The 108,220-nt window shown below is 45.0% G+C and carries 81 protein-coding genes, 1 rRNA gene, 1 pseudogene and 2 riboswitches; of the genes and pseudogenes, 20 read left to right on the top strand and 63 right to left on the bottom strand.

All coding sequences use genetic code 11. From position 1 onward, the window contains the following. Window positions 1–295 (bottom strand): 16S ribosomal RNA (locus AC0YOD_RS26225); the annotation flags it as partial. 565 nt (window positions 296–860) lie between these two features. Here AC0YOD_RS26225 and AC0YOD_RS26220 point away from each other — a divergent pair. Next, window positions 861–1,757 (top strand): cation diffusion facilitator family transporter, encoded by an 897-nt coding sequence (locus AC0YOD_RS26220; protein ID WP_475802296.1) that lies wholly within the window; start codon window positions 861–863, stop codon window positions 1,755–1,757. Window positions 1,758–1,797: 40 nt separating this feature from the next. Here AC0YOD_RS26220 and AC0YOD_RS26215 read toward each other — a convergent pair whose 3' ends face one another. Further along, window positions 1,798–3,726 carry a dihydroorotate dehydrogenase gene (locus AC0YOD_RS26215; protein ID WP_475802295.1) on the bottom strand — a complete coding sequence of 643 codons (1,929 nt, stop codon included), beginning with the start codon at window positions 3,724–3,726 and terminating at the stop codon, window positions 1,798–1,800. Between the two features lie 207 nt (window positions 3,727–3,933). Beyond that, window positions 3,934–5,814, bottom strand: coding sequence for a molecular chaperone HtpG (gene htpG / locus AC0YOD_RS26210; RefSeq protein WP_475802294.1), 1,881 nt, complete (start codon window positions 5,812–5,814; stop codon window positions 3,934–3,936). Window positions 5,815–6,092: 278 nt separating this feature from the next. Between htpG and AC0YOD_RS26205 the strand changes: the two genes are divergently transcribed. Together AC0YOD_RS26205 and yqeK are read left to right on the top strand one after the other, a co-directional pair. After that, on the top strand, window positions 6,093–6,482 hold the full coding sequence (locus AC0YOD_RS26205; RefSeq protein ID WP_475802293.1) for a hypothetical protein: 390 nt from the start codon (window positions 6,093–6,095) through the stop codon (window positions 6,480–6,482). Between the two features lie 207 nt (window positions 6,483–6,689). Then, a complete protein-coding gene (gene yqeK, locus AC0YOD_RS26200) occupies window positions 6,690–7,307 on the top strand; it encodes a bis(5'-nucleosyl)-tetraphosphatase (symmetrical) YqeK (protein ID WP_475802292.1) in 618 nt (205 codons plus the stop codon). Between the two features lie 66 nt (window positions 7,308–7,373). Here yqeK and AC0YOD_RS26195 read toward each other — a convergent pair whose 3' ends face one another. Together AC0YOD_RS26195 and AC0YOD_RS26190 are read right to left on the bottom strand one after the other, a co-directional pair. After that, window positions 7,374–8,390, bottom strand: a complete 1,017-nt coding sequence (locus AC0YOD_RS26195; RefSeq protein ID WP_475802291.1) for a DUF2804 domain-containing protein — start codon at window positions 8,388–8,390, stop codon at window positions 7,374–7,376. 244 nt (window positions 8,391–8,634) lie between these two features. Beyond that, window positions 8,635–12,393, bottom strand: a complete 3,759-nt coding sequence (locus tag AC0YOD_RS26190; RefSeq protein ID WP_475802290.1) for an alpha-L-arabinofuranosidase C-terminal domain-containing protein — start codon at window positions 12,391–12,393, stop codon at window positions 8,635–8,637. Between the two features lie 261 nt (window positions 12,394–12,654). Here AC0YOD_RS26190 and AC0YOD_RS26185 point away from each other — a divergent pair, with 261 nt between their 5' ends. Next, window positions 12,655–13,404: a class I SAM-dependent methyltransferase gene (locus AC0YOD_RS26185; RefSeq protein ID WP_475802289.1), complete on the top strand. Its 750-nt coding sequence runs from the start codon at window positions 12,655–12,657 to the stop codon at window positions 13,402–13,404. 110 nt (window positions 13,405–13,514) lie between these two features. Here AC0YOD_RS26185 and AC0YOD_RS26180 read toward each other — a convergent pair whose 3' ends face one another. Continuing rightward, complete coding sequence (locus AC0YOD_RS26180) at window positions 13,515–18,599, bottom strand: S-layer homology domain-containing protein (RefSeq protein ID WP_475802288.1); 5,085 nt, start codon at window positions 18,597–18,599, stop codon at window positions 13,515–13,517. Between the two features lie 348 nt (window positions 18,600–18,947). Here AC0YOD_RS26180 and AC0YOD_RS26175 point away from each other — a divergent pair, with 348 nt between their 5' ends. After that, window positions 18,948–19,568, top strand: coding sequence for a sensor domain-containing protein (locus AC0YOD_RS26175; RefSeq protein WP_475802287.1), 621 nt, complete (start codon window positions 18,948–18,950; stop codon window positions 19,566–19,568). Between the two features lie 35 nt (window positions 19,569–19,603). On the opposite strand, the gene AC0YOD_RS26170 is transcribed toward AC0YOD_RS26175, so the two are convergent. The 17 genes from AC0YOD_RS26170 to AC0YOD_RS26090 form a co-directional block, all read right to left on the bottom strand. Then, window positions 19,604–20,059 carry a DUF1801 domain-containing protein gene (locus AC0YOD_RS26170; protein WP_475802286.1) on the bottom strand — a complete coding sequence of 152 codons (456 nt, stop codon included), beginning with the start codon at window positions 20,057–20,059 and terminating at the stop codon, window positions 19,604–19,606. A 185-nt stretch (window positions 20,060–20,244) separates the two neighbouring features. Next, on the bottom strand, window positions 20,245–21,258 hold the full coding sequence (locus tag AC0YOD_RS26165) for a LacI family DNA-binding transcriptional regulator (RefSeq protein WP_475802285.1): 1,014 nt from the start codon (window positions 21,256–21,258) through the stop codon (window positions 20,245–20,247). 82 nt (window positions 21,259–21,340) lie between these two features. Beyond that, window positions 21,341–22,150 (bottom strand): 5-deoxy-glucuronate isomerase, encoded by an 810-nt coding sequence (gene iolB, locus AC0YOD_RS26160; protein WP_475802284.1) that lies wholly within the window; start codon window positions 22,148–22,150, stop codon window positions 21,341–21,343. 25 nt (window positions 22,151–22,175) lie between these two features. Continuing rightward, a complete protein-coding gene (gene iolG, locus AC0YOD_RS26155) occupies window positions 22,176–23,216 on the bottom strand; it encodes an inositol 2-dehydrogenase (RefSeq protein WP_475802283.1) in 1,041 nt (346 codons plus the stop codon). Window positions 23,217–23,241: 25 nt separating this feature from the next. Next, a complete protein-coding gene (locus AC0YOD_RS26150; RefSeq protein ID WP_475802282.1) occupies window positions 23,242–24,699 on the bottom strand; it encodes a CoA-acylating methylmalonate-semialdehyde dehydrogenase in 1,458 nt (485 codons plus the stop codon). A gap of 16 nt (window positions 24,700–24,715) precedes the next feature. Further along, the gene (iolC, locus tag AC0YOD_RS26145; RefSeq protein WP_475802281.1) at window positions 24,716–25,711 is read right to left on the bottom strand and encodes a 5-dehydro-2-deoxygluconokinase; all 996 of its coding nucleotides are present in this window, start codon (window positions 25,709–25,711) and stop codon (window positions 24,716–24,718) included. Next, window positions 25,708–26,634, bottom strand: coding sequence for a myo-inosose-2 dehydratase (gene iolE / locus AC0YOD_RS26140; RefSeq protein WP_475802280.1), 927 nt, complete (start codon window positions 26,632–26,634; stop codon window positions 25,708–25,710). The genes iolC and iolE overlap by 4 nt, the downstream gene beginning before the upstream one ends. 28 nt (window positions 26,635–26,662) lie before the next feature. Further along, window positions 26,663–28,531: a 3D-(3,5/4)-trihydroxycyclohexane-1,2-dione acylhydrolase (decyclizing) gene (iolD, locus tag AC0YOD_RS26135; RefSeq protein WP_475802279.1), complete on the bottom strand. Its 1,869-nt coding sequence runs from the start codon at window positions 28,529–28,531 to the stop codon at window positions 26,663–26,665. Between the two features lie 255 nt (window positions 28,532–28,786). Next, window positions 28,787–30,529, bottom strand: coding sequence for a hypothetical protein (locus AC0YOD_RS26130; protein WP_475802278.1), 1,743 nt, complete (start codon window positions 30,527–30,529; stop codon window positions 28,787–28,789). A gap of 43 nt (window positions 30,530–30,572) precedes the next feature. Next, window positions 30,573–31,256 (bottom strand): MgtC/SapB family protein, encoded by a 684-nt coding sequence (locus AC0YOD_RS26125; RefSeq protein WP_475802300.1) that lies wholly within the window; start codon window positions 31,254–31,256, stop codon window positions 30,573–30,575. After that, a complete protein-coding gene (locus AC0YOD_RS26120; RefSeq protein ID WP_475802277.1) occupies window positions 31,243–33,561 on the bottom strand; it encodes a glycoside hydrolase family 88/105 protein in 2,319 nt (772 codons plus the stop codon). The genes AC0YOD_RS26125 and AC0YOD_RS26120 overlap by 14 nt, the downstream gene beginning before the upstream one ends. 108 nt (window positions 33,562–33,669) lie before the next feature. Further along, complete coding sequence (locus AC0YOD_RS26115; protein WP_475802276.1) at window positions 33,670–34,608, bottom strand: sugar phosphate isomerase/epimerase family protein; 939 nt, start codon at window positions 34,606–34,608, stop codon at window positions 33,670–33,672. Further along, window positions 34,608–36,293, bottom strand: a complete 1,686-nt coding sequence (locus AC0YOD_RS26110; RefSeq protein WP_475802275.1) for a type 2 periplasmic-binding domain-containing protein — start codon at window positions 36,291–36,293, stop codon at window positions 34,608–34,610. Before AC0YOD_RS26110 ends, AC0YOD_RS26115 begins: the two co-directional genes overlap by 1 nt. Before the next feature lie 29 nt (window positions 36,294–36,322). Further along, window positions 36,323–37,195 carry a carbohydrate ABC transporter permease gene (locus tag AC0YOD_RS26105; protein ID WP_475802274.1) on the bottom strand — a complete coding sequence of 291 codons (873 nt, stop codon included), beginning with the start codon at window positions 37,193–37,195 and terminating at the stop codon, window positions 36,323–36,325. Between the two features lie 92 nt (window positions 37,196–37,287). Continuing rightward, window positions 37,288–38,205 (bottom strand): ABC transporter permease, encoded by a 918-nt coding sequence (locus tag AC0YOD_RS26100; RefSeq protein ID WP_475802273.1) that lies wholly within the window; start codon window positions 38,203–38,205, stop codon window positions 37,288–37,290. Window positions 38,206–38,330: 125 nt separating this feature from the next. Continuing rightward, the gene (locus AC0YOD_RS26095) at window positions 38,331–39,071 is read right to left on the bottom strand and encodes a response regulator transcription factor (protein WP_475802272.1); all 741 of its coding nucleotides are present in this window, start codon (window positions 39,069–39,071) and stop codon (window positions 38,331–38,333) included. A gap of 17 nt (window positions 39,072–39,088) precedes the next feature. Continuing rightward, complete coding sequence (locus AC0YOD_RS26090) at window positions 39,089–40,876, bottom strand: sensor histidine kinase (RefSeq protein ID WP_475802271.1); 1,788 nt, start codon at window positions 40,874–40,876, stop codon at window positions 39,089–39,091. A gap of 250 nt (window positions 40,877–41,126) precedes the next feature. Between AC0YOD_RS26090 and AC0YOD_RS26085 the strand changes: the two genes are divergently transcribed. The 4 genes from AC0YOD_RS26085 to AC0YOD_RS26070 all read left to right on the top strand — a co-directional run bounded on the left by AC0YOD_RS26085 (window position 41,127) and on the right by AC0YOD_RS26070 (window position 47,083). Then, window positions 41,127–42,209 (top strand): Gfo/Idh/MocA family protein, encoded by a 1,083-nt coding sequence (locus AC0YOD_RS26085; protein ID WP_475802270.1) that lies wholly within the window; start codon window positions 41,127–41,129, stop codon window positions 42,207–42,209. A 37-nt stretch (window positions 42,210–42,246) separates the two neighbouring features. Then, complete coding sequence (locus tag AC0YOD_RS26080) at window positions 42,247–43,263, top strand: Gfo/Idh/MocA family protein (protein WP_475802269.1); 1,017 nt, start codon at window positions 42,247–42,249, stop codon at window positions 43,261–43,263. A 31-nt stretch (window positions 43,264–43,294) separates the two neighbouring features. Then, window positions 43,295–44,308, top strand: a complete 1,014-nt coding sequence (locus tag AC0YOD_RS26075) for a helix-turn-helix domain-containing protein (RefSeq protein WP_475802268.1) — start codon at window positions 43,295–43,297, stop codon at window positions 44,306–44,308. Window positions 44,309–44,545: 237 nt separating this feature from the next. Further along, window positions 44,546–47,083: an S-layer homology domain-containing protein gene (locus AC0YOD_RS26070; RefSeq protein ID WP_475802267.1), complete on the top strand. Its 2,538-nt coding sequence runs from the start codon at window positions 44,546–44,548 to the stop codon at window positions 47,081–47,083. Window positions 47,084–47,194: 111 nt separating this feature from the next. Here AC0YOD_RS26070 and AC0YOD_RS26065 read toward each other — a convergent pair whose 3' ends face one another. The 5 genes from AC0YOD_RS26065 to AC0YOD_RS26045 all read right to left on the bottom strand — a co-directional run bounded on the left by AC0YOD_RS26065 (window position 47,195) and on the right by AC0YOD_RS26045 (window position 51,613). Then, a complete protein-coding gene (locus AC0YOD_RS26065; protein ID WP_475802266.1) occupies window positions 47,195–47,848 on the bottom strand; it encodes a M48 family metallopeptidase in 654 nt (217 codons plus the stop codon). 128 nt (window positions 47,849–47,976) lie between these two features. After that, complete coding sequence (gene rlmD, locus AC0YOD_RS26060) at window positions 47,977–49,479, bottom strand: 23S rRNA (uracil(1939)-C(5))-methyltransferase RlmD (protein WP_475802265.1); 1,503 nt, start codon at window positions 49,477–49,479, stop codon at window positions 47,977–47,979. A 76-nt stretch (window positions 49,480–49,555) separates the two neighbouring features. After that, window positions 49,556–50,464, bottom strand: a complete 909-nt coding sequence (locus tag AC0YOD_RS26055) for a diacylglycerol kinase (protein WP_475802299.1) — start codon at window positions 50,462–50,464, stop codon at window positions 49,556–49,558. 51 nt (window positions 50,465–50,515) lie between these two features. Beyond that, window positions 50,516–51,313, bottom strand: coding sequence for a sirohydrochlorin chelatase (locus tag AC0YOD_RS26050; protein ID WP_475802264.1), 798 nt, complete (start codon window positions 51,311–51,313; stop codon window positions 50,516–50,518). Window positions 51,314–51,322: 9 nt separating this feature from the next. Continuing rightward, window positions 51,323–51,613: a YerC/YecD family TrpR-related protein gene (locus tag AC0YOD_RS26045; RefSeq protein ID WP_054026535.1), complete on the bottom strand. Its 291-nt coding sequence runs from the start codon at window positions 51,611–51,613 to the stop codon at window positions 51,323–51,325. Window positions 51,614–51,949: 336 nt separating this feature from the next. Between AC0YOD_RS26045 and AC0YOD_RS26040 the strand changes: the two genes are divergently transcribed. Then, window positions 51,950–52,489, top strand: a complete 540-nt coding sequence (locus AC0YOD_RS26040) for a hypothetical protein (RefSeq protein ID WP_475802263.1) — start codon at window positions 51,950–51,952, stop codon at window positions 52,487–52,489. Window positions 52,490–52,710: 221 nt separating this feature from the next. Beyond that, complete coding sequence (locus AC0YOD_RS26035; protein WP_475802262.1) at window positions 52,711–53,376, top strand: helix-turn-helix domain-containing protein; 666 nt, start codon at window positions 52,711–52,713, stop codon at window positions 53,374–53,376. A gap of 1,024 nt (window positions 53,377–54,400) precedes the next feature. Here the strand turns inward: AC0YOD_RS26035 and AC0YOD_RS26030 are convergent. The 3 genes from AC0YOD_RS26030 to AC0YOD_RS26020 form a co-directional block, all read right to left on the bottom strand. Beyond that, entirely contained in the window at window positions 54,401–55,393 is a 993-nt protein-coding gene (locus AC0YOD_RS26030; RefSeq protein ID WP_475802261.1) for an inorganic phosphate transporter, read from the bottom strand. A gap of 24 nt (window positions 55,394–55,417) precedes the next feature. Continuing rightward, window positions 55,418–56,029, bottom strand: a complete 612-nt coding sequence (locus AC0YOD_RS26025; RefSeq protein ID WP_475802260.1) for a DUF47 domain-containing protein — start codon at window positions 56,027–56,029, stop codon at window positions 55,418–55,420. Window positions 56,030–56,282: 253 nt separating this feature from the next. Further along, window positions 56,283–57,350 (bottom strand): DUF3048 domain-containing protein, encoded by a 1,068-nt coding sequence (locus AC0YOD_RS26020; protein WP_475802259.1) that lies wholly within the window; start codon window positions 57,348–57,350, stop codon window positions 56,283–56,285. 166 nt (window positions 57,351–57,516) lie between these two features. On the opposite strand from AC0YOD_RS26020, the gene AC0YOD_RS26015 reads away from it, so the two are divergent. From AC0YOD_RS26015 to AC0YOD_RS26005, 3 genes are read left to right on the top strand one after another with little or no spacing between them, the layout of a single operon-like run. Continuing rightward, window positions 57,517–58,626, top strand: coding sequence for a GerAB/ArcD/ProY family transporter (locus AC0YOD_RS26015; RefSeq protein WP_475802258.1), 1,110 nt, complete (start codon window positions 57,517–57,519; stop codon window positions 58,624–58,626). After that, window positions 58,610–60,109: a spore germination protein gene (locus AC0YOD_RS26010; protein WP_475802257.1), complete on the top strand. Its 1,500-nt coding sequence runs from the start codon at window positions 58,610–58,612 to the stop codon at window positions 60,107–60,109. Before AC0YOD_RS26015 ends, AC0YOD_RS26010 begins: the two co-directional genes overlap by 17 nt. A 14-nt stretch (window positions 60,110–60,123) precedes the next feature. Continuing rightward, window positions 60,124–61,263, top strand: coding sequence for a Ger(x)C family spore germination protein (locus AC0YOD_RS26005; RefSeq protein WP_475802256.1), 1,140 nt, complete (start codon window positions 60,124–60,126; stop codon window positions 61,261–61,263). Between the two features lie 71 nt (window positions 61,264–61,334). On the opposite strand, the gene AC0YOD_RS26000 is transcribed toward AC0YOD_RS26005, so the two are convergent. The 18 genes from AC0YOD_RS26000 to purE form a co-directional block, all read right to left on the bottom strand. After that, a complete protein-coding gene (locus AC0YOD_RS26000) occupies window positions 61,335–62,156 on the bottom strand; it encodes an alpha/beta hydrolase (protein WP_475802255.1) in 822 nt (273 codons plus the stop codon). A 348-nt stretch (window positions 62,157–62,504) separates the two neighbouring features. Continuing rightward, window positions 62,505–63,899 (bottom strand): sensor histidine kinase, encoded by a 1,395-nt coding sequence (locus AC0YOD_RS25995; RefSeq protein ID WP_475802254.1) that lies wholly within the window; start codon window positions 63,897–63,899, stop codon window positions 62,505–62,507. Further along, entirely contained in the window at window positions 63,896–64,714 is an 819-nt protein-coding gene (locus AC0YOD_RS25990; protein WP_475802253.1) for a response regulator transcription factor, read from the bottom strand. The genes AC0YOD_RS25995 and AC0YOD_RS25990 overlap by 4 nt, the downstream gene beginning before the upstream one ends. A gap of 21 nt (window positions 64,715–64,735) precedes the next feature. Then, on the bottom strand, window positions 64,736–66,184 hold the full coding sequence (locus AC0YOD_RS25985; RefSeq protein ID WP_475802252.1) for an FG-GAP repeat domain-containing protein: 1,449 nt from the start codon (window positions 66,182–66,184) through the stop codon (window positions 64,736–64,738). Between the two features lie 21 nt (window positions 66,185–66,205). Beyond that, window positions 66,206–67,174 (bottom strand): polysaccharide deacetylase family protein, encoded by a 969-nt coding sequence (locus AC0YOD_RS25980; RefSeq protein WP_475802251.1) that lies wholly within the window; start codon window positions 67,172–67,174, stop codon window positions 66,206–66,208. 192 nt (window positions 67,175–67,366) lie between these two features. Further along, entirely contained in the window at window positions 67,367–68,632 is a 1,266-nt protein-coding gene (gene purD, locus AC0YOD_RS25975; RefSeq protein WP_475802250.1) for a phosphoribosylamine--glycine ligase, read from the bottom strand. 12 nt (window positions 68,633–68,644) lie between these two features. After that, window positions 68,645–70,192 (bottom strand): bifunctional phosphoribosylaminoimidazolecarboxamide formyltransferase/IMP cyclohydrolase, encoded by a 1,548-nt coding sequence (gene purH, locus AC0YOD_RS25970; RefSeq protein WP_475802249.1) that lies wholly within the window; start codon window positions 70,190–70,192, stop codon window positions 68,645–68,647. A gap of 36 nt (window positions 70,193–70,228) precedes the next feature. Further along, window positions 70,229–70,534 (bottom strand): hypothetical protein, encoded by a 306-nt coding sequence (locus AC0YOD_RS25965; RefSeq protein ID WP_475802248.1) that lies wholly within the window; start codon window positions 70,532–70,534, stop codon window positions 70,229–70,231. A gap of 26 nt (window positions 70,535–70,560) precedes the next feature. Then, window positions 70,561–71,175, bottom strand: a complete 615-nt coding sequence (purN, locus tag AC0YOD_RS25960) for a phosphoribosylglycinamide formyltransferase (RefSeq protein ID WP_475802247.1) — start codon at window positions 71,173–71,175, stop codon at window positions 70,561–70,563. Beyond that, entirely contained in the window at window positions 71,175–72,218 is a 1,044-nt protein-coding gene (gene purM, locus AC0YOD_RS25955) for a phosphoribosylformylglycinamidine cyclo-ligase (protein ID WP_475802246.1), read from the bottom strand. Before purM ends, purN begins: the two co-directional genes overlap by 1 nt. A 53-nt stretch (window positions 72,219–72,271) precedes the next feature. Beyond that, the gene (gene purF, locus AC0YOD_RS25950) at window positions 72,272–73,756 is read right to left on the bottom strand and encodes an amidophosphoribosyltransferase (RefSeq protein ID WP_475802245.1); all 1,485 of its coding nucleotides are present in this window, start codon (window positions 73,754–73,756) and stop codon (window positions 72,272–72,274) included. Continuing rightward, window positions 73,738–75,984 (bottom strand): phosphoribosylformylglycinamidine synthase subunit PurL, encoded by a 2,247-nt coding sequence (purL, locus tag AC0YOD_RS25945; protein ID WP_475802244.1) that lies wholly within the window; start codon window positions 75,982–75,984, stop codon window positions 73,738–73,740. The genes purF and purL overlap by 19 nt, the downstream gene beginning before the upstream one ends. Next, window positions 75,962–76,657, bottom strand: a complete 696-nt coding sequence (purQ, locus tag AC0YOD_RS25940; RefSeq protein WP_475802243.1) for a phosphoribosylformylglycinamidine synthase subunit PurQ — start codon at window positions 76,655–76,657, stop codon at window positions 75,962–75,964. The genes purL and purQ overlap by 23 nt, the downstream gene beginning before the upstream one ends. A gap of 4 nt (window positions 76,658–76,661) precedes the next feature. After that, on the bottom strand, window positions 76,662–76,907 hold the full coding sequence (gene purS / locus AC0YOD_RS25935; RefSeq protein WP_475802298.1) for a phosphoribosylformylglycinamidine synthase subunit PurS: 246 nt from the start codon (window positions 76,905–76,907) through the stop codon (window positions 76,662–76,664). Between the two features lie 342 nt (window positions 76,908–77,249). Next, window positions 77,250–78,146: a phosphoribosylaminoimidazolesuccinocarboxamide synthase gene (locus AC0YOD_RS25930; protein ID WP_475802242.1), complete on the bottom strand. Its 897-nt coding sequence runs from the start codon at window positions 78,144–78,146 to the stop codon at window positions 77,250–77,252. Window positions 78,147–78,158: 12 nt separating this feature from the next. Then, window positions 78,159–79,457, bottom strand: a complete 1,299-nt coding sequence (gene purB / locus AC0YOD_RS25925; RefSeq protein WP_475802241.1) for an adenylosuccinate lyase — start codon at window positions 79,455–79,457, stop codon at window positions 78,159–78,161. 7 nt (window positions 79,458–79,464) lie between these two features. After that, window positions 79,465–80,688 carry a 5-(carboxyamino)imidazole ribonucleotide synthase gene (purK, locus tag AC0YOD_RS25920; RefSeq protein ID WP_475802240.1) on the bottom strand — a complete coding sequence of 408 codons (1,224 nt, stop codon included), beginning with the start codon at window positions 80,686–80,688 and terminating at the stop codon, window positions 79,465–79,467. Further along, window positions 80,685–81,170: a 5-(carboxyamino)imidazole ribonucleotide mutase gene (purE, locus tag AC0YOD_RS25915; protein ID WP_475802297.1), complete on the bottom strand. Its 486-nt coding sequence runs from the start codon at window positions 81,168–81,170 to the stop codon at window positions 80,685–80,687. Before purE ends, purK begins: the two co-directional genes overlap by 4 nt. Window positions 81,171–81,514: 344 nt before the next feature. Next, window positions 81,515–81,615, bottom strand: a riboswitch (purine riboswitch). A 434-nt stretch (window positions 81,616–82,049) separates the two neighbouring features. Between purE and AC0YOD_RS25910 the strand changes: the two genes are divergently transcribed. Next, entirely contained in the window at window positions 82,050–83,327 is a 1,278-nt protein-coding gene (locus AC0YOD_RS25910) for a glycoside hydrolase family 18 protein (protein WP_475802239.1), read from the top strand. 126 nt (window positions 83,328–83,453) lie between these two features. Here AC0YOD_RS25910 and AC0YOD_RS25905 read toward each other — a convergent pair whose 3' ends face one another. The 3 genes from AC0YOD_RS25905 to AC0YOD_RS25895 form a co-directional block, all read right to left on the bottom strand. Next, window positions 83,454–84,047: a nitroreductase family protein gene (locus AC0YOD_RS25905; RefSeq protein ID WP_475802238.1), complete on the bottom strand. Its 594-nt coding sequence runs from the start codon at window positions 84,045–84,047 to the stop codon at window positions 83,454–83,456. 6 nt (window positions 84,048–84,053) lie between these two features. After that, window positions 84,054–85,037, bottom strand: a complete 984-nt coding sequence (gene msrB / locus AC0YOD_RS25900) for a peptide-methionine (R)-S-oxide reductase MsrB (protein WP_475802237.1) — start codon at window positions 85,035–85,037, stop codon at window positions 84,054–84,056. A gap of 119 nt (window positions 85,038–85,156) precedes the next feature. Then, window positions 85,157–87,016, bottom strand: coding sequence for a stalk domain-containing protein (locus AC0YOD_RS25895; protein ID WP_475802236.1), 1,860 nt, complete (start codon window positions 87,014–87,016; stop codon window positions 85,157–85,159). A gap of 152 nt (window positions 87,017–87,168) precedes the next feature. Here AC0YOD_RS25895 and AC0YOD_RS25890 point away from each other — a divergent pair, with 152 nt between their 5' ends. From AC0YOD_RS25890 to AC0YOD_RS25880, 3 genes are all read left to right on the top strand, one after another. Continuing rightward, complete coding sequence (locus AC0YOD_RS25890) at window positions 87,169–87,600, top strand: hypothetical protein (protein WP_475802235.1); 432 nt, start codon at window positions 87,169–87,171, stop codon at window positions 87,598–87,600. After that, the gene (locus tag AC0YOD_RS25885; RefSeq protein ID WP_475802234.1) at window positions 87,597–88,673 is read left to right on the top strand and encodes a phosphodiester glycosidase family protein; all 1,077 of its coding nucleotides are present in this window, start codon (window positions 87,597–87,599) and stop codon (window positions 88,671–88,673) included. Before AC0YOD_RS25890 ends, AC0YOD_RS25885 begins: the two co-directional genes overlap by 4 nt. A gap of 99 nt (window positions 88,674–88,772) precedes the next feature. Further along, window positions 88,773–89,705 carry a proline dehydrogenase family protein gene (locus AC0YOD_RS25880; RefSeq protein WP_475802233.1) on the top strand — a complete coding sequence of 311 codons (933 nt, stop codon included), beginning with the start codon at window positions 88,773–88,775 and terminating at the stop codon, window positions 89,703–89,705. A gap of 67 nt (window positions 89,706–89,772) precedes the next feature. Here the strand turns inward: AC0YOD_RS25880 and AC0YOD_RS25875 are convergent, their stop codons facing one another. The 4 genes from AC0YOD_RS25875 to AC0YOD_RS25860 form a co-directional block, all read right to left on the bottom strand. After that, the gene (locus AC0YOD_RS25875; RefSeq protein ID WP_475802232.1) at window positions 89,773–90,249 is read right to left on the bottom strand and encodes a hypothetical protein; all 477 of its coding nucleotides are present in this window, start codon (window positions 90,247–90,249) and stop codon (window positions 89,773–89,775) included. A 216-nt stretch (window positions 90,250–90,465) separates the two neighbouring features. Further along, the gene (locus AC0YOD_RS25870) at window positions 90,466–92,493 is read right to left on the bottom strand and encodes an iron ABC transporter permease (protein WP_475802231.1); all 2,028 of its coding nucleotides are present in this window, start codon (window positions 92,491–92,493) and stop codon (window positions 90,466–90,468) included. Continuing rightward, entirely contained in the window at window positions 92,490–93,500 is a 1,011-nt protein-coding gene (locus AC0YOD_RS25865; protein ID WP_475802230.1) for an ABC transporter substrate-binding protein, read from the bottom strand. The genes AC0YOD_RS25870 and AC0YOD_RS25865 overlap by 4 nt, the downstream gene beginning before the upstream one ends. 209 nt (window positions 93,501–93,709) lie before the next feature. After that, entirely contained in the window at window positions 93,710–95,095 is a 1,386-nt protein-coding gene (locus tag AC0YOD_RS25860) for an NCS2 family permease (RefSeq protein WP_475802229.1), read from the bottom strand. Between the two features lie 120 nt (window positions 95,096–95,215). Beyond that, a riboswitch (purine riboswitch) is annotated at window positions 95,216–95,316 on the bottom strand. 393 nt (window positions 95,317–95,709) lie between these two features. Here AC0YOD_RS25860 and AC0YOD_RS25855 point away from each other — a divergent pair. Together AC0YOD_RS25855 and AC0YOD_RS25850 are read left to right on the top strand one after the other, a co-directional pair. Beyond that, window positions 95,710–96,234, top strand: a complete 525-nt coding sequence (locus AC0YOD_RS25855) for a PadR family transcriptional regulator (protein WP_475802228.1) — start codon at window positions 95,710–95,712, stop codon at window positions 96,232–96,234. Further along, the gene (locus AC0YOD_RS25850; RefSeq protein WP_475802227.1) at window positions 96,235–96,990 is read left to right on the top strand and encodes a lysostaphin resistance A-like protein; all 756 of its coding nucleotides are present in this window, start codon (window positions 96,235–96,237) and stop codon (window positions 96,988–96,990) included. Window positions 96,991–97,048: 58 nt separating this feature from the next. Here AC0YOD_RS25850 and AC0YOD_RS25845 read toward each other — a convergent pair. The 7 genes and pseudogenes from AC0YOD_RS25845 to AC0YOD_RS25815 all read right to left on the bottom strand — a co-directional run. Further along, window positions 97,049–97,171, bottom strand: a pseudogene (locus AC0YOD_RS25845) (GMP synthase (glutamine-hydrolyzing)); the annotation flags it as partial. Window positions 97,172–97,185: 14 nt separating this feature from the next. Continuing rightward, window positions 97,186–98,445: an ATP-binding protein gene (locus tag AC0YOD_RS25840; protein WP_475802226.1), complete on the bottom strand. Its 1,260-nt coding sequence runs from the start codon at window positions 98,443–98,445 to the stop codon at window positions 97,186–97,188. 425 nt (window positions 98,446–98,870) lie between these two features. Beyond that, complete coding sequence (gene guaA / locus AC0YOD_RS25835) at window positions 98,871–100,409, bottom strand: glutamine-hydrolyzing GMP synthase (RefSeq protein ID WP_475802225.1); 1,539 nt, start codon at window positions 100,407–100,409, stop codon at window positions 98,871–98,873. A gap of 147 nt (window positions 100,410–100,556) precedes the next feature. Continuing rightward, a complete protein-coding gene (locus AC0YOD_RS25830; protein WP_475802224.1) occupies window positions 100,557–103,268 on the bottom strand; it encodes a transglutaminase-like domain-containing protein in 2,712 nt (903 codons plus the stop codon). Further along, window positions 103,249–104,775: a DUF58 domain-containing protein gene (locus tag AC0YOD_RS25825; RefSeq protein ID WP_475802223.1), complete on the bottom strand. Its 1,527-nt coding sequence runs from the start codon at window positions 104,773–104,775 to the stop codon at window positions 103,249–103,251. The genes AC0YOD_RS25830 and AC0YOD_RS25825 overlap by 20 nt, the downstream gene beginning before the upstream one ends. Then, window positions 104,721–105,752: an AAA family ATPase gene (locus AC0YOD_RS25820; RefSeq protein ID WP_475802222.1), complete on the bottom strand. Its 1,032-nt coding sequence runs from the start codon at window positions 105,750–105,752 to the stop codon at window positions 104,721–104,723. Before AC0YOD_RS25820 ends, AC0YOD_RS25825 begins: the two co-directional genes overlap by 55 nt. Before the next feature lie 92 nt (window positions 105,753–105,844). Further along, complete coding sequence (locus AC0YOD_RS25815; RefSeq protein WP_475802221.1) at window positions 105,845–107,116, bottom strand: polysaccharide deacetylase family protein; 1,272 nt, start codon at window positions 107,114–107,116, stop codon at window positions 105,845–105,847. Window positions 107,117–108,220: the final 1,104 nt, after the last annotated feature.

Genomic DNA, 108,220 nt, shown 5'->3' with positions numbered 1-108,220 from the left:
GCATCGTCGCCTTGGTGAGCCGTTACCTCACCAACTAGCTAATGCGCCGCGGGTCCATCTCTAAGTGATAGATTGCTCCATCTTTCCCGATTCGGTCATGCGACCAAATCGTGTATCCGGTATTAGCATTCGTTTCCGAATGTTATCCCAGTCTTAAAGGCAGGTTACCCACGTGTTACTCACCCGTCCGCCGCTAAGTATCAGAGATGCAAGCATCTCTTCAACTCCGCTCGACTTGCATGTATTAGGCACGCCGCCAGCGTTCGTCCTGAGCCAGGATCAAACTCTCCAAATTGGTGTTTGACTTGCTCAAAAACTTTTATCGCTTTTTTCGCTCATCCCGAAGGACTTGCGAGGCAGTTTGTTACTCGTTGTTCAGTTTTCAAAGAGCAATCTTTTCTTTCTTGTTTTGCTTGCCGTCCGCGTGTATCTCTCGGCCGGAATTAGAATATACCATGTATGCCTAGACTATTGCAAGTGTTTTTTTAAATTTTTTTAAAATACTTTTAAAATACTTTGAAATACTCTTTTTTAACGCATCTATTCGACTCTACTATTCACGCTCTATACTTATCTTTCATATCGTACATTCAAGTGTTAAACTGCATCGTCTGTCTTTGCCCTTATGCTAAGGTTCTATTATTTTGCGTCTGTGCAACTAAGTTAGCTCCTTCAAAGTGTATTGCATTCAAGTAAAACTCCTTATGCGGCGCAACACTGTTTCTCTAGACCCACACGTTTTATTATTTGTATAATGTAGCGGGTATCTTATTTAACAGCGTATCAAAGAACAAAAGTCACTTTAAAATGAATAAGTCTTTATGGGAGTGTTTCATGCTTGTGGATAAAAGGGGATTATTATGAGTAGCCAGAGCAGATCATCAAGTATGGTTGCGATCTGGATAAGCTTATTCAGCAACCTGCTCTTAACTGGAATTAAAATCATTGTAGGTTTGATAACCGGAAGTCAAGTATTGCTAGCAGACGGTATACACAATGCAGGCGATGTCATTGCAGTCATTGCAGCATTAAGTGCAACGGTAGTAGCCAAAAAACCGCGTGACCATGATCACCCTTACGGGCATGGACGAGCTGAAGTTATCGGCTCTGCAATGGTTGCGATTATTATGATTATTGCTGCCATCTTTATTGGGTACCATTCCGTGATGTCATTTTTCCATCCTGCCTCGGAAGCTAGTATCATTGCACTTATTGCTGCAGCCATTTCACTTATATGGAAGCAGTGGCTTTATATTTATTGCATGCGGTTAGGCAAAAGCAGTAATAGCAAAAGCTTAATTGCAACGGCTTACGACCATTTAGCTGATGTTTATGCTTCAATCGCCGCTGTTGTAGGTATTGGGGCTGCGCTAATTGGTGAAAAGTATACTATTGAGATTTTAAGCTATGGCGATCCCATTGCCGGAATTATTGTCGCCTTCTTCGTACTTAAGCTCGCGTACCATATGGGAAGAGAATCTATTGATATTCTTATGGATAAAATGGTTTCTCCCGAAAAATTGGACTTGTATACGAAACTTGTATTTTCCATTCCAGAAGTAAAACGTATTGATCGGATTCGTGCAAGGGAGCACGGTCATTATGTCATCATTGATGTTCGAGTAGGCGTACCTGCACAATTGAGCATTCAAGAAGGCCATGATGTTTCTAAAAAAATAAAAGCGATTATTATGGACCAAAATGAGGATGTAGAAGAAGTACTCGTTCATCTCAATCCTTGGTACAAAGAAAAATAAGAGAAAGGGGCTGCCTATAAATGTAGGCAGCCCCTTTCTCTTATTCACCTGCTTTTCTCTTCATTAAGTAAGGATAGAGAAGAATAATTCCGCAAATATAGAGTGCTAATGCAAATATGGCAGGCGATAGATGCCAAAAGTCGGTATATCCAATTCCCAAATGAACACTGAATCCTGCATAGAAGCCTGGTGCTCCTCCAAGCAATAACGTCCACCATATCCAGCGTTCTCCTTCTCCAATTCCCCATAACGCAATAATAAGAATGGCGATTGCATCGCAAAATAACGCACCCCCAAACCCTGCTCGGTCATGAGCAATCAATGGAATCAATTTCGGATTTGCTTCATTTAACTGCATCGAAGTCGTCCCCATATAAGTAAGATCCTGCGGCACGAACACATCGGTGACACCAACAACAGCTATGGTTATACCGCCAATGGCTAAAGCAAAGCCAAGCATGACAAAGCATAATTGACCCCACATGGCGGTTCTCCAAATGGAATCATTATATAAATTAACGGGCTTGCGATTAGGAAGATCGGGTGTTTTGCGCATAGAGAGAATAAACATCGGAAACAGCAATGCAGCAGCAAGCGCATGCAGCGGATCGAAATAGCCATAACCCAAATAGAGAAAAAAGCTTGAAAATCCAGCAATGCCTGAAGCGATTAATGCCGATTTACTCCAGTGCAAGCCGTATTTGAGGCCATGCCTCGCAAGCTGACCATACACGATGCCTATGGAAATCATCGTTCCAGCTAACGTAATACGATCATGAGACATGAAATGCAGCAATCGATGATTTATATGATGAATCTCTTCTCTGGTTAAGCCAATAAAATTCAAATCATAAGGCAAAAGGACCGAGGTCGTTGCGATGATCCATGAAAGAATGCCGCCAATAATCATCCCTAGACCGAGCAGCCACATCCATCCCCAATGCTTCCAAAATGCTGAAGCCTCTGGCTCCGGTGTGTGGCGTACCTCTTCATATATGATAGCTTCATTAATTCGTTTGGGCAGACCCGGACCCGCATACACTAATCCACTGTGCAGCATAATGTAGTTTGCGCCCGCTTCCATGAGTACAAGCGCATCCTTCGGTTCATGAACGCCGCACCCGCTCTTTATTATCAACGAAGGGGAGCAATGCGTACGGATATCCCGTATCTTTTGCAAAGCGAGCCCTCTACTCTCTCTGCCCACCGTAACGCCTTCTCCGTCTTGTATACCCTCTCCGATAACAATACCGCTCCAAATCATGGATTGCGGTTGATTTAACAAGTAAATAAGCTGTTCATTCGGAAAATCGGGCGGCACATACAGGAATAACGGTATAAGTGAGCTTCCTAAGTTGGACACTACTTTTGGCAATCCTTCTAATATAGTAACGGAATGATCCCAGCTTCTTTTACCGTAAAATAGATCCACATAAAAGCCTGCCGCTCCGCACTGACTAAGCCGCTCCATCATGAAACGAATCTCTTGAAGCGCCTTCTCAGGAGAAGAATCAGGCAGTGGAGTGATTCGTGCTAGCTGCGGCAATGCATGCTTTGGCTTTGCTATACGCTCACTAATTCGTTCGACTCCGTCATTCTCATAGTAAGAAGGATAACTTATATTTTGCTGCGCGTAGTTATTATGTATGGGGGCTTGGCTTTCAACTGGACTAACTGTAATTGGACCATGCTCGATAAACCCAAATCCAAATTGAGCTAACGCTTTATGCGCCGTCCCCTGAGCATCCACCCCGCCAGATAATCCGATAGGTGTATCCACTGGAATTTCTGCCATATTACGTTCTAGCAGCGGCGATGGCTCCATATGTCCAAGTGTTCTGATGACAAAAGATCCGGTTGGCAGTCTGCTAACCGCTCCAATGGCATGCAGGGTAATGGATCTGCTTATACGAGCGGGCATTTTAAATAGGATAGGACGAAATAAAGTCTGATAGGACCAGTCCGGCATATTCATTCTCCTAAAAGGTCTGCATAAGCAAACCATTCTCCAAGCTGCGCTTAGGTTTTTGGTTAAGAGTTGCATCGTCCCTATTATATATGGAGGACCAAATTTTTACACTTGCTTTATTATTTCCTACATTAATAGGCAACAAAAAAGGAAGCACCTTTGCCGTACATCGCAATAGGTGCTTCCTTCTATTCATACATTTTATTATTAAACCATGATCTTGCAGATATCATTTGTGAATTCAACTGGGTCTTGAATTGGCAAGCCTTCGATCAACAGAGCTTGCGTATACAATAGGTTTGTATAGAGGCTAAGCTTCTCTTGGTCATTAAGATGTGCCGCTTTTAACGATTGATAGACCTCGTGATTGATATTGATTTCCAATACCTTATCCGCTTTTACGTCTTGACTGTTAGGCATTGCCTTCAGTATTTTTTCCATTTCAATCGTAACTTCACCCTCAGCAGATAGGCATACAGGATGGGATTTTAGACGCTTGGAAGCTTTCACGCTTGATACTTTTCCAGCCAAAATGGTGCTCATTTGCTCGAACAGCTCTTTGCTTTCGCTCTCTTCTGTGTCCGTTGGTTTATCAGCAGCATCTGATTCAATGCCAAGATCACCGCTCGATACAGATTTGAATTCTTTTTCTTTGTATTTCGCAATTACCTTGATAGCAAACTCATCAATATCGTCAGTAAAGTAAAGCATTTCATAGCCTTTATCCGATACCAGCTCGATTTGCGGCAGCTTCTCTATTCTTTCAATCGATTCACCAGACGCATAATAAATGTACTTCTGATCCTCTGGCATTCTCGATACGTATTCATCTAATGAGACAAGCTTTTTCTCTTTTGAGGAATAAAACAGCAGCAGATCTTGCAGATCATCTTTATTAACGCCGTAATCATTATAAACGCCAAACTTCAGTTGTCTGCCAAATGATTTGTAGAATTGCTCATATTTCTCTCTTTCATCCTTCAAAATACTTTGCAATTGGCTTTTGATTTTATTTTTAATATTTTTCGCGATAAGCTTCAGCTGTCTGTCATGCTGCAGCAGCTCACGTGAAATATTAAGAGAGAGATCCTCTGAATCAACCATTCCTTTAACAAAGCTAAAGTAATCAGGAAGCAGGTCTGAGCACTTATCCATAATAAGTACGCCATTGGAATAAAGCTCTAAGCCCTTCTCATATTCCTTTGTATAGTAATCAAATGGTGTGTTCTCTGGAATAAACAAAATTGCATTATAGATAACCGCGCCGTCAGCGTTAATATGAACATGCTTGATCGGCTTATCGAAGCCATAACGTTTTTCAAAATAGAAATTGTCATAGTCCTCAGCAGTCAGCTCGTTTTTATTTTTCCGCCAAATCGGTACCATGCTGTTGATGGTTTGTTCTTCTAAGTAATCTTCGAGCTCGGTTTCACTGCCTTCCATAGGCCGTTGTTCCTTCATATCCATCTTGATTGGATATCTAATGAAATCGGAGTATTTTTTGATAATCGCTCTTAGGCGATATGGCTCAAGATACTCATCGTATTGCTCATCTTCTGTGTTCTCTTTAATTTTCAAAATAATATCCGTACCGACCGTTTCCTTCTCACACGGCTCGATGGTGTATCCATCCGAATTTTCGGATTCCCATTTGTATGCTTCATCACTGCCCAAAGCCTTACTGATAACTGTAACCACATCCGCCACCATGAAAGCAGAATAGAATCCAACACCGAACTGACCAATAATATTATGGCCGTCTTTGATTTCATTTTCGTTTTTGAAGGCGAACGAGCCGCTCTTAGCGATAACCCCAAGGTTATTTTCAAGATCCTCCTTCGTCATACCGATACCGGAATCCGAAAGTGTCAATGTGCGCTTCTCTTTATCCGCTGTTACTTTAATGAAATAGCTCTCTTTGTTGAACACTAATTGCTCATCAGTTAGAGCTTTGTAATATATTTTGTCAATGGCATCGCTCGCGTTTGAAATAAGCTCTCTTAAAAAGATTTCCTTCTGCGTGTAAATGGAATTAATCATCATTTCCAGCAATCGCTTTGATTCCGCCTTAAACTGTTTCTTAGCCATGAATGAATCTCCTTTCAAATCACAAATAAATTTGTTCATACCTAAAGGGTTGTCCCTCTTACAAACAGTTTAGCACTCCTATGACCAGAGTGCTAATTCTTATTTTTTATATATCATACAATCAATTTTGCTGTCAACATTACTTAATAAGAAATCAAGTTATTTACTTTTTCAATATTCCAAACGTGACTATTCTATTAATGACTAATTTAAGCTTGACTAAGATATAGCTCCCTACTGTATAATACGAAGTAGATTAACGTAAAGGAGCAAAAAATATGAAGGTTTATAGTAAATGGTTAATTCGTATTGCTGCCATTTATGCATTGATCGGAGCGATGCTCGGATCCGATATGGCAGGAAGAGAAGATCTGTCACTCATTCCTGTGCATACTCACATTAACTTAGTTGGCTGGCTTACCCTTTTTGCTTATGGAATCTTTTATTATGTAGTAAAAGAAGTCAGCATGAAAAAAGTAGCTAAATTACAAGCTTGGACCGCTATGATTGGCGGTGCATTAATGCCGATCGGCATGCTTTTGTACACTAAAATAGATAACACAGCGACTTTGATTGCCTTTATCGGCTCAGCATCCATCTTGCTTGTAGCAATGATTGCGTTTATCATTCTTTTATTTTTTGACAAAAAGATCTTTGCAAGCAACTAGCAACTAAGCGACTGTCAACTGCGGCAATTCAGCTAAGCCTATCCATTACATGCTTAAAAAAGAAGCCTTCATTAATGAATGGCTTCTTTCTTTTTTTATTGGACATGTAAGCCTTGCTTAATGGTATGGTTTAGAAACCATTTACATTTTCCCACGTCTATAGGTTGTGTGAGTTCACCATTCGGTTGATGAGAGGGGATATTATTTATGCAAGAAGCTTATTCTGGACTAACAATAATGGAACGAACCACAAATTTACGTGAGGACGTTTATCATTTTTTAGCTAAGAACGGCCATGAGGAAACAGCAATACACTGCTTGAAGGTTGGTGAGGAATCCAAGAGAATTGCCCTCTTGTTTGGTGCTAATCCTATTGATGCGGAGTACGCTGGATATCTGCATGATATTAGTGCTGTATTCCCGAACGAAATAAGAATATCTATTGCGCGCCAGCTAGGCATTGAGGTTCTGCCAGAAGAAGAAATCTTTCCGATGATCATTCATCAAAAACTGTCAAAAGAGATGGCTAGAGATTTGTTCAACATAGCTAATCCACATATTCTCGACGCTGTTGGCTGTCATACAACCTTGAGAGGACAGTCCTCACTTCTGGATAAGGTTCTATTTGTTGCTGACAAAATCGAATGGGATCAGCAAGGATTGCCGCCTTACATCAAAGAAATCAATAGGGAACTTAATAAATCCATCGATCATGCTTCTTTTGCATATATTAATTACCTCTGGCAACAACGCCAGAAATTGAAGGTCATACATCCATGGTTAAAAGATGCCTATGATGATCTATCTCCTCTTGTTAGCGATTAATCATTTATGCCAGACAGCTATCAAAATCAACTTAAACTCATCAAAAATACGCGTTGTTTTTATCAATCACCAGTTGTTAACCGCATGCTCAATAAAGGCAACCATGTCTTTCACTTCAATGACCTGACCATCATCAAGAATAGCTTTTCCTGTGAAAGTACCAAACAATTGATGACAGCTGTTATCTACAAACAACATTTTTGTTGCCGTAATTTGATCGTAAATAGGCGTGAACGTCATCTCAAATCGCCCATCGCTGCTTGTCACTTCCTTCTTGCTCATATAACCGCCTGCAGACAAATCAAAGTGAATGTGTTCGAGCTTGTGAGCGGTACCGTCGTAGAAAAGCATATTTTCCGTTGCGGAAGAAGTATTTCCGAAACCATGACCAATATTGAAGCCAAAGCGCTTCTCACCCACATAACAGCTGCCATTCCCCCAATACCAATCATGCCGGAACGGCCATACACCTCTGCCCCAATCCAGCAAGCCAAATGAAGAATCAGCATCAAAGCGATATTCCTTACCATCAATCCTTGCCATACCGCTGGCTGGCATACAGTTTATTTTATGATTATAGTAAAAATAGGCGGGGTCTTCATCGAAAGGTGTAGCCATTACAATAGATGTCTGATCAGGCTGTGCTAAAACAACATCAATATCCATCTGATATGTATTTTTGCCGCCTGCCTTGCAGATAAGTCGACGCTCCCCATCCTTTACTTGAAACTGCATGAAGAGATTATTACGATTATAGGTCAAATCCCCCTGCTCTGCCGAGAGAGGCATCCCAAGCCGATTAAAAGGCAGTGCAAGCATATTCGTAATTTCATAGTGTTGTCCGGTTTTGAACTCAAATAATTTAACCGCGATACTCCCTGCATATGACACATGCCCAATTGTAAACTGCAGACAATAGTCGTCATTGGAAACTTGATAGAAATCCCACTCTTTAATTTTCCATGGCGGGGCTTTAATGCTTTTACGGTTATAGTTCAATACCGCCCGTGTCGAATAACCTCTTTGCAAAAGAGAACCATCTCTACCGAGCAAATCTCCTGGTGAGCTTATCAGATTTTGCATGACTATGCCTCCTTTATTTGAATGCGTTTACATTGTATTTGATACCTATTATACGAAAGTATTTCATCTATTCATACCGATAATAGTTCTGGCATTTGAGCCTCACAAAACTCTCAAAATAATCGTTTTAAGGGAAGAATACCCTAAGAAGCTCACACACATAAAAAAAGCTCCCAACACAGGTTGGGAGCTTCATAGTTATTAAAAACCTGAAAGCAGATAATGTCATGCAGCTAATACTCCATTAAATGAGATCTAGAACGATTATATTCACTGAATGAGGTGCTAAAGTTATAAGTGTATTGTCGTTTTCTACTCGTACTTCCGCTTCGCACGGTACAACCTTCTCATCATTCTTCTTGTTGACGTTCGGGACATGAACAAGTGATGAGTCACCCGTTAAGGATATCCATTTCCCCCTATTCGATACGTTTACTCCTTTAAAATCAAGCTTAGTTGCTTTTTCCACACCGTCAGCATTAACGAGCTTGATGTACAAATGCTCATCATCTTTCGTAACCGAGTTGTAGATATCTCTGTTATAGGCTTCCAGCTTGTAATCCAGAACTTTGCTTGTCGTTATACCATCCGTATAAGAGCAAATCAGCCCTTTGCCATTAGCCCCGCCATAGTTGACCGTAATCGTATATTCGGTTTCATTCGCAAGCTCCTCATAGCAGCTGGCTCTTAAATTGCCAGCAGCCGTACTGGAGGAATAATCGCCTAAGGTATAACCTTCTATCCCTTGCTTATACACCTTCACACCAGTTGCATTGCCGTTATAGCCAATTGCATATTCGATGACTGTCTTCTTTTCGGATGAAATATCCGTCAAGCCAGCACCGATGTAGAAGCCGTCTTCGCCGGATACCTTCTCAGCTGTGACCTCCAATTTATAATTCGTCCATGCTTCATTCCATATATAAAGCCCGTTTAGTCCGGTGCTTTGTGCATGTAGCATCAAGCCTTTGGTCGGATGGAGCGTGAAACCCTCCGAGCCAGGAATCATTCTCCAAGCCGAATCCAATGGCTTCGTAAAATCTTGATCAAGCAGCACGCTGCCATCCACATTCGAGGTGACCTTCGCTCGCTTCACAATAATAGCTGCATTTCCAGCAGCAACCTCAATTCCTCCGCGAGGAATGAGTTCTCCTTGTTCGCCGTTCTGATATGTCGTAAAGGATGTACCTACAACTTTGGTACCGATGTATTTCGCATATAGCTGCTGAACATAATAGTTTGGTGTATACCATACCGTCTCGTCGTCAAACCAAATGCAATCCGGCGTCCATCTATACGTCCCATCCGTTAGAACCTTGTTAAATAATGGTGCAGTTGCAGCTAGTCTGACCACATCAGAGTTATTTTCGAAGCTCGTCATAATAGCAGCCTCTGCAATTGCCCCTGCCAAGGTATTCTTATCCGTAGATGCATATTCGCCTACAAATACTTTTGATGTTTCTGCTTCATTTAGGCTGCCGTCAGCATGATAGGCTCTGTAATAGTAATTGTATCGGTCTGCATTTTCTAGCAAGTACTCATTGGAACGGTAATAATGCTCATCCGCTATCGTATCCATGTAGTTCTTTTGCCTCGAATACCAGGTAACTGTTTCTTCAATGCACGATTTGCCATCGGTAAAGCTGATCTCTGCCGATCCCTTTAAGTTGCCGCTCAAAAACTTCCAGCCCTGCTGATAGGCATCATCATCTGCTTGAGCGCCAACCGTTGAGATAATAATTAATTCATAGCCAGGATAGTGCTGTTCCATGTACTCGTCTATAACTGTTTTGAAATACTCGAAATTAGCAAAAAACTCCGTTCCCCAGTTTTCATTGCCCACGCCCAAGTAACGCAGGTCAAACGGCGCTTCATGCCCCATCTTTTTACGCAAAGCCGCCCATTCATTATTTTCAAAATCTGTATTGATCGCAAAATCAATTAAGTCTGTAAAATTTTTGACATAGTAGTCTCTTAGCTTACCGCCAGCAGGATTCGCATAATCTGAGCGAGCTTGGCAGAGCACCCCGCAGGCCATAACAGGAAGAGGCGTTGCATTCAGATCTTCGGCCAATTGGAAATACTCCATGTAACCAAGACCCATGGTCATCATGTAGCCCCATACGTTAAAGTTCTCTTTGCGCAGCTCAATATCATTGACCGACTCTTTCCAGTCATAAACATTTTCCCAAATATGCGAGCCCTCAGAGATACAACCGCCCGGAAAACGAAGAAACTTAGGATGCAAATCAACCAATGCATTCACTAAATCTTTTCTCAAACGGTAGTTGGAATTCCCTTTAAAGTTGGAATGAGCAGTTAATGATCGCTCTTCCTCGCCGGCACCCCAAACATCCTCAGGCATTAATGAGACCATATCAATGGATATCTCACCGTTAAACGTAAGAGCCAATTGACCGAGTACTGTTTTTGAACCGGTCAATACAAGCTTCGAATCTATCCCGTACTTTTTCCACGTGCCGTCCCCATTCACTTGGACCGCTGCTGTATCACTAATCGCTACGCCATCTTTATTGAGCAATTGCAGAGTGATTATGCCTGCAGCTTCCGCTTTCGCCCAAATTGTGAAGTTATACTTCGCGCCTTCTTGAATAAACATTGCACAATTTTCGTTGGAATCAGCAAAACCTTTATTGTTTATAGTTGCTCCGTCCGCTACCGTCACATAATGGGCATTGACATCTCTATCTTCAATTCCAAAAAAATCATTTAACCCGCCCGTATCTTTGACCACCACTTTGTCTGTATCGCCTGACCATGCATGCAGGGGGGTATAATTTCTTCCCGTTGAGGTGCCATGCTCGCCGCAAACATGAGAATAGCTGTCGAACGTAAACGACTCGAATGAACGATTCTGCACCAGCTCTGCATAGATACCGCCGTCAGCAGCATTGTTAATGTCCTCATAAAATAGACCATATAAAATTTGACTAACATCTACTATTTCATTGCTTCCGTCAATCGTTAACGTATAGGGAGGTAAATCCTTAGGAAGCACAGATACAATAAAGCTTTTTTCGACTGTGCTGCTGCCTTTCTTTAGTTGGGCTGTAAGGGTAACACCTTGAGCCGCTCCAATCGTTTCGTTAACGACACCCGTATTAGAGATAGCATCGGTATGGCTCGATTGCCAAGAAAGCGCCACTTTCCCTCCCATAAGAGAAGTAGGCAGCTCAATATCTTTGGTAATGATAGAGGTTGGAAAGGCTAAATATTTATCTTTGGCAAGGTTAACAATCTCTTCATCTGTCAGAGATTCGCACATAACCTCAATGATTTCGTCTTGTGTTAAGCCTGCTTTATAAATACGGAAATCCGATAATGAGCCGCAAAAATCAGAATCCGCATCATACTGGGACATTCCGATACGATTTACGCTGTAATTCGTTTGATCTGTAAAAGTAGCAAACCATGCACGCAGCTTCGCATAAGTTCCGCTCGAAGTCTGGCTAATCGAACCATCTGCGACAACTTCGCCATTCACATAAATGACAGGTCCCGCACTGCTTAATGTGCCGCCATCCGTTCCTATAACAGACATGGAGATATGTATCCATTCACCAGCAGCAAAGGATTTCCCTGGATCTGCAATTAAATCTTCTCCCGCAAAGCAAGAGCCTCGTAAATGACGTGTTAAAAAAAGATAGGGTCCACTTGGGCCTTTGCCAAAATCAAAAATTCTTTCCCATACATTCGCAGCCTTGCCGCCATACAGCCAGGTCGAAACCGTAATTCCCGTATGATCACTGACCTCTTTAAGCAGATTATTAGGCAATGAAACATAGGATGTTCCTTGCTTTCCACCAGTAAGCGTAACCGCAGCTCTACCTCCTACGATTCCAATGGTAGGCTTCACACTACCTGCCGCGAAGCCATCATTGCCTCTTCCTGAATGGTCTTGACCTACATACTGAGGATTATCAAACTTATAATGTGCTATTAGACTATCATTAATAATAATGTTACCGTTGTCATTTTTCATAGGAGATCACCTGTCATCTTTGTTTTATACTGCATGCAGAACCTAACTTTCATGTTGATTATGACTTCAAATACAAATCAACCTGCTCATCAACTTCTTTTTACATTAACAAAATAACATAATCACTAATCAATTAATATATTAACTAACTATCAATAAAAAAGAAAGCACTTTAATAAAAAATACCTATAATTAAACATTACCAAAAATATCCACACCTCTATGCTAGGATATATATAAATAAATATTGGAGGAAGAACGATGACTTCTTTAGATTACAAATCATTTTATGATAAGGTCGGGAAACTAAATGGATGGGATTTCAGCAAATTGAAAACCGTATCAGAAGGAATTGCATGGGACTTTTTCGATGAAGTAGCCAAGCTTTGCAAGAAAACAGATCTATTGCTTGATATCGGCACTGGCGGTGGAGAAGCATTATTGTCCATTGCTGATTCTGCTATGCTTTCAGTAGGAATTGACCTCTCCAGTGGCATGATCGAAACGGCCGCCCATAACCTTCAACAATCCAATAAATCCAACATACGCTTCGTACAAATGGATGCTGAGCAGTTGAATTTCCCTGACAGCTTTTTCAATATCGTTTCTTGCAGACATTCCGGATTCAGTGCAAAAGAAGTAGCAAAAGTATTAGCAGATGATGGTGTATTTCTAACGCAGCAAGTAAGCGAGGGCGACAAAATAAATATTAAAAGTGCGTTTGGAATTGGACAGGCATTCGGGAAAAAGACAGGTACGTTAAAAAATCGATACCTAGAACAATTAAGTGAAGCTGGCTTTACCGATATTCAGTCCTTTGAATTTAATGCTTCCGAATATTATGAAACCGCTGAAGATTTGATATTTCTATTAAAGCACACACCTATCATTCCACACTTCGGAGACAGCGAGATGGACTTTCAAATTCTCCAACAGTTTATTTTGGAAAATAAAACCGAAAAAGGCATTCGCACGAATTCAGAGCGATTCATGATTATAGCTAGGAAGTAATATTGAAATAGCCAGAAAAAAGACCCGAAAGACGATCACTTTTTAACAAAGTGACTATCCTTCGGGTCTTAGATGGTCTGAGGCTGATCATTAAGTCTCTTTTACCACTATTATTTTAAGAAATAGGCTGCAATTGCTGCGATTTCTGCACGCGTTATTGTGTTTTTCGGACGAAGCGTTCCATCCTCGTAGCCTTTAATGACACCAGCCTTAACGAGAGCTGCCGCTGCTTCCTGTGCCCAAACAGAAATCTTACCTCCGTCTGCAAATTTCGGTTCAACAGTGCCCGAAGCTACGGTCAGCTTATCCTTCATTCCTCTGTACAAAATAACGAATGCTTCTTCTCTTGTCATGTCTTGATTCGGTCTAAACGTGCCGTCTTCAAATCCATTGATGATTCCTGCATCTGACAATTCGGTCACAAACTTCGTGTACCATTTGTCAGAGCCCACATCTGTGAATGACAGCGAATCCCCAGTAGAAGCTTTAAGTCCCATCAATCTATAAATGACAGCAGCATACTCCGCTCTGCTCATTCGATTATTCGGCCTGAATGTCCCATCTGGGTAGCCTGTAATAATCTGTTGCTCCGCAAGTCTCGCAATAGCTTCTTTAGCCCAATGCGATTTTATATCTGTAAAGCTAGGTTTTTCGGTAGGATCAGTTGGATCGGTAGGATCAGTCGGCTTCACTTCTGTTCCTCCATTGCCGCCGTTGTTTCCGCCTTCGTTCCCACCAGAACCGCCGGAAGGAACATCACCTGTCGCAAAGCCCCAAATATCTGATAGCGTGTAGCCGCTGTTAGCATCTTCCGCCACTACATACCATTGATAATAATGGTCAGCAGATAGTCCGCCCCACACAGCCGATGCTTCGCTTCCGCTTGCCACTTTCGTCGCCTGTCCAATTTTCTGTTCGGTATAGACCTTTACACTGAAATAATCGGTTGCTACGCGTTTCTCCATTGCGGATAGATCAACATCCATGTCAAACTCATCTTTTCCCGGATACTCAGTTGGATCATAGTAATTATAATCATCCAAGTAAGGGGAATACGTCTTCATATGCACCTTATTATTCTGTATGTCGAATTGCATCAGTCTAATATAACCAAGTCCGCCTTTCTCTGCTCCTTGGTAGTCGGCAAGCATTTGATACACTTTACGATCTGGCACACCGTCGCCATCGTCATCGACTTCGTCAATCAACGTTTCTGCATCATGATAATGACCCGACAGGGTCGCAATAACATTTTTGTTCGGAACAACGACGCGCTCAAAAATTTTGTCCGCAATTGGCGCGCGATTATTAGACACAAGCATATACTCGTGAAAAGCTAATATCGCTTTCCGATCTGGGTGATCCTGCACAACTTGATTGATCCAATCAATCTGTTCATCATTAATATTCCAACCCATATACACGATAATGAAATCCACACCACCAGCAGAGATCAGATCAAAGTGTCCGCGATTATTCTCATAAGAACCGCCATAGGTCGGTTGGTTTTTAAACCGATCTTCCCCATAATGCTTCCAATAATAAGAGTAGTCGCCTGTCTGATGCGAGACGTCATGGTTACCTGCCAATACACCGTATGGTATACCCGAATCATCGAGTACCTTCATGCTTTTATTTGCATTTTGCCATTGGAAATCTTGATCAGCCTTATCGACAATATCACCTGTATGAATAACATATTTGATGTTCATTGCCTTTTGCTGCTCAACAATCCATTCCACATTTTTCTGATAAATTTCCGGATAGCTCTCTGAATAATACTGCGTATCAGACATCCAAATAAATGAGAAGTCATAGTTATCCTGCTTCACAGGCAGCTCATCCTGCACCATCACATTAATTGTTCCGCCGTTATTATAATCGCCTGCTTGAACGGTTGCTCCTAGATCGAAGTCCTCCGTTCCTGCAACCTTATAATCTAGCAGCATCCATCGGTTGTCCTTCATGCTCCAAGCATATAAGCTTACCTTCCTGCCCTCCAGGGAGTTACCTTTCCACTGAATATCGACACGGTCAGTCGCTTTCACTGTCTCATCCAATTTAATAGTAAAGCGATGATACGGGAAGCCATCTACAGAATCATTTACAAGATATTCCCCGTCTGCTGCTTTGATCTTACTGTAGTCAGACTCATTCATATCAGCATCGCCAGCTGGCTTAATTTGCTTCGGAGGCTCGATTTCGGATACCCCTTTGTAGGCTGCAAATCCAGTCTTGCTCGATGCATCATAGTTAAAGCCTTTCATGAAGGTTAGATTCATGATATCTTCCGATGGGTCGCTTGCCTTAACAGTCAATTGAACACTGTTGCTTCCCGAATGGATCCCGCCATTTAGCGGTGAAACCAACTGCGGCTTATCGGGATTCTCATTTGGCACGCTGAAACGAATCGTTCTCTCCGCTTTATTCCCAGCTTTGTCAGTCGCTTCAATAACGAATACATGCTCTCCGCCTTTAAGCTTTCCAGATGCTGTCTCATAAGGCAAGTCGATAGCCGAACCGTCCAGAGTTGCTTTTACAGAGGCCAAGCCTGCAAGGGTATCGGTTACAACCGCATCCAGCTTAATTGTACCGCGATACGTTTGACCATCCTTTAAGCTCGGATCAATAACAGGCGCTGTATTATCAACAGTTACCTTAGCGCTAAGCTCACTGCTTGCACCTTTAACCACAACGGTGTGAATGCCGTCCGCCAGCACTTTCGTATCCCAATTGCTTGCTTTTGCATGCATCTTGTCTGCTGTGATCGGAAAATTAAATTCAACAAATCTCGGTTTTGTTACGGTTGAGTCACCAATTTTTATATCCTTATTCCGGTCCGAATACGCTGGGTCATAGATTGCTGTCCCGTCGGATAGGACTAGCCGGACATTTCTTACTTGAAAGTCATCTCTGTTCTCCTCAGGACGATCATCGAATGGCCCCGTCTTCGTTCCCGCTCGAATCGCAAGCGCATTAACGCCTTCCTTCAGCCTTGAGCTATCAATTGGATAGCTTAGCGTTTCATACGTATTGATAGGATCCATAAAGGTATAAAGGATTTCATTACCTGCAGTTACCGCATTTTTAAAATAGTAATTAACCTCAGCTGCTTCGAATGCAAAATACGCATCATTCTCCAGTGCTCGATATGCATCATTTAACGGATTGCCGTCAACCGTCAACTGGAGTGAATCCGCGCTTGCGCTTTCTGCTGTGCCCTTCAGTATATAAGTGCCTGATACGACATCGCCATCCTTCACATTCAAGCGAAGCTCTGAACGATCCGGTCCTCCTGTTACGGCTACGCGCTTAACATTGGACTTGCTCGTATGCGTGCCGTCAGAAGCTTCAAAATAATACTCAATATACGATTTAGCGATCAGGTTAGGTGATGCTAACGTGTAATGATACATCGTATCGCTATAATCCTGATACAAATAGTGCTTTGTAAATGCTTCATCCGTATTCGTCTTAAAATAAACAGAAACAGATTTGATACCCCGATCGTCTTGCGCATCAGCAATGAGCTCCAAATTGCTTGATTGGTTAATCTCCTCCTTGCCCGTTACATCAGCAAGCGTTGGTGCAATCGTATCCTCCTGGATATCAAGCGGCTCGGAAGGTACTTGAGAAGGATCGATTTTACCTGGCGTCGCATTTTCCACACCAGCGTTGTACTTAATAGCTGTCGTCGTTCCATTTACAGGATATTTATAGAAAATACCCTTGCCCGCAACAACGTCTGTTTTATTGGAACCGTCATAATAAGCCGAGGCGATTTCCATATGTGTATTCGTACCAATTACTACGCCTCTCTTGCTTCCGTTTGCCATGCCATCACTGTAAATTTTGACGATATCCTTGTTTTCCACGAGCTGCGTGCCATAAGAAGCATTGAAATCTGCTACTGTCTGGTTTTTATTTGCACTATTTATGACCCAGAATACCATTGTGCTTTGAGCCGGTATCCGAATGTCCTCTCTATCTGTTGGCCATATTACATCTGCATCCGGCCCAGAGTCAGGGTAACGGTAATAAATTTTATAATCGCTGAAATTGATTTCTTTATTCGTATTGTTGTAAAGCTCGATAAATTCACCGTCATCACTAGATAGACGATTAACACTATCCGGCACAAGCTCTGTTATGAGCAGCGGAGGCACTTTTGATGAATCAAAAGCAGGCAAGCCATCGATAGCAACCGTATAAGTAGAGGTTGTAACGGTATTGTTTTTATCTTTGGCTTGAATATAGTACTGCAGCTCCGGCTCGACCATAGCTGACTTACCGATTAAGCCTTCAAAGTTGAAACCGCCAGCAGAAGAGCTCATGCTGGAAGCCGTAAAAAACTGCTGAGAAATCGTTTTGTAGAAAAGTGTTGCCGTTACGGGATCCGATTTGTCACCGTTTTGGGTCTCTTCGTTCAGGATTTCAGCTGTAATCGCCAGATCACTCTGTACGCTTGCTGACATCATTGGTTTATGGTTAATAACTGGTGGAGTGTTATAAACAGGAAGGGCTATTTGCTCAGCCGTAATGCTTCCAGGCGTTGCCGGCTGCGTACCTGCTCCATCCATCATGATCATTTCTGTTGAACCAAGCGGCAGCGGGATTTTGTAGAAAATCCCTTTATTCTCTTGGGTCTGAGCATCCGTCTGATAGGTTGCCTGGGAGACCAATATCCCGTTGGCATCCGTAATCGCTAGAGATCTCGGTCCTGCGTTGGACATGCCTCCGCTGATGATATTGCCAGCGCTATCCTTCACTGCCTCGAATCGGAACAAATCCGATTCCTCTATCAGGTCAGTGCCATAGTTTTTGTTAAAATCAGCGGCAGTCTGACTGCCGTTTTTGGCATTCATTACCCACAGCACGATTGCTTTTCCAGAAGGAATAATAATGTCTTCTTTTGTGGAAAGCGGCCACGGCGTAATGACTTTATCATTCACGTATTGAATTCCGTAGTCTTTGAAGTTAACATCTGCCTCAGAATTATTATAAACTTCTACAAATTCATAGGCATCCGCTCCTCCAACATTTGCACTGTCTGGAACTAGCTCCGTTATCAATAGCTTTGGCGCCTTCGCTGTTAAACTTTCCATAGCTGTTGCAGATCCCGCCATCGGAACAGAACCAAACAGCAGGCTGCATAGCAATAACCATGCTATGGTTTTCTTGTTTCTTTTCTTCAATTCTTACACCTCTTCTGTCATCTCTTTTTTATGTACTAGATAAGAGTGTATAGCTGAAGTGTACGAGTTACGTTAAATTCATATTAAGATTCCGTAAATAAACAGACTGTATAGACAATAAAAAAACCACATAACGTGTACAACGCTTGCGGCTTCTAAACCGAGATTTTGAATGGCTTGACTCCGTATTTCCTACTTTTCACTAATCGGCATTCCCCAATATTCTCCTCGTTCAATCGTTTTTTGATCCTAGACCAAGGTCGGGTATTCATCCATTCTTTAGACGAATGCCCCACAAGAATAATTAACCTATACTGATGTAAGCATGAATGAGAGAGGAGTTTTCAAATGAAGAAGCAAAGTGCATCAGGAGCTTGGGCCATGTTGGTTATGTCTCTCCCGAAGGGAATTGCGTCATTTGTTATCGCAATTGCGGGTGTATGTGTGAGCTTGCCGTTGATCCTATTGTGGGTTGGCTTGCCTTTACTCACAGCAACTCTTGCAGCCTGTCAGTGGATGATGGGAAAAGAACAACAATTTGTTGACGCGTGGATAGGCGGAGGTCATATGCAACCTCAAAATAATGGACAGCAAAAAATTGCAGGTTGGAACGGTTTACGGTTATTAGGAGATCTTCTCGGACAAGGACGAACCTACCGAGGATTAACATATAGCTTAGCTCAGCTTCCTATAGGAGTAGCAGGGTTTACAACGGCTATCGTTCTAACAGCTACAACCTTTGCTTGCTTGGTTTCACCATTAGCCTATAAGGTAAGCATGTCCTTATTCGATTTTGATCTTTTTGAGTCCGACTCGGTCCTCGTTTTATTTTTCCCAGACATAACTTCTTATGGTCGTTCCTGGTTAGCCTGTGTAATTGGGGTCGTTCTTTTAATCTTGCTCCCGTTTTTGTTACGAATGACAGGTCGTTGGTACGCATCATGGATTCAGCTAATTTCAAAAGACTAATTATGGAGCAAGTATAGCAGCAGCGCCTTCCGTGCTTATTTTTTCAGCGCCGCCTCATACTTCTCAATATAACTTTCCATGGAAATTTTCCTGCAAAGCTCCCCTATCAACGCGTAAGGCAAATCATCTACCTTCTTAAGGCGGATACAGCTTTTCCCCATATCCAGCTTCGTTTTTACATGCTTGGGATATTCCTCTTGAAACCACGCTAGAATAGGCGGATACGTATAAATCCCCATATGGTAAAGAGCAATATAGTTTTTCTGAGAAGCGATGCTTATAAAGGGCAGCGGAGCCTTAGGGTTAACGTGGTACCCTGAAGGATAGAGACGATGAGGCACAACATAACCAATCATGCCGTAAGACATCGTTTCCTCAAAGCCTTCTGGCAGATTCTCTTTAATGACTTGTCTTAACGCTGTCATCGCTTGCTGCCTGTTTTCTGGCAATTGACTTATATATTGTTCCGGACTATTAGCTTCGTATTGCATCTATTATTCCTCCATTTGCGAGTTCCAAAGTTTGGTTTAGTTCAACTATACAACATCCAGTCTTATAAAAAAATTCCCATCATTACGGTGCTAGTATAAATTCTCTAGCACAGCAAAGAAAGACGTGGCTCTCCTCAGCTCACGTCTTTCTTATTCATCGGAATATTTGAACTCTCTCTTGCCGCCTATTCCTTTACAACATTCATTGTTGATGTAGACTTCCTGACAATAAGCTCCGTTTGGAGTGTAATCCGCTGTTTTATTTCCTGTTGGTGCTCGAACTCCTTCAGCAATAAATCGACAGCTGCTGCTCCTAGCTGCTCCATCGGCTGGGCAATGGATGTCAGCTGCGGATCGGTAACTTGGGCAAGTATGGTGTTATCGAAGCTAATAATGGACAGCTCTTCAGGTACTCGAACACCTGCTTCTTTAGCTGCTTGCAATGCACCAACAGCCAGCAAATCATTACAGCAGAATAGTGCTGTAGGACAATCTGATCGTTTCAACAGCTCTGTTGCAAGCCGCTTAGCATCTTCCATTCGGTAGTTGCAGATCAGGATATTCTCGCTTTGCAAGCTTAGTCCTGCTTCCTCCAGCGTCTCCTTAAAGCCTCGAATCCTTTCCCGGCTGCTGCTGATCAAAATGTTCTCCGATAACACAGCCATATTTCTATGACCAAGCTCCAGTAAATGCCCAGCAGCCATCGTTCCGCCAAACCAGTCATCCGCGACAACCGTATGAACGGGCACTGCAGCCACTTCCCTGCCAATGACGACTACAGGCAGACTAGTGCTCACTTTTCGCAAAATCTCCTTGTTATCTATGCCTGTTCCAATAATGACACCGTCTACCCGCTTTTGCTTCAAAAGAGAAATATACCGCTCAACCCGCTCGTCCTTGTTATCCGTACTGCAAATAATGACGCTGTAGCCAAGCTGATGTCCCCGATCCTCTACTGCTCTTGCAACCTCAGCAAAGAAAGGATTCGATATATCAGGAATAAGAAGTCCTAGAGTAAAGGTATGCTTGCCTGTCAGAGCAGAAGCAATGACGCTCGGCTGGTAATTCAGTCTATCCATGATCGCTGTAATTTCCTTACGCCGATCCTCGCTAATTTTCCCTTTGCCATTTATCACTTTGGATACCGTAGCTATCGATACTCCTGCTTCTCTAGCAATATCGTAAATAGTCGCTTTCATCCTGGTCCCTCTCTTAAACAAATCGTCCTATTTTCTTTGTTCTATTATGCTCAGAGAAAGGGATAATTCGCAACTATCAGACCTATTTCTTCATTAACCACTCGTGATCAGGATCATTATAAAATTTCCATGTGCGAGTAGGCCCCGCCATGACATTCAGATAATAGACCTCGTAACCTGCTGGAGCCGATACGGGATGATAGCCCTTCGGTACCAGCACCGCTTGGCCATTCTTAACAGTCAATGTCTCATCGAGTGAACGATCATCCGTATATACTCTTTGAATGGCGAAGCCCTGTTCCGGCTGCACACGGAAATAATAGGTTTCCTCCAGAAGCGATTCGTCTGGCAAATTGTCGCGATCATGCTTATGCGGCGGGTAACTGGACCAGTGCCCTTCCGGCGTAAACACTTCAACGACAAGCAAGCTGTCTGCTGGCTCACGCTCTGGCAATATATTATGAACAAGTCTCTCCATACTGCCGCTGCCGCGCACCTCCACTCCAACTTGCCCAGGAGTGATGATACGTGCGGGATACCCGCCTTTCCCTGGAGCTGTACAGATCGCCAGCTCCGTATCCGTTAAAGCCATATAGTCATACCTATCCCCATTCGGAACATAAACCGAGTAAGGAGGGATTTTTTCGAATACACTCATTCTCTCCCCGATCTCCGTCCACTCTAGCGTCGAAGTGGATATTTTACCTCTGCCGCTCAGCAGGACGAGACAAGCCTCGTCCTCGCCAGTCTCACGGCTCAAGCACTGTCCAGCTTCCAGCTTTACGCTCTGAAAGCCGACATACTGCCAGCCTGCTGATTCAGGAGTCACTGTCAGTACGGTGCCATCTGCTCCCGGTTCGGCTAATACAGGCACAATCAGATTAGAATTCATCCTCTTTTCACACTCCATTTACGGTCTATTTTGCAGCCGTTTCTTCGGTCAAGTATGGTGCTTCAGACAGCTTAACTGGTCTTCCCAGCTTGCTCGACCATTTGGCAGCCAGCGCCATTAGCTCAGCCTGCAGCCCATCAGCACCGTCAACGGGGACGTCACGTCCGTCTGCAATACAGGCAATGAATTGTCTCGTTTCATCCACATAAGCGTCATTGTAACGCTCAAGGAAAAAATGCAGCGGCTTATCGCGGAGAACACCCTCTGCCGTATGAATTTCCGCTGTATTCGGATAATCATTAGCAACGGCAACGCTGCCGCCCGAACCGAATACCTCGACACGCTGATCATAGCCGTATACGGCTTGTCGACTATTATCAATGACTGCTAGCGCGCCGTTCGTGAATCGTATCGTTACGATTGCTGTATCGAAGTCATCGCAACGCTCGAATACAGGATCCACCAATACGCTGCCGCAGGCAAATACCTCTTCAGCCTCACAACCGGATACGTAGCGAGCCATGTCGAAATCATGAATCATCATATCCATAAAGATGCCGCCTGATGACCGTATATAAGCCTCGCTAGGCGGATTCGGGTCACGGGATGTAATTTTAATAAGATGAGGCATCCCAATCTTACCGTCTTCAACCAGCTCATGAACCCGCCGGAAATTATGGTCAAAACGTCGATTAAACCCGACCTGCAGCTTCACTCCTGCCGCTTTTACTGCTTCAAGCGCTTCTCTCGTTTGGGAGATGTCCATGCTGATCGGCTTTTCGCAAAAAATATGCTTCCCAGCCGCTGCTGCTGCTTTGATCAGCGATACATGGGTGTCCGTTGGCGAGCAAATAAACACGACTTGAATCTCTGGATCATGAATCCATTCACTGTTATCCTTCGTGACAATTCCGATACCTCTCTCGTTAGCCCATGCGCGCAGACCGTCGTCCGCGAAAGGATCACTGATTGCTCGCACTTCTGTGTTCGGCAGCCTTCCGATATTATCCGCATGAATCTTGCCGATTCTTCCCGCGCCGATAATGCCAATTTTGATTGTGTTCATCCTCGCTATCCCCTTATCATTTAAATTACCAGCGTGCGGTCACCATTTTTTTGCGCGTGTAGAACTCGACCCCGTCCGTGCCGTTGGCGTGCAAATCGCCGTAAAATGATTTTTTCCAGCCAGAGAAAGGGAAGAAAGCCATCGGTGCCGGCACGCCAAGGTTAATTCCGAGCATACCTGCATCAATCGTTTCGCGGAACTGACGAACGTTGCTACCGTCTTGCGTGAATAAACAAGCGCCATTCGCAAATTCCGATTTATTCGCAAGCGCAATCGCTTTCTCCAGCGTTTCCACTCGAACAACTGCCAGTACAGGCGCAAATATTTCGTCTTCCCATATTTTCATGCTGCTGTTTACCCCATCAAATATAGTCGGGCCAACGAAATACCCTTCCTCCTCCGTCGCTGCATCCTTCCGGCCGTCACGTACGAGAAGTGCGCCTTCCTTCTCTCCAATATCGATGTAGCGCAATGTCCGCTCCTTGTGCTGACTACGGATAACGGGACCAAGAAACGTGCCATCATCCATGCCGTTGCCGATTGTTATGCCGTCAGCCGCTTCTTTTAGCTTAGCGATCAACCTATCAGCCACATCGCCTACAGCTACTACTACCGCGCAAGCCATGCAGCGTTCGCCGGCAGACCCAAATGCTGCGCTTACGATTTGCGTCACCGCTCCATTCAAATCTGCATCCGGCATGACGATGGAATGGTTTTTGGCGCCAGCGAGAGCTTGCACACGTTTACCGTGAGCCGTACCTGTTTTGTATACATATTCCGCTACCGGTTGTGAGCCTACGAACGAGATGCCTTTTACTTCCGGATGCTCCAGCAAACCGTTAACGACATCATGTGCACCGTGCACAACATTCAGCACACCGCTTGGCAGACCTGCTTGTGCAAATAGCTCAGCAAGCCGATTAGCAAGAAGCGGCGTTCTCTCCGAGGGCTTCAACACAAACGTATTGCCGCAAGCAATAGCTAGCGGGAACATCCAGCAAGGCACCATCATTGGAAAATTGAAAGGCGTAATACCTGCTATAATGCCAACCGGATAGCGGTACATGCCCGACTCTAGATTCGATGCGATATCAGGAAGCTGCTTGCCCATCATTAGTGTTGGCGCACCCGCTGCAAATTCCACGCACTCAATGCCGCGCTGCACTTCGCCATATGCTTCGGTGTAGCTCTTGCCGTTCTCAAGTGTAATGATCCGCGCAAGCTCCTCCCAGTTATCTACGAGCAGCTGTTGATACTTAAACAAAACACGCGCTCTTCTCGGTACTGGCGTTCTGCTCCAAGTTTGGAAAGCTGCCTTTGCCGCTTGAACCGCATCGTCCACCTCAGCTTTGGATGAGAGTGGAACATGCCCCAATACTTCCTCTGTAGCCGGATTAAATACAGGTTCACTCGAAGCCGATGAGGACTCTACCCAGCTTCCTCCGATAAAATTTTTAATCGTTTGCGGTTGATTTTGACTCATCATTCATTTCCCCCATTCACTCGCTTTGATTTGTTTCCATAAATTGATGTACTTGCTCCGCTGTAGGCATAGCATCCGAGCAGCTGTGGCTGGAAACCACGATCGCTGCTGCAGCGCTGCCGAATGCCATACTTTTCGCTATCGTCCATTGCTGCATCAGACCGTAAAGGAAGCCAGCCGCATAGGAATCACCTGCTCCGAATGTTTTTACGACATTTGCTTTGAAGCTCTTGGCAGTATGACTGGATCCATCTTTGGCATAAGCAATAGAGCCTTCCTTGCCATGCTTGATGATGACGATATTTGCCCTGTAATGAAACCATTTTGAAGCTGTAATATCGTCACGTCGTTCGGGATTGCTGTCAAACTGCTCCATCATGTCGAATTCCTCACGTGTGCCGAGAATAATATCGCATTTCTCAGCTGCCAGATTATAATAAACAGCAGTCTCTTCTGACGAAGTCCATGTATAAGGTCTGTAATCCAGATCGAATGCAATGATGGCGCCGTGCCTGCGCGCATAATCGAGCGCCTGAAATACCGCTTCACGCGAAGGGCTTTTGGCAAGCGCCGTTCCAGAGATCAGCAGCAGCTTAGCACCAGCAATTACACTCTCCTGTACCTCGCCTGCTTCTAAATTTAGATCCGCCACATTGTCGCGATACATCAGGATGCTGCAGTCGGTTGGACTTTTAATTTCTGTGAATGCGAGACCAGTGACAGCGCCTGTGTGATCCGTCACAACGTTCCCTGTATCGATCCCATTTTGCTCCAAATAACGGACGATGAATCGCCCCATCTGATCATCCGATACTTTGCCGACAAAGCCCGTCTTTAGACCAAGTCTAGCCATTCCGATGCAAATGTTCGCTGGCGATCCGCCCACGTATTTGGTAAAGGTAACGGTGTCCTCCATAGGGCGGTTGATTTCATTGGCGTTCAGATCTATGCATAGCCTTCCGATTGCAACAAAGTCATTGGGTTTATTCGAATCAAAAGCTATTCCATTCATCGTATGCTCCCTTCCGTGCCCTTCTTCTGACACAATGAATTAATGAATTGAAGCGCTCGAAGCGCATACTCATAAGCTGGATGGGTTGCAGGATTCTGCTCGCCTTCCAGCATAGCCCAGCCGTCATAGCCGCGCTCTTGCAGCTCGGCAATGATTGGAGCAAACTGGAGCTGACCGTCTCCCGGAACAGTGAATACGCCTTTTCGAATACAAGTAACAAAGTCAGCATCCTCTGCCCGCGCCTCATCCAGTACCGCTTGGCGAACATCCTTCAAATGAATATAGGCAATCCGATCATAATGCTTGCGAAGTAAAACCAGCGGATCGGCACCGCCATAATGGGCATGCCCTGTATCAAATAACAGGTGGACAAGCGATGGATCCGTTAGCTCCATCAGCCGGTCAATCTCTTGCGGGCTCTCGATAACCGTACCCCCATGATGGTGATAAGTCAGCTTTAAGCCATACTCTCCTGCTATGCGGCCAGCTGCATTCAGCCCCTCAGCAAGTGATTGCCATCCCGCGTCATCGAGTCGCAGCACTTCCTTCTCATTAGGCGTACGGCGCGGATCAAAATGAAGCGAGCCGCCAACCTCCGCCGTACTAATAACCTTACTCCCCATATCGCTTAGAAATTCGGCATGCTTCCGATAAGCCTCCAGCTCCTTCTCACGATACGAAGGATCGGAGAAGAGAACGGATTTCCACTGAGATACGAGCTGAATACCGCGTGATGCCAGCTCTTGTTTGAGCAAAGCCCTATCCTGCGGGTATTTTCTGCCCATTTCGGTGCCCTTTAACCCGAGTCTTCTTATATCATCAAGAATGGTTTCGTATGTGGTGTCCGCTCCATGCTCTCGAACGTCCTCCCCAACCCAGTTGATCGGATGAACTCCGATTTTGAACGCTAATCCTTCCAGCATCTCTCATCCCCCTATCATCGACACTAAATTAATAAAGCTCGCGTGCGCTATGAATGCGCTCCTTCATCTGACCGTGCGCTTTCGTTACTTTTGTGCTCGATGACACTTCCGGGACGCCCACGCGCCACCATGATTCGTAATCCGATGTATTCGTTCCTGGTACAACCTTAATTTCAACCAACGTCGTTACGGTTTCCTTCCGAGCTTGAAGCAGTGCTGCTTGCAGCTCCTCAGCAGTCTGAACCGTATATGCTTTGGCGCCGAGACTCCGTGCATGCGCGGCAAAATCCATCGGCATATAATGACCATCAAGCCGTCCCGACTCCTGATTGCGGTAACGGAACTCATTGCCGAAGCCATCGCTGCCATGTCCTCTCTGCAGGTTGTGAATACACTGGAAGCCATGATTATCGAATAACAGCACCGTTATTTTCGTACCCTCCTGCAGACTCGTCACAAGCTCTGAATGGAGCATCAGATAGCTGCCATCGCCAACGATGGCATAAACATCACGATCCGGCTCCGCCAGTGCCGCACCAAACGCGCCGCTAATTTCATAGCCCATGCAGGAGAAGCCATATTCCATATGATAGGTTCGCGGTTCTGCTGCTCTCCAGATTCGGTGCAAGTCACCAGGCAGACTTCCGGCTGCACAGACGATAACATCGGAGGGCTGCAAGGTTTCATTAATGACTCCTAACGCCCTCGTCTGTGCTAATCCCTCTGCAGATTCAAGCGCATAGAGACGGTCATTCTCCTGTACCCACTCCGCTTTCCGCTCTGCAAGCTCATTCTCAGCATATCCGCTTCGGTAGCCTATTGCGGCTAATGCCAATTGCAGCATCGTAATTCCTTCTTTTGCATCAGCAGTAAGAGATACACCATTTAATTTCGCAGAATCGAAAGCGTTTACATTGAGATTCAAGAACTGTACATCTGGCTTGCCAAAGGCAGATTTGGAAGCGGTCGTGAAATCGGAATACCTCGTTCCAATTCCAATAATCAAATCAGCTTCTTGTGCCAGCCGATTAGAGGCTAGCGTTCCAGTCACGCCAATACCGCCCATATTAAGCGGATGATCCCAAGGCAATACACTTTTCCCCGCTTGCGTTTCTGTTACCGGAATGTTGAATGCATCAGCAAATTCAATGAGCTGTTTGGTGGCATCCGCATAATGTACGCCGCCGCCCGCTACGATAAGAGGTCTGCTTTTGCTTCCAATGAGGTTAACTGCTCTCTGAAGAGCTTCTCGTGAAGGAGGACGTCTGTCGATTACATGCACATGCTTCTCTATGAATGAGACTGGATAATCATAGGCTTCCGCCTGCACATCCTGTGGAAGCGCAAGCGTTACGGCTCCCGTCTCAGCGGGATCAGTAAGCACCCGCATCGCCTGCTGAGCTGCGCTCATCAGCTGCTCCGGACGAATGATTCGATCCCAGTACCGGCTGACTGATCGAAACGCATCAGTTGCCGATATCGTATAGTCGCTTGGTATTTCTAGCTGCTGCAGAACAGGATCGGGCTGTCGACAAGCGAAATTATCTCCTGGAAGCAACAAGACCGGAATGCGGTTTACGGTCGCCGTTGCCGCCGCCGTTACCATATTAAGCGCACCTGGACCAATCGAAGACGTACAAGCATAAATTTGCTTCCGTCCTTTTTGCTTGGCGTAGGCAGCTGCCGCATGGACCATTCCCTGTTCATTTTTTCCTTGAATATAAGTCAGGCTCCCTGCTCCTCGTTCCAACGCCTCGCCGAAGCCCGTCACATTCCCGTGTCCGAATATGCCCATAACCCCTTTTACAAACTTCGTCTCCACTCCATCAATGGATACATACTGATTATCCAAAAATGCAAGAAGTGCTTGCGCCATCGTCAACCGAATCGTCTTCATCCTATTCCCCTTCCTCCATTCACAAGTTAAGCGCTTACCTTATTTCTATTAAATAATCATACAGTTAGAACACTGTATGATTATTTGATAGTCTACATGTTATGCATGAACAAAATAATATTGCTGCTCTCATAAAGGGATTTTCACCTTTAATTCTTACCTCTAAATAATTAAGATTCTGACTAGGTTAAGCGCTTTCCCTAATAATACTAAATACATTGTATTTGAGCAATCGTTTTTTTCCATGCTTCATTATTAATTACTAGGAGACAAGCGAATATTGAATTCCTTATCATAAGGAGTCATTAGATTCACAACTAGTGTTTGACAGTCTTTGGCATAGCTCGTATTACGGATATCCTTCGCAAGATGCTCCTGCGCTCCGCCGTCAATCTCAATCCAATCATCACCGGATTCATAGCGCACGGTACCTTTAGGCCAAAATTGCGCTTCAGTCGTTATGGGAGCAAGAGTCGTGTCCATGAAACTCCCCTCTCCGCCAAATACAAAGGTTACCTGAGCCATCATCTCTTCCGGCTCTGAGGAGTGGATCTGAATTCTCCATCCCGACTCTTGCTCTGTCAGCTGCACTTCAATGAAATGCTTCTGCAAATGAGTAACCTCACGCAGATGGTGAGGCAATAAATACCAAGGACTAATTGCACCGCTGGCCGTCGCTGGCAGACATTCGGTCGGAACAGGACCATAATAGCCTTTGGATTCCGATGCAGACAACAAATAACCTTCATCTATCTTCTCCATATGCCCCATCTTCACGAAGCCTGGTTCGAAGGATGTCGCTATTTGCACGGCTAGCAAACGCGCATTGCCATGACGTAAGGCAAAGAAAGAATTTGTCTCCGTCATAATGGTAACGCTGGTATCTCCTTCACGCTGTCTTACTACTGGCGCTCCAAAATCAGGATGCAGCCTGCTGTGAAATATTTTACCGCCGTGTCCTGCCGCATCCATTCCGCTAAGGAAATGCTGACGGGAAAAATCACGATTGATGACGATGTGATAGCTGCTCGGAAGCTCACCTGTCTCAACTGAACACGCTCGCAGTTGCGGATATAATAAATAACCAATCAAGGCATTGTTGGGCAAGCTGCCCGGATGTTCCGTGGCATTACCAGCAAGTTCAGCAATAGCAGCAAATAATGGATCATGGTCTTCGCATGCCATCAGTCTGCTAACTAGCAAATAGCTCGCCATATCATAGCTTTGACCGAAATCCTGACGTCCGGAATAGTCAGTCACAACTTCTCCGTTAGGATGAACCAAATAGGACATCATTCTCAGGTTTCGTCTAACCGGCTCGAGCAGTCCTACGCGATTGAATAGCTTAGAGGCATGATACAGCATAACATCGCTAACTGCGTTATAAATACCATTGCTCCTCTCTGTCCATTCTCCATCCTCGGTGCAATCTATCCCCTCTGCCAGCCATTGTTCGCCCCTGCTCCAAAGCTTCGGATTTCCAGACAGTTTATACATGAAGCCTATTGCTGCGGTTAATACCCAGCGATGATTCGGTGTGTGACAGCCCCCTGTGAGCAGCGCTGGAATCGTAAGATCCAGAAATAGTCGGATCGCATCCGTAGACTTACGCAGCGGTGCCCATTCATGTTCCGCCAGCAGTTCATACACCTGCGCAAGTCCAACTACGACAAAAGCCGTATCAGGCGGGGAATGTAGATTGGTCCATCCAGGCGATATCGTGCCATCAAGATGCTGGAATCGCAGCATAAACGCAGCACCAAGCTCCAATCGTCTGAGCAGCTCATCATCATGGAAATAGCGTGAATCAGCGTTAATTAGCGCCGCCGCCCATATCGCCATGACCATAGGTGTTCCGCCATGACTAGGCCATGCAATGCCATTCTCAGCATCCTTCACTCCACCGTAATATTTGCTTTGGGAATCCATCACTTGATTTTTCAAACCATCCACTACCCATTTATCATTAACTTCTACCAGCTTGTCGTAAATCCCCATCTCTTTTATCTCGTCTCCTTCTGCTATGGCCTCTATCGTTCTGCTATACGCTGTAGCTCTCCACTTGAACCGTTACAACATGCTTCATCTCTTTGATTTCTTGATATAGAGAGGATGGCAGCTGCCGATGACCCAATGATAGGATCAGAAAAAGCTCCCTGCAATCACCATCTATGTCCCTTATCCTCGTATGCTTGATCTTGTGGCTGGAGCGAATGCCCTCTACAACTTCTTGAAGCTCAGAATCATCATCAATGACAACGTGAACGGACACATCCTTTTCTCTTAAGGATGCAGGTCCAATTAAACGCAGCGCGAAAGGGATGACATTGACAGCAATCATTATGAATACACCCGCAACAGCAGCTTCCATATAAAAGCCTGCGCCGGAAGCAATTCCGAGTGCAGCTGAACCCCAAATCATCGCCGAAGTCGTTAAGCCGGAAATCACATCATTATTTTTTCTTAAGATAACTCCCGCTCCAATAAAGCCGACACCGCTAACGATTTGCGCGGCTAACCGCATAGGGTCCATATTGGTCAAACCGGGTACAGCAAATGTATGAACCGACTCGATTGAAACAATCGTAATTAAGCAGCTGGCAACTGCAATAACCATGCTCGTCTTAATCCCTAATGGCTTATGTCTCAACTGACGATCAATTCCGATAAACAATCCTAGAACTAAGGCAAAGCTAAGCTTAATAATGAAATCATGGATGGGCATAACCATTCACCTCTATTGCTGCCTCCTGTTCCTTCAACCTCCCTTGCCCTTGCATGCAAGCAATCTCCACACCAGCAAGCAGCATAATGCCAATTCCATGATTATCATTAAAGACAGTGAGCAAATCATGACTATAATAGTCTGCTGTAAAGGAATAGCGAGAGCCGCTGCAAACACCATGCACATTGCCTTGACGGTCAATCGCCTTGCTCGTTAAACCACGCCATGCCTGCAATGCCGCTTCTCTGAACATGCCTGCATTCTCCAGCCATCCGAAACGAACGCCTCTGGCGAATGCATATGCGAACATAGCTGTGCAAGATGCTTCTTCATACGTATCCCGATGCGTCAGCACCTGATGCCATAACCCTGATTTGCCTTGAAGCGCTAATATGCCTTCGCATAACTCACGGAAGAAGGCGAGCAGCTGAGGTCTGTCCGAATGATCCTCTGGCAGCATTTCCAGCAGCTCGGATAATGAGAAAAGACACCAGCCATTTCCTCTCCCCCATGGAATTCCTGTCGCTAGTCCATATTTGAAGTCATAAACATGAGACATTACACTCTGCTCGGGTATGAATAGATAAGATCGATAAAGAAGGAACTGTTTAGCTGCTTCATCCATATAACTCCTTTTCCCTGTCGCTTTGTAATATCGACCTAGAAAAGGGGTACTCATGTAGAGATCGTCTGCCCACATCGTATCCGCAGAATATTCTCCTTCGCATAAGCGATAATAAGCACCGTCCCCCCGGCGCTCCAGTGAATTCGTCATAAAGTCCGCAATTTTATTCCCTATTTCAAGTAGCTGCTCCTTATTCTGAGACATGCTTAAATAGGCTTCCAGCATAGCTGACCCAAACGACCCGCAATTATCCAGCATCTTCATCAAAACGAGCTGATGATTAATAGAAGGGAAGCCGTATTCTTCTTTATCCCACAGCGAATACTCATACATATCAGTACAGCTCTTAATGTGGCTGACAGCATATTGTAATATATCCTCACGCTGTAGCGAGCTTGCCGTTCGAAGCAAGCCATACATCGTTACGCCAAGCGGATAATCCCATCGTCCAAAGTTTGTAACCCCGCCAGTTGTCCATTTATTGCTGAGCATTGCATTCTCATAAAAGGGGCGGATTCGCTGCCCTGGACCATCAAGTGTCCAATAGGTATAAGCCTTAGCATCAAATTCTTTTCTAATGTCAATATTACCGCTTCCAGCTGTATGAAATACTCGCTTCATCGTTTGCACCTGTGATGGTTCTAACCATACATCTGCCCCAAAAGGGCCTAGATGCAGCCAAGTCTGATTCTTCTCCGCAGCCCCATGAACGGGAACCGGCAGCTCAAGCTCAGCCCTCTCTCCGTCCGGTGTCTTGATCTCCAGCTCGAACCCCCAGCCTTGTCTACTGCTCTCCGTTCGTATGAGCAGACTGCCGCTCTTAGTTGCTCCAACCAGCTTACGTTCGAAGCTTCCAGCCTCCTCAAGCTCCAGCAGCTTCTGATCATTCAACCAAATGGTCGTTGGGCCTTCTATCTTGCCCGACCATATCGTTACATTCTGCTGCTGGCTAAAAGATACACGAGTCCACGAATAAGCAGCTGCTGTCTCATTTGGCAGCCCAAATATCCGCTCGCAGTTCAGCTTCTTCAGCATGACCTCCGACCAATCTCGTTCAGGTAACCAGCGTATACCACTGGCTTCCTCCGTCTTCTGATAATCAGGCATACCCGCTTCGAGACTGAACATTCTCTCCGGTACATCTATCGAATAAATCCACCCCGCCGCTCCCTCGCGATCTTCAAAGGGTGAAAGCACGTTCATCACTCTAACTTTCGCTTCAACTGCACCAAATTTGCACCCAAATCCAGCTTTCGTCTTCTTCGCTTCCACTAGCAGCGTATTCCATCCCTTATGAAGCAGGATTGGTATAATAACTTTTCCGTCTGTTTGTAATTCCTCGACTGTACTTGAGCTATAGAGCAAAGCTTGATTGACATACAAACGAATAGGTCCAAAAGGCATCATCGCCGTATCAATGGATCTTTCATCATCGCTCCAAACGAGTCCAAATGCATAAGCAAAATGACCAGACTGTGAATCCGGCAGCTTTTCCGCTAAATTCAGATCGTATAACCCTTGGTCCGTTTGCAGTATTCCCGCTTCAGAGAAAACGCGGTAGCTATGCGGAATATTCGGGTTAGCACCTATATAACGGTTCGCCATAACCGTCAACACCGAACGGTCATTATCTCCAAGCCAATAGTTAATGCTCTCGCGCTTCTTTATATATTCTGTCATTATCCTCGCCCTCTTCTCCTATACAGCTTCGTACGACCCATTTATTCTACAAAGGCGCCGGCAAGAAGTGCGCGTCTCCGCTCTCTTCTTACCGGCGTCATTTCCTACCTATTTCAGTTTACTGATCAATTTATGATGGCTTTGATGAATCTCTTCCGGCGTGCATTTGTCCTTGAGTTCATACACTTTAATGGGAGCAGCTGCGATTATATCTATGAAGTTATCGAAATAAGTCTCGTCGCCGCTGTGAATATAAGGGCACCAATGATCGGACAGACCTACGGTTTCGTGAATATGAACGCCGAGAACACGTTCCTTCATTCGGTTAGCCTCTTTGACATTGTCATACAAGCCCATACGATCCATCATCATGCCATGCCCAATGTCATACCATAAGTAGACAGGCGCTCCCTTTAAGGAATCGATAATGTAGTCCGCTTCTTGAAGAGTCGGGATTTGGTAGCATCTTGATCTTGTCTCAATTCCAATCCCAATATCATATTGCTTGCCTGCGATATAATCGCTTGCCTCTTCCAAGCTTTCTTTTATAAGCTGTAAATAGGTTGGACTCTCTTTCGTCCTAACAGCAAGCATTTCATCCCAAAGCTCTCGGTATGCAGAGGATTGCGGTCCTTCAGCATGATAGATTCCCTTCAGTTCCTGATCGATATTGTAGGGGAAGGGCACCTCTCCCGGATGCACCACAACTCCTTTTGCCCCATACTTAACACCATAATCTACTGTTTGTTTAAGCAGCTCAATCGCACGGTCTCGCTTCTCTTTATCCGGATAACCAAGCATAAGTGAATCGGTGTCAAAATCCTTGCCCGGCAAATGAGGATAGACGTGATGCACACTGGAGATGCCAATCTCACCGCGTTCAATCATAGGCTCAATGGTTGAAGCCAGCTGCTGCGTTACATTATAGTTCAGCTCTACCTGACGAAAGCCCAGACTCTTGATTTCATGAATCATTTCACTGCCAACCGTATGTCTTTTGATATTCCAGCAAGTTGAGAAAGAATATTCTGATTTATCCATACCCATTATTTCGAAAGCTCCTTTTGCTGCTCTACGATAGCCCAAAGATCATCTACCATAAATGCTGTGTCTTTACTAGTTGTATACCAGTCGTTCATGAAGTCAACAATCTTCTGACCGCCTGCTTTTTCCCAAGCTGCTTGCGCATCCTTAACCGCTTGTTCAGGCGTGTAGCCTTTTCCGTTCACAATTGCCTTAACATATAGATCCGTAATTTCCTTCAATACATTCGTACGGATAACATCCAGATCACTTGGAAGCCCTGGGATATGATCCCCAAGCGTAATGCCAGGATATTGCTTGGAAGGATCCAGGTACGTATCTCGCGCTTCTAAATACATATCTTTGCCTGCCTTTTGTACCGGATCAGTTGTATCAAACACATTGATGATGAAGTTACATTTATCAAGCGCTCTGCTCAAAAATAGTCCGTAGCCTCCAGCATAGCTTGCTTCCGTTTGAAATTTATCTGCATCTGGATAAACCGCGCAGCCATTCGCATCCGCTTTCCAATGAACGCCTTCTTCGCCCTTCAACAGCATTTGCGTCGTAGATGGCTCAAGGATGAAGTTGACGTATTCCGCTGCCGCCTTAGGATCTTTCGTGTTAGCGTTAAATACGGTAGTCATTTGAACTGGGTTATCAATGGCACCCATGAATTGACCAAATTCCGATTTTGGATAAGGAAGCGGCGCAATAACAGCAGTTGGATCATTTTTTTGAAGGGTAATTAGATCCTTTGTCGTAAACTCAAACCAGTTCATGCTAAAGTTCACATAAATACCGAGTTTGCCGTTAAGAAAGTCTTGCTTCGCTTTTGTTCCATCTTTATCACTAATGTAATCCTTGTCGATAATTTTGCGGTCATAGAGTGCTTTCTTAAAGGATAATGCGCCTAGCTCGTTATCCCATTGACGAATGACTTTCCCATCCTTCAGCCCCCAGCTGTGTTCTTGCTGAATACCGAACATTTCATTAATCGCGCCATCAGAATAGTAGCTGATGTTAATGCCGTATGTATCTTTCTTCTTGTTGCCGTCAGGGTCATTATTCGCAAATGCATCTGCCACTTCCAGCAGCTCATCTGTCGTTGTAGGCATTTTCAGATTCAGCTTCTCCAGCCAATCCGTACGAATGAAGAATACATGAATGGGATTAGCTTCACTGAGACGACCGATTTCATAAAGTTTGCCGTCCGATTTCGTACCGACTTGTTTCAGTGCAGGATATTCATCCAGCAGTTTCTGATAGTTAGGCATATATTGGAGCAAATCATCTAACGGAAGCAGCTGTTTTTGCTCATACAAATTATTTCGGAAAGGTACGTTCGTTTCGTTAATAATGTCAGGTGCAGAGCCTGAAGCAAACATAACGTTCAACAGCTTTTTCGATTCACTGCGAAGTACAGGTACGAATGTCGCATCTACAGGACCATTTTCCAAAATCCATTTCGTCCAACGATTATCCTCGTATGAGCCCTCTGATGATGCAACACCCCCGCGATCCTGAACGACAACCGACATTTTACCGCGTTCTTTCGGCTTTTCAGTTGCTCCGCTTTCAGTCGTTGCTGCTGGCTTTTCACTTGTATTCTCTTTTTCTTTATTACTGCTGCAGCCACCGATAACAAGTACTAGAGCAAGCAATAAAAGCATTCCTGAAAAGCTAATCCGATGATTAAATGTTTTCATGGTTTTCCTCCTAGAATATAGTAGATGGCTTAGCCTTTAATCGAGCCTAACATGATGCCTTTCACAAAATATTTTTGCAAGAACGGATACACCAGCAGCATGGGAATAACCATGAACACGACACCAACTGCTCGAATCATCTCATTGGTCAGCTTCTGCTGATCCTGCGCATTATTAGCGGCATCTATAAGCATATCCCCCGTCTTCAGTACAGCCTGCACAACAACTGTTAAATTTTGCATATCACTTTTATTGATATACATTAACACGTTCATGAAGGAATTCCAGTAGCCGACTCCGTAGAATAAAGCGAGAGTTGCAATAATCGGCATAGACAACGGCAATATGATCCGTACAAGCAGCGTAAACTCTCCACTGCCGTCTATTCTTGCGGATTCATCAATTTCACGTGGGATATTTTCAAAATAGCTGCGCATCAGGAGCATGTTGTATGTGCTGACAAGCCCTGTTAACCAAAGCGACCAATAGGAATTAATGAAGCCTAAGCTTTTGACAACGATATAAGTCGGAATAATACCGCCTGAGAACAACATCGTGAATACCATCGCCAGAAGCAAAAATCTACGGCCTGCCATATAAGGACGGGATAACGGGTATGCCGCCAGTATGGTCGCTGCCATGCTAAGCAGTACGCCGCCTATCGTAATCGTCAAGCTATTCTTCAGCGCTCTCAAAGCGGGAGTTGCCTCGAAGAAAAAGGAATAAGCTGTGAATTGAAAGCCTACTGGCCAAAAGAGTACATGCCCCGACTCAACTGCGGAACGCTCGCTAAGTGATACCGCAACAATATGAATAAAGGGCAGCAAGCAAGTTAAGCCCAGCAGAACAAGCAATACATTGTTGACTATATAAAACGTTCGTTCTCCTACCGTCTGCTTCATTTGTGTTCCTCCTAAAAGTTTTGCGTCAGCAAAATCTTGCTTCGTAAGCATTATCCTAAAAGTTTTGCGTCAGCAAAATCTTGCTTCGTATGTTAAAACAGCCCTTGATCGAATTTGCGGGCAATCCGATTAACGCCAATGACAAGCACGAAGGCGATCACAGATTCAAAAAGCCCCATTGCGGTTGTAATGCTGAACTGCGCTTGCTGCAAGCCCATTTTGTAAATATAAGTGCTGATAACTTCCGAGACACCTGCCACAGCGTCATTTTGCAGGTTATAGACTTGATCGAAACCAACCTCCATGACACGGCCCATTGCCAGTATGAGCAATAAAATGATCGTAGGCCGAATGCCCGGCAGTGTGATATGCCAGATTTGACGCCACTTCGATGCTCCATCCATGCTTGATGATTCATATAAGGAAGGATCGATTGTCGTCAGTGCGGCTAGAAAAATGATTGTATTAAAGCCCATTTCCTTCCATACTCCTGAGCCAACGAATATCGCAGTCCAAGAGAAAGCATCATACAGGAATGATTTTGTTTCGATGGAAAACAACTCTAGCAGCTTATTGATTGAACCATTATCAGTTGCAAACAACGTTAGAACGATGCCAGAAACGATAACCCATGAGAAAAAATGAGGTAAATATACGATTGTTTGAATCCATTTCTTAAACCAAACTTTCCTGACCTCATTGATCATCAATGCAAGAATAATCGGTATTGGAAATCCAATAGCTAGGTTAAGAAAGCTGAGCCAAAATGTGTTCCAAATAATTTGAACGGTGTTCGAGGTCGTAAACAGGAGATCATAGTTTTTCCATCCCACCCACGGACTTCCCAAAATACCGTCGGAGAAATTGTAGCTTTTGAATGCGATTACAAGACCACCCATAGGTATGTACTTAAAAATGATGTAAAAGGCCAATACGGGTAAAATCATGAGATACAAATAAGCATTCTGCTTTACCTTTAATACGCTTATCGTCTGACGTCTATTTTTCATAACAGCCTCCTGCCCTGCGATACTTTCGGTCTATAGTTCAAGTATAGTCGGCAAAAAAAAAGAAGCCTTAAAAAATTATAGATCAAATCTATAATTTCATTGGCTCCTACAATATGCCCATCAACCTACTGTCTACGGCATTCCTTGGGCGTGATTTGATAGTGCTGTCTAAACACAGTCGTAAAATAATTCGGCTCATCAAAGCCCGTTGCAGCTGCAATTTCAAATATTTTCATATCCGTATTTTTCAGCAAATGCATGGCCTTCTCCATTCGGAACCGTGTTACATAGCAGGTAAAGCTCTCGCCCGTTGTTTTCTTGAACAAAACGCTGAAGTAGCTTGGATTAAGATGAATATTAGCAGCCACTTCGGTCAATCTGCACTCCTGTGCATAGTTCTGCTCGACATACGCTATAGCCTTCTTAATCATATCCTCCTGCTTCATATCCTGAGGTTCAGTCTGAATACGATCAGCGCCGCCTTTACTCTTGATAAATCTCTTATTTGCCATACCTAGCACCTGCCGCACATCCTGTTCGGTACAGGGCTTAAGCAGATAATCCATTACACCTAATCTAACAGCAGCTTGAGCATATTCGAAGTTTTTAATGCCGGTCAATATGATGACTAGTGTCTCGGGAAAGCTCTGCCGCAAATGAGTAACGAACTCAATCCCATCCATCGCAGGCATTCGGATATCGGTGAGTACGAGATCCGGTTTATGCTGGTTTAGCAGCTTGAGCGCTTCTTGCCCGTTCGCCGCCTCTCCTACTACATGCCATTTTTGCTCACTTTCCTCAATCATCCGTACAAGTCCTCTGCGAAAATGATACTGATCCTCTACTACCATCACATTCCCGTACATGCGCGTTGCCCCCTTGGTTATCCTGCTATTGGCACTGGCAAATAGAGACGCGTCGTCGTCCCTTGATCCACTTCACTTTCCATTTCCATCCGGTAAGGCGAACCATACATCAGCTCAATCCTTCGCACTACACTTCTTACACCTAAGCTCTCACGATCTCCTGGCTCCATCTGAGAAACACTAGCCCCGTGCAGCAGCTTATGAATCATAACTTTATCCATTCCACAGCCGTTATCTTCAATTTCAATACGTAGAAAACCAGACTCCTCCTTAACTTCAATCCGCAGCGTTTTTCCTGAAAGCTTGTTTCGGAAAGCATGTTGAAACACATTTTCAACAAGAGGCTGGAGCAAGGATCGCATAACCTCATACTCCATAACAGCCTCCTCCGCATGGATATCGATCTTCAGATCAGTCTCGAACAGCTCGGCTTGAATTTTTACATAGTTTTGAATTTGCTTGACCTCTTCACGAACGGTCGTTGGGGTTCGAACCGGCATAAGCGAATGCCTCAGCATCCCCGCTACAGCAGCAATCAAAGCAGCCGTATCCCGTTCTCCGCCGGCATGAAGCTTCCAGTACATCTCATTAAAAAAGTTATATAAAAAATGAGGGTTCAGCTGCGCTTGGAGTGCTTTCAGTTCCGCTTCCTGCTCGCTTAGCTGCGTGAGATATACCTCTTTTATTAGCTGTTCAACATGCTCAGCCATTGCATTAAAGCTGTCTCCGATATAAGCTAGTTCATCCTTCGAGCGTACCGCAATGCGCGTCTCGAATTTCCCAGATCTGAGCTGCCTCAACCCTTTGAGCAAATCACCAAGAGGTTTCAACAGCCGCTCCATTGCAAGTGCAATAAGCAAGCTTGTAAAAAAGGCGCTGAGTATGCCCGCATAGACAATTTTGTTCCACAAAGCTTTATTTTTCTCCTGAATCTCTACCAGTGACTTCGCACTCACAAGCAGGAAGGAATCCGTTAGTTGATTCGTTGATTGGCTGCGTGTAAACAAATGATTATCAATAACCTTTGTATCGGTCTCCTGCTCTAACAGCTCCATTTTCTTCATAGCATCTTGCTTATCATTGGAGTACAGCAATTCATTAGAGCGGTTGAACAAATATACTTGGCCCATCCCATCCTTGGTTAATTCTCTGAGACTGCTGGACATAAATGACTCGTCAATCGTAATAACAAGAACGCCATACTGCTGGAGGGAACTATTCTTCATCCACCTAGCCGCAACTATTGTATCTCGCGTTCCATCCGGTTCAATCGTACTCGGCATCGGCATATTCATCCATACGAGTTCTCCCGAAGTGTGCTCGATCTTCAGCCGAATAGAGCGCAGGGTGGATGTATTTAGGCTCTCAATTGATGGTGTATTATAACGGTAATAGACCGTTTGACCACTCAGATCGAACATATACAACCCCGTTATGTAAGGCGCATCCGACTTTAATTGATTAATAAGCGTATCGATTTTCTCCTTTTCCAAATACATTTGGAAAGGCTCTGAATTTCTGTACTCATTATAGCGTTTGATAATACCTTCAATCTCTGCGTTAAACACAATCGTCTGTGAAATGCGTTTCATTTCCTTCACTTTCAGTTCCAGCTTCTCGAGTGCCTCATGATTCGTAATGGAAATTTGTTTGCTCATTTCATCCTGAAATAATTTCTGATTACTCTCATATGTGTAATAGCCTGCAACAGTGAACGCGATAATGATGATAAAGGATAAGCTGCTAATGAGCTTAATCTTAAAGCTATTGTTTACGCTTACAAATAGTTTTTTCCATAACGGCATTTAACGCAGCTCCTAATCCTATACGACCTCAAGCTTTACGAACAGTGTAATGGACGGATTCTCAAACTTCAATGAGAAATTGTTATGTTCGTAATGATAACATCTTTTTTTTATAATGGTGTGTTAAGTTTTATTAAATGTCATTAATGTCGTAATTGTACACCCTGTCTTGTCGTAATCTTTCAATTTTAAACATTGAAGACTCATGCTAGAATGAGCCCAAGCTACGATAACGACTGGAGGAATTACAATGACTAACAAGTTAAAAGTAGGAATTATAGGATGCGGCGGCATCGCAATAGGTAAGCATTTGCCGAGTCTTCACAAAATAGAACAGGTGGAGCTTGTCGCATTTTGTGACATCTATTTTGAATGTGCTGATAAGGCTGCACGTCAATTTGGCGTGCCCGAAGCGAAGGTTTACACCGATTATAAAGTCATGCTGGAGGACCGCTCTATTGATGTTGTACATGTCTGTACAGCCAACGATACGCATGCTGACATTTCGATAGCAGCTCTTGAGGCAGGCAAGCATGTCATGTGCGAGAAACCGATGGCGAAGAAGGCTTCTGATGCAAGGCGCATGCTGGAAGCTGCCAAACGAACAGGCAAGAAGCTAACAGTTGGATACAATAACCGTTTCCGTTCAGACAGCATGATGCTCAAAAAAATGTGTGAGGACGGCGAGCTTGGCGATATTTATTTAGCGAAAGCTCATGCTGTCAGACGCCGAGGCGTACCAACATGGGGCGTATTTCTCGATGAGGAGAAGCAAGGCGGAGGGCCGCTTATTGATATCGGTACTCATGCCCTGGATCTAACGATGTGGCTAATGGATAACTATGAGCCTAGTGTTGTGTTAGGAACGTCCTATCATAAGCTTTCCAAACGAGAGAATGCCGCTAACTCTTGGGGACCATGGGATCCAAAGAAGTTTACAGTTGAAGACTCCGCCTTTGCTATGATTGTCATGAAGAATGGTGCTACCATCATCTTGGAATCAAGCTGGGCGCTTAATACATTGGATACGAAAGAAGCCAGATGCACCCTATCCGGTACAGAAGCTGGGGCGGATATGATAGACGGATTGCGTATTAATGGTGAGAAGCATAGTAAATTATACATCAATCAATTCAAAATGGACCCGAAGGGCGCAGACTTTTACGAGGGCAAAAAAGAGTCTATGCAGGATGTGGAAATGCGAATGTGGGTAGATGCCCTATTAAACGATAAAGATCCAATCGTACGCCCTGAGCAGGCACTAGTCGTATCTGAAATACTGGAAGCCATCTATGAATCTGCCAAAACCGGCGAAGCTGTCTATTTTGACTAATCGCAGTTCATAACATGGGGAGAGGAAGATCAGAAAAATGAATTCAAAAATCCGTGTAGCCGTGTTAAGCTTTTGGCATGTTCATGCCAAAGATTATTTCAAGGAGGCAGCAGCGCATCCTGATATAGAAATTACTGGCATATGGGACGAGAAGCCTGACCGCGGACGACTTGAAGCTGAGGCGCGAGGCGTGCCTTTTTATGAAAATTTGCAGGATGTTCTATTGAATAAAGATATAGATGCCGTAATAGTAACCACAGCTACCTCTCAGCATCTCGCTGTTATTACTGCAGCAGCTAAGGCTGGCAAGCATGTTTTTACTGAGAAGGTAATCGCATCTACAAATGCGGAATGCCAGGAAATCATGACATCTATTAAACAAGCTGACGTAACGCTTTCCGTATCTCTGCCGCGGCTTACTATGCCTTTCACACAAGGGGCGCTGAGTCTCATTGCTAGTGGACTCCTTGGTGAGCTGACTTTGGTTCGTACACGCTTGTCCCATAGCGGTGCCTTGCCTAGCTCGGAAAGTCCAATTGGTTATTTGCCTTCTCCATTCTTCAATCCCAAAGAGAGCGGCGGCGGAGCAATGATTGATCTAGGCTGTCATCCTATGTACTTAACACGTCTTCTGCTAGGAATGCCGGAAAGTGTTAGTGCCAGCTATGGTTTTATAACCAATAAAGAAGTGGAAGATAACGCAGTTGCTACGCTCCGCTATGCAAATGGCGCTCTCGGCATCGTTGAAGCTGGCTTTGTCAACCGCGCTTCACCGTTCACGCTTGAGCTGCACGGAACGGATGGCAGTGCCATTTATTCGGCGCATGACGGCAAGCTTATTTATCGCAGCCTCAAGCTGGAGAATGGCGGAGCAAAACAATGGCATGTATACGACCTGCCTGTGGCTCTTCCCTCCACTTTCTATCAATGGATATCCCATATTCAAAAGGGTACGAAGGCTGTTGATAATATCGCGCTTGCACTTGATTTGACCAAGCTAATGGAAGCTTCCAATAAATCAGCTAAAAGCGGTATGGTACAGCATATCGAATAAATAGATTCCGCTGAAAGGCATGTGAAACGGCATGATTAAAAATGAAGCTCCTGCCTTTAACAACAAATCCTATCCTTATGAGCTTATGAAGGAACAGCAGCATGCGCTGGAGCATCTCCATGCCGATTTCCGCTGGGGACCCTATGGCATTCGTGTCGTACGGTTCCACCATGCCACCTTCCCACCAGGAAAAATTGATAGATTCCACAAGCATTCCGAGGAATTTGAATTTCATTTTATAGCTCGGGGCGGCGGAATGGTCATTCTCGGAGATACACCTCATGCTCTAACTGAGGGAATGATGTATTTGACCGCCCCTCAGGTTATGCATTATCAGGAAGCCGATCCACAGGTCGGAATGAATGAACTCTGCCTGCGTATCGAGATTATTAGGCTCCAAGGCAAGGAATCCAGTGGGACGGATCAACCTGAACGTTTCTTAAGCAATGAGATTCACTGGGGAGAAGATTGGGAATGGCGTGAAGCGGAAAACTGTATTCGTCAGCTTCGTCTTATTCCTCTTCGCCCAGAACTCGATCGCTTTAGAGCAATGGAATGTTTTCTGACCGCATACCGGGCTTGGTATGAAAGCCAACCAGCCTTGCTGACGGTCATTAAACAGGCTATTATCCATATCCTGCTGCGAATGACACGAGCCTATTTTCCAGAATCGCAGCAGCAAACACAATTCGCACTTAGGGATATGAATCATTATCGTTACAAACTTGCCGAACAGTTTATGAAAGATAACTATCAGGAGCCGTTGACGCTAGAAGCAGTGGCAGAGAGAATTCAAATTAGTCCAAGGCAGCTACAGCGGATTTTCCGGAACCAATCCGGAACAACCTTCAGCGAATATATCGAACAAATTCGTTTATCGCATATTTGCAAGGAACTGGAGCAAGGAGAGCAAACGATCGAGCTCCTTGCTACAACGAACGGCTTCTCTAGTGCGAATTACTTACATCGCGTATTCAAGCGCAAATATGGGATCACACCGATTCAATATCGTGAACAACTTCAAAAGGCTATGCTAGCTGAATAGATAATTGTACCAAATAGCTGAATTTGATTTCTATTTATGAGGGGACCCTTCCCCTCATTTTTCATTTTTAGGACGCTAAAAATATATTCCTCTTCGCTTTAACCTCTCCTATTCACCTCATCATTCCATCCCTCGAAAAAAATAGGACGAAATTCCTATTTATTTTGTAATATGACAGACTTTGCATTTACATCTTGTTATAATCATTCACTGTACACAACTAAACGAGTTGAAAGGATGAATGTTTTGAAAGAGATAAAGCGATCCATGTGGTTAAAATGTTCCTTGGTCTTATTGCTGCTAGTACTTTCTATTCAGTTACCAGTAAAAACTTATGCAGCAAATACAAGCAATGATCTTGTAGCACCCGTCATTTTGAATGTAAGTCCATCGTGCCAAGGTACAGTCTATACCTCAATGCCAATCCTAACAGCTACATTAGGGGATGCAGATTCGGGTATTGATCCAACGACGATTTCTGTGAAAGTGAATACCATCACCGTTCCCCATCTTTATGATCCCAAAACTAAAATTGTAGCTGCCGCTACTGCTAATTTGCCTAATGGGACTTATTTATTAACAATTGATGCTTCCGATATTGCCGGTAACAAAGCACAACAATGGAAGTCTAGCTTCAGCGTTTCTGTTGATCCAAATAAAGATAAAATCTATTATCTGGCGTTGGGTGATTCCTTAGCAGCAGGATTATCGCCATCTTCTTCAATAGGCAGCAGTTATACCGATATGCTGGCAGAGAATATTCACAATTATGGACTACTCGGAGAATTTAATAAAAATCATACAGCTCCTGGCTACACCACACAAAACGTATTAGATAATATTAAAAATAATGTCCCAACCGCTAACGGAATGACCATCAAGCAGGCTATTGCGAAAGCAAATATCATTACGTTAGATGCTGGTGCAAATGACTTTATCCAAAAGCTTGATAGTAATTTTGCCATGCCCCCTGTTCTAGCGATGAGCCTGTTGCAACAAGTAGGTACCAATATGGGTGCTATCCTTACTGAAATTCGACAAGTAAATCCGAAGGCGAACATCTACATCATGGGATACTATGATGCATTCCATAACTTTCCTTTGCCCATTTCTCAAAAAGAGCTGCTAACAGCCGTATTAGATGAAGTGAATAATACGCTTGCAGCAGTTTCTAAACAAGCAGGAGCAATATTCGTGCCTACGAAAGAAGCCATTGCTGCTGACTATCCTAACTATTTGCCCAATCCTGCGAACATTCATCCAAGTACACTTGGATATAAGGCGATAGCAGATGTCATGTGGACTGTGATGCAGACTCCTTTGGCTTGGCCGCTGAACAGCAGCCTAACTGCGAAAGACGTTGGATCCTCAAGTCTTACATTGAACTGGTCACCTGCAAATGGGCCAGCTGCAGAATATAAAATATACGCAGGAACAAAAGAAGTCGGAACGGTAACGGGTAGCGTATATGCTTACAGCTTAAACGATTTATCAGCTAATACATCCTATACTTTTAAAGTGGAAGCAAAGCTTCCTAATGGCGTGTGGACAACGAATGGTCCACAATTGACGCAATCCACACTCTCTGGATCTGGGACTGGATCAGGATCTGGCTCCAGCGGCAATCCATCACCAACGGTTAACCAATTAACAGCAAGCGGGCTGAATGACCTTATTACATCATCCGGATCAGCCGACAATATTACAATTGCACTAATCCAAGATCATTATATTTTACTGCCTAATAACGCTGGCGATATACTGCAGTTAAGCAAAAAAGGAATAGAATTGACATCAAGCGGAGGATCCGCTGTCATTCCTTCCTCTGTGCTGGTCGCTCTCTCCAAACTGTTGAACGAAACTTCATTAAAGGAAGCTCAGATCAAAATTTCTTTGGAAGCAATTGATGCATCCGCTGCGAGCTCATTAGTGAATGCTGCCAATGCTTCAAGCGGTGCTGTAATCAAGCAAAATGGTTCTTTATATGAATTCGATCTAACGATTGAATCCAAGGACGGAAAATCAACTAGATTGGATCATTTTAACGAGCCCGTCATTCTAAAATTCAAACTAGCTGCGAATACAGTAAATTCAGAGCTGCTCGGCATCTACTACCTTAACGAAACCACGAAGAAGTGGGAGTATGTAGGGGGTAAAAAGAATGCCGACAATACTACAATTGAAGCTGTCTTATCGCATAATTCCAAATACGGTGTGCTTGACTATACGAAGACCTACACAGATGTACCGTCCACGCACTGGGCTTTTAATACCATTCAAGCATTAAGCGCCAAGCAAGTGGTGGAAGGCATCACAGAAGATAAGTTTGGCCCGGCACAAACAACAACAAGAGCACAATTTGTTACGATGCTGGTACGTTCCCTTGGTATAGAAACGACTGGAACAAGCACAGCATTTGCCGATGTTGCGCAAGGCGCATGGTATTCTGAGGCTATTGCAACAGCTGTTCAGGCTGGTATTGTAAAAGGAATCGATGATACTCATTTCGCTCCTAATGCGAGTATTACCCGTGAACAAATGGCTGTGCTTCTCATTAGAGCCTATGAATACAAATCGGGTGTCCTACTGTTCAAGAGCGATAAGCTATCCCTCTATGAAGATGGCGATCAAGTCGCTTCATGGGCATACTCAGAAGTAAATAAAGCAATTGCTGCCGGGCTCATGACTGGCCGCGATGATGATCACTTTGCACCACAGGCTGCTACTGTTCGTGCTGAGACAGCGCAAGCGATTTACAATTTGCTCAATAAGTAATAACGTACAAGAAAACCATGTCCAAGGACGTGGTTTTCTTTATTCGCTCTTGTCAGCTGACAAAGTTTCAGTTGTTAGGTGATATATATTTTCAATTATTAGATATCGTTGCTAAAGTGTCATAGCCTGCCCGTACCTGGCTAAGTACTCTTCCTTATCTTTATAATCCGGCATAATGCTCCCTACCCGCCTCCAAAACGAACGATCATGATTCATATGTGTTAGATGGCATAGCTCATGGATAATGACATAATCGATCACTTCAATGGGAGCCATAGCTAGACGATAGTTGAAGGTTAGCTTTTTACTTGAGCTGCAGCTTCCCCACTTCGTTCTCGATTCTTCGATTTCAATGCTTTTTGGTTTTACCTTTAGCTGATCTTGATATATTTTTATCCGTTCTCCAATAACCTTCTTACAGCTTGAGAAATAGAATTTCTTGAGATTCTTTTTTAATTCCTCTTCATCCAGCTCGCCCGTCTCTATTAACTCATGAAGATAATACTCTTTCCCAAGGTGAAGAAATTTTCCTTGTTCTTGATATTCTCTTGTTTTGGGAGCATTACGAGCCGCCTCTATTCTCTTTAACTTCTCCAGAATGTTCTTCTCATGCTTTTTCACAGCGGCAATAATAACCTCATTACTTGTGCCATTTGGAGCTTTAACGGTAATGAAACCAGAAGCGTCTATATGAATAGATAGCTTAGCGCTATTCCCATATTGCACATGAACGTCTATTGTATCGTTCTCAAAATCAATCTTCATACCCACCATCGTCTCTATTATTTCTTATCACATAAAATAAAAGGGAAAGAGCACAGGTGCAAGAACTTCTCCTTGCTTCCGTTTCTCTTTCCCTATTTTAGCATGAGTGTATTATGTTTTGCAGGTGATTAGTTGTTTGTATCTTCCCGATATAGTACTACCACACTCTCCACATGAACTGTCCAAGGGAACATATCCACAGGCACTACCTCAGCAGTCCGATACCCGCCATCCTCAAGAACTCTTAAATCCCTAGCAAGTGTAGATGGATTGCAGCTCACATATACGACCTTCTCCGGTTTCATTGCGAGAATCGTTTCGAGCAAAGCAGGATCACAACCTTTGCGCGGAGGATCGACAACGATAACATCCGCCGTAATTCCTTCCTCACGCCAGCGTGGAATAACCACCTCTGCAGGTCCCGCTTCAAACGAAGCATTTGTAATACCGTTCAATGCTGCATTTCGCGCGGCATCTTCAATTGCTTCTGGTACGATTTCCACCCCATAAACACGGCCAGCTTTCCGAGCAAGGAATAACGAAATCGTCCCGATTCCGCAATAAGCATCAATGACCGTCTCAGACCCCGTCAATCCCGCATACTCTACTGCTTTACGGTATAATTCAACGGTTTGCAGTGGATTAACTTGATAAAAGGATCTCGCAGAGATCGCGAAGCGAATGCCGTCGAGCTCATCATAGATGACCTCGCTGCCCCACAGAACTTTCGTCTCATCACCAAAGATGACGTTCGTGTTCCGTTCATTCACATTCTGAACGATGCTCTTCACATCCGGAAGCTCCTCGCGAATACGTTTAACCCAAAGCTCCTCTGACGGCAGCTTTTTGCCATTCGTTACAAGGACGACCATGATCTCGCCTGTCACTACCCCAGTCCGCGCCATTACATGACGAAGCACGCCTCGGCCTGTTTCCTCATCATAAGGCGAGGCACCTAGCTCACGACCGATTCTTTTCACCATGCGAATAACTTCATCATTATCACGATGCTGAATGAGACAATCGTCCATATCGATAATCCGATGACTGCCGCGAGCATAAAATCCAGCCAGAAGCCCGCCATCGGTATGGCTTACCCCAACCGGCACAGCAGCCTTATTCCGATAGCGCCATGGCTCGTCCATTCCAACCGTCTCATGAACAATGATTCCTTCTGAAACCGCTTCGCCCTCACGACTCGTTCCGCCAATGACATTAAGCTTTCCAATTCGCACCAAGTTGTCCACAACATGCTGTCGTTTCCATTCCAGTTGCGCAGGATAATCAAAGTGCTGCAGCTGACAGCCGCCACATTCCTTATATATATCGCAAGGGGGCTCTACACGAGAAGGACTTTTAAGAACAATTTCCTCCAACCGAGCATACCCATATTGTTTTTTTAATTTCATTACCTTCGCGCGCACGCGTTCACCAGGAAGTGCTCCCTGTATAAAAAGGGTATAGCCGTCAGCGCGGCCTACCCCTTCTCCATCATGCGTCAGGCCGATAATATCGACGGTGACTTCTTCATTTTTTTGAAAAGGCGCATCGATCGGAGCCGCCGCACCTGAATTTACGGAACCGCGTGATCTCCCTCTGTTGCTGCCGCCTCTGCTTTTGCCTTTATTCATAAACTCTCTCCGCTCTATCTTCAATGCTAATCCTATAAGCTATTAATCAATCGTACAAGCAATAACGCCTTTACGCCTATCGGTAAGTTGAGACACCTGTTTTATCTGCAAAAATGTTCAAATGCAACGGCAGCACGGAGAACGTGCATGGCAGCACCCCGCCATATTCGCCGTCCAAGTTAATTTGTACATAATCCGGTGTCGTTACCTTCAGCTCATTCGTCCGGAAGTGAATAACATGGGGATCTTGGAAATGCTCGCCGCGCAGCGCTAATGAAACCAGCTTAATAAACTCAGGCAAGTTACATTTGCGTATAAGCAACACATCCAACAAGCCGTCATCCAGCTTGGAGTCCGGTGCTAAGCGCTCAAAGCCGCCTACCGAATTGCTGTTGCAAATGAGGAACATCATAAACTCATCATGAAATTCACCTACGCCAGCTGCTTGAAAAGTCAGTTCAGTTGGGCGAAGGCGGGTCATTTTCTCCAAACCCTTCATATAATAAGCAAGCTGCCCAATCATTGTCTTCAATTTGCTCGGAACGTCATAAGACAGCTCCGTCAAAGAGCCGCCACCGGCGATATTTATAAAATAACGATCATTCGCCTTCCCAACATCAATTGGCCGCGTATACTGTTGAATGATTAAATCGACCGCATACTCCCAAGCTTTTGGGATTCCCATTGCCCTTGCAAAATCATTCGTCGTTCCAAGCGGTAAAATACCGAGCGGAGGCCGATTCGCTTTGCCTGTTAAGCCATTAATGACCTCGTAGAGCGTACCGTCGCCTCCAGCAGCAATAATCATGTCATAGTCACGATCCGCTGCTTCCGATGCCGCAAGTGTAGCATCACCTTCACCGATCGTCGCATGGCAGCTCGTTTCTATGCCACCCTGCTCAAGCCGCTGAAGAATATCCGGCAGTCGCTTCTTCATTTCTTCTCTACCCGAAGTTGGGTTATAGATAAGTCTTGCCCTTTTGATTGCCATCTGTTGTTCACCCCTAACAATCCACTCAACTTATATCATAATATGCTACAACACTTTATCTTTGCTCAAAACAATATTTTCTAGCCAATCCGTCATCCCTCTCTCCAGCCAACGTTCAATCGCCGGATGAGGCAGCATAGCTCGTCCATTGTACTTATAAGCAAGTCCAGCCAGACGAGTCGGAATAACCACCTTTGTAAAATAACCTTGGCTTAGAAATAGCGGTACGACAATAACCGTTTCTTCCGGGTGAGCAGCTCTCATTGCAGCAAGCTTCAACGCAGCTTGGTCTGGCAGGAGCATTGCATATTCAGCACGTATGAAACCGCCAAGTATACGAAGCCGTTCACCAAGCTGCTTCAGCCCTTGCTCCCAGCGCTCATGGAATACCTTTTCCTTGCTTCCGTGCCCGATAAGCAATAATGCTTCCTTCGCCGGCTCCGTAGAAAGCTCTGCAAGGTTATCCATTAACAGCTCTGCGATCTCAGAATCATCATCAATTGGAGGACCATACTGCACCTTGGCTTCCACTTGGAACTCTCCAAGATCACCTTCCAAATCGGATACCCAAGGCAGGCCGAACGCTTGACCGATTTCATCAACATGCGTGCTTCCAGACGATACGAAAAGCGGTATAACCAGCATATCGGTTACACCTTGCCGTTCCAGTTCATCAATACCATCCTGAATAAGTCGTCCCTCTACAATTTCTAAAAAGGACGAAAAGACTGGAATACCCGTCAGCTGAGGAGAAGCCGCAGCACTTGCTACAGCATTATCCACAAGCTGAACCCATTCAGCCTCTCTGGATCCATGACTTATAACAAGAATACCCGGCTTCATGAGGAATACCTACCTTCCAAGACGCTCCAAGGCCATTTTGTACCCATCATTTCCGTAATTCAAGCAACGCTTCACCCTTGAAATCGTTGCCGTGCTTGCGCCTGTTTCTGCTTCAATGGCATTGTATGTACTGCCTTTGCCAAGCATCCGTGCAACCTCTAATCGCTGTGACAGAGACTGAATTTCATTAACCGTGCACAAATCGTCAAAGAAAACATAACATTCTTCGACCGATTTCAATGTTAGAACCGCTTCGAATAATTGATCTATTGCTTTATCGTTCAGCTTTTTGAGCTGCATGCGCATTCACTCCTATTACAAGCGTAAACGGCGGACGCAATCCGTAGATGGCGCTCTTCCCGTTTCGCGGTAAAAAATAAGCTTCATATAAGAGCGAAGCCTATACGTTCTCATATTTAAACTAATGCTTACATTGTAGCTTTTTTAGCAAATTTATTCAAACATTACCGTATTGAAGCAGTGCAGAATGAATGAGTTCAACAGAACTCTTTTGCAATGCAAGAAACCTCATTAAAAATGGGCTTATTTTCGAAAAAATATCGGAACTCGGGACATTCGTCCAATCCTTATGTTCGCCTATTCCATAAACTATTATAAAAAAGGGTTGTGATCCTTGTGAATTATCGCAATACCCCCGGCAGCGGCAACCAATATCACAATAGACACGGCGACTACCGTCTAGGTGAAGGTCCTCCAAATAAATCAATGGGTTCTAAATCGATGGGCGCGAAATCAAGCGGCTTCACCTTAAACGGCATGCTGCCGACTATGCCACCAGCTGTAGCGCCGCCTCCCGGTCAAGATATTTTGCCTGTCGTCTTACCTGAGAAAGCAGCAGATCTAGTAGAATCGACCACCACTTCCAAAGCAGGCGGCTTCTCCCTTGCCAGCCTAGGTGAAATCAAAGGTTTTGTTGACCGTATTGGCGGAATTGACGGTATTCTAAGTACAGTTTCAAAGGTTCAAAAGGTTATGTCCAGCGTTTCACAAATGGCACCTCTCGTCAAAGTACTCATGGGCTCCTTCAAAAAGTCATCTGCCTCAGATGACGATGATGACACAGAATGGAAACCAAAACGCCGCAAGCGTCGTAAAACCGGTGCAGGCTCCAAAAAGGGCAAAGGCAGCCGACCAACAAAAAAAAGCAAAAAGTAGTTGATCATCAAAGGATTTCCCCGCCAGTACGAAGGGATATCCCGTTCATCCATACGTATAAGAGTATGAGCATGCCAGCTTTCTCCTAGTCCCTTGTGAAATCACATTCTATTGGCTATGATGAAGTTATCAATTCATTGGAGTGAAGCACACCCCGATTGCAGCGACTAACGCTGCGGTCGGGGTGTTTTCATGTCCACTATTATGAAGGAGGAATAGTCATGCATCCAAATCTGCTGCGATTCATTGAAAGCTTTGATCGCGAAGCTGCTCTAAGCGGCTCTTATCGCAATAAGCTGGATAAGTCATCGCTCGCTTTTCTCGAGTATGTATGGGGGCTCGCATTCGATTACAACTATGATGGTTTGCGCGCGGAGCATCCTTTTGTTGACCATAAAGGCGGACAACGATTTGCTGATTTTGTATTCATTAAAAATGGGATGCGACTAGTCATTGAAATCGATGGCTTCACAACTCATGCTCGAGATATTTCACCAGCAGAATTCAATGACCACCTTATTCGTCAAAATGATCTTGTGCTCTCAGGCTGGATTATTCTTCGTTTCTCAGCATGGCAAGTAAACAATCATTCTCAGCGTTGTATGTTCCAATTGAAGCAAGCAATCGGTCATTGGTGGTCAATCACTTATAGCGGCGATAGCTCAAAGCAAGCGAAGTTATGGGATATCCGCAAGCAGCTTCTTATTCAAATGGCAATGCGCCGTGATGGCAAGCTTAAGCCTAGTGAAGTCGCAAAAGAATTCCAGATTAGCAACCGCACAGCTATCGACTGGCTGCAACGTTATGAACAGGAAGGCGTGTTAAGAAGCCAACCAGCTAAACAGCGAACAACGGCCTATTTGCTCACAAGCTACAATGATGATTAAAGGGATTAAAAACAGCACTTTCATCCACAACTGTGGTCTGAATGTGTACAACTACTCTATATAAAATGCTAATTATAATTATGCACATTTTCACACTTCAAAATTAGAACTTATACCCCTGTGGATAAGTAAAAACAGGAGATATACACAGGTTTTTTATCGCCTAGCTTATTGTTAACACTATTATTTGTGCACAAGTGCAACCTTCGACATGATTCGTCATCATCAACATACCCACTCATACACATACCTGAATGAAATGTGCATAAGCAGGCTATTGTACATAATTCATTAAAATCACAGCGGTATAATGTGCATGGTTTAATGTAATATCGCAGCAGCTTGATCTGATGCGATCTGCATTGATTGTGCATTGATTATTGCAATATCGTTGCAGCAATTATGCGCTGTACTTTGATTCATATAATATCGTAGCAGCAATAGCAATGTACCTTGCTTCATGCAATATCACAGCAGCAATAGCAATGTACCTTGCTTCATGCAATATCACAGCAGCAATAGCAATGTACCTTGCTTCATGCAATATCACAGCAGCAAAACTCACTAACAGTGAGGCAATACTCACTCTCTGTTCGTACCTCTGTAGGGACAACAAAAAATAGTGAGTTAAATCTCAATCCCCATGAACCTAGGCTCATGGCGAGTGAGGTTTTCCTCACTATCTTATGGATAAGCAATTGCAACTCTCGCATGAATGAGCTTCCACTCACTATTTAGTGAGTTTACCTCGTATGCATCACTACATCACTGCTAACTATCCAAACCTTTTGAATTATATCATCCATCTGCTCGATTATCCACTAAAATGGTTGATATTCTTCTTACGAACCTAATTACATTAATTAGATTCTAATATTCAAATCACACTCTAATACCTTTATTACTCTCTAATACTCTAATTACATTCTAAATACTCTTCACACCAACTAAATTCTCAACTTACAATCTAATTACTCTTCTCGCGATCCAATGTGCTGAACTTCCATCCTTCAGTCACATTCTTCTAGAAGAATAAATGAACGAGCCAGTATGTCCCCATTGCCATAACTACCGTAATTGGAATCGTGATTACCCACGCGATACCAATTCGTCCTGCTACGCCCCATTTAACGGCCGAGAAGCGTTTTGCGCTGCCCACACCGAGAATTGATGAGGTAATAACATGAGTTGTACTAACCGGTAAGTGGAACATCGTTGCCGTCAAAATAACGAGTGCTGAGCCCATGTCTGCCGCAAAACCGTTGATCGGCTCGATTTTGAAAATTTTTGTACCCATTGTTTTGATGATTTTCCAACCGCCGACCGATGTACCCAGAGCCATCGCAGTTGCAGCCGATAGTTTAACCCATAATGGAACATCCATCGTCGTTTGAACACCAGAAGCAACAAGAGCGAATACGATAATACCCATCGCCTTCTGTGCATCATTCGTACCATGCGAGAAGGATTGGAAAGCAGCCGTAATAATTTGTGCAAAACGGAAGCCTTTATTGACTTGATGCGGACTTGATCTTGCAAAAATCCGTTTTAAAATCCACATAATAATGAAGCCGGCAGTAAATGCAATCACTGGCGAAAGCAGCAACGCATATACCATTTTTAACAATCCCTCGGAATTAATATTATCCACACCTGCACCGCCGATAACCGCACCAGCAAGTGATCCGATCAAAGCATGCGAGGACGAGGAAGGAATTCCGAACCACCATGTTATTAAATTCCATACGATAGCGGATATCAATGCCGCAATAACAATTTCTACACCATTTGAAAGAGCTGCCGGATTAGCGACACCCTTACCAATTGTAGCGGCGACACCGGTAAACATAACCGCTCCGAGAAAGTTCATTGTAGCTGCCATGATAATAGCAACTCGAGGCTTTAAAGCCCGCGTTGATACAGCAGTTGCAATGGCATTTGCCGTATCGTGGAATCCATTTATAAAGTCAAAAGACAGCGCTAGAATTACAACAACCCAGAGAACCATTAGATCCATTTTTTAAGACTCCTACCCTTTAGATTAGCTGTTACGCATAATGATCGATTCCAGCGTATTGGCAACATCTTCGCAGAAGTCGGTCGTTTCTTCTAGCATTTCATAAATTTCTTTGCGTTTCATTAGTTCAATCGGATCCTTCACATTAGCGAACAGATCTTTTATACATACACGGAGCAGATCATCTGCTTCGTTTTCTAACTTGTTAAGCTCGATATTATGCTCGCGAATAGCTAGCAGTTTTTTTTGCGTCAATAAGTAAATGGCTTTCTTAATTTCGCCAGCTGAACGAATAAGAATATCACCAAACTGTACGATGTGCGCGTCAATTTCACGAATGTTGTACATCTCAAAACGCGATGCGCAAGCCTCGATGCCGTCAAGAACGTCATCAAGCGAAGTCGTAAGCGCCATAATATCTTCACGCTCAATTGGAGTAATGAACGTTTTGTTCAGTTCCTTCAAGATCGTATGCGTGTACTTGTCGCATTTACTTTCGTATTCCTTCATGGTCTTTGCGAAAGCTGTAACATCTGATAAATCTGATAGACCTTTAGCAAAATACTCGACTGCTTCGACAATGGCATCAGCCATATCCTCAAACGTCTTAAAGAAAATATCCTTTTTCTTGAACATCGTAATCCCCTTTACCTGACTGGATGTTTAGGCGCACTGCTATGAGCCCACAATATCTTAACATAGTATAACTCCGAAGTGTTAAGAGAATGTAAAGGAATAAGAAAAAAATTTTTATATTTTCAAAAAAAAATTAAAAAAGACGCAATACTGTAACAGTATTGCGCTGTCTTTTTCTAAATATTCACATTCGCGTCACTCGATTTCCAGTAAATCTTCACATCCAGCTGCTTTTGACGTTAAAAAGTTATTCTTACTCCCATGTCACATGCTCTGCAAAGGTAGGTTTATTCGGTACGATATGAATGAAAGTTTTCCCAGGAACAAAAGGAAGCTCAACTCCGTTCTTCACGATTCGAATCATGCCGTCTGGCGCGCGAACCCACTCAGCCTCGATTGCTTTACCCTTCTGGAACAGAATGGCGGAGCCGCCCTCTGTTAAATCAACCGCAAGGCGTCCCTCATTGTCCAGCGTCTTATGATTCGCCCCAAGTACAACTAGGTTCTTTCCTGAGAGCTGCTCATCATTATTCATATCAATATGCGGTTTATCGTTAATTGATCGCTTGTACAAGTCGCTTGCAGCATCGTATATATATCCAACTTTATAATTTTTGAGTAAAAAAGATACCGATATGGAGGATGCCGGAACCCCTGCTTCCGTCGAGCCGTTCTCTTCAAAAGTATAAGGAGCTACGCTCTTATCCGAGCTATACTTTTTCTTCTCCGCGCCCGCACGAAGCTTCTCTAAATTGGAGTATAAATTATGCGGTGCTTTCCGCTCCTTGCTTCTCCAAAAGTAGCTTCCCGCATTCGATATTTCATCCAAATAAGGCTTGCCTTGTCTTTGCAAAATAGCATAGCCGTCATTGCTTGCGCCCGCATGAGCTAATACGGCGCCAAAGCTATCGCCAATATCAATTAAATAGGGACGAATACTGCGAACTGGGCCGATTGTATCCGTCAGAGCACTCGTACTTTGAAATATAGCAATTAGTCGCGTAATGCCGCCTTCGGCAAGCACTTCCCAGATAACGTCTGCATTCGTGAGCCCAGACTGAGGACGTGCTGCTGCAAAGTTATTGATCATAACTGCAATCGGTCTGGCATCTGCTGCCGATTCCAATTTTAAGCCCGTCAGCGGGGCATCGTAAGGAAGCGGTGTTGGTCCTATAGGTTCTACTATACTAGTAGGCTCCGTTGCGTCACCTGTTTCCTGAGGCCCTTCATTCCCGCTTCCACCCTTTCCACCGCATGCCGTTAATAAAAGGATAAGTGCTAATAACAATGAAACGGTCGAATTTCGTAATCTTTTATCCATAAGCAACCCTGCCTTTTCCCGCTATGAATAGCTTGTATTCGTTTCCAACTAACTTCCATTTAAACACAATTTATAACGGTTGTCTCGACAAAAAAGTTACTCCTTCCGTTTAAAAATACAATATTTGCACATATTATCTCTATCTTCCATTGGAATGAGGTTCCTCATGAGCAGAAAGAGCGGTTTGATTAGCATATGGCTGGCCTTTTCTATTCTATTATTAAGTGAAGGCTTAGTTTCTCATGTCATGTCCATTCCGCTTATCCTAGGTGTTGCAGGACGTGATTCTTGGTTGTCTGTTATTTTCATGGCTCCATTATTCATATTGTGGGTCATGCTTTTGTTCACAATATTAAAGCACATCCATGGACAGCGATTGCCGGATTGGATAGAACGTGAATTTGGCATCATCCCTGCTTGGATATTTCGTATATCCGCTGTCATTGTTCTATTTGCTACAGGGACGTCAACCATACAGGATACATCGGATTGGGCGGTCGTCACCTATATGCAGCAAACGCCTGTTTTCGTCATCCTCCTTGTTGCGGGAGTCGTATCGATGCTTAGTGCGATAGGCGGGCTCCGCTCGATCGCAATGACGTCAGGTGTATTGCTTCCATTCGTTCTCCTGCTTGGGTACTTCGTTATGCTTGCAAATACCAAATATAAAAACTATAGCTTGCTGCTCCCAGTTCTCGAAAATGGCTGGCATCCCGTCGTTGGCGGTATGGTATACGCTCTCGCAGGTCTTGTGGATTTGTGGATACTGTTGCTGTTCCAGCACCAGCTTCGAAGCAAGCTGCGCTGGTGGCATCTTTTGGTGTTCGGCGTATTTCTTGTCGCTATGCTGATAGGACCAACGATCGGCGCTATTACTGAATTTGGCCCTGTTGAAGCAGCCAAGCAGCGTCAAACCGCCTTTGAGCAATGGAAGATTGTCAACATCGGCAAAATGCTGCAGCATGTGGACTTTTTATCCATCTACCAATGGTTATGCGGATCTTTTGCTCGCATCGCCATCTCTCTCTACCTGATAACGGATTTATTGGATGTTAGGAAGCCGTTCAAGCGCGTAATTACTATTTTTATAATCATGACTTTGATGATTACCGTTTCCATGTTGCCCATACCGGATGATCTCATGTTTCATTATTATCTAAACGTTCATTTCCCAGCGCTTTTGATATATGTCGTATCCATTACCATTTTGCTTGTGATCGCCGTGTTGATCCGAAGAAAAGGAAAGGAGATAGCTGCAAATGAATCAACAAAATGATGAATCAAATGATAAGCCCCCTTACCTGGACGAGAGGACAATAGGGAATTGGTTTGTCTCCAGCAATGATGTCATCGTGAGCACGCAGTCATTCGGGCATCCGCCAGCTTCTGTACAAGCAATATTCGTCTATTGCAGTGGTATGACAGATTCGCTGACCATTAACGATGTATTGCTTCCGGAACTGCGCAAAGTGTATGAGCTCACCAAATTCATTAGAAGAGAGGAAATAGACCGTGCTGTTAATTTGCAGTGGCTTTCTCTAGACCGAGCAGGAACTACAATTACGCGTGAGATGGTCGCAACCTATGTGTTTGAAGGGCATTTCATATTCTGTCTGCCATCTCTACAGACGATTTGGACCATTGACATCGCAAGCTTCCCACACCGCACTCCAAGTGAATCATCGACTGAGGTATCTATCCTTGGACCCAAGGATGGTTTTATTGAACAAATTTCTATGAATATCACACTCATAAGAAAGCGTCTGCGCACTCCAGCACTAGCCTGCGAGTATTTTGTGATCGGCACCTATACCTCAACAAAAACTGCGCTGCTCTATATGGAGGATATTGCAGATCCCGAGACGATTAAGAATATTAAGCATCAGTTATCTTCCATTCATATTGAGAAGCTTATTTCCACTGGTCAACTGGAGGAGATGCTAGAACGCTATCCCTTTATGTTATTTCCATCAACCCACTATACCGGCCGTCCCGATTTTGCCGCAGAATGCTTACTAAATGGGCGCTTCGTCATACTTGTAGACGGTAATCCTACAGCCATTATCGCGCCTGTAAATATTTTTTTACTTATGAAATCACCCGAGGATACTTTTTTTCCACCGCTATCAGCAAATTTGGGACGGCTTCTACGTTTTGTTGGATTGCTGACAACCATATTTTTGCCGGGATTCTACATTGCACTTACCGCTTATCATACCGATCAGATCCCCTTTTCTCTGCTTGCAACGATTTCAAGGGGCAGACAAGGGTTGCCTATGGAGTCGGGAGTAGAAATGTTCTTCATCATTTGTCTGATGGAGCTGTTCCGAGAAGCAGGTGTTCGTTTGCCCAGCTCCATTGGACAGACTTTGACGGTTGTGGGTGGACTCATTATAGGTGATGCTGCCATTAGAGCAGGAATGATATCACCGCTTATGATCGTCGTAACTGCAATAACGATCGTATCAGGCTCTACTTTAGTTAACCAAGTACTCACTAGCACGACTATACTCCTTCGATTTGCTTCCTTTTTTATGGCTGCGATTCTCGGCATGTACGGCTTCATCATGTCGATCATTTTATTTATCATCTATTTAACTAGCATTGAATCTTTTGGAGTTCCTTACCTGGCGCCTGTATCACCTCTCAATTTAAAAGAAGTATTTGTTGCCTTATTCAAGGTTCCTTTCAAGTGGAATAAGCGGCGGCCAGACTATTTACATACAAAAAAACCTAAGAAGAAAGGAAATATAACTTGAACCATCTGGCACGAATGTCGTCAATAATGATGTCCTTAAGCTTATGTTTACTGCTCACTGGCTGTTGGAGTGCCCAAGAAATCCAGGGTCAAAGCTATTCGACGGCATTAGGTATCGATTATATAGATGGAAATTACAACGTTTATGTGCAAATGCTCGATTTCGCTAACATTGCCAAATCAGAGGCAGCCGGAAATGCCAGCTCGAAAGCATCTGTATGGGTAGGAAAAGGAAAGGGGAAAACACTCAACTTAGCTGTAACTGATCTTTATCGCACAGCACAGCAGTATATTTCTTGGGGCCATACTTCGGCTATCATTGTTTCGGAGAGAACGCTTCAAGCTACTGATTTCACATTTATGGATATGATCATTCGATATCCAGAAATCCGTTATAATGCATGGCTATATACGACTCGCGAACCTATGGACATTATTCTCTCAACAACGCCTTTTTTCAAATTATCACCTCTTGCATCCATTTTGCATGAACCTGAATCAAATTATCAGCAGTACTCCATTTTCCCACCTGTTCTCTTGTTTCAATTTATATCACACGTTAATGAACCATCCGCAAGCTCATACCTGCCCAGCCTCGCTATTAATGATAAGCAATGGAAGGAGAATGAAGTCAATAAGCCGACGCTTACTGTCGAAGGCGCTTTTTTTGAATACGATAAAAAATTAAAAGGCTTCCTTTCCAGAAAAAAAATGATTGGCTACCACTGGATGAACAATAGCTTAAAACGGGCTCCTTTAGTCATTGAAAAAGATGATACTATTTACGGCCAACTAAACATCCGACTTCCATCTATTAATATAAAACCTATTATTCACGGTTCAGAGGTTCGGTTTCACATTAATGCCAGATACACAGCCGACATGTACGAATATCACGTTCCGATTTCGAATAAGGAAATGGAAAATTTAGCAGAGAAGCTCATTAAGGAGCAGATCATCTACACGTATAAAGAAGGCTTGAAGATTGGAGCTGACGTGTACGAGTTTGGACATCGTCTTCGATTGAAGGATCCGAAGCTGTGGAAGAAGCTCACTAACAATGGCAAGGAGCTTGTTATAGATCCCAAATCAATTGATAGTATCTCAGTAAAAGTAATCATTGCTTACAACGGAAAGTTTAAACGGCATATGTAAAAGAACACAAAAGGACGAGTGCAGCTTTTTATAATAAAAAGCTTGCTCGCCCTCTTTTTTTTGAATGCTTATTAAATACTCCAGTTATGCCATTCCTCTTGCCGCTTATCCAGTCCATTCAGCCAATTCGTTGTAACACGAATGGCTTCTTCCTGATGAACCCGGCTGGAATAGGTATGATTCGCTTGAAAAATAATTTCCTTATCACATAAGCCCTCTTGACGGGTCCAGAACACCTTCTGGTAAAGGAAGCTGTAATCGACTGGGATAAGCTCATCACTCGTTCCATGTACAAGCAGTACCTCACCGCCAAATCTTGTAGCCGATTGAAAAGGCTGATGCTGCAGAAGTGAATCAAAGAATACCGGTTGAAGCGTGTATCCCTGATAATCTGAATTCCCCGTAGTAACAGCTTCATCATAGCTGTTGCGACCTACTATTCGAACGATATCGTTAAATGGATAAGCTACCGGAGACCAGAGTACAAGCCGTTTCACTCTCTTGTCCTTAACTGCAGTCATGATCGAGACTGCTCCACCAAGACTATGTCCAAGCAGCACGATTCTGCGCGGATCTACACATTCCATGCTCGCTAAATAATTTATCGCACTTCTCGTCTGGTCAACCATAGAATCGAAGCCAAGTGCGCCGTAGTCGCCCCCGCTTTCTCCGCAGCCGCCATAATCAAAGCGAAGCACATATGAGCCTTGTGCCGCCAATGCACGTGCTGTTTTCACAAATAAACGATCCACGCCTACACGAGACCCTATAAAACCATGGCATATGATAATAGCTTGTTTTTTTTCTAAGTCATTCTTATTATCATCCGAAGGATAGTGCAGCGTTGCCGCAAGCTCAAGTCCGTCATGTCGCAGAGTCAAGTGCTTCTCCATCTATAAAACCTCCTGAAACTTATATATAATAAATCCTACCTGTATACTATGAATTGATGTTGGATTTATAATATCATTCCAGAACTCTACCTGTCAATCCTAATCGCAATCAAAGATTCTTTCCTATGCCGCAAAAGATTATGATCAATATTTAAAATTGTTTTTGGGAAATACTATGTCCATAGAAAATTTGAGGGGGTACTTGAACATGCCGTTATGGATTCAATGGCTGCAAAATCACTGGCTTCCTTCCCTGATTATCATGGGGGTTGTCATAGCGGTTATTTTTGTTATTGCCGATCGTAAGCTGCTGTTTTATAAAGAATGACGACCAAATGCCGCTTAAGCTTATGCTTCATGCATAAGCGGCACTCGAATCGTCACGACTGTTCCGGCTCCGCGTTCACTGTCAACCAATAGCTGACCCCCGTGGAGCTCTATTATTTCCTTGCAAATAGCTAGTCCAAGTCCTGAACCGCCCTGAGCCTTATTTGCCTTATAAAATTTTTCCGTTACATGCAGCAAATCCTCTGCATCGATACCACAGCCTGTATCGGAGACGGTAAGCATAGCGCAATCTTGCTCTGTAGCCGTTGCAACGCGTATCGTACCGCCCGCCGGTGTAAACTTAAATGCGTTGTCGATGAGATTAATAATAACCTGCTTCAGGCGATTCGCATCCCCTTGTACGACAATAGGGCTTTTGCCATAGCTGGCTAGCAGCCTGACACGAGTCTGCGACTCACGAACAGCCAGCTGATTCACTGTTTCCTTAACAGGACCATTAAAGTCGAGCACCTCGGTGTGAAGCTCCATCGTTCGCGCTGATAACTTCGAAAAGTCCAACAGATCCTCAACAAGCCCCGATAACCGCTCTGTCTCCTTGCTAATTATCGATAAGCCAAGCTTAACCTCTTCATCATCCTCCGAGGGCTCGCTTTCCTTTAACGTTTCACTCCAGCCCTTGATCGATGTGAGCGGCGTACGCAGCTCATGTGAGATCGATGAAATGAAATCATCCTTCAGCTTCTCTCGCTTGCTCAGCTCGATAACCATTGTGTTAAAGGTTTCTGCCAGCTGACCGATCTCATCATCGTTGCGGCGCATTGCACGCCTTGTCCAATCCCCTTCAGCCATATAACGAGCCGCGCGGGTAAGCTCTCGAATAGGCTTCACGATACGCTGAGCCAAAAACAGACTTAACCCTAGAAACAATAGGACAACACCGATCCCAACAGCCACAGTCATACGGATGAGCTGGCTAATCATCGCGTCCACTTGCTTCAAGGAAGCAGAATAACGCAGCATTGATACCACTTTCGTTTCATTCCACAGCGGAATAGTAACGGATATAACCCGTTCACCGTAATAGGGATCAACCCCGCGCCAGCTGCCCGTATTGCCGGCAATTGCCGCTTTTACGTCGCCGGTATGATATAAAATATCAGGAGCAAAACCATCTGAATCAATACGAATTTGACCTTTGCTGTCTAGAAGCTGTAGACGGGCATCTCCTTCGACCATGTATTGCAAGATATAATCTGCCTGATCCTGTACGGTAAGCGACGACAATGAACGACTATGCAGCGTAATGGCTGATTCAGCCCTTTGCTTAACTGAGCTATGCGCACTGCCATAATAGTAGTTCCACATTAGAGTCGTGAATACGACGCCCAGCACGCTTACAACAAGTACGATGAGCAGCAAATAGCTTAACACCATTCTCGTTTGCACGCTCTTCATTCTTCTGCGCCCCGCTTCCAGCGATAGCCGTAACCCCAAACCGTTTCAATAAAAGAAGGCTCAGAGGGATTTTTCTCGATCTTTTGACGAATTCTTCTAATATTCACATCAACGACCTTCAAATCACCTACATAATAACGGCCCCAGACCTCAGTCAAAATATGATCCCGACTGACACTCTCTCCGACCCGCTCCATCATTAGTCTAACGAGCGTCCATTCCGTTGGGGTCAAAATAATCTCTCTGTCATCTTTCCAGAGCTTGCGTTCAGCAATAGAAAGCCGAAACGGTGCTACGATTAGCTCCTGTTGAGCTGCGGCTCTCGTCGCCGCAACCTGGACAGCTTGCACGTAAAGCTGAGATATAACATCCTCAGCTTCTGTTTCTTCCGTCTTGCGCGGCACTGCTTCCAAGCTCGTGCCGGACTCTTGTTCTGCCAAGCCAAGAATAGGCTTCATTCGCCGATGAAGTGATTTGATTCGTGCAATAAGCTCACCTGGACTGAAAGGCTTTTGTACGTAATCATCCGCCCCAAGCTCAAGACCATGAATTTTATCCTCTTCTTGAGATTTAGCGGTCAGCATGATGATTCCCATACGAGGATATCGCTCACGCAGCTGCTCACATACCTCGAACCCGCTAATAGTCGGAAGCATAACATCAAGCAATGCTATATCGAAAGGTCCCTGCGTTTCGGCAAATTCAAGTGCAGCCTCACCGTTCTCCGCTTCAATGACCTCCATATCATTTCGTTTCAGATTAATGCGGACGAATCCGCGGATGGACTCCTCATCCTCTAATAATAAAATCCTCATCGGTCACCACCCGCTCTTCTCTTAATCATTACTTATTGCTATCGATGAAGAAAATTCCGCTTCAGCTGCGAGCATTTCTCTGAACGCTTTCCGATCCGATTCAGACAAATTTGCAGGCGCGTCCTGCACGAAAGAGGTTACATATACGTTTCCGCTATCCGTAAAAATCTCCCTATAGGGGCGAGATTCTTGCTTCCATTTCTCCTCCACGCTTCCCCACTGCTTTTGTGGAACGCCGTATAAGGTGGCCAGTTCGGATGTAACCTTTGTTTCCTCGTTCCAATAATCAATGGCGACAACAGCATAAGGTTCTTTGTCCGTATTATGCAGTGTAAATCGACCCAACCATTGATCAGGGAAACTTAACTGTATGCCATAGCGGTAATCGGCAAATGATTCCGTTATCTTGTTGAATCCATTTCGACCATCCCATTGCACCCATTCAGTCAGCCACTTCGACGAGGCATAGTCTACATTTTCATTACCGGGAGCTTCCTTGGTCCATTGCAGCTCATAAATGCCATCGCTATTAATGTCTTCGCTATAGGTTGACTTGCCGATAATACCCTCAATGCCCTGAGGCTCATTAGGAAAAACAAGCCGTGGCTTGCCTCTCTCCCATACATACATAGCTGTATAAGAGGAGTGAGCGCCGACAGATGCTTCCAAAATAATGCCCTTATACTGTTCTGAAATGCGGCCAATCAGCACGCGATCATAGCCGTTCACTTCATTATTAATAGGTTCTCCATAAATCTCTTTTAGTGAACTGTTTTTCCATTTATATACCGTCATCTGTACATCAGACAATGCGATCTCCTGATTCGATATTGATTCTGATACAACAACTAGCTCTGATCTGCCGTCATCGTCCAAGTCACCTGTTTCAGCATAAGTGTAGGGCAATGATTCGATCGGCTGAATCATAAGCTTGCCGGAGTCATTGCGGATAGGCTTTGACTGAAACGAATAGATTTCCAGCAAGTTTGGACTATCATAACCGCCAATCCAACCGATTACCAGCTCTACTTGACCATCCTTATCGAGATCCTCTAATTTCAGCCATTCAATTTGACGAGCAAGCGGTTGCTGGATGAGTACCCACTGCTTCCAGGCTGTTCCCGTATATTTGAATACCATTATCTCAGGTGTGCTGTATTCATTATAATAAGAAACGATGGCTTCATTCATGCCGTCTCCATCTAAATCTATCAGTCGGATCGCTTCCATATGCTCTTCTCGCAGCGGCAAAGTAAGTTTGCTGTAGGCGGGCAGCGATTTTTCTATTGCTTGCACAATAGCCTGCTTTTCAGGTGCAATAGCTGGCTTCTGCAGTAAATCTGCAGGAGCGGCTGTATAGCGACAGCCCGTTGCCAATAGCAGAAAGGTTAGGGCAGCACTGAGCATAATTCCCCAGCGGACCCTCCCACCACGCCCGCCATTGGCATTCGTATTTCCTGCGTTATCCAACTTTACAGCCTCCTCGTGCCTCTACCAATCATATCCTAATTCATCAATTGTAACTAATTTATAACCCATATCCTCTAGCTCATTAATGATACCTGGCAGTGCTTTAACTGTATTCTGAATATGCTTATTGCCAAAAGAATGCATGAGTATAACTGCGCCTGGCTTCGCTTTTTTCTTAATCATGCTTAGCATATCAGCGGAAGAAGTGCCCGCCCAGTCCCGTGTATCTACATTCCATGAAATCATTTCGCGATTATTGTCCTTCATGACTTCTTTTACAGTATCATTTACCGCACCATAAGGAGCTCGGAACAATGTTGGAGTATAACCGATTGCCTCCTTGATTGCTTTATCCGTTGTAATCATTTCATCCATTATTGTCTCTTTGGTTTGCTTAGATAGATCTTTATGATTATAAGTATGATTGCCTATGGCATGACCTTCATCGTCTATGCGTTTAAGTACGTCAGGATATTTGCTTGCTTGCAGTCCTACTACAAAAAAGGTCGCCTTAACATCCTTTTCTTTCAGGATATCCAAAATTGCTGTTGTATAACGTTTATCTGGTCCATCATCAAATGTTAGTGCAATGCATTTTTCACATTTATCTAATTCTGATTTATCCGGCTTAACCGGTTTTTCCGCAGTGGATGAATCTGGCGTCTCTGTTGGAGGAATACTTGGCTTAGGTGATGGGTTCTCATTTGTTGAATCATTAGGCTTTTTGTCAGGATTTCCATTACTGGCATCCGTTCCGGGCTTCGATCCCGTATTTCCAACGACAATGACTTCGCCGGAATCATCTGTTCCTGCTTCTGTTTGTGGACCCTTTTCACTTGTGCTTCCATTCACGATTGGCTTATCCCCTATCGAAATGAGCGTTGATAGGTTGATTGGCTTATCAATTGCACAACCGCCAATCCATATCATTACCACTGCCAAAATGAATACGACCAATAATCTACGACGACGCTTTTTACCTTTTTCCATTCTGCTCACCTTCTATTCCCTGCTGATACTTCAATCTTAATAGAATAACAGTTTAAGAGAGTTACAAAATAGTAACACCTTTCGAGAGATTTTGACACCATTAGCGTAAAAAAAAACGGCCAGTCCACTTCGCTCTTTACTAGAGCATAGAAAGTAGACTGACCGTTTTGTACCTATAAACGTTTATTATTTTTATACGAGAGCTTTAGCAGCGATATCTGTCCGGCTTTGTTTGCCTTCAAAATCGATAAGGCCAACTGCTTCATAAGCACGAGCACGTGCTTCAGCAATATCACGGCCTCGACCGACGACTCCTAGCACACGACCGCCATTCGTAACAAACTGTCCATCCTTCTGTGCCGTGCCCGCGTGGAAGACAAGCGCGCCTTGCGCTTCTGCTTCTGCTAGACCTGTAATGACGCGGCCCTTCGGATAAGAGGCTGGATAGCCTTCTGATGCTACTACAACGCAAACGGCTGCTTCATCGCTCCACTGAATATCGAGCTGATCCAACGTGCCATTCATTGATGCCAACACGATGTCGAGTAAATCAGTTTGCAAGCGCGGCAGAACAACCTGTGTTTCAGGATCACCCATGCGCGCATTGAATTCGATCGTCTTCGGACCATCCTTCGTAATCATCAAGCCTGCGAACAGAACACCGCGGAACGGACGTCCCTCGCTAACCATTGCTTTAGCAGTAGGTATGATAATATTCGCAATAGAATCCTCTACAATAGCTGGATCGATGTGAGGAAGCGGTGTATATGTGCCCATTCCTCCTGTATTCGGTCCTTTGTCGCCATCGAAGATCGGCTTATGATCCTGTGCCGGAACCATCGCCCTAACCGTTTCGCCATCAACGAATGCAAGTATCGACATTTCTTGACCGACAAGACATTCTTCAATAACGATTTGGCTGCCCGCATTGCCGAATACTTTATTGACCATCATATCCTGCAAAGCTTGCTCTGCTTCTTCTAGAGTAGCTGCAACGGTTACTCCCTTGCCAGCTGCCAGTCCGTCCGCTTTGATAACAATTGGAGCGGTTTGCTGGTGCAAATAAGCAGAAGCTGCTTCGTAATCTGTAAATGTCTCGTATTTCGCAGTCGGAATTTCATATTTCTTCAGCAAATTTTTCATAAAGATTTTGCTGCCCTCGATTTCCGCTGCGTTTTTCCGTGGTCCGTATGCCTTGATGCCATGCGCTTCGAACGCATCGACAATACCATCAGCAAGCGGATCATCAGGTCCTACAAATACGAGATCAATCAATGCTTCCTTGGCAAAAGCAATCAGCTCATCGAATTGTCCTACTGCAATCGGTACGCACTGTGCAAGCTGCGCGATTCCCGCATTACCCGGTGCACAATAAATCTCCTTAACCTTCTCGCTCTTCTTTAGCGCCCAGACGATCGCATGCTCTCGTCCGCCGCCACCTACGACCAAAATCCGCATAGATGTACCTCCTTAATGTTTGAAATGACGAACGCTTGTGAATACCATTGCGATGTTGTTCGCATTCGCAGCAGCGATTGATTCTTCGTCTTTGATCGAACCGCCTGGTTGAATAATAGCGGTAATACCCGCTTTCGCAGCAAGCTCTACTGTATCGCCCATTGGGAAAAATGCATCCGATGCAAGTGCAGAACCCTGTGCAGCTTCACCAGCTTGCTCAATTGCAATACGAGCCGCGCCTACACGGTTCATTTGACCAGCGCCAACGCCAATGGTCATATCATCTTTTGCTAGTAGAATCGCATTGGACTTCACATGTTTAACAACCTTCCAACCGAATAGAAGCTGTTTCAGCTCTTCAGCAGTCGGTTTGCGGTCTGTTACAAATTGAAGGTCCGCTTCTGTTACACTGTGTACATCGCTCTCTTGTACAAGCATGCCGCCGTCAACAGAAGTCACTAGCCATTCTGGTTTACGCTCGCCAGCAGCCGAAAGCTCACCTAGCTTCATCAAACGGATGTTTTTCTTCTTCGTTAGAATCTCAAGCGCTTCCGGTGTAAAGTCAGGAGCAATGATGATTTCAAGGAAGATACCGCCAAGCAGTTCAGCTGTATCTGCACCGATTGTACGGTTTGCTGCAACGATACCGCCGAAAATGGAAGTTGGATCTGCAGCGTATGCTTTTTGGTAGGCTTCATGAATCGTTGCGCCGATACCTACGCCGCAAGGGTTCATATGCTTAACTGCTACAACTGCTGGCTCATCGAATTCTTTAAGAATCGCAAGTGCAGCATTCGCGTCACTGATATTGTTATAGGAAAGCTCTTTGCCATGCAGCTGTTCAGCCGTTGTTACATTGCCGGATGCCGCAAGCGGTTTGCTGTAGAAAGCTGCCTTCTGATGCGGATTTTCTCCGTAACGAAGATCTTGAACCTTCTCATAAGTAACGGTGTAAGTCTCAGGAAGAGGCTCGCCCATTTGCTTAGAGAGGTAATCAGAGATCAAGGAATCATATGCCGCAGTATGACGGAATACTTTAGCTGCGAGACGTTTACGTGTTTCCAGTGTTGTATCGCCTTGCGCTTTCACTTCTTCAAGAATTGTGCCGTAGTCGCCAGCGTCAACCACCACAGTAACGAATGCATGGTTTTTAGCAGCAGAACGAAGCATTGTAGGTCCACCGATATCGATGTTTTCGATTGCGTCCTCATAGGACACATCTGGCTTTGCAATTGTTTCTTTAAATGGGTATAGGTTAACGATAACGAGGTCGATGTAATCAAGGCCAAGCTCTTTCATCGCTTTTTGGTGCTCTTCATCGTCACGAACAGCAAGCAGACCGCTATGAACGGCTGGGTGAAGTGTCTTAACACGACCGTCCAAAATTTCTGGGAAGCCTGTCACATCAGAAATACCGATAACCGGAACGCCTTCCTTTTGCAGCAGGTTAAACGTACCGCCAGTCGAAATGATTTGCACACCTTGGTTTGCTAGTTCTCTGGAAAACTCCACGATTCCCGACTTGTCGGAAACACTAATTAATGCTCTGCGAATAGCCATGTTAATACCCTCCTCATCTAATTGACCAAACCCTTACTATATAAAGAGAAGCATGCTTCCCTTATTCACTTCATCATGTGCCATGTATTCAACTAACCGCCGTTTGAGCTTATTTTCGCCGCACGCGGGGACAATAGAGCTAGTTTCTAGCTCTATTTGGCCAAAAGTAACCCGAGTTTGATGATTAGAGCTAAATTTTAGCTCTATTCCTTCAGATAACCGCCGTTTGAGCTCATTTTCGCCGCAACGCTGGCAAATAAAGCTAGTTTCTAGCTCTATTTGGCCAAAAGTAACCCAAGTTTGATGATTAGAGCTAATTTCTAGCTCTATTCCTTCAACCAACCACCGTTTTAGCTCATTTTCTCGAATTAGATACTCGTCACTGTGACACGGCGGCCTTCCAGTGAAACGCGGCCTTCCGCGATTTGCTGAATGACTGCTGGGAGCAGAGCTTGCTCGGCCGCGTGAATACGCTCAGCGAGTGAGTCTTCGGTATCCTCGTCCAATACTGCTACTGCCGTCTGAGCGATAATGGGTCCGCTGTCCATGCCGCCATCCACATAATGAACAGTGACACCAGTCAGCTTAACACCATACTCCAGCGCTTGACCGATTCCGTTTACGCCAGGGAAAGACGGCAGCAACGCAGGATGAATATTAATCATTCTGCCATAAAATGGTTCGACGACTACGGAAGTAATAATACGCATATAGCCAGCAAGCACAATGAGCTCAACACCGCGTCGTTCAAGCTCAGCAATAATTTCCGTCTCATACGCTTCTCTGGACGGGTAATTCTTCGGTGTGAACAGGAACGTGTCCACACCAGCCTTCCTTGCGCGCTCTACAACTGGAGCAGCAGGCTTGTCACAAACAAGAAGCTCGATAGTTACATCGAGCTTCCCCTCCTGCACCGCATCTATAATCGCTTGGAAATTAGTACCCTGTCCCGAAGCGAATACAGCGATGCGAAGTGCACCCATTATACAGTCGCTCCAGTAAACGTAACGATGCGGCTTCCTTCCGTAACCGTTCCGATACGGTAAGCCTGTTCGCCAAGCTCATTTGCAATGCGAAGCGCATCGCCAGCTTGATCGGCAGGAACAACAACGACCAAACCAATACCCATATTAAATGTCGTGAACATATCACGATTCGTAATTTCACCTTTGTTTTGCATCAAATCGAAGATAGGAAGAATCGGCCATGAGCCATATTCCACATCCACATTAACGCCGTCAGGAAGCACCCGCGGGATATTCTCGATAAAGCCGCCGCCTGTAATATGTGCCATGCCTTTCACTTCTACTTGCTCAATCAGCTTAAGTGCCGATTTCACGTAGATGCGTGTAGGCTCAATAAGCACATCGCCAAGTTTAGCGCCGCCAAGCTCTTCTAACTCTTGATCAAGCTTGTAGCCAGCATCCTCAAGCAACAAACGGCGAACAAGTGAGAAGCCGTTGCTGTGAATACCGCTGGAAGCGAAGCCGATTACTGCATCGCCTGGTGCAATAGTGGAGCCGTCGATCATTTTCTTTTTGTCCACGATACCTACAGTAAAGCCTGCGATATCATATTCTCCGCCCTGGTACATACCTGGCATCTCAGCTGTTTCGCCGCCAATCAAGGAACAGCCAGCTTGCAAGCAGCCTTCCGAAATCCCTTTGACGATTGCTTCAATCTTCTCGGGAACGACTTTATCACATGCCAAGTAATCAAGGAAAAATAGCGGCTCCGCGCCTTGTACGATAATATCGTTCACGCACATAGCAACGGCATCAATGCCGATGGTGTCATGCTTATCCATTGCAAAAGCAAGCTTCAACTTTGTACCAACGCCATCCGTTCCAGACACGAGCACAGGCTCATCATACTTGTCCTTGTTCAAGCTGAACAGACCGCCGAAGCCGCCAAGCTCTGCCAGCACCTCTGGGCGGTAAGTCCGCTTTACGTGCTTCTTCATCCGTTCAACCGCTTCGTTGCCCGCCGCTATATCGACGCCTGCTTTTTTGTACGCTTCTGACACTATCGGTCAACTCCTTCACTTATTTCGCTTCTGATGCTCTATTTAAATGACTATTAACAGCTGCAGCTTTTATCCGATTCTTCATTGACCGGAGTAGGATAATCGTTATCGAAGCAAGCTAGACACATGCCGCGATTATACGCTCCATCATTACCGCCAACTGACTCAACAAAACCTTCATTGCTTATAAAAGATAATGAATCTGCGTTGATTTGCTTCCGAATTTCTTCAACTGTCCGAGAAGAAGCGATAAGCTCCTTGCGGTCAGGCGTATCAATTCCATAGTAGCAAGGGTTTTTAAAAGGAGGCGATGTAATTCTCACATGAACCTCGGTTGCTCCAGCCTCACGAAGGAGGTTAACAATCCGAAGTGATGTGGTGCCGCGTACGATGGAATCATCGATCATGACTACCCGCTTGCCTTCCACAACTTTCCGAACAGCGGACAGCTTCATTTTCACACCTTTCTCGCGAAGCTCTTGAGAAGGCTGAATGAAGGTACGGCCTGTATACTTGTTTTTTATTAAGCCAAGCTCATAAGGAATGCCCGTTTGCTCCGCATAACCGATAGCCGCTGAAATACTGGAATCCGGAACACCTGTTACGATATCCGCATCTACGAAAGATTCCTGTGCCAGCTGGCGACCCATCCGTTTGCGCGCCATATGAATGTTAATACCATTGATATCACTATCCGGTCTTGCAAAATAAATATATTCCATCGCGCAAGTCGCACGCCTTACAACCTCTGCATAACGATCCTCACGCATGCCGTCAGCATCCAAAATAAGCAATTCTCCCGGCTGAACATCACGCTCATAAACAGCACCGATCGTTTCAAAAGCACAGGATTCGGATGAGAACACATAGCCATCGCCAATTCGGCCCATTACGAGCGGGCGCAAGGCATGCGGATCAGCTGCAACAAGCAGCTTATCATTGGTCATAATAAGGAAAGCGAATCCACCGATAAGACGCTGTAATGCTTCCTTCGCAGCTGTCTCGAAATCTTTAGGCGAACGTGCGATAAGATGCGCGATAACTTCTGTATCGCTTGACGTTTGAAAAATCGAGCCCTGCATTTCCAGTTCACGACGAATTTCCGGCGCATTGACAATGTTGCCGTTAGTCGCAACTGCAAGGTCGCCATCACGATAGCGGAAGATAAGCGGTTGAGCGTTAGCGAGCTTGCTCTCACCAGCAGTTGAATAACGAACATGCCCGATGGAACGATCACCCTTAAGCAAATCAAGCTTATCCTTGTCAAAAACCTCTTTAACAAGACCCATTCCACGATGGTACGCAAATTTGTTACCGTTTTTTGTATCTACCGTACAAATACCTGCGCTTTCTTCACCGCGATGCTGAAGCGCATGAAGCCCATAATAGGAGAGATTGGACGCTTCGGGGAGATTAAAAACCCCGAATACGCCACACTCTTCACGTAATTTATCAAATATATCGTCACGGCCAATGCCTTCGTTATAGTGGTCTCCCGTCCATAACAATGGCTCCTGTCTTATTTTTTCATTAGACATGGAATCGCATCCTTCCAGACCTTCTCCAGTTGTTTTACCGGCGCTTGAATGCCGGCTTTTCCATTGACGCTAATGGTCAGGCTGCTGCCTTGAACAGTACCGATTGCAGCATGAACGACTCCTTGCTCTGTAAGCCACGCTTGCAAAGCTGCCGCTTGCTCAAGCTTAGCTGAGAGCAAGATACGGGATTGTGATTCGCTGAACAACAAGTGATCGGGACGAAGCTCAGTAGTTAGTGCTACTTCCGCTCCGAGATTTCCGCTGATACATGATTCTGCAACAGCTACTGCGATTCCGCCTTCGGATAAGTCATGAGCTGATGCTACAAGACCCTTTTGAATAGCGCCCAATACGGTGTTGATGACTTTCTTCTCTGTAGCCAGATCAATCTCTGGAGGACGGCCTGATGGCGCTCCTTGCAACACGTATTGCAATTCACTTCCGCCTAGCTCCGCTTTCGTCTCGCCTACGAGAATAATAACGTCGCCTTCTGCTTTAAAGCCTTGAGTCGTGATGTGATCAATATCGTGGACAAGTCCAACCATACCGATAACTGGCGTAGGGTAAATCGCACCCTTCGCATTCTCATTGTACAAGCTTACGTTACCGCCGATAACTGGTGTATCTAGAACAACACAAGCCTCGGACATACCGTCAGCCGAACGCTCAAGCTGCCAGAATACTTCTGGTTTCTCCGGATTACCGAAGTTCAAGTTATCTGTTACTGCAAGCGGCTCTGCTCCAGAACAAACAATGTTGCGCGCTGCTTCTGCAACCGAAATACGTCCGCCTACTTCAGGATCTAGATAAACATAACGTCCGTTACAGTCCGTAGTCATCGCAAGCGCCTTGCGTGTGCCGCGAATCGTTACAACTGCTGCATCTGAGCCCGGTTGAACGGCTGTCGATGTCCGAACCATGTAATCATATTGGTTATAAACCCATTCTTTGCTGGCAACAGTTGGGGAAGCCAACACTTTCTCCAAAGCACCAGTCAAATCCGTAATTTCTGCAAAAGCATTTGTGTCGATTGCTGCATTTTCGCTATAGTAAGCAGGCTCTTTCGATGGCTTGTCGTATACTGGGCACTCATCAACAAGTGCTTTAACCGGCATATCAGCAACCTCTTGGCCTTGGTGGAACAAGCGCAGACGTCCGTCGTCTGTTACTTTACCAACTTTGGCGCAAATGATGCCCCAACGATCAAAAATTTCCTTCGCTTGCGCTTCATGCTGAGGCTCAACGACAAAGAGCATACGCTCTTGCGACTCGGAAAGCATCATTTCATAAGGCGTCATGCCTGTTTCGCGCTGCGGCACTTCATCGAGGTACAGCTCAAGGCCGTTGCCTGCTTTGGATGCCATTTCCGCGCTGGAGCAAGTGAGGCCAGCTGCTCCCATATCTTGAATACCGAGCACGATGCCGGAATCGATAAGCTCAAGAGTTGCTTCCATAACAAGCTTCTCCATGAACGGATCGCCGACTTGTACCGCAGTACGTTTCTCTTCGGATTCTTCAGACAGCTCAACGGAAGCAAAAGTAGCACCGTGAATACCATCACGTCCAGTAGCAGGACCCACATAGAATACCGGGTTGCCTACCCCTTTTGCCACACCGCGCTGAATTTTATCATGATCAATTAGACCTACGCACATGGCGTTAACGAGCGGGTTGCCCTCATAGCTCTCATCGAACATCACTTCGCCCGCAACCGTAGGAATACCGATACAGTTACCATAGCCCGCGATTCCGCTAACTACGTTCTCAAACAAGTATTTAACGCGTTCATTCTCAAGACGGCCAAAACGCAAGCTGTTTAGCAAAGCGATTGGACGAGCGCCCATGGAGAAAATATCGCGGATAATGCCGCCCACGCCAGTTGCAGCGCCTTGGTATGGCTCAACTGCAGATGGATGGTTATGTGATTCGATTTTGAATACAACCGCTTGGTTGTCTCCGATGTCAACAATACCAGCACCTTCGCCTGGTCCCATAAGAACGCGAGGTCCAGTGATCGGGAACTTTTTCAAAATAGGCTTGGAGTTTTTGTAAGAGCAGTGCTCCGACCACATAACGCTGAATACGCCGATCTCCGTGTAGTTAGGCTTACGTCCGAGAAAGCCGCAAATGAGATCAAACTCGTAATCAGAAACGCCAAATTGGGTATAAATCTTTTGCTCGGCAATTTGCTCCGCCGTCGGTTCCTTAGCTGTTAACTGCTGCGCCATGTTGTTCCCTCCATGCATTCAAAATCGATGTAAACATCCGTTTGCCGTCTTCCGAGCCAAGCAATTGATCAATCGCACGCTCTGGATGAGGCATCATTCCTACTACGTTACCTGCTTTGTTGCTAACTCCCGCAATGTTCTCTACAGAACCATTCGGATTTGTGTCGCCCGCATAGCGGAAAATGATCTGGTCATTCGCTTTGAGCTCAGCCAGTGTCGCATCATCGCAGAAGTAATTGCCTTCGCCATGCGCGATCGGTATATTAATAATTTCGCCTTGCGAATATTGGTTTGTAAAAGCAGTCTTGCTGTTCACTACCTCAAGCGGCGCTTGGTGGCAGCGGAACTTCAAACCGTTGTTGCGAATTAGCGCACCTGGCAGGAGGCCAGCTTCCGTCAAAATTTGAAACCCGTTGCAAATGCCTAGGATATACTTACCAGCTTCAGCAGCTTTCTTCACTTCGTTCATAACAGAAGCAAATTGAGCAATAGCGCCGCAGCGCAAGTAATCACCGTAAGAAAAACCGCCTGGAACTAGAATCGCGTCATACGCGGATAGATCCGTAGCTGTATGCCATACATAGTCAACCGATTGGCCGATGGTGTCTTCCACTGCTTTGTAGCAATCGATATCGCAGTTGGAGCCAGGAAATACGAGTACCGCAAACTTCATCGTCTTATCCCTCCAGCTCAAAACGGTAATCTTCTACAACCGTGTTCGCAAATAACTTCTCACACATAGCTTTAACGCGAATTTCCGCTTCTGCGCGGTCAGTCGTATCAAGCTCAAGCTCCAAATATTTGCCGATGCGCACTTTGCCGACTTCGGAGAAGCCAAGCGTGTGAAGCGCTCCTTGCACAGCTGTACCTTGTGGATCCAAAACATTTTGCTTGATAGTGACGTAGACGGTTGCCTTCATAATAGCCTCCTGAAAATGTTGTTTTTTTTGCTGTGGGAGTATGCGGAATGTGATGGTCGCGCGGGCGCGGGGGTTATTGCCTACGTCGCTTTCGAAGCCGGGAAATTCTGATTACACGCTATGCGGTAATTTCCCGGTCCTCAAGAAGCGATCGCTGTCGCTCTACGGCAACAACTCCCCGCTTTCCGCGCTCTCACATTCCCATAAAACCCACTTGCAAGTATGGTCGGTGAAGCCTCTTTTTGGTGGCCGCGCTTTCGCTGGCCACCTATGCTGCCAGCCGCTAACGCGACTGTTTTTTTTGCTCATACACTAGCAAAAAGGAAAAGTCATTAACAAACAATCCTATAGTTCAACGCCTGTTAAACGGCGGTAGATGTCGCGGTAGCGGGCCGTTGTTTCGGCTACTACTGATTCTGGCAATGGTGCTGGTTTGCTATCGCGGTCCCAGTCAGAGCCTAGCAGATAGGTGCGAACTGGTTCTTTGTCCATGCTGTCGATTTCAATGTCTAGCGCATAGTTGCCTTCTGCCCAGAAACGTGATGAATCGGGTGTGAAGATTTCATCAATAAGAATGACTTTGCCGTCGATAAGTCCAAATTCGAATTTGCAATCGGCAAGAATGATGCCATGCTTCGCGCAATACTCATGCGCGAACTCATATAGCTTGATACTACGGTCGCGAAGCTCTTCAGCAAGCTCTGCGCCGACCATTTCAGCCATTTTCTCAAAAGGGATGTCCTCGTCGTGACCAACATCATTTTTGGCAGCCGGTGTGAAGATTGGAGCGGGAAAACGTTCGTTTTTGTGCATGCCTTCCGGCAGCGCAATGCCGTTAATCGCTGATGTTTGCTGGTATTGCCGCCATCCACCGCCCGTGATATAACCCCGAACGACGCACTCGATATCAATACGTTCTGCTTTGCGAGTAACCATGATACGATTTTTGAGCAATTCCGGCTCCGTTACGATATCACCAAGCTTCTCTACATCGGTATGCACGACATGATTGACTTGAATACCTTCCGTTTGCTGGAACCAATACGCTGACAAGCGATTAAGCACATTGCCCTTATCTGGTACAGCGGGATCGAGCACGTAGTCGAACGCTGAGATTCGGTCCGTTACGACAATTAGGAAATGCTCGCCAAGATCATAGAGCTCACGAACCTTACCTTTGTAGATAAGCGGAGCCTTGATATAATCGACCGCAGTCGATAGAGCTTGCGGTTGTGCAGTCATGCGACTAGCCTCCTATTCATTCAATCCCAAGCGTGTGAAAATCGTATCAACATGCTTCAAATGCCAAGCTGGATTGAAGCAATCATCGATTTCTTCCGCAGTCAATACACTTGTAATCTCTTCCGTCTCACCGATAATATCGCGGAATTGACGTTGTGTTTCCCAAGCCTGCATCGCGCGCGGTTGAACCGTATCATAAGCTTTCTCACGGCTGAAGCCTTTGTCGATCAGCTTCGTCAATACGCGTCCGGAGAATGGCACACCGTAAGTTGCTTGCATATTGCGCTTCATGTTCTCTGGGAACACTTGAAGATTGTTAATGATATTGCCTAGACGGTTCAGCATATAGTTAAGCAGCATAGTCGCATCCGGTAGAATGATACGTTCAACCGAAGAATGACTGATGTCGCGTTCATGCCAAAGCGCGATATTTTCATAAGCCGTAACCATATGTCCGCGAATAACGCGGGACAAGCCGGAGATGTTCTCGCAGCCTATTGGATTGCGTTTATGCGGCATAGCAGATGAACCTTTTTGACCTTTTGCAAACGGCTCTTCCACTTCACGGAATTCGCTCTTCTGCAAAGCACGAATTTCAGTTGCAAATTTGTCTAGCGAAGAAGCAACCAAAGCAAGTGTCGCCATATATTCTGCATGACGGTCACGTTGCAGCGTTTGTGTGGAGATTGGAGCCGCTGTGATGCCTAGCTTGTTGCAGACGAATTCTTCAACGAAAGGATCGATATCAGCGAATGTGCCTACAGCGCCTGACATTTTACCGAATTGCACGCCGTTAGCCGCATGGTGGAAACGCTCCAGGTTCCGTTTCATTTCCTCGTACCATAGTGCCATTTTCAAGCCAAAAGTTGTTGGTTGTGCATGAACGCCATGCGTACGTCCCATCATTGGCGTCATTTTATATTGGATCGCTTTATTGCGTAGAATCTCAATAAAACGTTCGATGTCTTTGATAAGAATATCATTGGCTTGAAGGAGCAAATATCCGATTGCTGTGTCAACAACGTCCGTAGAAGTAAGGCCGTAATGCACCCATTTGCCTTCTGGACCTGCTTTTTCAGAAACAGCACGCGTAAATGCGATAACATCATGACGCGTTTCTTGCTCGATTTCGTAAATACGATCAATATCGAAGTCAGCGGAAGCACGAAGCGCAACTACGTCTTCCTTCGGAATAGCGCCTAGCTCGGACCAAGCCTCGCATGCGCAAAGCTCAACCTCAAGCCATGCTCTGAATTTATTTTCCTCTGTCCATATTGCTCTCATTTCCGGTCTGCTGTAACGCTCTAACATCAATCATTCACACCTTCCAAATAGTTGTCTCTTTAATCCAGCTAAGTGCAGCATCTGTATCTGGCGCTAAAACATTGACATGTCCCATTTTACGCTTGATGACAGCATCTTTCTTTCCGTATAAATGTACCTTTGGAGCAGCCTTAAGGCGTTCTGCCGATTCATCTCGGCGTGCCATCAGCTCAAGCAAAGGCTCGACATGCTGTCCCAGCACATTGACCATGACAACAGGACTCATCAGCGTCGTATCGCCAAGCGGCAAATTGCAAACCGCCCGCACATGCTGCTCAAATTGTGATGTTCGGCATGCCTCCATCGTGTAGTGACCGCTATTATGCGGACGAGGGGCAAGCTCATTTACGAAAAGCTCACCGTCAGCCGTATAGAACAGCTCCACAGCAATCAAGCCAACAACGCCAAGCCCTTCGGCAATTTTCATTGCCAAACGCTCTGCCTCACGCTGTACATCCTCACTAATTCGCGCAGGCACGATTGATAAGTGCAATATATTATCGACATGTATATTTTCCGCAACTGGGAAAGCTTTTATTTCACCCTGCGGACTTCTCGCCGCTATTACTGATAATTCCTTCTCAAAACGAATGAACTGCTCCAGTACGAGTTGTACGCCCGATCGTGCCAGCGTCTCATAGGCTTCCGGGATTTCCTCCTTGCTGCGGATGACCCATTGTCCTTTGCCATCATAACCGCCCATAGCCGTCTTCAGAACGCATGGCGTTCCAAATTTTTCTACAGCAGCATGGAGCTCATCTTCACTGGTAATTTCACAATAAGGAGCAACTTGCACGCCTGCCGCTTCAATAGCACGCTTCTCACGAAGGCGATGCTGTGTTGTATAGAGCAGCTGGCTGCCCTGCGGTACATAAGACTGAGCCATAAGCATCGCGGCTACTTCAGCATCTACATTTTCGAACTCGTAGGTGATGACATCAGAACGTTTGGCGAGCTCAAGGGCTGCTTCACGGTTGTCATAAGCGGCTATAATCTGATCCGCAACCTGACCTGTCGGTGAATCCTCAGTCGGATCAAGCGTGATGAACCGGTAGCCCATCGCGCTGCCCGCATTCGCCATCATTCGGCCAAGCTGTCCGCCGCCTAGAATACCGATAGTACTGCCAGGCAACAACGTTTTCATTGTACCTGATGCACCATGATCCCCATTAGGCGTTAATGATGTTTGTGCTTGCCGATCCTCGGCTCCATTACTCATAGCGTTTCACTGCTTTCAAGCACTTCCTGCTTCACACGCTCACGACGTGCAATTACACGCGCTTGCAGCTCAGGGTCGTAAGCTCCCAGCATTTGCGCAGCCAGCAGGCCCGCATTCGTGCCTCCCGCATTGCCGATCGCTACCGTTGCGACAGGTATGCCGCCTGGCATCTGTACAATAGATAGCAAGGAATCAAGTCCGCTTAAACTTGAAGACTTCACCGGAACGCCAATAACCGGCAAAATCGTCTTAGCAGCGACCATGCCTGGCAAATGTGCAGCTCCGCCAGCCCCGGCAATAATCACCTTAAGACCCCGCTCAACTGCGGTTTCTGCGTATTCAAACATTAAATCAGGTGTTCGGTGCGCCGAGACGACTTTTTTCTCATAAGGAATTTGCAATTCCTCCAGTACGTCACATGCTAACTTCATTGTGTCCCAATCTGACTTGCTGCCCATAATAACGCCTACCTTCGCAGACATGCGATCAAACCCACTTTCATCTATTAGAATAAAAAGCTTATAAACAAATTCTGCGCCTTCATTTCGATAAACCAGAAAAAGCCCAACAGCAACCATATGAATAGGAATGCCGCAGGACCTGAGCGGAAGCTTTAAAGGCCCGCATTCTACCGAATGATAGGTCACTCTAAAAAACTTCAATGAAGCTGACATCACATTTCAGCATGAGCCTTAGAGACAACAGAAGGCTGCCCCTTTTCAGAGGCAACCCATGTCCAATTCATAGGGCATCGATATGCTGTACATCAAATATGGCGACTCTCCACCCCGTCTCACTGCTTCGGAGGCGAGGGCTTGAATTCGCTTGTCACTTTCATTTTGCTCGTAGTCCGAAAATTATGGTTTCCGGGTAGAAACATTCAGGCCAAATCCCCAAATATATACGAGATGATTTTTTTGAAATATAAAAAAGGATGGATGCAAACGCCTATCCTTTGCTTCTAACTTTTCGTCAATAAATCTAAAGTTTGAAATGGATGGAAAAACGCTTTTCTAGTTCATGCGGAATGCTCCGCCTCAAGCCTATTCTAGTTTATCTAATCGTTAATCTGCTGTCAATAAAATACGAACATTAAAATAAGGTTCTTTTGAAAAGGTTCGCTTTTATTAATAAATGAAACAAAAAAAGAGATGCACATGCTAAAAATATGGTGTTTCGTCTATTTATACTAATTTCTGCCATTTATGGACTGAGATGACCGAACAAGCTCTTCTCATATGAACAGACTAGGATTCGCATCCCATGAATACAGTTATAATAGTACCCTTTTTGATGCAGACAGTAAACCAATAACCCGCCAAAGCGGAAAAAGCAAAGAAAGAACAAAGGAGGCTCTGCAATTGCAAATTCATGTCGTACAAAAAGGTGATTCCCTATGGCAGCTATCTCAAAAATATGACGTTCCCGTTAATGATATTGCCGCCGTTAACGGACTTAGCGATCAGAATGTACTCGTCATCGGTCAAGCGATCATTATCCCATCTGAGGCTGGCAGCCATAAGGTGCTGCATGGTGAGTCGCTATGGGCTATCTCCCAGCGGTACGGCGTGACACTGCAGGAGCTTGCCCGGATCAATCAAATTACCAATCCCGCTCTTATTTATCCCGGCCAAACGATCGTCATTCCGCAGCCTGTTAAAAGAGCAATAGAGGTGAATGCCTATACCGAGAAGTTTGGTGCAGCAGGCGTCGAAATTATTGAAGAGATCGGAGCTTACTTAACATACTTAAGTCCATTCAGCTATCGGGTTCAACCAGACGGCTCTTTCATTGCATTAGATGAAAATGCCATTATTCGTGCTGCCTATGAAAAGAGAGCAGTCCCCATGATGGTCATAACCAACTTTGAGAGCGGTACTTTCAGCCCCGAAATTGCTCATTCTATTTTAGCTGATACTGCCATACAGGATCGATTAATTACCGGCATTCTCGCCGTGATGAATGAAAAAGGCTATGTTGCGCTCAACGTAGATTTTGAATATGTGCCTCGCGATGACAGAGAGCTTTATAATGCTTTTTTACAAAAGCTCGTTGATACTCTGCATCCGCATAATTATCTTGTGTCCTCCTGTCTTGCTCCAAAGCTAACTGCCGATCAGCAAGGAACACTCTACGAGGCGCATGATTATCCCGCACATGGACGTATCGTCGATTTCGTCATTCTTATGACTTATGAATGGGGCTGGTCTGGCGGTCCTCCGCGTGCAGTCGCTCCTCTGAATGAAGTCGTTAAGGTGCTGAATTACGCCCTATCCGTCATGCCTCCAGAAAAAATAATAATGGGCATGCCGCTATACGGATATGACTGGACGCTGCCTTATGTCAAAGACGGCAAGTGGGCTCCAACTATTAGTCCCAAGGAAGCGCCCAATCGCGCATCGAAGTATGGGGCTGAAATCAAATACGATGATGAGAGCCAATCACCATACTACAACTACTACGATGATGAGGGCCGTGAGCATGTCGTCTGGTTCGAGGATGCTCGCAGTGTGCAGGCTAAGTTCAATATTGTAAAAACATATCAATTGCGCGGTGTTAGCTACTGGGTGCTTGGTGTACCGTTCCCGCAAAACTGGTATGTGCTTGGCGCTAATTTCACAATCAAAAAGCTTGTATAGCCGATGAATGGCATTTGCTTCATGCTTCTTTATTGCTAGCATTCCCTATGCTGAGATATACATCATGTAATAGTAAAAAAATGGTGAAGCAGTATCTTTCTCTGCTTCACCATTTCTATGTTAACGTTATTCCAGCCAAACCGTTTTAGCTGTAGCGGGAATCCGCTTAGGCTCAGGAGCGGTCATATCTGGGTATCCTAGATAAATGAGACCAACAATTTGCGCATCCTCTGCCAGCCCTAGTGTTTCTCTCATAAGAGGGTGATACATCGGATCGCCAGAACGCCAAATCGCGCCAAGTCCGTTTGCATGGGCAGCAAGTAGCAAGTTTTGAACAGCTGCTTGTACAGCTGCAAGCTCCTCCTTAAACACTGCACGGGGATTATCCGATTGCGTGCACACAGCGGCAATAACGACCGGTGAGCGGAATGCTTTCATGCGTTCTTTCGATAACGCATCTTCAAGTGCTTGGCCGCTAAGTCCTGCAGCAGCTTCGGAGTCGGCAAATACACGAGCATAACCCTCGCCCAGTCTGCCTCTGCCTTCCCCTGTCATCACAATAAATGACCACGGTTGTGTATTATGATGGCTTGGTGCCCATATCGCAGCTTCAAGCACTCGTTCAATCGTTGCACGATCAACAGGTTCCTTCTTTACTCTACCAATCGTTCTACGCGTTTTTATTGCCTCTTCAACGTTCATATCCGGCTTCTCCTCCATGTTATCCTATTTGAATAGATGCAAGTATTCTCCATAGCCCTCTTGCTCCAAATCAGCCTTTGCAATAAATCGAAGCGACGCGGAATTAATGCAGTAACGCAAACCCGTCGGTTGTGGTCCATCATCAAAGACATGACCTAAGTGAGAATCGCCTTCTTTGCTCCGTACCTCGACACGAACCATAAAGTGGCTTGAATCCGTGTGTTCCGTTACCGCAGCAGCCTGAAGCGGCTTCGTAAAGCTTGGCCAGCCGCAGCCCGCATCATATTTATCCCGTGAGCTGAACAGCGGCTCGCCCGATACGATATCCACGTAGATACCATCCTCGACATGATCCCAATACTCACCTGTGAAGGGACGTTCTGTTCCGCTATTTTGTGTGACCTCATATTGAATTGGCGTCAGCTTCTTCTTAAGCTCCGCTGTGTCCTTCTTCACTGTCCAATGTTCAGATATAAAAGCATCACGGCCAGAACCTTTGCGATAGTTCTTGTAACGGAATGGATTCGTTTTGTGATAACCCTGATGATAATCTTCTGCAGGATAAAAAGCTTTAGCAGGCTCGATTTCTGTCACAATCGGACGATCAAAGCGACCGCTGGCCTGGAGATCCGCTTTGGATTTCTCAGCCTGCGCATGCTGCTCCTCCGTATAATAATAAATGCCCGTCCGATACGATTCCCCGCGGTCATGGAACTGTCCGCCCGCATCCGTCGGATCGATCTGACGCCAGAAAATATCCAGTAGCTTCTCGTAAGGGAATACATCCGGATCATACGTAATTTGTACCGCTTCGGTATGCCCAGTTGTTTCGGAGCAAACCTCTTGGTAGGTTGGGTTTTCCGTATGTCCGCCTGTATAGCCAGATACGATGGAAATGATACCCGGCATTTCTTCAAATGGTGAAACCATGCACCAGAAGCAGCCTCCTGCAAACATGGCTTTCGCCTCATTACGGCCATTGCCGTTATTTATGATTGGTTGATCCATACTGATCACCCTCCTAATTGTTTCAATTCATATCGTACTTCTTTATTATACATGACGAGTATGGCTAACATCAAAAAAGAAAGGCTGCCGCATATAGCGGTCAGCCCTTCCATCTATTATTATTTAAAATCTTTAGCAGGCAAGAAAACAAATAAGATCGGGAGCGAGCTTGCTCCTGGTGAAGAATATTCAATCGTTACTTGTTTAGGCGCCTTTCCATCTGCATTATCCGGCTGCGTGTACAGCAGCACCCCTTCTGACAGATTGACATGTCCGCCTGTCGGCACAGCGATAACTTTTCCATTCACTTTTACGGCACCTTGGAAAATGCCTGCTCTCGGATTGAGCAGAATTCTTGTGCCGTTTGCAATGCTATTCAGTTTAATCGTTGTAACAGCGCCATACTCCCCGCCGTTATACGTCATACCTCCAGTAAGCGCATCTACACCGGCCATAACATCGCCGCGGCTGCCAATACGAAGCTTGCTTTCGGTTACGCCAACCTTTTGATTCACTTCAATTAATTGATCGGTATCAAAAAACAGACCGCGATTTCCGACTTTCTCGAGCTCCGGCAGTGTGAACACAGCGCTAACCGCATCCGTCGTTTCTCTAAGCGCCATCGTTGTGAAGGTCAATGGTCCATCCATATCCACATCAAGCAAGCCAGAGAAGCCTTCTGTCGGATTCATGACCATTTTCTCCATTTCCGGCAATAGTGCAGCAGATGTGCCTGGTTCAATAATCATCTCACGCGGAGCACTGCCTGTTAAATAACGTGTAATCGCAGCAGAGCCGAATTGCATCGCATTAACGCTCGGTCCTGCTAGACCTTTATTCCCAATAGTAAGCTTCACGCTCTCGCTTCCTTTATTGGTCACGACAACCGCAAGCTTCAGGCGCTCCTCAGAGCCATTGCGGTGATGAAGGAAAATACGGCTTGATTCACTCAGGTCATCCTCATACAGCAAGCCTTCATCCAAGAAGCGTTCAGGAGCGTTCGACATATACAGAGTACGTCCGCCCTTGGATTCCACTGTTCCCACTTCTGGGAAAGTATTCATCAGCTTCGCATCTAGAGCGAATTTATCACCGGGATTACCGTAACGCAGGTAATACTGGTACGGCGTGTACATTACTTCATCAGTGACAATAATGTCTTGTGTTTTCGTGGAGCTCTTTGCGCCATCATTATCCGTTACTTGCAGTGTTACCGTATAAACGCCCGGTTCGAAATACGTGCTTTTGCGTCCCGTCCATTCCGTCTTCATAATCTTACCATCAGGATCATAGCTGCGATCCTCGAATGCAATCGGTTCACCTTGCTTTACCTGAAGCGGAGCTGTAAAATCTGCAACCGGCTCTACATTTGGCTCCGGTTGAATGGTAATGCTGATTTGCTTAAGGCTGGCATTGAATGTGTAGCTTCCTGTCCATAGCTGCTTTATAGCTGATAACGGAACATGCATCGTGCCGTTAATTTGCATAGCTGCTGAGGGAAGAACGATATAGCTGCCATTGCGGTTCGTGCCGCGCATGTTGTTGTTCAATGTTACCTTGTTAAAATATGTATCAATATGAGTGCCTTTAGCATCATTATATACCTTCGCGCCAATCGCTCCTGCAATCGTACGAATTGGAATCATCGTGACTCCCTTTACTACCGGCAATGGCACTGCCAATTGCTGTGTTTTGCCATTGATCGACATTTGTTTCTGACCATGTACAAATACAATTTGTATCGGCTGACGCTCTGCCGCATTTGTTTTTGTCGGTACTCCAAACCCTGTCCCCGCTAGTGAAACTAATAATCCTGCTATTATGATCCTCTTCGCTATCCGTATACCTTTTTTCTGTTTGTTCATCTGGTTCTCCTTCCGTTTTGCCGCATCGACTGCCGCATCCCGAATAGTTAGACGCAGTAAACATACAAAATGTTCCGCAAGAAATTCAAATTTACAAGTAATTCCCAGTCTCAAGAGGGGACATCTATCAGTCACTTTGATACAATAGGAACACATCCGCAACAATTTCGGCCCCTTAGTACGTCTACTATAATGAGAAACAAGGCTTGCAGTTCGTTCATCCGATCTTCCATGCAAGTGACTAACAATAGAGGTGAATGAATAAAATGAGTGATTTAATTTTGGAACAACGTCCTGCCAGCTCCTATGAGAAGAAGACGCGAAGAAAGAAAGGAAAGAGCACCTTCCTCGTCTTTATCTGTATATGGATTGTACTTATAGGCTTAGGTATTTTCGGCGCAAAATGGTATACAGATCGTATTCAGCAAACGATCACTGCCAATCTAGAGAAACAAACCGCTGCGCAAATTTCAACCATGCAGCAAGACTATGAAGCCCGTATTTCGAAGCTGGAAACGAAGTATACGGCGGATCTGACCGAACTAAAGGGCAAGGTTGATGCACTGAACGAACTGCTTACATTCACTAAGGATAATGCCGACTCCAAAACAGACAATAGCAATAAGCTATATACGCAGCTGAACGAAGTGAAAAAGCAGCTGAACGAACTTCAAAAAAATCTGGACATGCTGAAATGAATATAACAGTCAAAACGTTGAATCGAACGGCATTGCTGGCATGCACACCTTTTTTGGGCATTATGATTTGGCTGCTCTTATCCGATATTGTCATTCAATTATCAGATAACGCCTTTCCAAGTACAGTTAACGAGCAAGTCATTAAACCTGCTGCTGATATTGGACCTGCCCTAGTCGGTCTTGATCAAGCGAGTCAAACGGCGGCACAAACGCGAGACTCCCTTCAAAAGCAGATCAAGCTCTATAATCAAACCAATGCGGATATGGCCAAAATATCATCCATGGCATCCTCGCAAGCGATGAGACCGCTCGTGATTTATGATCGCAACATAACGAAGCGACTAGGCAGTCCTGCTGCTACCATTGAGTCGGACAAGCTGAAAGCTCAGCTCTTCTACATAAAGGCGCAAAATTTCAATGCCTATGCTTTAAAGGTAAAGCTGAAGAGCAAGGATGCCATGACTATGACGCTAGGCGGGACTGAAATTGGTCAAGCAGAAACGACACTCGCTGCCGTGAATCGCCATCATGCAATCGCGGGAATTAATGGGGGCGGCTTTGCTGACGGACGAGGCAAGCGTTATCCATTAAGCACGACCATAGTAGACGGCGAATATGTAACAGGCTTCGAGCCTCCTCGAGCAGATTTGTTTTTTGTGGGACTGAATGACAAGAATGAGCTCATTGGCGGAAAATTTGCAAACAAGCAGCAGCTTGATGACAAGAATCCGAAGTTTGGCGCTTCCTTCGTACCGGTCTTGCTTCGAAGCGGCGCACCTCAGACGATTCCATCCAAATGGCAAACGAGTCCGAAGCGTGCTCCTCGAACCGTTATTGCCAACTTTAAGGATGACCAACTGCTGTTTCTCGTAGCAGACGGCTATAACGAAACCGGAAGCTCTGGAGCAACGCTTGAAGAAATGCAGCTTCTGCTTCAGCGTTACGGCGCAGTGGACGGCTATAATTTAGACGGAGGCGGCTCTTCCTCGCTCATTTTCAACGGCAGAGTCATTAATAAACCGTCAGACGGAGGGCTTCGCAAGCTTCCGACACATTTTTTATTTTTTAAATAATAATAAAATGCAGTGGCTGTATGATCGAGATTCCCGAATATACTATACCGAACTCCCTATAGGTGACTTCTGCTCTTTTTCACGAAAGGAGAGGCATGAATGGGTCTCGGATCAAAATGGTATCGAAAGACGTTATTAACCGTCACGGGAATTCCGCTTGTGGAGAAGCTTTCCACAACATATGGCAAAGGACTTGCCAGCAGATTTATTGCTGGGGACACGCTTGAAGAGGCGTTGGATGAAGTAGAGAAGCTTCAAAAGCTTGGCATCATGAGCACGCTGGATCATCTAGGAGAAGGCATTCAAAAACTGAGCGAAGCCTCCGATTACAAAGACCAGTATGTAAAGCTGCTCGACGGCATCGCTGCTCGCAAAATAAACGCTAATGTTTCGCTTAAGCCGACTCAAATGGGTCTCGCACTCGATCAAAGCGCTTGCCTCTCCAATATTAGAGAAGTCGTGAAAGGTGCTAGACGCTCACGGAATTTCGTCCGCATTGACATGGAGAATACGCCATATACCCAAGCTACCCTAGATATCGTGAGGCGGCTCCATGATGAGGGATTAACGAATGTCGGAACTGTCCTGCAGGCCTATTTATTTCGAACGGAGCAGGACGCAAAGGATTTGCTTCGAGAGCGTGTGAATCTTAGACTAGTCAAAGGCGCTTATAAGGAGGCCGACCATGTCGCTTATCAGAATCCATCAGAAGTTATCGCAAGCTTCAAAAGAATGATTCAGCTTCATTTGGATAGTGGAGTCTATACCGCAATCGCCTCACATGATGATCATATTATCAAATGGGTGAAGGGATACGCGGCTTCAAAAGGACTTTCAAAAGATGCATTTGAATTCCAAATGCTTTACGGGCTTCGCATGAATGAGCAAGCGCGGCTCGCAAAGGAAGGCTATCGCATTCGATGCTATGTTCCCTATGGGATCATGTGGTATCCCTACTTCACTCGACGCCTTGCCGAGAAGCCAGCCAATCTCATGCTGGTGGTCAAAAATATGTCTATTTTTAAGCGCTAAGGCAGCTGTATAGCAGCCTTAGCGTTTTTTCTTCACTCATCATAGCCTACTGCTTCATCGAATGCTCTTATTTGAAAAGTCCCACGAATGGGATAATAGATTTAATGACGCCCATGCCCATATTAACCATAGGCCATGCTTTTTTCATAAATTGCATAACACCGCCGAAGCCTCCGCCTCCAAAGCTTCCAAAACCCCCACCAAATCCTTGATTGCCGATTGCTTGCGGATTTACGTTTCCAAAGGGTCCTTGGCCAAAAGGGCCGGGATTGAAAGAGCCGGGAGCAAAGGGGCCAACCCCTCCAAAATTTTCAACGGGAGATCCGAATTCCGGTAAAATCGCAGATATTCTTGCTCTTTTCTGTTTTCGGGAGGAAGAAGATCTTAGTTTTCCTTTCCCCTTTTTTCCAGAGAGAATCAATTGTCCCTTTTCGACGCCCATAATTCTTCCGACATAAAAGCTCCCGTTATTAAGCTCAACACAAACGGGATGACCTATCATCATTCTAGCCTGCTCACTTAACTTTTTTTGTTTTTTAAGCATGGCGGTCTCCTTTCTAGTATTGTTTTACAACTTATTCTGATCATTTTCTCGTTGCTTGTACTTTTGACCGTATAACTGTCTTCATATTTAAAAATATACATAGTAAACCGTTCGTTTTCTTTACGCAAAAAAAAGAAGCTCATCCTAATGAAGGACGGCTTCTAATATGATTAGATCTATAGTTAGGCTGGTGGTTTCTGCTATATAAAATAATTTTTAATTTCTTTTGAAATAACGAAGCATTAAAAATAAGAAATAAGGAGCCCCTAGTAAGGTGACTAGCATGCCTGAAGGAATTTCCGTCGGCGCCAGCACCGTTCGGCCGATGGTGTCCGTCAGTACGAGCAGCAGAGCACCAAACAAACTCGATAGAACAATAGATCGACGCGTATGATGACCAACCAGAATACGTACCGCATGAGGCACAATCAAGCCAATAAACCCAACAGTTCCGACAGCCGCCACAGCTCCAGCAGCAAGCAGCACGCCAACTAACATCGATGCCAACCTAACCTTTCGAACTGCCAAGCCCATCCCTGTAGAGCTCTGATCATCAAATGCCAGCAGATCGAATCTGCGACCGAGATAAAGCGCAACAGGCAAAAGCACAATAAGAAAGATTGAAATCATTTTGAACTGCTCCCATGTTCGTCCATACGTGGAGCCGGTCAACCAGACATAACCAGTGCTGCCCCAAAGGGAACCTCTTACAATCAATGCTTGAATGCCTGCCGATCCAAAAGCAGACACTGCAATGCCAAGCAAGATTAATACAGATGGATTAAGGCCTTTACGCCATGCAAGCAGAAATACACAAGAGGCTGCAGCTAATCCGCCTAACATAGCGGCAAGCGGCATAAAGCCCACAGGTATCTGCGGCCAAGCGATCAAAACAAGCATAGCACCAAAGCCTGCACCTGAAGTCACACCAATAATGGATGCATCTGCAAGCGGATTACGTACAGCCGCTTGTATAAGGACACCGCTAACCGCTAATGCGATACCTGCCCCAGCAGCAACCAGCGTTCGCGGCAGCCTCAAATTAAGGAGCACAGAGTAGGATGACGCATCATCTGTTCCAAAGAGACTGGCAAACAATTCTTTCAACGGAATTTTAGTGCCGCCCTGCGTCATGCTGACCAGTATAAGAGAAAAGACGACTAGAGTGATAACCAATGCAAAACGGGTGAAATTTATGATTATCGGTCTTCTGCCAATATTCATCTGTCCTGTCGTGCCCGATAGTCCCTTCATTTTCTTTAAAACAAGCCATACTAAGCATGGAGCCCCAATAATCGCCATAACGGCACCAATCGGCATTTCTCCAAGACTGCTCCTCACAACCCGAGACAACACATCCGCTGTTGTAATTAATATCGCACCCCAAAGAGCGGCACCCGGAATGAGCCAAACATGGTTACGTAATCCAATTAGCCGTATGAGATGCGGAGCAACCAGCCCAACGAAGCCAATCGGACCCACAACGCTTACAACTACGGACGCAATCAAAACGCTCAAGGCAAGCCCTATGAATCGAGTCAAATCGACTTTCTGCCCTAATGAGCGCGCAGTAGCTTCATCCAGATCAAGCACATCGAACGACTTGCTGAACAAAATAGCGGCTATCAAAATGCCAACTACCCACGGCCATGCATAGAATACACCGTCCCAATCTACCTGCACTAAGCTGCCAGCGCCCCATAGAAACAAGTTTTGAGTCTCTGTAGCTTTGAATATATGTATGGCTCTTGTGAAGGATTCAATGACCAAAGATACAATCATGCCTGCTAGTGCCAGCCGAATAGGACTAGACTTCCTTCCCCCACCGAGGAAATAAGCAAGGATCGAGGCTATTGTACCGCCCAGTGCTGCAAAAAAGAGCGGTGAAGTCGATAAAATGGCAGGAAAGAAGGCTGTTCCAAGTACAACCATAAAGTAAGCGCCAGAGTTAATGCCCAGCGTATCCGTTGAAGCGAGCGGATTTTTTGTAATCGTCTGCAGCAGCACCCCCGCCGAGGCTAGACCTGCTCCAGCTAGAACGCCCAGGATCGTTCTTGGCATCCTTAGGTCCCAAATAATATTATGATCAGGCAAGTTTTGTCTGTGAAACAGTGCTTCGACGACTGTATCCATTTGAATCGTTGCCTCGCCAAAACAAAGACTGACAAATAAAAGAACAAAGAGGGCAGCAATGCCGCCCCCAAATACGCCCAACAATCTCCAGGTCAGCTGTGAAGTACTCATTTCGTTAACGAAGCAACTACGCGTTCAACGAGTGTTTTAGAGGAGAGCGGTCCACCAAAGGTCCAGGTATTGCCATCAATCCCATAGGTCCGCTTTTCTTTCACAAAATTCAGGCCATTCCAAATGGAATTGTCCTTGAGCGGTTCGCCGAATACATTATCATTTGGTTGGGTGATGTAGATAAAATTCACATCTTGTATGGCGGGCAGCGCTTCGATTGTCGAAGTCGTAAATCCGTATTTTTCAAACTTTTCCGATTTCCAATTGTTCTTAAGGCCAATGCGATCCAAAGTTTGTGAGACAGTTGACGTGTCCGTAAACATGCGTAAGGTTATCGCATTTTGATAAGTGAACGCTTGTGTAATGGCATAGTTCGAATCCGATTTCCCTGCTGCTGCAAGCTTGGCTTTCGCATCCGCATAGAATTGATCCAAATCAGACAAAACCTTCTTTGCCTCGTCTGTCTTACCTGTAGCAGCGGCAATGGTGTTTAAGATATTCTCCATTTCTGAATAGGAATCACCAGCGTCCGGATACGGGTCAAATTCAACGGTTGGAGCAATGGCATTCAATTGGTCGTAAATGGCTGCATTATTGTCTTTATTTGAAATGATAAGATCAGGCTTCAAAGCAGCGATAGTCTCCAGATTGGGTTCCCAGCGCAAGCCAACATCCGTAACGTCCGGTCCAAGTGCAGCTTCTGGTGTAACCCAATTCGTGTATTCAACGTTATCTGCATTTCCTACTGGTTGAATGCCGAGTGCAATGACACTTTCGGTGAACATCCATTCAAGTGTAATGACGCGCTTCGCTGGTTTATCAAGCACAGTCTCTCCCTTGGCATGCTTGATCGTTATAGGACCTTCTGCAGGAGCCTCAGTTGCCGATGAGTCGGTTGATGAAGGCTTGTTGCTCTCCTTCGAATTACCATTGTTTGAATTGCCGCATCCAGCGGCTGCTAGCATAACTACTAAAAATAGCGTGAACATATGTATAGACTTCTTCATCGTTTCAATATCCCCCTGATTATTTATAGGATGACAACTAATGATATTGATTATCATTATCTATCACATTCTGAATGATAATCGTTCTCGATGACAATGTCAACAAAATATTATTTATTCATATTTAAAGAAACAACGCATTTAAACACAAAAAAGAAGCAGCGCTTATTAAGCGCTGCTTCTTTGCTACATTTTAAATTGAACGTCTATTATTCTCCGCCCATGAATACATAACGGCCAATGATCAGCACCGCTAAAATCCACATGAGCCAATGAATTTTATATTTGCCTTTGCCCGTTAGGTTACCAACCGTTGCAAGCAACACATACGATACGATACCGAAAGAGATACCGTTAGCAATGTTGTAAGTAAGCGGCATGAACGCAAGCGTTAGGAATGAAGGAATGGCATAGACCATATCAGAGAAATCAATCTCTTTGATGGATTGCATCATCAGCACGCCTACAATGATAAGCGCAGCAGCTGTTGCCGCGGTCGGAACGAGCGCCACGATTGGCGACAAGAAGATCGCAAGAATGAAACAAATACCTGTTGTTACAGCTGTAAGTCCTGTACGTCCGCCTTGTGCAACACCAGCGGAGCTTTCAACGAATGCTGTAACTGTACTTGTACCAAGAACCGCGCCGCCGCTGACGCCGATTGCATCAACGAACATCGCTTTACCGATACGCTTCTTGCCTTCCTCCGGATTTTTCATGTAGCCGGCACGAGTTGCTGTACCTACAAGCGTTCCAAAGGTATCAAACATTTCAACGAATGTGAATGTTAGAATAACCGTTACCAACCCGACTTCAAAGACACCCGCAAAATCAAAGTGCCAGAAGTTCATTTTAGAGAAATCAGGTACCCATGTTTGACCTGAGAATGTCTTTTTTACATCAACATGGCCAATAAGAATGGAAATAACCGTCGTACCCAAAATTCCGAATAGGATTGCGCCAGGTACGCGCAGAACCATTAGAACTCCAATAAGAAGAAGCGCGATAACTGTAAGAACTACCGTCTCATTATGGAAGCTTCCGAGCTGTATAACAGTTTCGGAACCGCTGACTGGCGTAAACTTACCAGCTTGAATATCTGTAAAGCTCGAAACTGCAATCGTCATAACGCCGCTTGTTTTCAAGCCAATAATCGTGATGAACAAACCAATACCGACTGTTATCGCATGCTTTAGGCTGTCTGGAACAGCTGTAATCAGCATTTGGCGAATTTGAGTCAGTGTCAAAATAAGAAAGATAATACCTGAGATAAAGACTGCCGTAAGACCCATTGCAGGGGAGATCGGTTTATCCGTCGCCGCCGAAGCAATAACGACTGATGCGAAGTACGCATTAAGTCCCATACCTGGTGCAAGTGCTACAGGGAAGTTAATGAAAAGCCCCATTGCGATTGTGAAGATACCGGCTGCAAGCGCCGTTGCAAGAAATACTGCTGTCCAGTCTAACCCAGCTGGTGTGAGTATGATTGGATTGACGGCCAATATGTATGCCATCGTCATGAAAGTCGTCAGCCCCGCCATAATCTCCGTTCTGACATTTGTTCCGTGTTCCTTTAAGCGAAAGAAACGTTCCATTTTGATTACTAACCTCCCAAAATTGTGGTGGAACAAACAAATAGCCTAGAAAAAAATGCAATAAACGCATTTCTCCTAGGCTCTGCAAAAAGGGGAAAAGTATACTCGCTATATCATAGCAAGCTTCTCCGCCAATTTCGTAGCCTAGTCATTTACGGTGACCGAGTAGAGACTCTCAAGCCGATTCTTGAGATTATACGAAAAAATATGCTGTTGTTGTTTTCCGTTTTTAATTCTATAAAGACAGACCTATTTTGTCAATAACTTTTACGAACGTTATCGACAAATTTCGCTGCTAATATTCGCCTTTGAAAATAAGTTAACTTTTTATGGATAAATTTTATAGATAAAGCTTTAAGCCCTACGGGCGTAAGCAAAGATATTATTGGAAAAACATATAAGATCTCTCCCTTATATCGCTTTAGCTTAACCCTTAAATTGGAGTATTCATTAGAAGCTCATTTATTTCGACATGAAGTGCTGGTTTTGAAACCGTGCTTCTTTTTTTTGCATATTACATTTTTAACATTTTTTGTTTGACAAATGAATCCGGATAGATTAGATTAAATGTATCAAATAGATATATCTAAATGATATATAAAGGGGATGCAAGCATGATTGAACACGTTACATTAGGAATGCTCATGCAGGGTCAAATGAGCGGCTATGATATAAAAAAAATAACAGAGCAGTCCATCGGGATTTTTTACAAAATGAGCTATGGCAGCCTTTACCCCGCTCTTAAGCGGCTTGTTGACAGCAACTGGGTAACAGAAGAAGAAACCAATAACAGTAAAAACAAAAAGCTGTACGCCATTACAGATGAAGGTCGGAAGCAATTTCTAATCTGGCTGCGCGAGCCTCTGCAAGCGAATAAAAAAGAATATCTTATCAAAATATTCTTTTACGATTATTTAGACGAACCGACAAGAAAACAAAATCTCACCATGTACCAGCAGGCTCTTGAACGAAATATCGCACAGCTCGAAGCCGTACAATCCATCGTCTCTAAGGAACTAGCCGGGCTTGAGAATAAAGACGATTATTATTACCGCGTTTCCGTTATGCATTACGGCCTGGATTTTTTCAAAATGGAATATGAGTGGTTCAAACAAATTAGCGATAAAGGGGCATTTTAAATGAAAACGACGAACAGCTTTAACGTAAAGAGACCTTATCTAGTTGTGATCTTGATCGAGCTTATGCTCATGATTTTTGTTGCTGGAGGCAGTGCCTATGTATCCATTGCTGAACTTACACATCCGCTCGCTCCCTTCTACGGCTTTATTCCGATCGCGCTTTTCCTTCTGATCTATTTATCAGCCAAGAAAAGATGGCAGACGTTTTATTTTGACGGTTTGTCGAAGCTAACAAAGAGACAATGGTTAGAGTATCTGCCATTATTGTTGGTTCTAGTTGTTCTGTTTATCGCGAATCACGGGTTTCAAGAAGCGTCCTTCTCCTTTTTTGCCTACATGCTGTTTTCTCAAATTTTTCTAGTTGGTTTTGTGGAAGAGGTCTTGTTCCGTGGAATCATCCTTCGTGTTCTCCAATCAAAGGGTACTTCCTATGCAATCATAGGTTCCAGCGTTTTGTTCGGTGTAACACATGCACTGCAGGCGCTTAGCGGTCAATCCTTGCAAAATACGATTTTGCAAATTGTGTACGCCTTTATTGTTGGATTTGTACTGGCGCTGCTCGTTTCGAGAAACCGCGCCATTCTTCTGACGATCCTCTTCCACGGCTTGCATAACTTCCTTAATTTCACTGGAAACGAGCCTAGCACTCACCTCTATGACTACATCGTACTCGCTATCCTTACCGCTCAATTGATATGGCTTCTTGCTTCAGGAAATAAAAATCATAACCTTAGCAGCAGCAGTGTGCATGCATAGAAAAAAGGACTGGAGCGTTGAAGAATCAACGCGTCCAGTCCTTTTGTTTTTAGAATGACTATTCCCACTCAATTGTTGCTGGTGGTTTCGAAGTTACGTCATAGACAATACGGTTTACGTTGTCTACTTCGTTAACGATACGAACAGAGATTTTTTCAAGCACATCCCAAGGGATACGAGCCCCCCCTCACTTGGTTATATTTTCGATAAAGGAAAGGAAATATCAAATACAGTTCCTTTTCCTACTTCACTTTTCACATTGATATTTCCCAACATACCTTTTATGAAGCTGTATGATACCATCATCCCAAGACCAGTACCTTTATCTTTGTTAGAATAATATGGCATTCCTAGACGACTAATTTGGTCATTTGTCATTCCTATTCCAGTATCGCTAATGGAGAGGATCACCTCATTGTTTCTCCTATAAGCTTCAATTTTAAGTACCCCTTTCTTATCTTCCATCGCTTCTAAACCATTTTTTGCAATGTTAATGATGCTTTGCCTTAGCTTTTTCCGATCACCTAAAACTAACAAATTATTGTCATATTTCATCTTTACTTCTGCACCTATAAGATTTCCAAGGGATGTTAACACATTACAAATGTATTGAATTTCCTCACCTATATCCAATTTTTCTACTACCTCAGGATAAGGTTTTGCTAATGATAGGTAATCATTAATGATTTCCTCCGCACGATCAATTTCTTCTAAACAAATTCCTCCGTACATCTGTTTTTTGTCAGGATTTAGTTCTGTTTGAGTAAGTAGTTGAATAAATCCTCTAACTGTGGTCAGCGGATTTCTAATTTCATGTGCAACGGAAGCTGAAATAACACTTGCGATGTTCATTTTTTCTGAAAACATTAATTCTTTTTTTAGTTCAGCGTTTCTTCTAATAGATTCAATTATGTATACAGCTAAGCCCATGAATAAACTTTGAACAATATAAAACATAAAAGCAGATAGGAGATTATAATCAGAATCAATAATTAGAATACTTGATATGCCAATCATTTTACAAACAAAAGAAAGTATAAAGGATGTGAGAATTTTATTAATTAAACTATATGAATGATATTTTTTTGATAAAGATATAATTACCATGAATGATATAGTAGAGGAAATTAAATTTAAATAAGCGCCTGTGCCGCCAATCATAAAACGAACACTAATAAGGGAGAAAAATAACATGATGGAAATTTTGGAGTTTCCATAAAAACAACCCAATATCAAAGGAATAAGTCTAAGATCAAATATTAAACCTTTTACTTCTACAGGAGGAAAGTACATACATAAAATCATTGGGGTGGCAAATAAAAAAAAGATGACTACGTTTTTTAAAGCTTTTTTCTCATTCATCTTTTCATGAATTGTAAATTGATAAAAAATTAATGGGAACAATATAAAGAAAATATTAAGTAGAAACTTGCTTAATTCATAGTTAAATCCCATAAACTCGCACCTCTTATAAGTAACATAGCCTATCTCCTAATAATTACGGGTTAAAGTTTGTTCGGCAGGAGTCATTCCCTAACTTTGCAGAAAGATTATACCATGTACTTTCAATTTTGCATTCAAATTAATACTTTGCTATATCCAAGTAATGATGTCATTAAATACAAAACCAGATGTAGGAAAAAATCCTCATCTGGTTTTTGCATGTTCGCTTAGACGCTCTATTTCACACTGCGTAGCTTCTATTTCATTGATTTTAGTCATAAAAAAACTCCCTTCTATTTGCAATAAAACGCAAATAAAAGAGAGTGAATTTTGATACTCTATTGTTGCAGGTGTACATGGAATCTCAATATCATCAACGCTGTAAGCCTTTATGTATCAAGGCTTCCGGGCGATTGACGACATTAATTATTTCCCGCCTATTCCCACTCAATTGTTGCTGGTGGTTTCGAAGTTACGTCGTAGACAATACGGTTTACGTTGTCTACTTCGTTAACGATACGAACAGAGATTTTTTCAAGCACATCCCAAGGGATACGAGCCCAGTCTGCTGTCATACCGTCGATTGAAGTTACCGCACGGATACCGACTGTGTACGAGTACGTACGAGCATCGCCCATTACGCCTACGCTCTTCATGTTCGGAAGCGCAGTGAAATACTGCCAAATTTCACGATCAAGACCAGCTTTTGCAATCTCATCACGAAGAATAGCATCGGATTCACGTACAATATGCAGCTTGTCCTCTGTTACTTCGCCAAGCACACGGATAGCAAGACCCGGACCTGGGAACGGCTGACGCCATACGATCGCTTCTGGAAGGCCGCATTCCTCGCCCACTTTACGAACCTCATCCTTGAACAGCGCTTTAAGAGGCTCAATAAGCTTGAACTTAATATCCTCTGGCAAGCCGCCGACATTATGATGTGATTTGATGGTTTGAGCTGTAGCTGTGCCGCTCTCTACGATATCCGTGTAAAGCGTGCCTTGTGCCAAGAATTCATAGTCAGCCAATTTGTCCGACTCTTCTTGGAAGGAGTATATAAATTCATTACCGATAATTTTACGTTTTTGCTCGGGATCGTCTACACCTTTAAGTTTGCTTAGGAAACGTTCTTGCGCATCGATTTTGATAACCTGCATATCGAATTTGCCAACGAAAGTTTCCATAACGCCCTCTGCTTCTCCTTTGCGGAGCAAGCCGTGGTCGATGAACATACAAGTAAGCTGATCGCCGATTGCTTTGTGAAGCAGAATCGCTACAACAGAAGAATCTACACCGCCGGAAAGCGCGCATAGTACCTTTTTGTCGCCAACTTCATTACGAATATCTTGGATGGCATCCTCAATGAACGACTCCATCGTCCAATTGCCGTCGCAATCACAAACATTGTAAAGGAAGTTGCGAATCATTTCATTACCGAACTCCGAGTGACGAACCTCTGGGTGGAATTGAACGCCATAGAACTTCCGATCTCTGTCGCTCATTGCTGCGATTGGCGCATGATCCGTGCTTGCGTCTACTTGGAAGCCCGCTGGCAGTGTCACTACGTGATCGCCATGGCTCATCCAAACCGTTTGAACTTTATCAAGTCCGAACGAAATTTGGCTGCCTTCAACAAATTCAACCTCAGCTTTGCCGTACTCACGTTTGCCAGCGCGCTCTACTTTACCTTCAAGCATATGCGACATAAGCTGCATACCGTAGCAAATACCGAAAATTGGAATATTCAGCTCATAAATCGCAGGATCTACAAGCGGTGAATTTTCTTCATAAACGCTAGCCGGTCCTCCCGAGAATACGATACCCTTAGGCTGTAATTCACGGATCCGTTCTGCCGGCGTGTTATAAGGCAAAAGCTCGCTGTATACGCCCAAATCACGAATACGGCGTGCAATTAGTTGGTTATACTGTCCTCCAAAATCAAGAACAACGATGATTTCATTCTGTTTAGTCATTACCGAGCCTCCCTCAATAGATGTAGTAATTATATATAAGCCCCTTTGAGAGAGTCAAGGCGAATCAAAGGGAATCGCTTGGATAAATCAGTAAAAGGCTAAATTAAGGCGCATTTCTGCGCCCTAACTCGCCTAGTGCCCGCTCGATTATTTAGGTGTTTTAAGCGAAATATCACGTTTTTGCGACTTCTTATTCTTCTCGGCTGCTGATGCGGTTGCCTTGATCACCGTTTTTTTGTCCAGCACGCGAATGACACTGCGCAGTGCTGCCGGCTTCGGCGCTCCCGCCCAAATGCCGGGTGCCGCGAATTCCGCTTCCAAGGTCCAGCTCGTCAGCTGACGCAGCGCATCCTGCTGCTCTGCCGTAAGCGCCGGTTCTGCGGCGCTTGCGTATTCGCGCGCTGTTTGCAGCGGCGCGCGTTTTCCTATGCGCCGATGCAAAAGCGGTGCATGCGCTGCAACGACAGCGATAAAGCTGGCGCGCGGTGAGGCGGTATCGCCGCGGCCGCGTGCTTTGGCTTGGCGCGGCGACAGCTCGGCTGTGCCGACGAGCTCTGCGACGTCGGCATAGGCCGCGCCATAGCGGCGCAGTGCTAGTGCGAGGCGGAGCCGCTGGTGCTGCGCCGCAGCAACTGCAGCGGCAGCGAGCGCTAGCGCAGCTGCGCCTGCAAGGGCTACAGCGGCGGGCGATGCCGCCGCTGCGCTCTTGGCGGCGCTCTGCGCCGCTTGCGCGAGGGCGTTGCCTCCGCGCTTCACGGCATCGGCTGCCGCCTCTGCCCAAGCCGCGAGGCTCGCGAAGCCGCCCTCGCCAGAGCCTAATGCTCCGCTGGCTTTGCCCGCTCCGCTACCCACATCCGCTCCTCCTATCGCGGATGTACCGTTCCCGCCGTCTGCTAATCCGGCGGACGCTACTTCCTCTACGCCGCTGAATCCCGGCGTTGGATCAAAGGGCACCCAGCCTGCGCCCTTGAAGTAAACCTCAACCCAAGCATGCGCATCTGAACTGCGCACCTCATAATTAATCAGCTTAGCACTGGAACCAAGATCATTGCCGCCACTCAAGCTAACTGTACGGTCCCCAACCTCCGTGCCGGGGGTAAATCCCTTCACCCATCTAGCGGGAATGCCCTGCGACCGAAGCAGCACCACCATTGCGCTTGAGAAATGAACGCAATAGCCCTGACGCTGCTCGAATAAGAAATGGTCAACAAAGTCACTGCCCTCCGGCGGTACCGCGCTGTTCTCCAGCGTATAGGTGTAGCTGCCTTTCAAAAAGTTTTCAATTGCTTTTACACGGTCATATTGGCTCGTTACCCCGCCGCCTGCCACCTCAGCCGCTAATGCAATTACTCGGCTCGGCACCGTCGAAGGAAGCTGCAAATAAGGCTCAAGCTCCGCTTGAAGCTTCTCTTCGGCAACCATTGCTTCCTCATCCGTCGTGCCTTGATCTGTCGAAATATGATTATTCATTACTGAATCGTCGTTTAAAGCGCGTAACTGCGCCTCATCCGTCACCGCCAGCAGACTTTCAACGGTGTAACGCTCCAGCTTTGCATCCTCAGATTGTGCGTATAAGGAGTCTGTCTCCTTATTGTACACATAGCTGTTCAGCTTCCGACGCGGATCAGCAGCAATCAGCTCCGTTGCTTTGCCAAACAACCCTGATGAGAATAATGGCATAGCTGCTGTTGGATTTGACCAAACAACCGATTGACGAATAACTGGTCCTAGCTGCACATTTCCTGCCGCCGTCGCAGCATGTGCAACAGCAGTGCCATTGGAACTGCGAATCGGCATGAGTACGCCAGTGCTCTCATCCCCGCTCCAGCCCCGCCCATCATATATAGACTTTGATTCGCCGCGCCAATAAGCTTTAACCGTAGAGCTCCCTACGAAAACAACCGAATTATTTTGGCTCATTGAAGCGCCGAGCTCACTATCATCAAATCCATAGCCCGAAAAAGCTCTGCCTAGCCCCAAGCTAACCTTCTGTCCCATCACGCTAACAGAACTCTTGTCATTAGCGAGAGAGATGACAGCTCCTTCTAAACGATCCGTTATGGCGGATGTCCAATTCGGCGGCGGCATCGCACTGTCTCTCCCGTTCGCGAACAAAAGTCCGCAGCCGAGAATCGTCAAGATAACAAACGCAGACCCCGACAACCAGCGCATGTCCAATCCCTTCAGCTTGCCTAGACCGTTCTCAAAAATACGCTGTACTCTCGGAACGCTAACAATAGCGCCTAGCAGCAGCCCTTCCACAACCGCTCTCATCACTCCGCCGAGCACATCAAATCCCAGCCATATATGCAGCCCAATTAAATAGAGAATGGTAATGCAAGCAATGCTAAGAGCAGTTTGTCGCATCCATAGAAGTGCCTGAAGTGCCGGGGCCAGCATTGCCCAACCTGCAAATAGCAACAGTGTTCGAAGCTCCCCTGACATCGCCCAAAGACCATTTTCCATCATCAACAAAATATGATCCTTAAGCATCATCGGAAATTGAAAGAGCCACTGCAAATGGCTCTGCTCGGTGCCATTGTAAAGCCACATGAGACTTAGCACGCACAAAACGATATTCATGATGAGCGTAACAGCCACCGGCAGCCGGAATAAGCCTCCCAGCATGATGCAAGCAATCACAAGCAGCAGCGGGCCCGGATGATAGATGCCAGACCACTCACCATTCCCTACCCAAGGCAGCAGCCACTCTGCAAGCAGTCCGTACAGCAATATGCTCGTTATAAACCGGTATAGGAAGGACTCCTCTTGCGACTCCATCTGAGCCTTTGCAGTAACTCCCAAGGGGTTCTTCTCTCTAGAGCCAACCTTCGTACCTTCACTGCGATGCTTGTTCATTCATGCTCCCTCCTTCCTCAGTGTAAGGAAGAGCATTCATGCTCGTGGGAACATGCAGCCATGTTACCTTAACATCGCCTCTTTCCAGCCACTTCTGCTGCTCACGCATAGCAAAAGAAGGCACGCTGCTGCGTGTGACGATAAACAGCTCCATTCGACAGCCCTGCTCCGCAGCAAAGCCAGCCAGCTCGCCCCAGCTTCTGCCGCCTCTCCAGTCCGCCGTAAAGACGAGTATGGTTCCGCCTTGAGTCAGCACGTAATTGCCTTTGGCTAAACCTCCTGCAAGGGAGCCAGCACCCTCAGCTCGCAGCAAAGCCATTCTATGAAGCAGCTCAGAGACATTTTCTCCCTGCTCATTTACCCCGAATTCATTCTCACTGTTCCCTTGATTTTGCGATTGTGCTGTTTCTGTTTGCCCCCACAGCAGCGTAACTGCGCTGCCAAAAGCTGCTGCTTGCTGAACAGCAAGCGAAGCCCAGCCGACACAGGCGTCAAATAAACGATCATCACCGTCATAGGCCGCAGCCATGGTATCGACTGCAATGAAAGTTTTTAGAGGCTGCTCTAAGGAATGTACCTTTGTATGCAGACCTCTGCCCTTGGCTGCGCTTCGCCAGTCTAAGTGACGAAGCGAATCTCCTTCTCTATAAGGACGGTTATCCGGACCCAAGCCGGCGGCTCTCACAGCTGCTGTTATTTCCTCGCGTCCAGCTTCTCCGCGATAATCCAGTGCAGCTCCTGCTATCGGCATTCCTAATGAATGAGACGAAACAGCACCCTTTTGTCTCATAGGCTCCCAGTGCTCAGCGGATGGCAGGCCTGGCAAAACAACAAACTCTGATTGGGTTTCAATTTTACGATGAACAGCTGTTAGACCAAGCCAATCTCCTACCGTAATAGACACCGGGCCAAACGGATGACGTCCGCGACGCAGCTTATACAACGTGTAGTGAACAGTCGCTTCCTTCCGAAGCACAGGGAGCAGTACCTTTCGAAAGCCAATCCTGTGGTTTGATGCAGAACTGTCATTTACCGTTTCATCACGTACAGCCAGCCATACGAGCGGAATCAGATAAGAGCGCATCAACGTCAGCTGCACCTCAATGCAGCCGCCTTCCCGAGTGTCTTGACGTGATAAAACGCGTACTGCGCTAATACCTCCAGCAGCTATTACCGGTGCCATCCCGCTAATTGCGATAATGATGCTTAACACCACTGCTAGAAACCATTCTACTGCGCCTCCACGCAGCATTACGGCTGCCAAACTGCAGCCCCAACCTATAGCAATAAAGGACCATGCGACCCATCTTGTTCGGTAAATGCTGTTAAGCTGACTCTCATCCGACTTCAAAGTTTCTTTTTCTTGCAAAGACTTTGAATCAGCCTGCCCGCTAATATACGGATTATCAGTCAGCCCTTCCTGCTGAAGCCCCTCATCCTGCGAAAATAAATTCATTGGCGCTTCCTGCTTCCAAAGCCGCTTCCAGCTGCTGCTGGCAAAGGACATTCACGAATCGTTTGTCTAATAACGGCAGCCGCGTCTGCGCCGCTCGCAGCAGCGCTGTAACGAAGCGATAGTCGGTGAGGCAGAACCGCTTGGGACGTTGCCAGCAAATCATCAGGAATCGCATAGCAGCGGCCTTCTATGTAGGCATTTGCTTGCGAGGCTCTCAGCCAATCACGCAAAGCTCGCGGACTCAGCCCCAGCAGCACTTCGGGTGCGCGGCGCGTAGCATCAGCGACCTGAACCATATATTCCAGCAATGCAGGGTGCATATGCGTTTGTCTTGCCTCTGCCTGCATCTGGAGCCATTCCTCCGTCGCAATAACAGGTCTTAGCCGCTCGGGCTCAATACGATTGCCTCCCGCATATTGCTCTAGCATCCGTTTCTCTTCCACCGATCCGGGATAGCCAATGGTCAGCCTCATCATAAAGCGATCCAGTTGAGCCTCCGGCAGCGTATTCGTCCCCTCAAAGCTGAGCGGGTTCTGCGTCGCAATCAGCATAAAAGGAACCGGCAGTCTGCGGGTCTTCCCTTCTACCGTTACGCGTCTCTCTTCCATAGCCTCCAAAAGAGCAGATTGCGTGCGCGGAGAGGTCCGATTAATCTCATCTGCGAGCACGACGTTTCCCATAATAGGACCGGGACGATAAACGAGCTCACTCGTACGAGCATCCAGCACAACACCTCCGACAATATCAGCCGGCATCATATCAGATGTAAACTGAATTCTTTTAAAATCGCCTCCGACAGCTCTAGCGAATGCTTGCGCAAGCAAAGTTTTGCCTACACCCGGCACATCCTCCAGCAGCACATGGCCGCCAGCCAACAATGCGGTCAGTGTATTTTTAATCACATCCTGCTTGCCTAGCAATACACTCTCTACCTTCACTAGCAATCGATGCAGCAGCACCTGCGGTGCTTCCGGCCAATGACTATAACGATCTTCTTTCGCTTCATCTGAGAATTGGGGAGTAATCATCGTATAATTCGCCTCCTGAAAAATAAATCTATCTATTTTTCAGTTTCCCCAGCTTTCTCTCACTTTAGACCTGCTAGAAACTCTTTCTATAGCTACGTTAACCAAATTTCGCGCTGCTGATCGTTATATACGAAGCTAGTAATGCTAATACCGATTTTTTGTAGCGTGGCGCGTATCGGAATAACGGTTTCGGTTATTTTCAAATCTGCAAGCTCTCCAATCCATTCCACTAGCCGCAACTTGGACACCTCTATGGCGCCTTTGTTCAATCTATACTCACCCGGTTTAAGCTCCAATTTCCCCTCGCCGCGATGTAAAATGAGAGAAGGCTGCTCCTTCAGCATGGCCTTTTCGCTAAGCTTCTCAGAAAACACTGCAAGCTGCTTGGCTTGTTTGTCCGTAACCTTTGCCCTTTCCCACTTTAAGCTGTCAGCAACACGGAACTGAATAGGTTCTATTTTTTCAGTCAGCGGAGCAAAGGTATAGCCTTTTTCCTTATAATATTTAATAATTGCAGGCAAAGCTTTAACCGATTCCTCATGACCGGTGCCGTCATGCATCAGCACAACAAGCTTATTAACGAGGCTCGAACCTTTGATCATGGTCAAAATTTCCGAAGCAGGAACATTTTTTCTTTTGGAGTCGCCGCTGTCCACGTTCCAGTCATGCACCTGATAGCCTGCTGCAGCCATCGCGTTGAAATAGCCTTGATCAAAATTTCGATACGTACCGCCCGGCGCTCGAAAAAGGTTTGTTTTGATGCCAACTGTCTCATAGATCGCCTCATCGGTTTTCATCACTTGATTGGAGAACTCAGCAAAACTGCCGTATACGCTAGCATATTTATGATTAAACGTATGATTGCCCATGAAATGACCAGCCTCGATAATCCGTTTCGACAATTTCGGTTGCTTCAGCACCTGCTCTCCCAGAACAAAAAACGTCGCCTTAATGTTTTCCTTCTCCAATATTTCCAGCACTTGCTCTGTGTTTTTGCTAGGCCCATCGTCAAAGGTTAAATAAACAATCTTTTCTTTCTCTTTCGAAAGCTTCGTTTCATCTCTATTATTTTGTACTTTAGAGGATGCGTTAATAGGCTTATTAGACTCCAATTGATCATCCAGTTCATAGGATAGTTGATTGTTTTGCCCCACTATCCGCCCTTCTGCATAGGTAATAGCACTCGCAAGCAGAGGTTCTTTTTCAGAAACAGAAAAAATAGTAGGAGCAGATTTTGCCTCTACCTTATCTAATTCTCGCAACATATCTCCCTTATACGCCGCAGGTCCTCCTGCTCCAAATTGGAATAAACCAAACCATATAACGATTGCACAAACCGCTGCTCGCAACATTTTTTGCCGCATTACTTCTGCCACCCTTCTCTAACTTCCAATATTCCAGCGTCCATTCTGGTAACTGATAAATTATATGAGTGGTCTCTCTAGTAAATGTCTTACACTAACAAATTCTATTTATTTTCCTTTTATCTCATCTCATAGGATCAATAATGTTTCCGTACTGAATTAATATTGGTTCAGTATGAGTTCAGTACTAGTTCAGTACTAGTTCAGTACTAGTTCAGTACTAGTTCAGTACTGGTTCAATCTTGGTTTAGTAGTGGTTTTATATTGGTTTTATATTGGTTTTATATTAGTTCAATAATGTTTCCTTACCGGTTCAATAATGTTTCAGAATCCGTTTATTAGAGTGTGTTCCTTCCACTAACCTAGCTTTTTTAGTATCACTTTTAGAAACTAATTAGAATTTTCCCGCATGAGTTCGCTCATTAGTGGCAGTTTTTGAAACTAACCTTCCTATTTCCACTTCAATCTCTCTAATTTGTGCCATTAATTTCAATATACGAAACTATTACATCAAATAAAAAATTCAAATTTCATTTAGCTGCAAGATCTGAAACTAACCAGTAGTTGACTTAGTGTCCCCACCATTTTGTTGTCAACGTTTTATTTTTCAATTTATGCGACGGTTGTTTATCACTTAACCAGTTCAATTACGCGACAAAACAAATGTAATGTTCCAACACAGTTCAATAGAGAGTCTTCCATCCACTAACCTAGCTTTTTTAGTATCACTTTTAGAAACTAATTAGAATTTTCCCGCATGAGTTCGCTCATTAGTGGCAGTTTTTGAAACTAATCTTCCTATTTCCACTTCAATCTCTCTAATTTGTGCCATTAATTTCAATATACGAAACTATTACATCAAATAAAAAATTCAAATTTCATTTAGCTGCAAGATCTGAAACTAACCAGTAGTTGACTTAGTGTCCCCACCGTTGTGCTGTCATAGTTTTATAGATTTATGCGAGAAAACAATTAGTTACTGGTTGGGTAAGGTGGTTTGTTGGTTTGTTGGTTTGTTGGTTTGTTGGTTTGTTGGTTTGTTGGTTTGTTGGTTTGTTGGTTTGTTGGTTTGTTGGTTTGTTGGTTTGTTGGTTTGTTGGTTTG

The sequence above is a fragment of the Paenibacillus sp. J31P13 genome (assembly GCF_056269295.1).
Note: the sequence above shows the minus strand (reverse complement) of the source record. Positions and strands in the feature narration are given on the sequence as shown.

Excerpts from the sequence above, each read along its gene's own strand:
- AC0YOD_RS26035 (WP_475802262.1), top strand. The coding sequence starts at position 52,711 with ATGCATCCAAATCTGCTGCGATTCATTGAAAGCTTTGATCGCGAAGCT.
- msrB (WP_475802237.1), bottom strand. The coding sequence starts at position 85,037 with ATGGATCAACCAATCATAAATAACGGCAATGGCCGTAATGAGGCGAAA.
- AC0YOD_RS26220 (WP_475802296.1), top strand. The coding sequence starts at position 861 with ATGAGTAGCCAGAGCAGATCATCAAGTATGGTTGCGATCTGGATAAGC.
- AC0YOD_RS25930 (WP_475802242.1), bottom strand. The coding sequence starts at position 78,146 with ATGACTGCACAACCGCAAGCTCTATCGACTGCGGTCGATTATATCAAG.
- AC0YOD_RS25870 (WP_475802231.1), bottom strand. The coding sequence starts at position 92,493 with ATGAGTACTTCACAGCTGACCTGGAGATTGTTGGGCGTATTTGGGGGC.
- AC0YOD_RS25825 (WP_475802223.1), bottom strand. The coding sequence starts at position 104,775 with ATGTCCTTTGCCAGCAGCAGCTGGAAGCGGCTTTGGAAGCAGGAAGCG.
- AC0YOD_RS25815 (WP_475802221.1), bottom strand. The coding sequence starts at position 107,116 with ATGCGGCAAAAAATGTTGCGAGCAGCGGTTTGTGCAATCGTTATATGG.
- AC0YOD_RS25850 (WP_475802227.1), top strand. The coding sequence starts at position 96,235 with ATGAAAACGACGAACAGCTTTAACGTAAAGAGACCTTATCTAGTTGTG.
- purF (WP_475802245.1), bottom strand. The coding sequence starts at position 73,756 with ATGTCTAATGAAAAAATAAGACAGGAGCCATTGTTATGGACGGGAGAC.
- iolC (WP_475802281.1), bottom strand. The coding sequence starts at position 25,711 with ATGAATGGAATAGCTTTTGATTCGAATAAACCCAATGACTTTGTTGCA.
- purL (WP_475802244.1), bottom strand. The coding sequence starts at position 75,984 with ATGGCGCAGCAGTTAACAGCTAAGGAACCGACGGCGGAGCAAATTGCC.
- AC0YOD_RS26130 (WP_475802278.1), bottom strand. The coding sequence starts at position 30,529 with ATGGGGATTTACGACAAGCTGGTAGAAGTTAATGATAAATGGGTAGTG.
- AC0YOD_RS25905 (WP_475802238.1), bottom strand. The coding sequence starts at position 84,047 with ATGGAGGAGAAGCCGGATATGAACGTTGAAGAGGCAATAAAAACGCGT.
- AC0YOD_RS25890 (WP_475802235.1), top strand. The coding sequence starts at position 87,169 with ATGAGTGATTTAATTTTGGAACAACGTCCTGCCAGCTCCTATGAGAAG.
- AC0YOD_RS26010 (WP_475802257.1), top strand. The coding sequence starts at position 58,610 with ATGAATCAACAAAATGATGAATCAAATGATAAGCCCCCTTACCTGGAC.
- iolB (WP_475802284.1), bottom strand. The coding sequence starts at position 22,150 with ATGAATTCTAATCTGATTGTGCCTGTATTAGCCGAACCGGGAGCAGAT.
- AC0YOD_RS26000 (WP_475802255.1), bottom strand. The coding sequence starts at position 62,156 with ATGGAGAAGCACTTGACTCTGCGACATGACGGACTTGAGCTTGCGGCA.
- AC0YOD_RS25875 (WP_475802232.1), bottom strand. The coding sequence starts at position 90,249 with ATGCTTAAAAAACAAAAAAAGTTAAGTGAGCAGGCTAGAATGATGATA.
- yqeK (WP_475802292.1), top strand. The coding sequence starts at position 6,690 with ATGCAAGAAGCTTATTCTGGACTAACAATAATGGAACGAACCACAAAT.
- AC0YOD_RS25840 (WP_475802226.1), bottom strand. The coding sequence starts at position 98,445 with ATGGGATTTAACTATGAATTAAGCAAGTTTCTACTTAATATTTTCTTT.
- AC0YOD_RS26185 (WP_475802289.1), top strand. The coding sequence starts at position 12,655 with ATGACTTCTTTAGATTACAAATCATTTTATGATAAGGTCGGGAAACTA.
- AC0YOD_RS26095 (WP_475802272.1), bottom strand. The coding sequence starts at position 39,071 with ATGTACGGGAATGTGATGGTAGTAGAGGATCAGTATCATTTTCGCAGA.
- guaA (WP_475802225.1), bottom strand. The coding sequence starts at position 100,409 with ATGACTAAACAGAATGAAATCATCGTTGTTCTTGATTTTGGAGGACAG.
- AC0YOD_RS25855 (WP_475802228.1), top strand. The coding sequence starts at position 95,710 with ATGATTGAACACGTTACATTAGGAATGCTCATGCAGGGTCAAATGAGC.
- iolD (WP_475802279.1), bottom strand. The coding sequence starts at position 28,531 with ATGAAGACGATTCGGTTGACGATGGCGCAAGCACTTCTTGCATTTTTG.
- AC0YOD_RS25885 (WP_475802234.1), top strand. The coding sequence starts at position 87,597 with ATGAATATAACAGTCAAAACGTTGAATCGAACGGCATTGCTGGCATGC.
- purE (WP_475802297.1), bottom strand. The coding sequence starts at position 81,170 with ATGTCTGCGAAGGTAGGCGTTATTATGGGCAGCAAGTCAGATTGGGAC.
- AC0YOD_RS26080 (WP_475802269.1), top strand. The coding sequence starts at position 42,247 with ATGAATTCAAAAATCCGTGTAGCCGTGTTAAGCTTTTGGCATGTTCAT.
- AC0YOD_RS26115 (WP_475802276.1), bottom strand. The coding sequence starts at position 34,608 with ATGGGTATGGATAAATCAGAATATTCTTTCTCAACTTGCTGGAATATC.
- AC0YOD_RS26195 (WP_475802291.1), bottom strand. The coding sequence starts at position 8,390 with ATGCAAAATCTGATAAGCTCACCAGGAGATTTGCTCGGTAGAGATGGT.
- AC0YOD_RS26030 (WP_475802261.1), bottom strand. The coding sequence starts at position 55,393 with ATGGATCTAATGGTTCTCTGGGTTGTTGTAATTCTAGCGCTGTCTTTT.
- AC0YOD_RS26105 (WP_475802274.1), bottom strand. The coding sequence starts at position 37,195 with ATGAAGCAGACGGTAGGAGAACGAACGTTTTATATAGTCAACAATGTA.
- AC0YOD_RS26045 (WP_054026535.1), bottom strand. The coding sequence starts at position 51,613 with ATGCAGCTCAAAAAGCTGAACGATAAAGCAATAGATCAATTATTCGAA.
- htpG (WP_475802294.1), bottom strand. The coding sequence starts at position 5,814 with ATGGCTAAGAAACAGTTTAAGGCGGAATCAAAGCGATTGCTGGAAATG.
- purN (WP_475802247.1), bottom strand. The coding sequence starts at position 71,175 with ATGGGTGCACTTCGCATCGCTGTATTCGCTTCGGGACAGGGTACTAAT.
- AC0YOD_RS26075 (WP_475802268.1), top strand. The coding sequence starts at position 43,295 with ATGATTAAAAATGAAGCTCCTGCCTTTAACAACAAATCCTATCCTTAT.
- rlmD (WP_475802265.1), bottom strand. The coding sequence starts at position 49,479 with ATGAATAAAGGCAAAAGCAGAGGCGGCAGCAACAGAGGGAGATCACGC.
- AC0YOD_RS26085 (WP_475802270.1), top strand. The coding sequence starts at position 41,127 with ATGACTAACAAGTTAAAAGTAGGAATTATAGGATGCGGCGGCATCGCA.
- purB (WP_475802241.1), bottom strand. The coding sequence starts at position 79,457 with ATGTTAGAGCGTTACAGCAGACCGGAAATGAGAGCAATATGGACAGAG.
- AC0YOD_RS25980 (WP_475802251.1), bottom strand. The coding sequence starts at position 67,174 with ATGGAAAAAGGTAAAAAGCGTCGTCGTAGATTATTGGTCGTATTCATT.
- AC0YOD_RS26070 (WP_475802267.1), top strand. The coding sequence starts at position 44,546 with ATGAATGTTTTGAAAGAGATAAAGCGATCCATGTGGTTAAAATGTTCC.
- AC0YOD_RS25820 (WP_475802222.1), bottom strand. The coding sequence starts at position 105,752 with ATGATTACTCCCCAATTCTCAGATGAAGCGAAAGAAGATCGTTATAGT.
- AC0YOD_RS25860 (WP_475802229.1), bottom strand. The coding sequence starts at position 95,095 with ATGGAACGTTTCTTTCGCTTAAAGGAACACGGAACAAATGTCAGAACG.
- AC0YOD_RS26015 (WP_475802258.1), top strand. The coding sequence starts at position 57,517 with ATGAGCAGAAAGAGCGGTTTGATTAGCATATGGCTGGCCTTTTCTATT.
- AC0YOD_RS26090 (WP_475802271.1), bottom strand. The coding sequence starts at position 40,876 with ATGCCGTTATGGAAAAAACTATTTGTAAGCGTAAACAATAGCTTTAAG.
- AC0YOD_RS25865 (WP_475802230.1), bottom strand. The coding sequence starts at position 93,500 with ATGAAGAAGTCTATACATATGTTCACGCTATTTTTAGTAGTTATGCTA.
- AC0YOD_RS26110 (WP_475802275.1), bottom strand. The coding sequence starts at position 36,293 with ATGAAAACATTTAATCATCGGATTAGCTTTTCAGGAATGCTTTTATTG.
- purK (WP_475802240.1), bottom strand. The coding sequence starts at position 80,688 with ATGAGTAATGGAGCCGAGGATCGGCAAGCACAAACATCATTAACGCCT.
- AC0YOD_RS26100 (WP_475802273.1), bottom strand. The coding sequence starts at position 38,205 with ATGAAAAATAGACGTCAGACGATAAGCGTATTAAAGGTAAAGCAGAAT.
- iolG (WP_475802283.1), bottom strand. The coding sequence starts at position 23,216 with ATGAACACAATCAAAATTGGCATTATCGGCGCGGGAAGAATCGGCAAG.
- purQ (WP_475802243.1), bottom strand. The coding sequence starts at position 76,657 with ATGAAGTTTGCGGTACTCGTATTTCCTGGCTCCAACTGCGATATCGAT.
- AC0YOD_RS25995 (WP_475802254.1), bottom strand. The coding sequence starts at position 63,899 with ATGAAGAGCGTGCAAACGAGAATGGTGTTAAGCTATTTGCTGCTCATC.
- AC0YOD_RS26205 (WP_475802293.1), top strand. The coding sequence starts at position 6,093 with ATGAAGGTTTATAGTAAATGGTTAATTCGTATTGCTGCCATTTATGCA.
- AC0YOD_RS26150 (WP_475802282.1), bottom strand. The coding sequence starts at position 24,699 with ATGAGTCAAAATCAACCGCAAACGATTAAAAATTTTATCGGAGGAAGC.
- AC0YOD_RS26215 (WP_475802295.1), bottom strand. The coding sequence starts at position 3,726 with ATGCCGGACTGGTCCTATCAGACTTTATTTCGTCCTATCCTATTTAAA.
- AC0YOD_RS26190 (WP_475802290.1), bottom strand. The coding sequence starts at position 12,393 with ATGAAAAATGACAACGGTAACATTATTATTAATGATAGTCTAATAGCA.
- AC0YOD_RS25880 (WP_475802233.1), top strand. The coding sequence starts at position 88,773 with ATGGGTCTCGGATCAAAATGGTATCGAAAGACGTTATTAACCGTCACG.
- AC0YOD_RS26175 (WP_475802287.1), top strand. The coding sequence starts at position 18,948 with ATGAAGAAGCAAAGTGCATCAGGAGCTTGGGCCATGTTGGTTATGTCT.
- AC0YOD_RS26005 (WP_475802256.1), top strand. The coding sequence starts at position 60,124 with ATGTCGTCAATAATGATGTCCTTAAGCTTATGTTTACTGCTCACTGGC.
- AC0YOD_RS26020 (WP_475802259.1), bottom strand. The coding sequence starts at position 57,350 with ATGGATAAAAGATTACGAAATTCGACCGTTTCATTGTTATTAGCACTT.
- AC0YOD_RS26170 (WP_475802286.1), bottom strand. The coding sequence starts at position 20,059 with ATGCAATACGAAGCTAATAGTCCGGAACAATATATAAGTCAATTGCCA.
- purD (WP_475802250.1), bottom strand. The coding sequence starts at position 68,632 with ATGCGGATTTTGGTCGTAGGTGGCGGCGGACGAGAGCATGCGATCGTC.
- AC0YOD_RS25830 (WP_475802224.1), bottom strand. The coding sequence starts at position 103,268 with ATGAACAAGCATCGCAGTGAAGGTACGAAGGTTGGCTCTAGAGAGAAG.
- AC0YOD_RS26120 (WP_475802277.1), bottom strand. The coding sequence starts at position 33,561 with ATGACAGAATATATAAAGAAGCGCGAGAGCATTAACTATTGGCTTGGA.
- AC0YOD_RS26050 (WP_475802264.1), bottom strand. The coding sequence starts at position 51,313 with ATGAAGCCGGGTATTCTTGTTATAAGTCATGGATCCAGAGAGGCTGAA.
- purH (WP_475802249.1), bottom strand. The coding sequence starts at position 70,192 with ATGGCTATTCGCAGAGCATTAATTAGTGTTTCCGACAAGTCGGGAATC.
- AC0YOD_RS26165 (WP_475802285.1), bottom strand. The coding sequence starts at position 21,258 with ATGAAAGCGACTATTTACGATATTGCTAGAGAAGCAGGAGTATCGATA.
- AC0YOD_RS26025 (WP_475802260.1), bottom strand. The coding sequence starts at position 56,029 with ATGTTCAAGAAAAAGGATATTTTCTTTAAGACGTTTGAGGATATGGCT.
- AC0YOD_RS25990 (WP_475802253.1), bottom strand. The coding sequence starts at position 64,714 with ATGAGGATTTTATTATTAGAGGATGAGGAGTCCATCCGCGGATTCGTC.
- AC0YOD_RS26125 (WP_475802300.1), bottom strand. The coding sequence starts at position 31,256 with ATGCCCATCCATGATTTCATTATTAAGCTTAGCTTTGCCTTAGTTCTA.
- iolE (WP_475802280.1), bottom strand. The coding sequence starts at position 26,634 with ATGCTGGAAGGATTAGCGTTCAAAATCGGAGTTCATCCGATCAACTGG.
- AC0YOD_RS26065 (WP_475802266.1), bottom strand. The coding sequence starts at position 47,848 with ATGAAGATTGATTTTGAGAACGATACAATAGACGTTCATGTGCAATAT.